This is a genomic window from Altererythrobacter sp. BO-6, from assembly GCF_011047315.1.
GTDB lineage: Bacteria > Pseudomonadota > Alphaproteobacteria > Sphingomonadales > Sphingomonadaceae > Erythrobacter.
Genome location: NZ_CP049259.1, coordinates 2,501,239 through 2,614,231, shown reverse-complemented (window position 1 = coordinate 2,614,231; position 112,993 = coordinate 2,501,239). Strand labels below are relative to the sequence as shown.

Annotated in this window: 102 protein-coding genes and 6 pseudogenes (1 of these 108 cut by a window edge); 42 read left to right on the top strand and 66 right to left on the bottom strand. The window is 62.1% G+C overall.

The annotated features are described in order from the left end of the window. Positions 1-24: 24 nt before the first annotated feature. From G6N82_RS12755 to G6N82_RS12630, 26 genes and pseudogenes are all read right to left on the bottom strand, one after another. A complete protein-coding gene (locus G6N82_RS12755) occupies positions 25-603 on the bottom strand; it encodes a hypothetical protein (RefSeq protein WP_206520203.1) in 579 nt (192 codons plus the stop codon). Positions 604-938: 335 nt separating this feature from the next. Next, positions 939-1,652, bottom strand: coding sequence for a Bax inhibitor-1/YccA family protein (locus tag G6N82_RS12750; RefSeq protein WP_241255266.1), 714 nt, complete (start codon positions 1,650-1,652; stop codon positions 939-941). A 131-nt stretch (positions 1,653-1,783) separates the two neighbouring features. Further along, positions 1,784-2,590 carry a pyrroline-5-carboxylate reductase gene (locus G6N82_RS12745; protein ID WP_165197001.1) on the bottom strand — a complete coding sequence of 269 codons (807 nt, stop codon included), beginning with the start codon at positions 2,588-2,590 and terminating at the stop codon, positions 1,784-1,786. Between the two features lie 29 nt (positions 2,591-2,619). After that, positions 2,620-3,126, bottom strand: coding sequence for a YbjN domain-containing protein (locus G6N82_RS12740; RefSeq protein ID WP_165196999.1), 507 nt, complete (start codon positions 3,124-3,126; stop codon positions 2,620-2,622). 144 nt (positions 3,127-3,270) lie between these two features. Beyond that, on the bottom strand, positions 3,271-3,543 hold the full coding sequence (locus G6N82_RS12735; RefSeq protein ID WP_165196997.1) for an SPOR domain-containing protein: 273 nt from the start codon (positions 3,541-3,543) through the stop codon (positions 3,271-3,273). Positions 3,544-3,601: 58 nt separating this feature from the next. Continuing rightward, positions 3,602-4,660 (bottom strand): tetratricopeptide repeat protein, encoded by a 1,059-nt coding sequence (locus G6N82_RS12730; protein WP_165196995.1) that lies wholly within the window; start codon positions 4,658-4,660, stop codon positions 3,602-3,604. A 92-nt stretch (positions 4,661-4,752) separates the two neighbouring features. Beyond that, on the bottom strand, positions 4,753-6,396 hold the full coding sequence (gene ftsZ, locus G6N82_RS12725) for a cell division protein FtsZ (RefSeq protein ID WP_165196993.1): 1,644 nt from the start codon (positions 6,394-6,396) through the stop codon (positions 4,753-4,755). 133 nt (positions 6,397-6,529) lie between these two features. Further along, positions 6,530-7,811: pseudogene (ftsA, locus tag G6N82_RS12720) on the bottom strand (cell division protein FtsA). Beyond that, entirely contained in the window at positions 7,811-8,728 is a 918-nt protein-coding gene (locus G6N82_RS12715) for an FtsQ-type POTRA domain-containing protein (protein ID WP_165196991.1), read from the bottom strand. The pseudogene ftsA and the gene G6N82_RS12715 overlap by 1 nt, the downstream one beginning before the upstream one ends. Further along, positions 8,715-9,701 (bottom strand): D-alanine--D-alanine ligase, encoded by a 987-nt coding sequence (locus G6N82_RS12710; RefSeq protein ID WP_165196989.1) that lies wholly within the window; start codon positions 9,699-9,701, stop codon positions 8,715-8,717. The genes G6N82_RS12715 and G6N82_RS12710 overlap by 14 nt, the downstream gene beginning before the upstream one ends. Before the next feature lie 10 nt (positions 9,702-9,711). Then, positions 9,712-10,619 (bottom strand): annotated as a pseudogene (gene murB / locus G6N82_RS12705) (UDP-N-acetylmuramate dehydrogenase). Next, positions 10,616-12,049 (bottom strand): UDP-N-acetylmuramate--L-alanine ligase, encoded by a 1,434-nt coding sequence (gene murC / locus G6N82_RS12700; protein WP_165196987.1) that lies wholly within the window; start codon positions 12,047-12,049, stop codon positions 10,616-10,618. Before murC ends, murB begins: the two are co-directional and overlap by 4 nt. Further along, positions 12,046-13,332: an undecaprenyldiphospho-muramoylpentapeptide beta-N-acetylglucosaminyltransferase gene (gene murG, locus G6N82_RS12695; protein WP_165196985.1), complete on the bottom strand. Its 1,287-nt coding sequence runs from the start codon at positions 13,330-13,332 to the stop codon at positions 12,046-12,048. The genes murC and murG overlap by 4 nt, the downstream gene beginning before the upstream one ends. Next, a complete protein-coding gene (locus tag G6N82_RS12690; protein WP_165196983.1) occupies positions 13,329-14,558 on the bottom strand; it encodes a putative peptidoglycan glycosyltransferase FtsW in 1,230 nt (409 codons plus the stop codon). The genes murG and G6N82_RS12690 overlap by 4 nt, the downstream gene beginning before the upstream one ends. Further along, positions 14,555-15,922: a UDP-N-acetylmuramoyl-L-alanine--D-glutamate ligase gene (gene murD / locus G6N82_RS12685; protein WP_165196981.1), complete on the bottom strand. Its 1,368-nt coding sequence runs from the start codon at positions 15,920-15,922 to the stop codon at positions 14,555-14,557. Before murD ends, G6N82_RS12690 begins: the two co-directional genes overlap by 4 nt. Before the next feature lie 7 nt (positions 15,923-15,929). Continuing rightward, positions 15,930-17,000 (bottom strand): phospho-N-acetylmuramoyl-pentapeptide-transferase, encoded by a 1,071-nt coding sequence (gene mraY / locus G6N82_RS12680; protein WP_165196979.1) that lies wholly within the window; start codon positions 16,998-17,000, stop codon positions 15,930-15,932. Positions 17,001-17,009: 9 nt separating this feature from the next. Then, a complete protein-coding gene (murF, locus tag G6N82_RS12675) occupies positions 17,010-18,488 on the bottom strand; it encodes a UDP-N-acetylmuramoyl-tripeptide--D-alanyl-D-alanine ligase (RefSeq protein WP_165196977.1) in 1,479 nt (492 codons plus the stop codon). After that, positions 18,485-19,956: pseudogene (locus tag G6N82_RS12670) on the bottom strand (UDP-N-acetylmuramoyl-L-alanyl-D-glutamate--2,6-diaminopimelate ligase). The gene murF and the pseudogene G6N82_RS12670 overlap by 4 nt, the downstream one beginning before the upstream one ends. Next, positions 19,956-21,710 carry a penicillin-binding protein 2 gene (locus tag G6N82_RS12665; protein ID WP_165196975.1) on the bottom strand — a complete coding sequence of 585 codons (1,755 nt, stop codon included), beginning with the start codon at positions 21,708-21,710 and terminating at the stop codon, positions 19,956-19,958. Before G6N82_RS12665 ends, G6N82_RS12670 begins: the two are co-directional and overlap by 1 nt. After that, positions 21,707-22,240 carry a hypothetical protein gene (locus G6N82_RS12660; RefSeq protein WP_241255105.1) on the bottom strand — a complete coding sequence of 178 codons (534 nt, stop codon included), beginning with the start codon at positions 22,238-22,240 and terminating at the stop codon, positions 21,707-21,709. Before G6N82_RS12660 ends, G6N82_RS12665 begins: the two co-directional genes overlap by 4 nt. A 2-nt stretch (positions 22,241-22,242) precedes the next feature. After that, positions 22,243-23,193, bottom strand: a complete 951-nt coding sequence (gene rsmH / locus G6N82_RS12655) for a 16S rRNA (cytosine(1402)-N(4))-methyltransferase RsmH (protein WP_165196971.1) — start codon at positions 23,191-23,193, stop codon at positions 22,243-22,245. Then, on the bottom strand, positions 23,190-23,729 hold the full coding sequence (locus G6N82_RS12650; RefSeq protein WP_206520201.1) for a division/cell wall cluster transcriptional repressor MraZ: 540 nt from the start codon (positions 23,727-23,729) through the stop codon (positions 23,190-23,192). Before G6N82_RS12650 ends, rsmH begins: the two co-directional genes overlap by 4 nt. 316 nt (positions 23,730-24,045) lie before the next feature. After that, positions 24,046-24,714, bottom strand: a complete 669-nt coding sequence (locus tag G6N82_RS12645) for a hypothetical protein (RefSeq protein WP_165196969.1) — start codon at positions 24,712-24,714, stop codon at positions 24,046-24,048. Positions 24,715-24,814: 100 nt separating this feature from the next. Further along, the gene (locus tag G6N82_RS12640; RefSeq protein ID WP_165196967.1) at positions 24,815-25,192 is read right to left on the bottom strand and encodes a hypothetical protein; all 378 of its coding nucleotides are present in this window, start codon (positions 25,190-25,192) and stop codon (positions 24,815-24,817) included. A gap of 50 nt (positions 25,193-25,242) precedes the next feature. After that, the gene (locus tag G6N82_RS12635; RefSeq protein ID WP_165196965.1) at positions 25,243-26,256 is read right to left on the bottom strand and encodes a cysteine synthase A; all 1,014 of its coding nucleotides are present in this window, start codon (positions 26,254-26,256) and stop codon (positions 25,243-25,245) included. 42 nt (positions 26,257-26,298) lie between these two features. Further along, positions 26,299-26,616, bottom strand: coding sequence for a 2Fe-2S iron-sulfur cluster-binding protein (locus G6N82_RS12630; protein ID WP_165196963.1), 318 nt, complete (start codon positions 26,614-26,616; stop codon positions 26,299-26,301). 108 nt (positions 26,617-26,724) lie between these two features. Between G6N82_RS12630 and G6N82_RS12625 the strand changes: the two are divergent. From G6N82_RS12625 to G6N82_RS12615, 3 genes and pseudogenes are all read left to right on the top strand, one after another. Continuing rightward, positions 26,725-27,343, top strand: a pseudogene (locus G6N82_RS12625) (DNA-3-methyladenine glycosylase 2 family protein). Positions 27,344-27,434: 91 nt separating this feature from the next. Next, entirely contained in the window at positions 27,435-29,507 is a 2,073-nt protein-coding gene (locus G6N82_RS12620; RefSeq protein ID WP_346773734.1) for a S9 family peptidase, read from the top strand. A gap of 78 nt (positions 29,508-29,585) precedes the next feature. Then, complete coding sequence (locus G6N82_RS12615) at positions 29,586-30,389, top strand: SDR family oxidoreductase (RefSeq protein WP_165196961.1); 804 nt, start codon at positions 29,586-29,588, stop codon at positions 30,387-30,389. A gap of 10 nt (positions 30,390-30,399) precedes the next feature. Here the strand turns inward: G6N82_RS12615 and G6N82_RS12610 are convergent, their stop codons facing one another. Both G6N82_RS12610 and G6N82_RS12605 read right to left on the bottom strand, forming a co-directional pair. Next, entirely contained in the window at positions 30,400-31,518 is a 1,119-nt protein-coding gene (locus G6N82_RS12610; protein WP_165196958.1) for a hypothetical protein, read from the bottom strand. After that, positions 31,515-31,811 (bottom strand): 4a-hydroxytetrahydrobiopterin dehydratase, encoded by a 297-nt coding sequence (locus G6N82_RS12605; RefSeq protein ID WP_165196956.1) that lies wholly within the window; start codon positions 31,809-31,811, stop codon positions 31,515-31,517. Before G6N82_RS12605 ends, G6N82_RS12610 begins: the two co-directional genes overlap by 4 nt. 139 nt (positions 31,812-31,950) lie before the next feature. Here G6N82_RS12605 and ccmA point away from each other — a divergent pair, with 139 nt between their 5' ends. From ccmA to G6N82_RS12590, 3 genes are read left to right on the top strand one after another with little or no spacing between them, the layout of a single operon-like run. Continuing rightward, entirely contained in the window at positions 31,951-32,553 is a 603-nt protein-coding gene (gene ccmA, locus G6N82_RS12600; protein WP_241255104.1) for a heme ABC exporter ATP-binding protein CcmA, read from the top strand. Continuing rightward, positions 32,550-33,212: a heme exporter protein CcmB gene (locus G6N82_RS12595; RefSeq protein WP_165196954.1), complete on the top strand. Its 663-nt coding sequence runs from the start codon at positions 32,550-32,552 to the stop codon at positions 33,210-33,212. The genes ccmA and G6N82_RS12595 overlap by 4 nt, the downstream gene beginning before the upstream one ends. After that, positions 33,213-33,701 (top strand): hypothetical protein, encoded by a 489-nt coding sequence (locus G6N82_RS12590; RefSeq protein WP_165196952.1) that lies wholly within the window; start codon positions 33,213-33,215, stop codon positions 33,699-33,701. Here G6N82_RS12590 and map read toward each other — a convergent pair. Beyond that, entirely contained in the window at positions 33,695-34,522 is an 828-nt protein-coding gene (map, locus tag G6N82_RS12585; protein ID WP_165198233.1) for a type I methionyl aminopeptidase, read from the bottom strand. The genes G6N82_RS12590 and map overlap by 7 nt on opposite strands. Positions 34,523-34,592: 70 nt before the next feature. On the opposite strand from map, the gene G6N82_RS12580 reads away from it, so the two are divergent. Further along, a complete protein-coding gene (locus G6N82_RS12580) occupies positions 34,593-35,981 on the top strand; it encodes a leucyl aminopeptidase family protein (protein ID WP_165196950.1) in 1,389 nt (462 codons plus the stop codon). Between the two features lie 4 nt (positions 35,982-35,985). On the opposite strand, the gene G6N82_RS12575 is transcribed toward G6N82_RS12580, so the two are convergent. Together G6N82_RS12575 and G6N82_RS12570 are read right to left on the bottom strand one after the other, a co-directional pair. After that, positions 35,986-36,336: a diacylglycerol kinase gene (locus G6N82_RS12575; protein WP_165196948.1), complete on the bottom strand. Its 351-nt coding sequence runs from the start codon at positions 36,334-36,336 to the stop codon at positions 35,986-35,988. After that, a complete protein-coding gene (locus G6N82_RS12570; protein WP_165196946.1) occupies positions 36,333-37,304 on the bottom strand; it encodes a fatty acid desaturase in 972 nt (323 codons plus the stop codon). The genes G6N82_RS12575 and G6N82_RS12570 overlap by 4 nt, the downstream gene beginning before the upstream one ends. Before the next feature lie 199 nt (positions 37,305-37,503). Here G6N82_RS12570 and G6N82_RS12565 point away from each other — a divergent pair, with 199 nt between their 5' ends. The 5 genes from G6N82_RS12565 (at position 37,504) to G6N82_RS12545 (ending at position 42,027) form a co-directional block, all read left to right on the top strand. Next, the gene (locus G6N82_RS12565) at positions 37,504-37,854 is read left to right on the top strand and encodes a hypothetical protein (RefSeq protein WP_165196944.1); all 351 of its coding nucleotides are present in this window, start codon (positions 37,504-37,506) and stop codon (positions 37,852-37,854) included. 11 nt (positions 37,855-37,865) lie between these two features. Further along, a complete protein-coding gene (gene argC, locus G6N82_RS12560) occupies positions 37,866-38,792 on the top strand; it encodes an N-acetyl-gamma-glutamyl-phosphate reductase (RefSeq protein ID WP_165196942.1) in 927 nt (308 codons plus the stop codon). Positions 38,793-39,027: 235 nt separating this feature from the next. Next, positions 39,028-39,366 carry a P-II family nitrogen regulator gene (locus tag G6N82_RS12555; RefSeq protein ID WP_165196940.1) on the top strand — a complete coding sequence of 113 codons (339 nt, stop codon included), beginning with the start codon at positions 39,028-39,030 and terminating at the stop codon, positions 39,364-39,366. A gap of 101 nt (positions 39,367-39,467) precedes the next feature. Next, positions 39,468-40,877 (top strand): type I glutamate--ammonia ligase, encoded by a 1,410-nt coding sequence (gene glnA, locus G6N82_RS12550; protein ID WP_165196938.1) that lies wholly within the window; start codon positions 39,468-39,470, stop codon positions 40,875-40,877. A 196-nt stretch (positions 40,878-41,073) separates the two neighbouring features. Beyond that, positions 41,074-42,027, top strand: coding sequence for a calcium/sodium antiporter (locus G6N82_RS12545; RefSeq protein WP_165196936.1), 954 nt, complete (start codon positions 41,074-41,076; stop codon positions 42,025-42,027). A 6-nt stretch (positions 42,028-42,033) separates the two neighbouring features. Here G6N82_RS12545 and G6N82_RS12540 read toward each other — a convergent pair whose 3' ends face one another. Then, positions 42,034-42,693 carry a hypothetical protein gene (locus tag G6N82_RS12540; protein WP_165196934.1) on the bottom strand — a complete coding sequence of 220 codons (660 nt, stop codon included), beginning with the start codon at positions 42,691-42,693 and terminating at the stop codon, positions 42,034-42,036. Continuing rightward, entirely contained in the window at positions 42,690-42,896 is a 207-nt protein-coding gene (locus G6N82_RS12535) for a helix-turn-helix transcriptional regulator (RefSeq protein ID WP_165196932.1), read from the bottom strand. Before G6N82_RS12535 ends, G6N82_RS12540 begins: the two co-directional genes overlap by 4 nt. A 151-nt stretch (positions 42,897-43,047) precedes the next feature. On the opposite strand from G6N82_RS12535, the gene G6N82_RS12530 reads away from it, so the two are divergent. Further along, positions 43,048-43,656, top strand: coding sequence for a lysozyme (locus G6N82_RS12530; protein WP_165196930.1), 609 nt, complete (start codon positions 43,048-43,050; stop codon positions 43,654-43,656). A gap of 7 nt (positions 43,657-43,663) precedes the next feature. Here G6N82_RS12530 and G6N82_RS12525 read toward each other — a convergent pair whose 3' ends face one another. The 5 genes from G6N82_RS12525 to G6N82_RS12510 form a co-directional block, all read right to left on the bottom strand. Then, the gene (locus tag G6N82_RS12525) at positions 43,664-47,179 is read right to left on the bottom strand and encodes a translocation/assembly module TamB (RefSeq protein ID WP_241255102.1); all 3,516 of its coding nucleotides are present in this window, start codon (positions 47,177-47,179) and stop codon (positions 43,664-43,666) included. After that, a complete protein-coding gene (locus tag G6N82_RS15070; protein WP_241255101.1) occupies positions 47,164-47,850 on the bottom strand; it encodes a hypothetical protein in 687 nt (228 codons plus the stop codon). The genes G6N82_RS12525 and G6N82_RS15070 overlap by 16 nt, the downstream gene beginning before the upstream one ends. Further along, entirely contained in the window at positions 47,850-49,913 is a 2,064-nt protein-coding gene (locus tag G6N82_RS12520) for a BamA/TamA family outer membrane protein (RefSeq protein ID WP_165196928.1), read from the bottom strand. Before G6N82_RS12520 ends, G6N82_RS15070 begins: the two co-directional genes overlap by 1 nt. Before the next feature lie 61 nt (positions 49,914-49,974). Then, entirely contained in the window at positions 49,975-50,808 is an 834-nt protein-coding gene (locus tag G6N82_RS12515; protein WP_165196926.1) for an arginyltransferase, read from the bottom strand. Between the two features lie 163 nt (positions 50,809-50,971). Continuing rightward, entirely contained in the window at positions 50,972-52,225 is a 1,254-nt protein-coding gene (locus tag G6N82_RS12510; RefSeq protein ID WP_165196924.1) for a threonine ammonia-lyase, read from the bottom strand. A 105-nt stretch (positions 52,226-52,330) separates the two neighbouring features. Here G6N82_RS12510 and G6N82_RS12505 point away from each other — a divergent pair, with 105 nt between their 5' ends. The 3 genes from G6N82_RS12505 (at position 52,331) to G6N82_RS12495 (ending at position 55,369) form a co-directional block, all read left to right on the top strand. Continuing rightward, positions 52,331-53,233 carry an NAD(P)-dependent oxidoreductase gene (locus G6N82_RS12505; RefSeq protein WP_165196922.1) on the top strand — a complete coding sequence of 301 codons (903 nt, stop codon included), beginning with the start codon at positions 52,331-52,333 and terminating at the stop codon, positions 53,231-53,233. Next, positions 53,230-54,888 carry an amidohydrolase gene (locus G6N82_RS12500; protein WP_165196920.1) on the top strand — a complete coding sequence of 553 codons (1,659 nt, stop codon included), beginning with the start codon at positions 53,230-53,232 and terminating at the stop codon, positions 54,886-54,888. The genes G6N82_RS12505 and G6N82_RS12500 overlap by 4 nt, the downstream gene beginning before the upstream one ends. Positions 54,889-55,153: 265 nt before the next feature. Continuing rightward, entirely contained in the window at positions 55,154-55,369 is a 216-nt protein-coding gene (locus G6N82_RS12495; protein ID WP_165196918.1) for a hypothetical protein, read from the top strand. A 141-nt stretch (positions 55,370-55,510) separates the two neighbouring features. On the opposite strand, the gene tatC is transcribed toward G6N82_RS12495, so the two are convergent. From tatC to G6N82_RS12450, 9 genes are all read right to left on the bottom strand, one after another. Continuing rightward, the gene (gene tatC, locus G6N82_RS12490; RefSeq protein WP_165196916.1) at positions 55,511-56,326 is read right to left on the bottom strand and encodes a twin-arginine translocase subunit TatC; all 816 of its coding nucleotides are present in this window, start codon (positions 56,324-56,326) and stop codon (positions 55,511-55,513) included. A gap of 9 nt (positions 56,327-56,335) precedes the next feature. Continuing rightward, a complete protein-coding gene (gene tatB, locus G6N82_RS12485; RefSeq protein WP_165196914.1) occupies positions 56,336-56,737 on the bottom strand; it encodes a Sec-independent protein translocase protein TatB in 402 nt (133 codons plus the stop codon). 22 nt (positions 56,738-56,759) lie between these two features. Further along, positions 56,760-56,999 carry a twin-arginine translocase TatA/TatE family subunit gene (locus tag G6N82_RS12480; RefSeq protein WP_165196912.1) on the bottom strand — a complete coding sequence of 80 codons (240 nt, stop codon included), beginning with the start codon at positions 56,997-56,999 and terminating at the stop codon, positions 56,760-56,762. A 72-nt stretch (positions 57,000-57,071) separates the two neighbouring features. Further along, positions 57,072-57,713: an SMC-Scp complex subunit ScpB gene (gene scpB / locus G6N82_RS12475; RefSeq protein WP_277601945.1), complete on the bottom strand. Its 642-nt coding sequence runs from the start codon at positions 57,711-57,713 to the stop codon at positions 57,072-57,074. After that, positions 57,710-58,525, bottom strand: a complete 816-nt coding sequence (locus G6N82_RS12470; RefSeq protein WP_241255100.1) for a ScpA family protein — start codon at positions 58,523-58,525, stop codon at positions 57,710-57,712. The genes scpB and G6N82_RS12470 overlap by 4 nt, the downstream gene beginning before the upstream one ends. Continuing rightward, a complete protein-coding gene (gene nagZ / locus G6N82_RS12465) occupies positions 58,522-59,541 on the bottom strand; it encodes a beta-N-acetylhexosaminidase (RefSeq protein WP_165196910.1) in 1,020 nt (339 codons plus the stop codon). The genes G6N82_RS12470 and nagZ overlap by 4 nt, the downstream gene beginning before the upstream one ends. A 105-nt stretch (positions 59,542-59,646) precedes the next feature. Beyond that, a complete protein-coding gene (locus G6N82_RS12460) occupies positions 59,647-60,351 on the bottom strand; it encodes an SPOR domain-containing protein (protein WP_165196908.1) in 705 nt (234 codons plus the stop codon). After that, entirely contained in the window at positions 60,351-62,099 is a 1,749-nt protein-coding gene (argS, locus tag G6N82_RS12455) for an arginine--tRNA ligase (RefSeq protein WP_165196906.1), read from the bottom strand. The genes G6N82_RS12460 and argS overlap by 1 nt, the downstream gene beginning before the upstream one ends. A 74-nt stretch (positions 62,100-62,173) precedes the next feature. After that, positions 62,174-62,824, bottom strand: coding sequence for a hypothetical protein (locus G6N82_RS12450; protein WP_165196904.1), 651 nt, complete (start codon positions 62,822-62,824; stop codon positions 62,174-62,176). A 124-nt stretch (positions 62,825-62,948) separates the two neighbouring features. On the opposite strand from G6N82_RS12450, the gene ispH reads away from it, so the two are divergent. Genes ispH through rnhA form a run of 3 tightly spaced genes read left to right on the top strand, consistent with a single transcriptional unit; the run spans position 62,949 to position 65,360 of the window. Next, on the top strand, positions 62,949-63,923 hold the full coding sequence (ispH, locus tag G6N82_RS12445; RefSeq protein ID WP_165196903.1) for a 4-hydroxy-3-methylbut-2-enyl diphosphate reductase: 975 nt from the start codon (positions 62,949-62,951) through the stop codon (positions 63,921-63,923). Positions 63,924-63,936: 13 nt separating this feature from the next. Next, positions 63,937-64,917 carry a homoserine kinase gene (thrB, locus tag G6N82_RS12440; RefSeq protein ID WP_165196901.1) on the top strand — a complete coding sequence of 327 codons (981 nt, stop codon included), beginning with the start codon at positions 63,937-63,939 and terminating at the stop codon, positions 64,915-64,917. Continuing rightward, complete coding sequence (gene rnhA / locus G6N82_RS12435; RefSeq protein WP_165196899.1) at positions 64,914-65,360, top strand: ribonuclease HI; 447 nt, start codon at positions 64,914-64,916, stop codon at positions 65,358-65,360. The genes thrB and rnhA overlap by 4 nt, the downstream gene beginning before the upstream one ends. A gap of 51 nt (positions 65,361-65,411) precedes the next feature. On the opposite strand, the gene G6N82_RS12430 is transcribed toward rnhA, so the two are convergent. The 3 genes from G6N82_RS12430 to G6N82_RS12420 form a co-directional block, all read right to left on the bottom strand. After that, positions 65,412-65,588 carry a DUF1508 domain-containing protein gene (locus G6N82_RS12430; RefSeq protein ID WP_165196897.1) on the bottom strand — a complete coding sequence of 59 codons (177 nt, stop codon included), beginning with the start codon at positions 65,586-65,588 and terminating at the stop codon, positions 65,412-65,414. 68 nt (positions 65,589-65,656) lie between these two features. Continuing rightward, positions 65,657-66,757: an FAD-dependent oxidoreductase gene (locus G6N82_RS12425; protein ID WP_165198227.1), complete on the bottom strand. Its 1,101-nt coding sequence runs from the start codon at positions 66,755-66,757 to the stop codon at positions 65,657-65,659. After that, positions 66,757-67,722 (bottom strand): alpha/beta hydrolase, encoded by a 966-nt coding sequence (locus G6N82_RS12420; RefSeq protein WP_165196895.1) that lies wholly within the window; start codon positions 67,720-67,722, stop codon positions 66,757-66,759. Before G6N82_RS12420 ends, G6N82_RS12425 begins: the two co-directional genes overlap by 1 nt. Before the next feature lie 89 nt (positions 67,723-67,811). Between G6N82_RS12420 and G6N82_RS12415 the strand changes: the two genes are divergently transcribed. From G6N82_RS12415 to G6N82_RS12385, 7 genes are all read left to right on the top strand, one after another. Next, on the top strand, positions 67,812-68,303 hold the full coding sequence (locus G6N82_RS12415; RefSeq protein WP_165196893.1) for a prepilin peptidase: 492 nt from the start codon (positions 67,812-67,814) through the stop codon (positions 68,301-68,303). Positions 68,304-68,387: 84 nt separating this feature from the next. After that, positions 68,388-69,467, top strand: a complete 1,080-nt coding sequence (gene cpaB / locus G6N82_RS12410) for a Flp pilus assembly protein CpaB (protein ID WP_165196891.1) — start codon at positions 68,388-68,390, stop codon at positions 69,465-69,467. A 77-nt stretch (positions 69,468-69,544) separates the two neighbouring features. After that, positions 69,545-71,089 (top strand): type II and III secretion system protein family protein, encoded by a 1,545-nt coding sequence (locus G6N82_RS12405; protein WP_165198225.1) that lies wholly within the window; start codon positions 69,545-69,547, stop codon positions 71,087-71,089. A gap of 18 nt (positions 71,090-71,107) precedes the next feature. Beyond that, complete coding sequence (locus tag G6N82_RS12400) at positions 71,108-71,752, top strand: CpaD family pilus assembly protein (protein WP_165196889.1); 645 nt, start codon at positions 71,108-71,110, stop codon at positions 71,750-71,752. A 3-nt stretch (positions 71,753-71,755) separates the two neighbouring features. Beyond that, positions 71,756-73,102 carry a pilus assembly protein CpaE gene (locus G6N82_RS12395; protein WP_241255099.1) on the top strand — a complete coding sequence of 449 codons (1,347 nt, stop codon included), beginning with the start codon at positions 71,756-71,758 and terminating at the stop codon, positions 73,100-73,102. Positions 73,103-73,132: 30 nt separating this feature from the next. Continuing rightward, positions 73,133-74,104 (top strand): type II secretion system F family protein, encoded by a 972-nt coding sequence (locus G6N82_RS12390; RefSeq protein WP_165196888.1) that lies wholly within the window; start codon positions 73,133-73,135, stop codon positions 74,102-74,104. Positions 74,105-74,121: 17 nt separating this feature from the next. Then, on the top strand, positions 74,122-75,138 hold the full coding sequence (locus G6N82_RS12385) for a type II secretion system F family protein (protein ID WP_165196886.1): 1,017 nt from the start codon (positions 74,122-74,124) through the stop codon (positions 75,136-75,138). 291 nt (positions 75,139-75,429) lie between these two features. Here the strand turns inward: G6N82_RS12385 and G6N82_RS15325 are convergent. Beyond that, positions 75,430-75,519, bottom strand: a pseudogene (locus G6N82_RS15325) (MarR family transcriptional regulator); the annotation flags it as partial. A 192-nt stretch (positions 75,520-75,711) separates the two neighbouring features. After that, positions 75,712-76,585 (bottom strand): annotated as a pseudogene (locus G6N82_RS12375) (crotonase/enoyl-CoA hydratase family protein). Between the two features lie 440 nt (positions 76,586-77,025). Between G6N82_RS12375 and G6N82_RS12370 the strand changes: the two are divergent. From G6N82_RS12370 to G6N82_RS12355, 4 genes are all read left to right on the top strand, one after another. Then, positions 77,026-77,235 carry a cold shock domain-containing protein gene (locus tag G6N82_RS12370; RefSeq protein WP_206520200.1) on the top strand — a complete coding sequence of 70 codons (210 nt, stop codon included), beginning with the start codon at positions 77,026-77,028 and terminating at the stop codon, positions 77,233-77,235. A 58-nt stretch (positions 77,236-77,293) separates the two neighbouring features. Then, positions 77,294-77,476, top strand: coding sequence for a hypothetical protein (locus tag G6N82_RS12365; RefSeq protein WP_165192552.1), 183 nt, complete (start codon positions 77,294-77,296; stop codon positions 77,474-77,476). A 238-nt stretch (positions 77,477-77,714) separates the two neighbouring features. Continuing rightward, positions 77,715-77,927: a cold-shock protein gene (locus tag G6N82_RS12360; RefSeq protein ID WP_165196882.1), complete on the top strand. Its 213-nt coding sequence runs from the start codon at positions 77,715-77,717 to the stop codon at positions 77,925-77,927. Positions 77,928-77,994: 67 nt separating this feature from the next. Beyond that, the gene (locus tag G6N82_RS12355; RefSeq protein ID WP_165196880.1) at positions 77,995-78,198 is read left to right on the top strand and encodes a hypothetical protein; all 204 of its coding nucleotides are present in this window, start codon (positions 77,995-77,997) and stop codon (positions 78,196-78,198) included. A gap of 99 nt (positions 78,199-78,297) precedes the next feature. On the opposite strand, the gene G6N82_RS12350 is transcribed toward G6N82_RS12355, so the two are convergent. Continuing rightward, positions 78,298-79,083, bottom strand: a complete 786-nt coding sequence (locus tag G6N82_RS12350; protein WP_165196878.1) for an SDR family NAD(P)-dependent oxidoreductase — start codon at positions 79,081-79,083, stop codon at positions 78,298-78,300. Positions 79,084-79,112: 29 nt separating this feature from the next. Then, positions 79,113-80,282 (bottom strand): acetyl-CoA C-acetyltransferase, encoded by a 1,170-nt coding sequence (locus G6N82_RS12345; RefSeq protein WP_165196876.1) that lies wholly within the window; start codon positions 80,280-80,282, stop codon positions 79,113-79,115. Positions 80,283-80,784: 502 nt separating this feature from the next. Between G6N82_RS12345 and G6N82_RS12340 the strand changes: the two genes are divergently transcribed. From G6N82_RS12340 to G6N82_RS12330, 3 genes are all read left to right on the top strand, one after another. After that, entirely contained in the window at positions 80,785-83,868 is a 3,084-nt protein-coding gene (locus tag G6N82_RS12340) for a TonB-dependent receptor (RefSeq protein WP_165196874.1), read from the top strand. Positions 83,869-83,993: 125 nt separating this feature from the next. After that, the gene (locus G6N82_RS12335) at positions 83,994-84,290 is read left to right on the top strand and encodes a hypothetical protein (RefSeq protein WP_165196872.1); all 297 of its coding nucleotides are present in this window, start codon (positions 83,994-83,996) and stop codon (positions 84,288-84,290) included. Between the two features lie 48 nt (positions 84,291-84,338). Further along, positions 84,339-86,330 carry a tetratricopeptide repeat-containing sulfotransferase family protein gene (locus G6N82_RS12330; protein WP_165196870.1) on the top strand — a complete coding sequence of 664 codons (1,992 nt, stop codon included), beginning with the start codon at positions 84,339-84,341 and terminating at the stop codon, positions 86,328-86,330. On the opposite strand, the gene G6N82_RS12325 is transcribed toward G6N82_RS12330, so the two are convergent. Continuing rightward, positions 86,325-87,038, bottom strand: a complete 714-nt coding sequence (locus G6N82_RS12325; RefSeq protein WP_165196868.1) for a 2OG-Fe(II) oxygenase family protein — start codon at positions 87,036-87,038, stop codon at positions 86,325-86,327. The genes G6N82_RS12330 and G6N82_RS12325 overlap by 6 nt on opposite strands. Beyond that, a complete protein-coding gene (locus G6N82_RS12320) occupies positions 87,035-87,439 on the bottom strand; it encodes a hypothetical protein (RefSeq protein ID WP_165196866.1) in 405 nt (134 codons plus the stop codon). Before G6N82_RS12320 ends, G6N82_RS12325 begins: the two co-directional genes overlap by 4 nt. 20 nt (positions 87,440-87,459) lie before the next feature. Here G6N82_RS12320 and G6N82_RS12315 point away from each other — a divergent pair, with 20 nt between their 5' ends. The 4 genes from G6N82_RS12315 to G6N82_RS12300 all read left to right on the top strand — a co-directional run bounded on the left by G6N82_RS12315 (position 87,460) and on the right by G6N82_RS12300 (position 96,626). Continuing rightward, positions 87,460-90,630: a TonB-dependent receptor gene (locus tag G6N82_RS12315; RefSeq protein ID WP_165196864.1), complete on the top strand. Its 3,171-nt coding sequence runs from the start codon at positions 87,460-87,462 to the stop codon at positions 90,628-90,630. Between the two features lie 109 nt (positions 90,631-90,739). Continuing rightward, positions 90,740-91,525, top strand: coding sequence for a hypothetical protein (locus tag G6N82_RS12310; RefSeq protein WP_165196862.1), 786 nt, complete (start codon positions 90,740-90,742; stop codon positions 91,523-91,525). Between the two features lie 14 nt (positions 91,526-91,539). After that, on the top strand, positions 91,540-93,120 hold the full coding sequence (locus tag G6N82_RS12305) for a sulfotransferase (protein ID WP_165196860.1): 1,581 nt from the start codon (positions 91,540-91,542) through the stop codon (positions 93,118-93,120). 332 nt (positions 93,121-93,452) lie between these two features. Further along, positions 93,453-96,626 carry a TonB-dependent receptor gene (locus tag G6N82_RS12300; protein WP_165196858.1) on the top strand — a complete coding sequence of 1,058 codons (3,174 nt, stop codon included), beginning with the start codon at positions 93,453-93,455 and terminating at the stop codon, positions 96,624-96,626. A gap of 80 nt (positions 96,627-96,706) precedes the next feature. On the opposite strand, the gene clpB is transcribed toward G6N82_RS12300, so the two are convergent. Further along, the gene (clpB, locus tag G6N82_RS12295) at positions 96,707-99,286 is read right to left on the bottom strand and encodes an ATP-dependent chaperone ClpB (protein ID WP_165196856.1); all 2,580 of its coding nucleotides are present in this window, start codon (positions 99,284-99,286) and stop codon (positions 96,707-96,709) included. A 164-nt stretch (positions 99,287-99,450) separates the two neighbouring features. Beyond that, a complete protein-coding gene (locus G6N82_RS12290) occupies positions 99,451-101,019 on the bottom strand; it encodes a leucyl aminopeptidase (RefSeq protein WP_165196854.1) in 1,569 nt (522 codons plus the stop codon). Between the two features lie 156 nt (positions 101,020-101,175). Here G6N82_RS12290 and G6N82_RS12285 point away from each other — a divergent pair, with 156 nt between their 5' ends. Both G6N82_RS12285 and G6N82_RS12280 read left to right on the top strand, forming a co-directional pair. After that, positions 101,176-103,329 carry an acylase gene (locus G6N82_RS12285; protein WP_165196852.1) on the top strand — a complete coding sequence of 718 codons (2,154 nt, stop codon included), beginning with the start codon at positions 101,176-101,178 and terminating at the stop codon, positions 103,327-103,329. Between the two features lie 71 nt (positions 103,330-103,400). Continuing rightward, on the top strand, positions 103,401-103,703 hold the full coding sequence (locus tag G6N82_RS12280; RefSeq protein ID WP_165196850.1) for a hypothetical protein: 303 nt from the start codon (positions 103,401-103,403) through the stop codon (positions 103,701-103,703). On the opposite strand, the gene G6N82_RS12275 is transcribed toward G6N82_RS12280, so the two are convergent. Beyond that, complete coding sequence (locus tag G6N82_RS12275) at positions 103,700-104,800, bottom strand: AraC family transcriptional regulator (protein WP_165196848.1); 1,101 nt, start codon at positions 104,798-104,800, stop codon at positions 103,700-103,702. The two genes, G6N82_RS12280 and G6N82_RS12275, sit on opposite strands and share 4 nt — an antisense overlap. Before the next feature lie 227 nt (positions 104,801-105,027). Between G6N82_RS12275 and G6N82_RS12270 the strand changes: the two genes are divergently transcribed. From G6N82_RS12270 to G6N82_RS15065, 3 genes are all read left to right on the top strand, one after another. After that, complete coding sequence (locus tag G6N82_RS12270) at positions 105,028-105,810, top strand: hypothetical protein (RefSeq protein WP_165196846.1); 783 nt, start codon at positions 105,028-105,030, stop codon at positions 105,808-105,810. Positions 105,811-105,825: 15 nt separating this feature from the next. Then, positions 105,826-106,437 carry a hypothetical protein gene (locus G6N82_RS12265; RefSeq protein WP_165196844.1) on the top strand — a complete coding sequence of 204 codons (612 nt, stop codon included), beginning with the start codon at positions 105,826-105,828 and terminating at the stop codon, positions 106,435-106,437. Between the two features lie 165 nt (positions 106,438-106,602). Continuing rightward, complete coding sequence (locus tag G6N82_RS15065) at positions 106,603-107,094, top strand: hypothetical protein (protein ID WP_241255098.1); 492 nt, start codon at positions 106,603-106,605, stop codon at positions 107,092-107,094. Positions 107,095-107,101: 7 nt separating this feature from the next. Here G6N82_RS15065 and G6N82_RS12255 read toward each other — a convergent pair whose 3' ends face one another. The 7 genes in view from G6N82_RS12255 to G6N82_RS12225 are tightly spaced (at most 58 nt apart) and all read right to left on the bottom strand, a layout consistent with a single transcriptional unit that may run on beyond the window. Beyond that, entirely contained in the window at positions 107,102-107,563 is a 462-nt protein-coding gene (locus G6N82_RS12255; RefSeq protein WP_165196841.1) for a tRNA (cytidine(34)-2'-O)-methyltransferase, read from the bottom strand. 10 nt (positions 107,564-107,573) lie between these two features. After that, positions 107,574-109,073: an Asp-tRNA(Asn)/Glu-tRNA(Gln) amidotransferase subunit GatB gene (gene gatB / locus G6N82_RS12250; RefSeq protein ID WP_165196839.1), complete on the bottom strand. Its 1,500-nt coding sequence runs from the start codon at positions 109,071-109,073 to the stop codon at positions 107,574-107,576. Further along, positions 109,070-109,228 (bottom strand): glutamyl-tRNA amidotransferase, encoded by a 159-nt coding sequence (locus G6N82_RS12245; protein ID WP_241255097.1) that lies wholly within the window; start codon positions 109,226-109,228, stop codon positions 109,070-109,072. Before G6N82_RS12245 ends, gatB begins: the two co-directional genes overlap by 4 nt. Then, positions 109,225-110,706 (bottom strand): Asp-tRNA(Asn)/Glu-tRNA(Gln) amidotransferase subunit GatA, encoded by a 1,482-nt coding sequence (gatA, locus tag G6N82_RS12240; protein WP_165196835.1) that lies wholly within the window; start codon positions 110,704-110,706, stop codon positions 109,225-109,227. Before gatA ends, G6N82_RS12245 begins: the two co-directional genes overlap by 4 nt. Beyond that, entirely contained in the window at positions 110,706-111,008 is a 303-nt protein-coding gene (gene gatC, locus G6N82_RS12235) for an Asp-tRNA(Asn)/Glu-tRNA(Gln) amidotransferase subunit GatC (protein WP_165196833.1), read from the bottom strand. The genes gatA and gatC overlap by 1 nt, the downstream gene beginning before the upstream one ends. Positions 111,009-111,066: 58 nt before the next feature. Next, positions 111,067-112,779, bottom strand: a complete 1,713-nt coding sequence (locus G6N82_RS12230; RefSeq protein WP_165196831.1) for a DUF4153 domain-containing protein — start codon at positions 112,777-112,779, stop codon at positions 111,067-111,069. Positions 112,780-112,837: 58 nt separating this feature from the next. Beyond that, positions 112,838-112,993, bottom strand: partial view of an FKBP-type peptidyl-prolyl cis-trans isomerase gene (locus G6N82_RS12225; RefSeq protein WP_165196829.1) — the 3' end only. 423 nt of this gene lie beyond the right edge of the window; the window shows 156 of its 579 coding nt (coding positions 424-579); its start codon lies beyond the right edge, outside the window; it ends in the stop codon at positions 112,838-112,840.

Here is a 112,993-nt window from a genome sequence, read left to right as displayed (position 1 = left end):
ATCGTGGTACCGAACTCTATTGGGTCAGTTTGACCCGGCAACCATGTTGGTGGATGCGCCGTAAGTTGCATCCATCGTACGCGAACCGCCGCCACCATAACGCGCATCCCAGGCCGCAAGATCGACCCGATATTGCTCATAGGCGCTGAAGAACTTTTCGTAGACGGCTTCCATCCGCGGCAGCGCCTGCTGTGCGAACACGTTCAATTCGCCGGGCTTCGCCTGCGCCGCTTCAAAGCTCAACTGGTGCGCCACTTCGCAGAACTCGGGAAGAACCGGCGGCAGCGCGAAGTAGTTATAGACGCGCGTCATATAGGCGTCCTGTTGGTCGCGATAGGAACGACCGTGCTTGTTACGGAACTCCTTGGTCAGCGCGTTATTGGTCGCTGCCAGCTGGCGAGTGTGCCGCTTAAGGAAGGTGCGATAATTCTCGACCAGCGCAGCGTGCTCGGCGCGCAGGCAATTCAGCGCTGCCACGTTGAGGCCCGACCGCAAGTTCCAGATTGCCTGGTCCTGACTGATCCCGGCATTGACTGTCTGGCGAACGCCCTGCGCGGACATATGCGGGATTGCCATGGTGGCAAAGGCGCCCGCGGGCGGCATCGGACGCGGCGGAATGACAATCGCGGGTGGCGGCGGCGGAGCGACCGCCACTGGCGGCGGCGGCGGAGCGCTCGCTCCGCAAGCAGCAAGTACCGCAGTGCCGGCGACAACAGCCGCCAATCTTACCTTTGCGAAAATTCCTCGACCCATGATTTACCCTGCCCTTTGGTTGCGGTTCTCCGGAAAGCTAGCCAGCGCATCACTAACGCGGGCTGAATCCCGAGGGTTAACCGGGCGGGAATATACCCACTTTGAGGTAAAGAAAATGCCCGAGACGCATTGGGCGCCTCGGGCATCGGTGAAACGAGTCGTGCGTGCGACCGGGCGCTTGGCGATTACTCGCGCTGGCCCATGAACTGCAGCAGGAACTGGAACATGTTGATGAAGTCCAGATACAGGCTGAGTGCGCCAAGAATGATCGCCTTGCCGGCGAATTCCGTGCCGCGATAATAGGCATATTCGCGCTTCAGGCGCTGTGTGTCATAGGCGGTAAGGCCCGCAAAGATCAGCACACCGATGAAGCTGACCGCCCACATCAGCGCGGGCGACTGCAGCCACAGGTTAAGCAGGCTGGCAATAATCAAGCCAACCACACCCATGATCAGGAAGCTGCCCCAGCCGCTGAGGTCCTTTTGCGTGGTGTAGCCATAGAGGCTCAAGCCAGCAAAAGCCGCTGCGGTGGCGAAGAAGGTCGCCGCGATCGAACCGCCGGTGAAGACCAGGAAAATGGTCGACATCGACAAGCCCATCAGCGTGGCAAAGCCCCAGAACATCATCTGCAGCGTGCCCTTGCTGAAGCGGTTCGCGCCAAAGCTCATGGCGAATACGATCGCCAGCGGCGAAAGCGCGACCAGCCACATCAGCGGGCCGCCCGCGAAGCTGTAAACCAGCCCCGACTGCGCCGTCAGCAGTGCGACGATGCCGGTGAGCAGGATGCCCGAGGTCATGTAATTGTAGATCGACAGCATGTGCTTGCGCAGGCCGGCATCAAAAGTGACGCCGGTGCGCGGCACCGAAGCGCCGGCGAAGCCCTGCTCCTGCTGCCGCATGCGCTGGGTTTCGTTGAAATCAGTCATTGCAAACTCCATTCCGGCGCCGAGCGACGACAAGCCGGTAGCTGCAATATCGCAACACGGGTGCTGATTTTCAAGCAAAACCGGCTTGCAAAGCGTGCAACTGCTTAACCCTTTGCGCGTGCCGCCCGGCCCAATTCGGCACCTTTCGCCGCAGTTGCCTGCAATGTGGTAGTTAACAGCGATTTCAATGCGTTATTGGCATCTAGCACATTCAGGCCTTCGCGCGTCATCCCGCCCGGGCTGGCGACCCGGTCAGCAAGTTCGCCGGGGCTTACGTCCGCACCCGCGGCCAAGGCGCTTGCCCCCTCGACCATCGCCAGCGCCAATTCGTCCGCCAGTGTCCGCTCCAGCCCCAATTCCTCTGTCGCCGCCGCCAGGGCATCGATAAAGCGATAGACGAAGCCCGGACCCGATCCCGCCAGTGCGGTCACCAGGTCAAACTGCGCCTCGTCTTCCAGCCACAGCGCTGTCCCGAGCTTGGCGAACAGAGCCTGTGCAGAACTTCGCTGGGCTGCACTCAGGCCCGATTGCGCCAGGATCACCGGCGACTTGCCTATTCGCGCGGCGAGGTTGGGCATCACGCGCACATGCGCATCCGCTGAGGGAAAGGCCTCTGCCAGCATCGCGCAATCAATGCCCGCCAGCAGCGAATAGACTGTGACCCCTGTACCGGTCAGCGATTGCAGCCCGGGCGCAAGGTTTGCAAGTTGCTGCGGCTTGAAGCCCAGCAGGACCGCATCATGGGTTGCGCCCTCAGGCGGCGTACGGTGGAGCGTCACCCCCTGCGGCGCTTCGGGCAGCGCCGGATCGAGCACTGCGAATCTAGCAGGGTCCTCACCTGCTGCCAGCCAGCCAGCCAGCATCGCCCCGCCCATATTGCCGCAGCCGATGATGAGGAGTTTTCCAATCATGTCTTCGCCCCGTTGCTGAGGCGATTGAACTAGGCCTCGCCCGCGGCATCCACAAGGGCGCTTTCAAGCGCAGTTCGCGGGCTCTTGTCGCCCCACAGCACAAACTGGAACGCCGGATAGAACCGGTCGCATTCGTCGATCGCGGTTTCAACCAACGCTTGCGCCTGGTCGATGCTGAGCAGGCCTTCATCGCCCAGCAGCGCGCCGTGGCGATAAAGCAGCACATTTCCGTTCGACCAGATGTCGAAATGGCCCAGCCACATCTGTTCATTGACCAGCGCAAGCAATTCATAGGCCTGCTTGCGCTTGTCATCGGCCACGCGGATGTCCGGCAGGCATAGCAATTGCAGGACATTGTCATCGCCGCGCCAGATCGCCTTGATCTGGTATTTGGCCCAGCTGCCCTGCACCTCACCGGCCAGCTCACTCTCGCTGGTGATCTCGAACGCCCAGCCGCGCGCCTCGAACAGCGCCGCCAGCATCTCTACCGGTGCGGCATCGTCCGACGCGTCATAATCGACTTCGCGGGGTCTCATGCGGGGGCTTTCTTGCTTTGCATCGGCTGCTGATTGCCTTGGGCAAAGGGGGAAAGGCAATGGTTGTATGCGAGCCTGCTGGGGAGAACCGCACTCGCTTGTTCAAAGCCTGTGCAAAGAAAGCTGTGAATGAAGGCTTTTATTTTATAATTCAGATACTTCTTCGCCATCACCGCTTGTGAAAGTAAAGCTGTCGAGCCCTTCGGCCCGCAGCGCACTGGCCAGGTCACGTGCGTCGCCCTCGTTCCGGAAAGGACCGGCGAGCAAGCGTGTGGCACGCCCCCAGCTGGCGACATGGGGCTTCTGCTTACCGAGCAGGTCAGGCACACGGCGCGTCAGCCGGCGCCAGTCAAACTTCAGCGCATCAAGGTCACGCCCGGTCGCAACCTGCACCCAGTGGCGGCTGGGGTGCGCCACGCGCACTGGCTCGGCCGGCTTGGGCCGGGCTTCGCGCGGGATCGAAATGGCGGTGACGTCAACCGCGCCGGGGCGCGCTGCAGCCCGGGGAGCGACCGGATCGGCCAGTCCGTTGAAAGCTTCCGATACGCTGGGCTTGGGAACCGATTGTTCGCGGCTGACCTGTGCCAGGCGGCTCTCGCTGGGCGCCGGCGCAGCATCTCTGGCAGGACGAGGCGTCGACTGGCCCAGCGGCGCCCCCGCGCGGCGCAAGGCGGTTGCCGGCCTGCGTCGCCGTCCGGTTCCCCGACGTCGCAAATCCCGCCAGGCGGGGATCGTCACGACCGATCTCTGCCGCGCGCGGGAATATGCCAAGATTGGCAGCGGCAGCCTGCTGCGCCTTGGTCAGCCGCGGCATATAGGCAAGGTAGGGCGCCATCCGGCTGGCAAGATCCGCGGGCATCAACTGGTTCGCCAGCGCGCCGGCCGTCTCGGTATCACCCAGAATCGCCAGGCCGAATGAGCGCGCGCGATAGGCGGCGAGATCCTTCCGCTCGAGCAGGGGCAGCAACGCCGCTTCGAACCCGGCGCGGTCGCCGGAAATGGCAAGGCTGATTGCCAACCGGCGGCGCACCGTCTCGTCAGGGCGGGTTTCCAGCACCTTGCGATAGCTTTGCTGGGCCAAGGCGTTGTTGCCAACCAGGTCCTGCGCCAGCCCCCAGTCGCCCAGGAACGCCTCCAGCGAGACACCTGCCTGTTCCGCCTCGGAAAACATCTGCAGCGCCTGGATCGGGCGTTGGGAGCGCAAATAGACCGAAGCCATGCCCAGCTTGGCCCTTGCATCGGATGGTGACAGTTCCAGAGCCCTGCCGAAAAAGCCCAACGCGGCATCGAGATCTTCCACACCCAGCGACGCCTCGCCAGCCTCGACCAGCGCTGCAAGATCCTGCGGATTGCCTGCCAGTCGCTGCAGCGCCACCCGCAATCGCTCGACTTCCGGCGTTGGCAAGGCCTGGACCACCTCGCGCGAGGTGGCAGGCGCCGCAGATTGCTGGGCGCTCGCAGCAGGAACACAGATCAGCGCAAACAGAAGCGACGCACCGATTGATGGTGACCAAGGGAATCGCATGAGCGTCATACCGGCGCTAAGAGATCAGGAGATCGCCCCGCGCCAGCCCGAGTGAGCCGAACTGCGGGAAATTCTACGACAAACCGCGCAGTCTGGGCCGATTACTGGTTATTCTGGCGCCCCAGGAACCGCGGGATGCTGAGCGATGAACCACCTGCATCGTCTTCATCCTCGTCCTCATCCTCGGGCCGTTCCACCCCGCGAGAGAGGTTGGCCATGCGTTCGAACAGGGTGCTGCCGCCACTTGCCGCAGCGCCCGCTGCCGCGCCGCCGGCTCCACCGCCGCCCAGGATCGAGGCGCGCCTGCCCCCTGGCTGCGCAGCGTCATCGCTGGCTGCAGGTTCCGCAGCACCAGTGCCACTTCCGGCCTCTTCGGTGAGATCCATTGGTTCGTCGCTCGGTTCGCTGCCATAGCCCTGACCGCCACCGCCAAATTCACCATAGCCGTCATCGTCATCATTGCGCAGACCTGCGAGCGGATCGACGATACCATCAACGTCATCGTCTTCCTCGTCTTCGCCCATCTCGTCGCCAAGCTGCATCCCGCTCAGGTCAAACGGCTCACCAGCCGGCTCATCGTCGAGCTCGGCCTCGGGCTCGTAGATTTCCTCGACGGGCTCGGCTGCATCCATCGCCAGCTCGAAGGGCTCTTCTTCGACCGGTTCGGGCGCGGGCATTTCCGGCGCGGCGGTTTCTTCGGGCAGTTCCAGCACGGGGCGCTTGGGCGCACGGCCCATGCCAAGCGAAATCGGTGCACTTTCAGGCGCGCGCTGCACGGCATGCTGGTCAATACCGGTGGCGACGACCGATACGCGGATTTTGCCTTCGAGGTCGGGATTGAAGGCCGAACCCCAGATGATGTTGGCGTCTTCATCCACCAGTTCGCGGATGTGGTTCGCCGCCTCATCGACTTCGAGCAGCTTCATGTCTTCGCCGCCGATGATCGAAATGATGACGCCCTTTGCGCCCTGCATCGACACGCCATCGAGCAGCGGGTTGGCAATTGCGCGTTCCGCCGCTTCGAGCGCGCGGCTTTCACCCTCGCCCTCGCCCGTGCCCATCATCGCCTTGCCCATCTCGCTCATCACCGAACGCACGTCGGCAAAGTCGAGGTTGATCAGGCCCGGCATAACCATCAGATCAGTGATCGAGCGCACGCCCTGCTGCAGCACTTCGTCTGCCAGCTGGAACGCTTCCTTGAAGGTGGTTTCCGCCTTGGCGATCAGGAACAGGTTCTGGTTGGGGATCACGATCAGCGTATCGACGTGCTTCTGCAGTTCTTCGATACCGGCATCGGCAGCACGCATGCGGCGCGATCCTTCGAACAGGAACGGCTTGGTCACCACGCCAACGGTCAGCACACCCTTGCGCCGGGCAGCCTCGGCAATCACCGGAGCCGCACCCGTGCCAGTGCCGCCGCCCATGCCGGCCGCGATGAACACCATGTTCACGCCTTCGAGCGCGTCCTCGATTTCGGCGACGGTTTCTTCTGCAGCCGCCTTGCCCACTTCAGGGCGGGCGCCAGCACCCAGGCCGCCGGTGATCTCCGGCCCAAGCTGGATCTTGGTCGGCGCCTGCGACATGCTGAGTGCCTGCGCATCGGTGTTGGCAACGATGAAGTCGACGCCTTCGATCTGCGCGTCGATCATGTTGGCGATCGCATTGCCGCCCGCGCCGCCGATCCCGACTACGGTGATCCGGGGCTTAAGATCGTCGCTCGTTGCCGGTCCGATATTGATGCTCATGACGTAGATCCTCCGGGCACACCTCGGCCCTATTAACCATTAGCGCCTATGTGGCACAAAGCTGCTATACGTTTGATAGCGCAATAACCCTTATCCACAGTGGTTAAGGCACGGCTGATAGCACCTTTTTCCTTCAAAAACTCTCTCGCAACGCGCGCCACAGCCGATCCAGGCCCAGAACCCCACCCAAGCGCGTGATGGGCGCGCGCGTTTCGCCGATCGAAGCGGATGTCGATCGGATCATCCGCAGCATAGAGGCAAAGCCCCGCCAGCGTCGCGAATCCGGGCGTCGCATGCGCTTCGGGCAAGCCGGTGAGCGCGGGGGGGCGGCCGATCCGGACCGGCATGCCCAGCGCGCCCTGCGCGAATTCCGCCAGCCCGGCCAGTTCGGCACCACCGCCGGTCATCACCACTTGCCCGCCGCGTATACCGGTAAAGCCCATCGACTTGAGCGCGCGACCGATCTCGTCGGTCAGGCCGGAAAGATGCTGCGTCACGATCGACACCAGCTCTGCCCTGGCGATGCGGTTTTTGTCATCCGCGCCGCGCGCCACCGGGCCCGCCTGGTCGTCGCCCGGACCGTTAACCGGGATCATCTCGCGATGGTCAGTCGGGCTGGCGATCGCCGAACCCGAGACGCACTTCAGCCGCTCGGCCTGGAACTTGCGAATGCCGAAGGCCGACGCGATGGCATCGCTGATGTCGCCCGAACCGTAAGGCAGCGCCTTGAGGCCCAGCAGCATGCCGCCGGCATAGACCGCTACGTTGGTCACTTCCCCGCCGATTTCGACCAGCGCCACACCCAGCTCGCGCTCTTCCTCGCTGAGACATGCATAGCCCGCAGCGAGCGGCGCCGCGACCACTGCCTCGACGTCCAGATGCGCATTCTGCACCGCCTCGGTCAGGTTGCGCACCGGCGCCCCATCGGCCAGCATCACGTGGATATCGACCCCCAGCCGTTCGGCGTGCAGTCCCTTGGGGTTAGCAACCCCATGTGCGCCATCGAGCGTGTAATGCGCTGGCTGGGCATGCAGCACCATCCGCCCGTCAGGCTGGATCGTGTCGCGCGCGGCGATCAGCAGGTGTTCGATATCCTCTTCTTCGATCCGGCGCCCGCCGATATCGATTTCCACCTTGGCAACCTGGCTCGCCAGCCCCGCCCCGGCGCAACCGACCCACACGCTTTGCACACTGGTGCCGGCGTTCTTTTCGGCGCGTTCGACCGCGTCGCGAATGGCATAGGTTGCAGCTGCCATGTCGGTGACATAGCCGCGCTTGATCCCGTTGGAGGCGCGGTGGCCCGAACCCAGTACCTGCAACTCGCCGCTTTCGGTCAGCCCCATGATCATCGCCGAGATCCGGAACGAACCGATATTGACGGCGCCAAAATAGCGGATGAAGCGAGTGGCAGCCATCAGTTGGTCTCTTCCGTTTTTGCAGAGCCGTTCAGCACAGCGTCTGCCCGGCCCGGGATGCGCATGTAGAGGCGCGGCGGCGCGCGCATGTCGAAGGTCGCCACTTCACCGCCCAGCAGGCGGTTCTGCCCGTCGAGTCGGGCGAAGGAAACCAGCGCTGCGGCGGCTTCGTCTTCGCCTTGCGGCAGCGCCAACACCTGCCGTGTCCCGAAAGTCAGGTTCCAGCGCCGGTTGCCGACCCATTCCGCACCACGCACCTGCGGCCGCAGAGCCGGGGCGGCATCGAGCAGGCGTTCGAGCGCGGCAACCTGCCGCGCGGCGCCCGGGCCGGAAATCAGCAGGCGATCCCCGATCGCCGCGCGGCTGACCGCCTCCAGTTCATTGCCCTCGACATCGACCAGCATGAACCGGTCAGGTTTCTGCAGCACGGCATGCGGTTCGCGTTCGACGATATCGATCGCTAACGTGCCGGGCAGCTGGCGCGAGACCCGCGCATCCTTCACCCACGGCAACTCAAGCAAGTCGGCGCGGATCGCCTCCAGATCGACCTGCGGCATTGGCCGGTCACGCTCGCCCAGCACACGCTCATACACGCGATCCTCATTCATCCGTTCGACGCCGGACACGCGCACATGGCGCACCTCAAAGCCCGCGCGCGAGGCCAGATGCGCCATCTCTGCCTGCAGCAGCGCAGGTACACCCGCGAGGCTGGCGATCAGCCAAGCCAGTGCCAAGGCGGCAAAAATGATGATGCCCAGGAAAATCCGCTGCAGCTGTTCTTCGGTGAAGGGCAGCAGCCCCATCAGCCAGTCGATCACCCGGTTGGTGGTGCTGCGCGCCTTGCGGGCCTTGCTGGCGCGGTCATTGGCCTGCGCAACGCGCCGCACGCCTTTGGCAGAGCGTCTAATCGTGGCCATCGCCGCCCCCTGCGAGCTTGTCCGGGGCGTAGCGCCGCAAGGCATCCGCCACGATCGCTTCGACCACGTCGGCGTAATCCATGCCGGCATTGCGTCCCTGCTCAGGCACAAGGCTCAAAGGCGTCATGCCCGGCTGGGTGTTGGTTTCCAGCACGAACAGCCCGTCTTCCCCCAGTTCGTCATCCCAGCGGAAATCGGTGCGGCTCACCCCGCGACAGCCGAGGACACGGTGGGCGGTCAGGGCGTAATGTTCGCAGAGCGCGGCGATCTGCGGCGGGATCTGCGCCGGGCACACATGCACCGTTCGCCCATCGGTATATTTGTGCTCGTAATCGTAAAAGCCGCTTTCGATCACCAGTTCGGTGACGCCCAGTGCAAGCGCCCCCTCCGCCGTGTCGAGCACCCCGGCGGTCAGTTCGCGCCCCTTGATGAACGGTTCCGCCAGCAATTCGACGAAATCCTGCCACGGCCCGATCGCATTGCGGGCGATCGGATTGCCGTAATTGCTGTCATCGGTGACGATCGCGACGCCGACCGAGGAGCCTTCATTGACCGGTTTCAGCACATAGGGCCGGGGGAGCGGGTCGCGCTCGAAAATCTCCGCACTCTTCACGATCCGCCCGCCCGGAAACGGCACGCCGTGCGGCTGCAGCACCAGCTTGGTCAGCTGCTTGTCGATTGCGATCACCGAAGTCGCCAGGCCCGAGTGGGTATAGGGTATCCCCATCAGGTCGAGCATGCCCTGCACGCTGCCATCCTCGCCCGGTACCCCGTGCAGCGCATTGAACACGACATCGGGCGCAGCTGCGGCCAGCCGGGCCGCAACTTGCCGGTCCATGTCGATACGTGTCACGCGATGGCCGCGCGATTCCAGCGCATCGGCCACGCCCTTGCCACTGGTCAGCGAGACTTCCCGCTCGTTGGCCCAGCCGCCCATCAGGACTGCAACGTGAAGTTTGGGAAGGCCGGTCATGTCGCTCCGCTCACTGCCGCCCCACCCGCTGGATTTCCCATTCGAGCTCTACGCCCGACATGTCGCGCACGCGGCGGCGCACTTCCTCGCCCAGCGCTTCGATCTCGCTACTGGTCGCTTCGCCGGTGTTGATCAGGAAGTTGGTGTGTTTCTCGCTCACCTGCGCGCCGCCCACCATCAGCCCGCGGCAACCGGCCGCATCGACCAGTTCCCACGCCTTGCGCCCGCCCGCAACATGCGGGTCGGGGTTCTTGAAGGTCGATCCGCCGGTCTTGGTGCGGAGCGGTTGCGAAGCTTCGCGCGCGGCGGCAATCCGGTCCATTTCCGCACCGATGGCGGCAGGCTCTCCGGGCGCGCCTTCGAACCGCGCGGCGACCACAATCGCGCCTTCCGGCAAGTCGGAATGGCGATAGGTGTATTTGAGCGCCGAGGCCGGCAATGTCACCAGCTCACCGGTGGGCATCACCACATCGCAATCGATCAGGATCGAGGAGACTTCGCGGCCATAGGCGCCGCCGTTCATCTTCACGAAGCCGCCGACGGTGCCCGGATCCCGCGCAGGAATTCCAGCCCGGCAATCCCGGCGTCGCGCGCGGTCGAGGAGACCAAAATACCGCTCGCCCCGCCGCCGCATTCCAGCCGATTGCCTTCGAGGACTTCCACTCCGGCAAAGGCCTTGCCCAGCCGCACGACCACGCCCGGCACACCGCCATCGCGCACGATCAGGTTCGATCCCAGCCCCAGCGGCATCACCGGCACGCTGCCGCCCAGCGCCCGCAGGAATTGCTGCAAATCCGCCAGGTCAGCGGGTTCGAACAGCCAGTCGGCCCGTCCGCCGGCCTTGAACCAGACCAGCTTGGCAAGCGGCGCATCGCTGCTCAGTTTGCCGCGTACTTCAGGTAGATTATCCAGCTTCATTCCGACTGCGCCCCAGCAATCGCATTGCCAATCGCCGGTGCGAGCCCGGCAGCCCATTTGGTGATATCGCCCGCCCCCAGGCAGACCACGATATCGCCCGCAGAAAGAGTGCCTGCCAGCACCTGCGCCAGTTCCTGCTGGTCTGCGACGGTCGCGGCGGCGCGATGCCCGCGCGATTTCAGTCCGGCCACCAGCGCTTCGGCATTGATGCCTTCGATCGGGTCTTCGCCAGCGGTGTAGACCGGCGTCACGTAGACCTGGTCAGCGTCGTTAAAGCAGCTCTGGAACTCGTCCATCAAATCACGCAGGCGGGTAAAGCGGTGCGGCTGGGCGACCGCAATCACGCGTCCGCCATTTTCGCCACCGACGGCCTCGCGCGCGGCGGCCAGCACGGCCTGGATTTCGACCGGGTGATGAGCGTAATCGTCAATAACGGTCGCGCCGGCCACCTCGCCAACCTTGGTGAAGCGCCGCCGCACTCCGCCGAATGCGCCAAAGCCTTGGCGGATCACCTCATCATCGCAGCCCATCTCGATCGCGACGGCAATCGCCGCCAGTGCGTTCTGGACATTGTGGCGACCGGGCATCGGCAAGCGCACGCCTTCGATCCGGCGATCTTCCTCTCCGCGCTGGCGAACCATGACGTCGAACACATTGCCGCCCGCATCTGGGCGAATGTTTACCCCGCAGATGTCGGCCTGGAGCGAGAAGCCATAGGTTACCACCTTGCGGTCACGCACCTGGCCGATCACCGCCTGCACTTCGGGGTGGTCGATGCACAGCACCGCCGCGCCATAGAACGGCACGTTGTGGATGAATTCCACGAAGGCGCGCTTCACACCGTCGAAATCGCCGTAGTGATCGAGATGCTCGGGATCGATATTGGTTACGACCGCGATCGTGCCGTCGAGCCGCAGGAAGCTGCCATCGCTTTCGTCGGCCTCGACCACCATCCAGTCCGACGCGCCCAGCCGCGCATTCGAGCCATACTGCTCGATGATCCCGCCATTGATCACCGTGGGATCGATCCCGCCGCGGTCGAGCAGCGCGGCGATCATGCTGGTGGTGGTGGTCTTGCCATGCGTGCCGGCAACCGCGACGGTCGACTTCAGGCGCATCAGCTCGGCCAGCATCTCCGCACGGCGAACCACGGGGATGCGGTTTTCCAGCGCTGCGGCCACTTCGGGGTTGGTGCGGCGCACAGCGGTTGAGGTTACGACAACGGCCGCGCCGTCCACATTCTCGCGCGCATGGCCAACCATCACTTCGATCCCGCGTGCCCGCAGCCGTTCGACGCTGGGCCCTTCGGAAATGTCCGAGCCCTGCACCTTGTAGCCAAGGTTGTGCATCACCTCGGCGATGCCGGACATGCCGATCCCGCCGATGCCGACGAAATGGATCGTCCCGATATCAGTCCCGACGCCCTTCATTCGGCGCGGTCCCGATTGGCAGCACCTGCCGTGCGCGCACCCTCTCCTGCACGCTCGCGTGCGTCTCCGCTCACGCGAATCACATCCATCAGATCGACCCCGCCAAAGCTCTCGACCAGGTCGGCCAGGTCGCGCGCGGCATGCGGGCGGCCGCAGTTCCAAGCGGCATGGGCGGCATTGGCGAGCGTCTGCGGCGCCATTGCCATGGCCTGGATCTGCAGCGAGATATCCTTCGACAGTTTCTGGAAGGCGTCGGACTGGGCCACGCGCTCGCGATTGTCCTTGTCATCCCAGCCTGTGACTTCCTTCACCGTCACCGCCGGCTGGCGGATCATCCGCGCCCCGCCTGCCTTCACCATTTCGCGGGTGTTCGCGGCCTGGTGGTCATCGGTCGCGATCGGCAGCGGGATCAGGATCGCCGGGCGGCCGACTGCGGTCAGCTCGGCAATGGTCGACGCGCCCGCCCGCCCGATGAACAGGTGGCAATCGGCAAGCCGCGCCTCCATGTCCTCGAAATAGGTGCCGAGCTCTGCTGGGATATCATGCGCGCGATAGCGTTCGCGCACCCGGTCGAGGTCTTCCGCGCGGCATTGCTGCGTCACTTGCAGCCGCTGGCGCAGCGCAGGAGGCAACATCGCCAGGCCATCGGGCACCACTTCGGAAAGCACCCGAGCGCCCTGGCTGCCGCCGGTCACCAGCACCTTGAGCAGCCCGTCCTCGGTAAACGGCGGATAATCCTCATCGCGCAGCGCCAGCACTTCGGGCCGCACAGGGTTGCCGACCACATGCACCTTGTCGATATGCTTGTGCTTGAGCCGCTCGACTTCGAGATAGGCGGTCGCAATCGCATCCACCCGTCCGGCCAGCAGGCGGTTGACGCGGCCCAGCACCGCGTTCTGTTCATGGATCACTGTGGGAATGCCAGCGCCGGTAGCGGCAAGCATGGCCGGAAACGCGGGATAACCGCCAAAGCCGACCACCGCGCTTGGCGCGAAGCTGTCAAACAGGCGGTGGGCCATGGCCCGCCCTTCGAGCACGGACCTGATCCCTCCAATCCAGCGGAGCGGGTTCTTGCCGAAGCGGCCGGCAGGGATGACATGCGCAGGCAGGAAATCGGGCTTGCCGGGGATCGAGGCGCCCCGTTCATCGGTGATCAGCGCGACGTGGTGGCCGCGCCGGTCAAGCTCGGTCGCCAGCGCAAATGCCGGGATCAGATGGCCGCCAGTGCCCCCTGCGGCAAGCACATAGTGGCGGCTGGCGCCGGTGCGGGTCTGGCCGTTCATGCGGCATCGTCCTTGCGTTCGAGCAGCGCCTTGAGCCCCGGGGTCTGGCGCCGCAGGAATGGATTGCGGCGGGTAATTGCCAGCAACAGGCCAACCGTCAGGCAGGTGGCGATCGTGGATGAACCGCCATAGCTGACCAGCGGCAGCGTCATACCCTTGGACGGGAACAGCTGCAAATTGACAAGGATGTTGATGAAGGCCTGCCCGCCGATCGCTGCGACCAGGCCAGTGCCTGCCAGCACGGCAAACAGGTTTTCCTCATCCACCAGCCGCACCAGCACGCGCCAGATCAGCGCCAGGTAAAGCACCACGATGATGGCGCAGGTCAACAGGCCGAATTCCTCGCCGATTACTGAAAAGATATAGTCCGTATGAGCTTCAGGCAGGTTCATCTTGCGAACGCCCAGCCATAGCCCCGTCCCCGTCCAGCCGCCAGCCAGAAGCGTACGCTGCGCCAGATCGACCTGGTCGAAGGCGGTGCCGCCGCCCAGGAAGGAATCGATCCGGTGGCGGGCGTTGTCATAGAGGAAATAGGCTGCCGTCAGGCCGACGATGCCGACGCCTACCAGCACGCTCAGCCGCTGCACGCTGATGCCTGACAGCAATACCAGCACGAACCAGATCCCGGCGAATAGCATGGTATCGCCGAGGTTTGGCTGAAGCATCAGGAACAGCGCGATCAGCGCCATGATCGCCGAGGCAAAGGTCAGCACCGGCAGTTCAGGGTCCCGCTGGCGCAGGCTGAGGATCCACGCCAGCAGCACCGCGAAGCCGGGCTTGAGGAACTCGGACGGCTGGAGCGAAAAGCCGAGGTTGATCCAGCGCTTCGCGCCGTTCACCTCAAAACCGATCACCGGCACCAGCGCCAGCATCACCAGCATGCCCGAAGCGAGCAGAATGCCCGCCTGCCTCGCCCGTTCGCGCGACAGCAAGGATGCGCCGATCATCACGCTGAGGCCGATCATCTGCCACACGATGTGCTGGCGGAAGAAATGGAATTCGCTGAGTTGGACCTCGGCCGTCGACAGGCGCGAGGCACTGGCCGGCGATCCGGCGGCGACCCCTGCTGTGCCAATCAGCATCAGTACGAGGACGAGACCCAGCAGCACCTTGTCCAGTTCGCGCCACCAGATGCGCAGCTCGGCTTGCCAGTCGATCTGCAAGGGGTTGCCCGGCCCGGGCCTGCGGCTGCGATGGTGCGGGATATAGGGCTTGACGGTGCTCATGCGTTGTCTCCCGCCGCCATCGCCGCCTGCTTGTCTTGGCTCGCGCCGGTCAGCGCGGCGACGATCTGGCGGAAATGCTCGCCGCGGCGTTCGAAATCCTTGAATTGGTCGAAGCTGGCGCAGGCGGGCGAGAGCAGGATCACGTCACCGGGCACCGTAACCCGCATGGCGCGGCGGACTGCAGCATCGACCATCTCGCTGCGATCGACCGGCACGCGTCCTTCAAGCAGTTCGGCAAAGCGCGGCCCGGCTTCGCCGATGGTATAGGCGGCCTTGACGTTGGCGAGATGTGCCTCGGTTGCGCCGAGCCCGTCTTCCTTGGGCAATCCGCCTACGATCCAGTGAATGCGCGGCGCGCCATTATTGATCGCCGGATCGGGCGGGAACGCAGCCAGTGCCGGTGCAGCACTGTCGGTGTTCGTCGCCTTGCTGTCGTTGACGAACAGCACGCCGTTGTAGGTGGCGACGCGCTCCATGCGGTGAGGCAGGCCAGTGAAGGTGCGGAGGCCTTCTCCGATGACAACGTCGGTCAGCCCAAGCGCACGACAAGCAACCACTGCGGCCTGAGTATTTTGCAGATTATGCGGGCCTTGTAACGACGGCCAGTCCTTTTGTCCGCTCGGCAGATCAACCTTGTCGATGAATTGGATCGAAAGCTGTTCGGACGCTCCATCCAGAACATCAAGATCAGCTTCAGCCGCATATTCGACGACCGCTAACCTTTGGGCGGACTGCATCTCGAACAACCGTGCCTTGCTCGCGGCATATTTCTCGAAGCTGCCATCATACCGGTCCAGATGATCGGGTGTGATGTTGAGCAGCACCGCGACATCGCAATCGAGGCTGAAGGTCAGGTCGATCTGGTAGCTCGACAGTTCGAGCACATAAACTCCGCCTTCTGGAAGCGGGTCCTGCGCCAGGATCGGCAGGCCGATATTCCCGCCCATCGTCGTCGGTACGCCCGCGGTCTTCAGGATATGGTGCACCAGCGCGGTGGTGGTCGATTTGCCATTGGTGCCGGTAATCCCCACCACCTTGTGCGGCGGCAGCTCTGGCCGAGCCTGCGCGAACAGTTCGATATCGCCGATCACCGGCACGCCGAATTTCTCCGCATGCGGCTTGATCGGGTGCGTGTTGAGCGGCACGCCAGGTGACACCACCACGCCGTCAAAGCCCGTCAGATCCATTTCCAGCGGATCGGCCAGTTCGCAGCGCCCCACGAAGGGCGCGCGCGCGACATCCTGCCGGTCCCATGCGACCACCCGCGCGCCGCTTGCCAGCAAGGCCTCGACCGTCGCCGCGCCCGAGCGCGCGAGGCCAAGCACCGCATAGCTCTTTCCGGAAAAGGCCTGGGCGGTGATCACCGGCGCGTCACCTCAGCTTCAGCGTGGCAAGGCCCGCCATCGCCAGCACGATCGCGATGATCCAGAAGCGGATCACGACCTTGCTTTCGCTCCAGCCGAGTTGTTCGAAATGGTGGTGGATCGGCGCCATGCGGAACACCCGCTTGCCGGTGCGCTTGAACCAGAACACCTGGATGATGACGCTGGCGGTTTCGACCACGAACAACCCGCCCACGATCAGCAGCACGATCTCGTGATGGCTGGCAACGGCAATCGCGCCGAGCGCGCCGCCAAGGGCGAGTGAGCCGGTGTCGCCCATGAACACCGCAGCAGGGGGCGCGTTGAACCACAGGAAGGCGAGCCCCGCTCCCATTATCGCCGCGCAGAAGATCGCCAGTTCGCCCGCGCCCGGCACATGCGGGATGCCGAGATAGGCAGAAAAGTCGACGCGCCCGACAAGATAGGCGATGATCGCGAAGGTACCTGCAGCGATGATCACCGGCATGATCGCCAGCCCGTCCAGCCCGTCAGTCAAATTCACGGCATTGCCGAAACCGACGATGATCGTTGCCGCAAACAGGAAATAGAACGGCCCGAGCGGGATCGACACCCCGCTAAGGAACGGCACGTAGAGATTGGTGCTGACCTGGCTAACAATGATCCACGACGCCACGCCCGCGACGATGAACTCCAGCAGCAGCCGGACCTTGCCCGAAACGCCGCGATGGCTCGCCTTGGATACCTTGTCATAGTCGTCGAGGAAACCGATCACCCCGAAACCGATTGTGACCGCGAAACAGGCCCAAACCAGCGGATTGGAAAGGTCCATCCACAAGAGCAGCGAGAAGGTGAGCGACACCAGGATCATCAGCCCGCCCATGGTGGGCGTGCCGCGCTTCGCCAGGTGCGATTGCGGCCCATCCTCGCGGATCGGCTGCCCCTTCCCCTGGCGCACGCGCAAAAGGTTGATGAAGCGCGGGCCGATCAACAGGCCGAAAAACAGCGCCGTGATCAGCGTCGCACCGGCGCGAAAGGTCTGGTAGCGTATGAGGTTGAGGACGCCTTCGAAACCCAGCCATTCGGCGATCAGGTAGAGCATGCGATTATCCTAGGTCCCGCTTTGGTCCTTCGACCCGGCCAGACCCGTAAAATGTGACACCAGCGCGCCAAGACCGACCGAATTGGAACCTTTGACCAGGATCGCATCGCCATGGGTGATGCCATACTCGTCCAGCGCCGCAATCGCCTCAGCTGGGTTATTGCAATGCGCGAAGCCGCCCACATTGCCAAGCGAAACCACATTCGCTTTCCCCAATTCCCGCGCGAGGGCGCGCATCTCTTCGCCCACCAGTACGACATAGTCGACCTTCGCCTCTGACAGCGGCTCGACCAGCTGGGCATGGAACTTCGGACCGAAATCGCCCAGTTCCTTCATGCTGCCCAGCACCGCGATACGGCGGGTCGCGGGCGTCTGCCCCAGTTGACGCAGCGTCGCGCGCATCGATGCGGGGTTGGCGTTATAGCTTTCGTCGATCAGCAGCGCCTTTCCGCCTTGCACGCTCAGCTGGTGGCGCGCGCCGCGCCCTTTGAGCCCGCCCATCTCGGCCAGCGCGAGGCCGGCTGCGCCCAAATCGCCGCCTGCCGCCTTCACTGCCGCCATGACGCCCAGCGAATTAGCGATCCAGTGCTCGCCCGGCTCGGCCACGGAATAGCATAGCCGCGTATCGCCCAAATCCGCCGTCACCAGCGAGCCGCCATTGGCGCTCGGGATGGCATCAAGCAGGCGCACATCTGCGTCTGGCGAGGTGCCGAATGTGATCACGCGCGCCGCATAACGCTCTGCAATCGCACGCAATTGCTCGCACCAGGGGCTGTCAGCCGGGATCACTGCTGTGCCGCCCGGCATCAGGCCAGAGAAGATCGCAGCCTTTTCCTCTGCGATCGCCTCCATGCTGCCGAGGTTCTCGATATGCGCCGGGGCGATAGTGGTGATCAGCGCCACATGCGGGCGGACATGGGCCGCAAGTGGGGCAATCTCGCCCGCATGGTTCATGCCCATTTCGAACACGCCGAACTTCGCTCTCGCCGACATGCGCGCAAGCGTCAGCGGCACGCCGACATGGTTGTTGTAGCTGCGTACGCTGCGATGCGCAGCGCCGCGGCTGGCGCGGTCGAGCGCCTGGAAAATCGCTTCCTTCACGCCGGTCTTGCCGACCGAGCCGGTAATGCCGATGCGCACCGCCTGCGCCCGCTCGCGCGCGGCATGCGCCAGCGCGTGGAGTGCCGCGGTGGTGTCTTCAACCAGAACATGCGGGAAATCGACCGGACGGTCGACGATCGCTGCCACCGCGCCATTGGCGAAGGCTGCGCCCAGGAACTTGTGCCCGTCCATCGCCTCGCCCTTGAGCGCCACAAACAGGTCGCCGCGCTTCACGTCGCGCGAGTCCATTTCGACGCCGGATGCCTGGAACTGATGGCTGGCAATCCCGCCGGTTGCTGCGACCACTTGCGCCGCGCTCCACAGCGCCTGCGGCAAGGCATCGCGGGCTTCAACAGGCCAGGCGCGCAGAGCCGTCATTGCACTCATGATTGAACCTCTTGTGCGGCGCATTCGCGCGCCACCTGCACATCGTCAAACGGCAAAACCCGCATATTGTCTCCCGACCCGATTATCTGTCCCTGCTCGTGCCCCTTGCCCGCGACCAGCACGATGTCCCCTGCGCCGGCCTGGCGGATTGCCTCGGCGATGGCTGCGCGCCGGTCGCCGATCTCGATTGCTCCTGGCGCGCCAGCCAGCACCCCGGCTCGGATCGCAGCCGGATCCTCTCCGCGCGGGTTGTCATCGGTCACAATCACCACTTCGCTGCCAGCCGCCGCCGCAGCGCCCATTTCGCTGCGCTTGCCCTTGTCGCGGTCGCCACCAGCCCCGAAAACGGTGATCAGGCGCCCTTCCACATGCGGACGCAGCGCCGCAATCGCGGCCTCAATCGCATCGGGCGTGTGGGCATAATCGACATAGATCGGCGCGCCCTTTGCGGTAATCGCCGCCCGCTCCAACCGCCCGCGCACTGGCTGCAAACGGTTCGCCGAATCCAGCACCTGCTCTGCAGGGCTGCCGGTCGAAATCGCCAATGCGCAAGAGACCAGCGCATTGGCCACCTGGTAGGCACCGATCAGCGGCAGCTTGATGGTGCGCTGTGTGCCGTCATGTTCGATCTCAAGCGTCTGGCCAAGCTGGGTCGGCGTGCGGGCGAGCAGGCGAAGAAAATCGCCCCGCTCGCCCACTGTAAGCACGCGCAGCGACCTTTTTGCGCATGCTCGATTGCCCGGCGAGTCCACTCGCAATCTTCCTCGTCGCACCAGATCACCGCCGCAGCACCCGGCTGCAGCACATCGTCAAACAGCCGCATCTTGGCGGCGAAATAGCTTTCCATCGTCCCGTGATAATCAAGGTGATCACGAGTGAGATTGGTGAAGGCGCCCGCAGCAACCAGCACCCCTTCATTGCGGAACTGGTCGAGCCCGTGGCTGGAAGCCTCATAGGCAACATGGGTCACGCCCTCACGCGCCAAGCCGCTCATATTGCTGAGGAAAGTGACGATATCGGGCGTGGTGAGGCCAGTCGATATGCTCTCGTCGGAGGTCGTCACGCCCAGCGTGCCGATGCTGGCCGAACGTTCGCCTGCCATCCGCCACAGCTGGCGGGTCATCTCGACACAGGAGGTCTTGCCATTGGTGCCGGTGACGGCAACGATCACTTGCGGGACCGGTGTAAAGAAGGCGGCTGCCAGATGTGCAAATGCGCGGCGCGGTTCGGCGTCGGCGATATGGGGAGCGCCAGCCACAACGGCTTCTGGCCGGGCAACCACCGCAACAGCGCCGGCCTCGATCACGGCGGGAATGAAGTCTTCGCCATTGAATTTGGCGCCTCTGAAAGCGCCGAAGACCGTGCCGGGGGCCACCTTGCGATGATCGATCGCAAAGCCGGTCACCTCGGCTTCGCCGCCCGATGCGAGCGCAATTCCAGCCTTTTCCGCGAGCGCCCCCAACCGCATCAGTGTTTCTCCGGCACTAGCGGGCGAAGGTCGGTCAGATCGACGTCGCGCGTATTGTCGGGCATCACGCCCAGCAGCGGGCCGATCCGCGGCACCAGTCTGCCGACGATCGGCGCGGCGGTATATCCGGCGGTGCGCTGGAACGAACTGGCGACCGTGCCATGCGGTTCGTCGAGCATTGCGATCACAACATAGCGCGGGCGATCCATTGGAAAGGCGGCGGCAAATGTGGAAACAAGGCTGGACTTGCGGTAGCCGCCAGCGCCCGGTTTTTCAGCCGAGCCGGTCTTGCCGCCAACGCGGAAGCCCGGTGCATCGGCATTCTTGCCGGTGCCATAGAGGGTGATCATGCGCAGCAGCTGGCGCATGCGAGAAGAGGTAGAGGCCTTGAACACGCGGCGGCCACGCGGCACTTCGTTGGCAGCGAGCTTGTTCATCGTCGCAGGGCGCCATATCCCGCCATTGACCATAGAGGCGTAGGCACTGGCGAGGTGCAGCGGAGTAACGGCAATGCCGTGCCCATAGCTCACCGTCATATTCGTCAGCCGTGCCCAATCCCTACCCGGCCATAGCGGGAAGCCGCGGGCCGGCAATTCGATATAGGGCCGCTCGTTCATGCCGAGGTCAATCATGGTGCGGCGCAGACGTTCCGGGCCCAGTTCGTCCGCGACACGCGCAGTGACTGTGTTCGAGGAAAAAATCAGCGCTTCCGGCACATTCAGGTCGGCACCTTTGGGCTTCAGATCCTTGATCGTGAAGCGTCCGACTTGCAGCGGTTCGGCATTCCAGCGCTTGCCGAAATCGCGCACCACCCCGGCATCGATTGCGGCCGCGACCGTCAGCGGCTTGAAAGTGGAACCGAGCTCATAAACCTGGTTCGTCACGCGGTTGAATGCCCGCGGCGTTTCGCCGAGCGCCGCGCGTTCCTTGGGCAGGACCAGGTCTTCGCTGGTTACTGCATTGGGATCGAACTCCGGCAGCGAGGCCAGCGCCAGCACTTCTCCCGTGTCGACATCGAGCACGATACCGGCCGCGCCAACGGCGCTGACTGCCAGCATCCCGCGCCGCAACTCGTCTTCCAAAGCGCCCTGCACACGGATATCGATCGACAGCGGCGTCGAATGGCTGCGCAGCGCCGGATCGCGCAGCTGCGCATCCAGCACCTGCTCCATCCCGACCTGCCCCTGGCCATCCGAATTGACATAGCCCAGCACATGCGCGCCCAGCATTCCTTGCGGATAGTGCCGGTCATTCTCGCGCGGCATTTCCAATGCCAGTTCGCCGATCGCCATAACCTTGTTCGCGTCTTCGGGCAGCACGCGGCGGCGCAAATAGCCCGCCTTGCCCGAGGCGAGCCGCTCGGCCATTTCGATCTCGTCGATTTCGGGGAAGATCGCCTTGAGCCGCGCAGCAACTTTCTGGGGTGACTTCACCAGCGGCGATCCGCTTTCGCCCATCGCCTTGGGATTGAACCACAGGGCATAGGCAGGAAAGGCACGTGCCAGCGGCACGCCATTGCGATCAGTGATCTCGCCGCGCGGCGGCAGCAACTCCTCCTCCAGCGACGTGCGCACGGGGCCATGATCCGCGACACCGAGATAGGCGATGCGCAGCAGTGCGGCGGCCGCGACCGCCCCGAATACCAACGCAATCCACAGCACCCGCCAATGCGCCAGTGCAAGTGACTGGCGCCGGAACGTGACGAGCTCGACTCTGCCGGTGGATATGGCCGCGCTGGCCGAAAGTGCGTTCATTCAGCCGCCTCGGCACTCATCATCGTGCGGGCATTGGCGCTGCGCACGGGCGAGGCTTCGGCCAGCAGTTCGCCAAAGGCTTCGGCCACCGTATCGGCGGTGCTGGGAGCAGAGGCTGCGGCAAGTGTGACCGGGCGGCCAGTGACCGGGGAAACCATGGCACGCGGCTCAGGCGCAGCACCATCGGCGCTGACTTCGGCACGCGCGAAGCGGATCGGGTTGGGCGCTGCGGGGCCGCGCGCGGCGCCCAGCGCAGCAAGCTGCATCTCGCCTTCAAGAAACTGGTCTGCGCGCGGGGCCAGATAGCCGAATTCGACCGCGTTCCATTCCGCCAGCTGGCGCTGATTGGCGCGGGCCTGGAATTCGGTTTCCAGCATCAGCGTTTCGCGCTTCAACGCGATCACCTGCCGTTCGGCCAGGAGCACTTCGCTTTTCACCGCATGAACCTGGAAGCTGAGCGCCAGGAACAGGCAAAGGCAGGCAGCCAGAGCAACAAGCCAGCCAATCTGGCGCAGGCGGGATCCGGTCATGTTCATGCGGCCTCCTTTCGCGCGGGAGCGGTGCTGCGCACGGCATGGCGCAGGGTGGACGATCGGGCACGCGGATTGCGCGCAATTTCCGCATCTGAAGGACGGATAGCCTTGGAAACATGCGTGAAAATCGCCGGTTCGGCGCTCGTTTCCGGCAAATAACGCGATCCACCCGAACGGCCCGATGCATCGCGCAGGAAGCGCTTGACGATCCGGTCTTCCAGGCTGTGGAAGCTGACCACTGCCAGCCGCCCGCCTGCGCGCAGCACCTGTTCGGCGGCATGCAGGCCGTGGTTCAGCTCGTCGAGTTCGCCGTTCACATGGATGCGGATCGCCTGGAAGCTGCGGGTCGCCGGATCCTTTTTGTCGGTCGGCTTGTAACCCAGCGCCTTGCGTACCACTCGTGCCAGCTCACCCGTGGTCTCCAACGGACGCGCCGCGACAATGGCCCGGGCAACGCGGCGCGACTGGCGTTCTTCGCCGTATTCATAAAGCACATCGGCAATCGTGTCGGCATCAGCGCTGTTGAGGAAGTCAGCGGCACTCATCCCGGATTGGCTCATCCGCATGTCGAGCGGGCCATCGACCGAGAAGGCAAAGCCGCGCTCGGCCTGGTCGAGCTGCATTGACGACACGCCGATATCCATCACCACCCCGTCAACCTGCGCCGCACCGACTTCTGCCAGCGCCGCCACCATTTCTGAAAAGCGCCGCGGATGGAGCACAAGGCGCGGAGGGGTAGAACGCGCCTCGGCCCATCCGCGGCCTTCAGCGATCGCATCCGGATCGCGGTCGAAGGCATGGACGGTTGCGCCGCGATCAAGCAGCACGCGGGTGTAACCACCCGCACCGAAAGTGGCATCGACGATCACATCGCCCGGCTGCGGATCGAGCGCGGCGATAACTTCGTCGAGGAGGACCGGAATATGCGGGGCGTCATCGGCGGGGCTCACTTGCGGCCGCCTTTCGCGTGGGCTTCTGCGACCAGGCTGGCACAGGCCGCCTGCGCCGCTTCCCAGCCTTCGCCCATGCGCGCGAGTTCGGCCGGGTTCCAGATTGTGAAGAACCGCCCTGCACCCTGGAAATAGAGCCCGTCTTCAACCCGGCCCAGCGCGCGCAAGTGATCAGGCATGACAAACCGCCCGCTGTCATCGAAGGGCAATTGACTGAAGCCGAACAGCTGGTTGGCGCGCTGGTCATAATCGAAATCGCGACCGAGGCGCAGCGCGCGCTCTTCCTCGCGATCGAGCTGGGCGTCGAGCTCTTCATTGCGTGACAGGCCAAAGCCGACGAGGCAGTTCCAGCGCTCGTGCTTGTCGAGGCAGAGGATGCGTCCGCCCGAGCTTTCCTTCACAGCCTTGCGGAAGCTGGGAGGCAGGACAAAGCGGCCCTTATCGCCGGCGGGCGAATAAGCCTGTCCACTGTATCCTCCAAAAGACAACTGTCCCTCTCCGCCCTGAACCCCGAACCCCTGTGGCCCCGCGGACATGACTTCTCCGTGCTGCCTGCGCGCGTGAGCAGGCAGTGCGCTGTCCGACTCGGCAGCGCAGCACGAAACACCATGTCCGATGGGCTTTGGTCATATCGCGGGAGATGGAGGGATTAAAGGGATTTTTGCGGGATTTTACGGGATAACATGGCAAGCATATGATTTTTATTGATATTTTTCAGTGCAAATTTTCCGGGTGAGGTCCCAGCGCGTAGCAACTGCACCCCATAATCCGCTGTTTTTCGGTAATTTCCCCGATGTCGAGTCGCGCGGATTGGCGCCTTTCCCGCGATTTCCCCAAATTCGCCGGAAGCTGCTACTCCAGCGCGAAATCGGCCAATTGGCGCAGGTAGCTTTCGACATCGCCATCTGGACCCGAGAGCTCGAACAGACTGGCATCAGAGAGCAGCGTCACCCGCCCCTTGCCGACCTTGCATTCAGCAGCCACCCCATCGCCCAGGACGCGGCAGTCGCCGCGCGCGGCCAGCGCTTCCTCGTCGGCATCGGGACCAGGCGGCACAAGTATCGCCTCACCAGACAAAAGCACCGGCACTTCCCCCCCGCCATAGCTTTCCAGTCTCGGCTCAAGGGGCTGCCGCTCGTCAAAGTTGATATGGAGCCCCCAGCGCACCACAACCGGCGGGATCAGCCCGACCGACTGCGGGTGGCGCGGATCGCCCAGCGGTACAGCATATTGGCCGGTCAGCATCGGATCGATCACCAGCAACAACCGGCCACCGGCGCGGACCCAGTTGTCGAGTGCGACATTGTCTTGCGGGCTGAGCCCGCGCGGTTGCGCGATAAGCAGCCGCTCAATCCCGGCCAGCGGGTCCGCCCCCGCGTCACCTGAAGGGCTCAGCGTATCGAGCGGCGTGATCGTGTAGGATTCCTCGAGAACTTGGCGAACCCAGGGCAATTCTCCTTCGCCCTCGATCAATGCGACCGTGTCAGCGCCCTCCGGCCAGTAAATCGGCAGGCTGGTCATCAAGCCAAGCTGTGATCGATCAACCGGCCGCGCGGCCTGTTGCCAAGCCCACAATGTGCCAGCGGCAACCAGCGCGGCTAAAAGCCCTGCGTATACCAGCCTAAGGCGTTTGGTCGTTTGTGCCATTGCCTTGTTCCGGGACGATCGCCGGAGACTGTGCCGGCGCAGGCTCAGCGGGCATATCGGGCACCACTCCGGCATCGGCGAGTGGATCGCTGAGCGCTGGTGGGCCACTGGGCGCAACGGTCGGCGCAGCTTCAGGCACAGCCAATTCGTCCGACACCCTTGCTCGATCCTGGATGATATTGGCCAGCCCCACCAGCAGCACCATGGCAGCAAGGCCCGCCAGCCCCACCTGCAAGCGCTGCATCATTTCCGACCGGGATACGGCACTGCTGCGGCTATCGTCCGTCGCGGGCGCATCGGCAGCAACCGATGCGCGCAGCTTGGGCAATCTGAAAAGTTCGCGGTTCGGCATGGGCCATCACTCTATCCGGTCGATTGCGGCTGGGCAATCGCGCATGGGAATCAATCGCGCCGGAGCCAGTCGAACACAGGCAGGCTCTTCGCCTCCAGCCAATCAGGGTTGTAAAGCGTGGAGAGATAGCGGAAGCCGGTATCGCACAGGATTGTCGCAACCCGCGCATCCTTGCGCCCTTCGCCGACCAACTTTTTCCCAAGCTCGACCGCGCCCGCGACATTGATGCCCGAACTCAGGCCAAGGCACAGACCTTCATCGCGCAACAGCCGGGCCACCCAGTGCAATCCTTCTTCGTCAGAAATGCGATATTGCGTGTCGATCGGTGCGCCCTCGAGATTGGCGGTGATGCGGCCCTGCCCGATTCCTTCGGCAACGGAGGATCCTTCCGCCTTGAGCTCGCCATTGGCGTAGTAATTGTAGAGTGCCGCGCCATGCGGATCGGTCAGCGCGATGCACACGTTTTCGTCAAAAGCCTTGAGCCCCATCCCAACGCCCGCAATCGTACCGCCTGTGCCCGCGGCGCAGGTAAAACCATCGATCCGGCCTTCGAGCTGCTCCCAAAGCTCCGGCGCAGTCCCTTCGATATGCGCCTTGCGATTGGCGGTATTGTCGAACTGACCAGCCCAGACAGCGCCGTCCATTTCTTCCGCCATCCGTCGCGAGACATGCTGGAAGTGGTTGGGATCGGCGTATTTGGTTGGCGGGACCAACACCAGTTCCGCACCCAAGGCGCGCAACGTGTCCATCTTTTCCTTGGACTGGTTGTCGGGCATGACGATGATCGTCTTGTATCCAAGCGCATTGGCGACCAGTGCAATCCCGATCCCCGTATTACCCGCTGTACCTTCGATAACCGTGCCACCGGCTTTGAGCTCGCCGCGCGCTTCGGCATCCCTGATCATGTAGAGCGCTGCGCGATCCCTTACCGACGAGCCGGGGTTGGCGAATTCGCACTTGCCCCAGATCTCGCAACCGGCGGCCTCGCTCGGCCCCTTGAGCAGGACTAGCGGGGTGTTGCCGATCAGGTCGAGCGTCGAACGGAATGGCTTGGTGATATTCATGCTGGCAGAGTTAGGGAATCTCCTGCCCTGCCGCAATCAAGATCAATCTTCAGGGGCGATAGTAACCTTCAGCCCATCAAGATCGCCAGTGAAGGCGATCTGGCATGACAGGCGCGAGGTTTCATTGCGATGGTCCGAGCTTTCCAGCAAATCGTCCTCGTCCTCGCTCATTGCCGGGAGCTTGTCGGCAAAGGCCGGGTCGACATGGACATGGCAGGTGGCGCAGGAACAGCATCCGCCGCACAGCGCCAGCAGCTCGTCAAAGCCGTTGTCGCGGATCGCTTCCATCACGGTCAGGCCGTCTTCGACATCGATAGTCGATTCTTCCCCGGCACGATTGACGACGGTCAGCTTGGGCATCGGTGCATGTTCCTTCCACGTTGATCTGCGCAGGGCGCAACCTCTATCGAGTGCGTGGGCGGGCTGCTACGGTCTCGGCGCCAAATTTGCAAGCCAGGGGAATCATTAGTGGGATTGAGCGCAGAGACGATCCGATCTTCGCTGGACGCGCTGGGCAAGCGCGATCCGCGGATCGCACGCGAGGTCGAACGAGATCGGCTATCCCGAACCCCGCATTCGTGCGCGTGGTTACAAGACCTTGCTGCGCACGATCGTTGGCCAGCAGGTTTCCGTCGCGGCGGCCAGCAGCATGTGGAACAAACTCGAAGCGGTGCTGGGGGCGGAGTTCAAGCCGACCTGCCTGCTCGAACGCGACTTTGACACTTTGCGCGCCTGCGGCCTGTCGCGCCAGAAGCAGGGCTATGCCCGCTCATTGTGCGAGCTGGTCGCAGCGGGCGAACTCGATTTCGACGCTCTTCCGGCAGACGATGAAGAAGCGATTGCCGAGCTCACACGGATCAAGGGCATCGGGCGCTGGTCAGCCGAAATCTACCTGCTTTTCGCGGAGGGGCGGCCGGACATCTGGCCTGCCGGCGACCTGGCAGTGCAGGAAGGCGTTAAGCGGCTGCTCGATCTTCCCGAGCGCCCCACTGAGAAACCCACGAGAGAAATCGCCGAAGAATGGCAACCGCACCGCGGCGCGATGGCGATCTTCACCTGGCATTTCTATGCCAATCCCGCTTTATGAGAGCCTATTGCCAAAGGTAATTCTGCGCGTATTAGAGCGACAACACACTCCCGGGTCGCAAAGCATAATTCAGCTCGAGAGAGGAGTTCCGATGACCAAACGACCGCTGGCACTACGCCTACTGACCACCGCGCTCGCTGCAACTGCATTGGCCCTGCCCGGCATGGCCCAGGCCGACCATCACAAGACTAACGGAGCCACGATGCACCAGCACAATGAAGCCGCCCCCCTGATCCCGCGCGACCATTTGTTCGGCAACCCAACCCGGGCAGGTGGCCAGATAAGCCCTGACGGCAAGTGGTTGAGCTGGCTGGCGCCAAAGGACGGAGTGCTCAACATATGGCTGGCACCGGTCGACAATCCCGACGCCGCAAAGGCAATGACCGAAGCCACGGATCGCCCGATCCGGCAGTATTTCTGGTCCCCGGATTCGCAGAGCCTGCTCTACATTCAGGACAAGGGCGGCGACGAGAATTTCCTTCTTTATGGAGTCAATATTGCCAGCGGCCAAGAAACTACGCTGACTCCGTTCGAGAATACCCGCGTCCAAATCGTGGGCGGCTCGGGATCGATCCGCGACAAGATCCTGGTCGGCCTCAACAACCGCAACCCGCAATTCCATGACGTGCACCTGCTGAATCTCAACACCGGCGAGCTCACCATGGTGCTGCAGAATGACAGCTATGCCGGGTTCATGGCGGATGACACGCTGACGGTGCGCATGGCACTGCGCCAGAATGCGGCAGGCGGAACCGATTATTTCCGCGTGATCGACAATGTAGTGGAAGAAGAGCCCTTCTCCTCGACCGCCATGGAGGATTCGCTCACGACGAATCCGGCCGGCTACACCAATGACGGCTCGATCCTCTACTGGCTCGACAGCCGCGGCCGGAATACTGCAGCGCTCTATGCCGAGGATGTCGCGACCGGGGAACGCACGCTGATCGCCGAGAACGACAAGGCGGATATCGGCGGCACCATTCGCGATCCCAAGACCGGCGTGGTCGAGGCCTATTCAGCCGAGTATCTCAAGACCGAATGGACCGCGATCGATCCCGAAATCGGCGCCGCGCTGGAGTTTCTCGGGAGCAAGCTTGAGGGCGAATTCGGCGTCCAGTCGCGCACCGATGACGACAAGACCTGGATCGTCTGGAACGACCCGCTGATCGCACCGACCGCAACCTATATCTATGACCGTGAAGCCGGCACGCTGGAGCATTTCTACACCTCGCGGCCGGAACTCGAAGGCGCGCCATTGCAGCCGATGTATCCGCTGGAAATCGCCAGCCGCGACGGGTTGATCCTGCCGTCCTATCTCACCCTGCCACCTGGCAGTGATTCTGACGGTGATGGCAAACCGGAGCATGCAATGCCCATGGTGCTGTTCGTCCACGGGGGCCCCTGGGCACGCGACGGTTACGGGTTCAATACCGTCCACCAGATGCTGGCCAACCGCGGCTATGCCGTGCTCAGCGTCAACTTCCGCGGCTCGACCGGTTTCGGCAAGGACTTCCTCAATGCCGGCAACAAGCAGTGGGGCCTCAAGATGCACGATGACCTGATCGACGCCACCAATTGGGCGATCGAACAGGGCATCACCGGCAAGGACCAGGTGGCAATCATGGGTGGTTCCTATGGCGGCTATGCCACGCTGGCAGGCCTGACCTTCACTCCTGAAACTTTCGCCTGCGGGGTCGATATCGTCGGCCCGTCAAATCTCGAAACCCTACTCGCCACCATCCCGCCCTATTGGGCGCCGCTGGTGAAAATCTTCCATGAGCGGATGGGCGATCCCAATACCGAGGAAGGCCTGGCGCTGCTCAAGGCAGCCAGCCCGCTTTACAAGGCAGACCAGATCACCAAACCGCTGCTGATCGCGCAGGGCGCTAACGATCCGCGCGTCAAGCAGTCCGAAAGCGACCAGATCGTGAGCGCGATGAAGGAAGCGGGCATCCCGGTCACTTATGTGCTCTACCCTGACGAAGGGCACGGCTTCGCCAAGCCGACCAACAATATCGCCTTTTTTGGCATTGCCGAGAACTTCCTCGCCGAATGCCTTGGTGGCCGAGCCGAGCCGCTGGGCGACGTGCTGAAGCCCTCAACGACACAGATCCTAGAGGGCGCAGAGCACGTAAAGGGTCTGAGAGCTGCACTCGGTAGCTGACATTGATGTAAATAGCTGACAAGCGGGCCGCGCGGGGGTATCGACTCTCGCGCGGTTTGCTTTTTGGGAGAGGTTGGAGTGAGCACACGCAGGTCAATTTTCATCACCGGTGGTGGCTCTGGCATCGGGCGCGCCGTGGCCATCTATTTTGCCGAGCGCGGATGGTTCGTCGGCATTGCCGATATCAACCAGCAAGGGATGGAAGACACGCTGGGCCTGATCGAAGGCGGGTTCAAATATTCCCACCGGCTCGACGTTCGTGACCGCGCCGCCTGGGATGTGGCGCTCGAGGCCTTTTCGACCGCGGCCGGCGGACGGATCGATGCGGTATTCAATAACGCCGGGATCGGTCATGGCGGGCCCATCGCCGAGCAGCCTACCGGCGAGATCGAGGCCTTGCTTGATATCAATCTCAAGGGCGTCATTTATGGTGCGCAGGCCGCATACCCGCACCTCAAGAAAACCGCCCCCGGCTCTGCGCTGATCAACACTGCCAGCCTGGCGGGGATCATCGGTGCGGCCAACCTTTCGGTCTATTGCGCGACGAAATGGGCGGTGCGCGGCTTTACGCGCAGCCTGGATGCCGAATGGGCGCCCGACGGGATCAAGGTCGCCGCGCTTTGCCCTGGTTTCATTGACACGCCGATCATCGCGCAAACGCGCCCGGATTCGAACCAGTCGGTCAAGGAAAGCCTGGTCGAAGCGGGGGTTGAAGTGAACCCCGTATCGATCGTACCCAAGGTGGTGTGGGACGCCGTGCATGGCGACAAGCTCGACTATACCGTGGGCAAGACCGCCAGCCGCCTGCTGATGCTGTCACGCTTCCTGCCCGGCAGGGTGCGCAAGGAAATGCGCCGGCAAGGCATCGGAACCCAAGGATAGCAAGGACAGTTCAGCGCAATCGCGCCCGTTCCTCGCGCCCCTTGTCGGACAGGAACGGTTCGACCTGATCCCAGGGGATGGTCGTCCAGATCTCGCAAGCTGCGGCCACATGTGGCAGCGCAGGGCTGGCTAGCAGGCCTTCGGCGGAGAGACCGAGGCGCCAGCCGGGCTCATACAGTGCCGTCTCTACACACTCCGGATCTTCGTCCTTTGGCCATTGCGCCACTGCGATTGCGCGCAAGTTCTCGCTGGCTTGTGGTGAGCCCCAATCGGTCACCGTGAATGCATCCGCGGTGAACCAGGTGGTCAGATCCACTTCTTCACCGGTCGCGCGATCGAACACCCGGTGCCAGATCCCGAAGTTGGGATAGGCGCCGCCGCAATAATCTCCCATCGTCACCTGGACATCGAGAAAGGCACTGTTGGCGAAATGAGGCGTTAGTTCCTCCTGATAGTCTCCATCGAACCCGCTCACCACTGCCGCACCAGCGACGCACTGGATGTAGTCATCCTCGACCACGCCTTTTGGCAAGCGTTCTGCGAATGTAGCGAGGATCGCCTTGTCGCCCGGCTCGCGCGGTTCGAACGTAAAGCCCGAAATTGCCACCGAATCCGCGAAATGTTCCGGCGTGCGATAATCGAGGCGCATGTAATCGAAGCTGCCCACCCTGCCCGGCACGCTGTCGAACTCCGCCGGTTTGACCCGCGGCCCGAGAAACGCGGGATCATCGCACAAAGTCCAGCCTTCCGGGTCTTGCAGTTCAACGCGTTCCAGCCGGATTGGCAATGCCTTGCCTTGGTCGCTCCATGTCCCGGACAGACCTGCTGCATCGACCTTGGTGAGCGACCAGATCGGAGCGTTCTGGTTATCCCAATCCCTTGCATCGGCTTGCTCGCGCCAGTTCCCGGGTGGGTCCCCGGCTTTCAGCGCGATCAGCTTGAGGTGCCGCATATAGTAATATGTACCCCGCCCCGCGTTGCCGTAATTCTCCCGATCAAGGCACGCGACCACCTGGTGCCGCCCGATCGTGCCCTTGAAAACGCCGCGCCAGTCCGGATCAGGCGCTTGCGCCTGCAGCGGGAGGGCCGACAGCGTCAGGCCGATAGCTGCAAGCCAGCGTGCAATCATGCGAGCAATGCGTCGATCGCGGCCGCCATCACCGCATCGCGTTCGGACAATCCGCCCGCATCATGCGTGGTCAGCGTAATCTCGACCCGGTTATAGACGTTGAACCATTCGGGATGGTGGTCATGCGCTTCGGCCAGCAGCGCCACACGGTTCATGAAGCCCCATGCCTCGCTGAAGTTCGCGAACTTGAAGGTGCGTTCGATCGCCGTACCCTCGCGCGCGATCGACCATTCGGGGTGCGCGGCCAGCAACGTGTCGCATTCGGCGTCGGTCAATTGGGGGACATTGGTCATCGCAAACCTCTTTAACATACATTCCTGAAGGATGGGCGCAGCCTTGGCGTACTAGGCCGAAACGGCGCTTCCTCTCCATCGCTGCCAGTCAACTGCGGCGATCCACCCCGGTTGACAAGCGAATTCGGATACTTGGCGCATGGCGACAGACCGCCTATCGCTGGCAGTGATGACGCCGCGCCTCACCGCCACCGATCTTGCCTGCCGCCGGGGCGACCGTGTGCTGTTTCGCGGGCTGTCGTTCGCGCTGAAACCGCGCGAGGTTCTGCACATCACCGGCGCTAACGGGATTGGCAAGTCGAGCCTGCTGCGTATCTTGGCCGGGCTGCTGGGACCCTATGCAGGGTCGGTCGAGCGGCGCGATCCGGTCGGTCTGCTGGACGAGAAGCCAGCGCTCGATCCCGACCAGCCGCTGAGCAAGGCGCTCGCATTCTGGCGCGCGATCGATGGCACGCCCAGCACGAACTTCCCGTGGGATGTAGAACACTTGCTCGATGTGCCAGTGCGCTATCTCTCGACCGGGCAGCGCAAGCGCGCGGCGCTCGCCCGGCTTAGCGCGCAGGCTGCGCCGATCTGGCTGCTAGACGAGCCGCTGAACGGGCTCGACCACAAGGGCGTGAGTGCGGTCGGCGCGATGGTGGAGGGGCATTGCCGGGCTGACGGGATCTGCGTCCTCGCCTCGCACCAGCCCTTCCCGCTTGACGGGATGCGCGTGCTCGACCTGTCGGAATTCGTGCCATGATCCGCGTGCTCATCGCACTACTGTGGCGTGACCTGCGCAATTTGCTGTTCGGCGGGCGCGGCGGCGGGGCGACGCTGCCGCTGCTGTTTTTCCTGGCGGTGGCGATGCTCTATCCCTTCGCGGTCGGCCCCGATGCGCCGCTGCTCGCAAGGACCGGCGGCGGCGTGCTGTGGATCGCGGCGCTGCTGGCGGCGATCCTGCCGCTTGACCGGCTGGTGCAGGAGGATATCGCGCTCGGCATCTTCGACCAGCTCCGCATGCGCGGCGTAACCGAGGAGGCGGTGATGGCGGTGCGCCTCGTCGCGCATTGGCTCAGCTTCGGTCCGTTGCTGATGCTGGCCTGCATTCCGGCATCTGCGTTGCTCAAGCTGGAGGGGGAGACGCTGCGCCTGCTGCTGCTCGGCCTGCTCGCCGGCACGCCGGGACTGGCAGCCGTGGGCCTGATGATCGCGGCGCTGACTGCCGGTTTACGCGCAGGAGCCGCGCTGTCAGGCCTGCTGTTGATCCCGCTCGCGCTGCCGATCCTGATCTTCGGCGCCGGCGCGCTCGAACGCAGCGACCCGGCGACGCTGGGCTTCTCCGCCGCGATCAGCCTGCTGCTGGTGGCGATTACGCCCTTTGCTGCAGGCGCTGCGATCCGGGCGGGGAGAGAGGGTTAGATGCCAAACAAAGAGGTCGCTGAAGCTCTCTATCAATTGGGACGGGCCCATTCCTTATCAGGCAACCATCTATTCGCTAAGGCAATTGATTATGCGATCGAGCAAAAGATCCCTGATCCCGACCACTTTGCATTCAATGGCACTTTTTCTCTATCTACCTACTACCTCCTCGGTCTCGGCATCGAGTTGCTTGTGAAGGCTGCATATGTAGCTTCGGGCGGTGAAAGCGATGACAAACATCTTCGTAATGCGATAGGCCATGATCTGCAGAAGGCTCTCGAACAGGCTCGATCAGTTGGCTTCGAGACTAACGCTCCCAGACTGAATGGAATCGTTGGAAGCCTCTCGGAGCCGTACAAACAGCACTTCTTCCGCTATGCTAAACCAACAGAAATGGGCTTGCCCATTGTTCCAGAAGTTGTGGAAGCGTTAGTTGTTTTGGATGAAGAGGTGGAGGCCTTGATTGGGAGCCTAGGAGACCCTCAATAAGGCGGCTTATCCAGGCCCTTCGGGCTCTTCGTGAAAATCTCCACCCCATTCTCGGTAATGCCGATCGAGTGTTCAAACTGCGCACTGAGTGACTTGTCGCGGGTCACCGCGGTCCAGCCATCGTTGAGCACCTTGGCCCAGGGCTTGCCCGCATTGATCATCGGTTCGATGGTGAAGAACATGCCGGGTTTCAATTCCGGCCCCGTCCCCGCCCGCGCCGCATGGACCACTTCGGGCGCATCGTGGAACAGCCGGCCCAACCCATGGCCGCAGAATTCGCGCACCACGCCATAGCGGAAGCTGTGCGCATGCGCCTCGATCGCGGCGCCGATGTCGCCCAGCCGCGCGCCGGGCTTCGATGCAGCCTCAATCCCCAGCATCAGGCATTCATAAGTCACATCGACCAGCCGCGTGGCCTTGAGCGGCGGCTCACCGGCATAGAACATGCGGCTTGTGTCGCCATGCCAGCCGTCGAGCAGCGGGGTCACATCGATATTGACGATGTCGCCATCCTTCAGCGCCTTGTCGCCGGGGATGCCGTGGCAGATCACGTGGTTGATCGAGGTGCAGCAGCTGTGCGCATAGCCGCGATAGCCCAGCGTCGCCGGCACCGCGCCCGCATCCAGCATCATGCCGCGTGCGAAATCATCGATCTCGGCGGTGGTCACGCCCGGCTTCACGAATGTGGTCAACTCATCAAGGATTTCAGCGGCAAGGCACCCGGCCTTGCGCATGCCCTCAAAGCCTTCCGGACCGTGCAGCTTGATCGTGCCGTCGCGATAGACGGTCTCATTGCCTTCGATGACTTGGTACTGGTGCATGCCGCCCACATAGCGACCGCGGTACAAAATTGCGAGTGACAAGCGGCGCAAGCATCCTAAATACCCTTTCATGAGCAAGAAAGACGCGCTGATCCAGCCGGATCGTGGGCAGGATGCCACGCCGATCCATCTCGTTACCAAGGACAATTTCGAGGCCTGGCTGAAGCCATTGTCAGCCGGGCAGCGGGCATCGCTCAAGGCGCAGAAGTTCGAAGGCAAGCCCGCGCAGGTCGGCATCGTGCCCGATGGTGACGGCTGGTTTGCGGCGGGCGGCGTGGCCGATCCGGCCAAGCTGACCAGCTGGTGCCTTGCCAAGCTGGCGGAAGACCTGCCTGGCGGAACCTATCGCCTGGTCGAGCACGATCCGGGCGCCGCACTGCACGGCTGGCAGACCGCGCAATACAAGTTCGCCCGCTATCTGAAGCCGGATGATACGGCGGCTGGACCGCGGATCCTGCTGAGCACGAAAGCCAAACATCTCGACGATGCGATCGCCCAGGCGGAAGCGGAAAACCTCGTCCGTGATCTCGTCAACACGCCCGCCGAGGACATGGGCCCGGCCGCGCTTGAGGCCGAGTTCGAGAAACTCGCCAAGGCGCATGACGCCAAGCTGAAAGTGGTCAAGGGCGACGCGCTGGAGCGCGAATATCCGATGGTCCATGCGGTTGGCCGAGCCGCCGCGCGCCACCATGCCCCGCGCCTGCTGCACCTTAGCTGGGGTTCGGAGAAGTACCCGGTGCTGGCGATTGTCGGCAAGGGCGTGTGCTTCGATTCGGGCGGGCTCGACATCAAGCCCGCGAGCGGCATGAAGCTGATGAAGAAGGATATGGGCGGCGCGGCCCATGCGATTGCGCTGGCGCAGCTGGTGATGGGCGCGCAGCTGCCGGTGCGGCTGCACCTGCTGGTCCCTGCGGTCGAGAATGCGATCGCGGGCAATGCCTTCCGTCCCGGCGATATCCTGAGCACGCGCAAGGGACTGACGGTCGAGATCGGCAATACCGATGCCGAAGGGCGCCTGATCCTGGGCGATGCCCTGACCCGCGCCAGCGAGGAGAAGCCCGACCTGATCGTCGATTTCGCCACGCTGACCGGCGCGGCGCGCGTGGCGCTGGGCCCCGATTTCCCCGCGCTGATGACCCGCAAGGATGCAACCGCGCAGGCGCTGATCGATGCGGGCAAGGCCTGCGATGACGAACCCTGGCGCCTGCCCCTGCCCGCGGCCTATGCCGAATGGCTGAAATCCGACATCGCCGATACCAACAATACCCACTTCAACGGCTTTGCCGGGGCCAGCGTGGCCGGCCTGTTTCTAGACAAGTTCGTGGGCGAAGGGATCGACTGGGCGCATTTCGACACCTTCGCCTGGCGCCCTTCGGCCAAGCCCGGCCGCCCGGCCGGTGGAGCGGCCTATGGCCTGCGCGCCACTTTCCACATGTTGCGCGCGCGCTACGGCAGCTAACCGCTCAGCTGGCGGAAACGAAAGCAGCCATACCAAGGACCCCCATCGCCATATTGACGACGAAGGCGCTAGCCGAAGCGATGTCCTTTACCGCGCCGATCGCCGGGTCACGCGCTGGATGGAGCCTGTCACACAGCGTTTCGATCGCAGCGTTGGCCAACTCCATTGCCCAACCCAACGCAATCGCAAGCGCGACAATCGCCAACCATAACGGATCGACCCCGCGCCACACTAGCAACGTTTCCAACACCAGCGAGATGAGCACATGCGTCCTCAGGCTACGCTCTTTGCGCCAAGTGATAACTAAACCACGCAGGCTAAAGCCCGCTCGAGTCAAAATGGTGGAATTCTTCATGTCCGCTCGCTCCGGTGGTGGATGGTACGGCTCTCAAGGGAAAGCGACGGATCAAACACGAAACGGAAAAGCAGCCTTGTCCATGACGTGTGGGCATAGAGCCCATCATAGTGCTCTTGTGCGATCCGCCGCAGCTGCGGCAAACGGTTCCATGGCACGCGCGGCATATCGTGGTGTTCGACATGCATTCCGGCGTTGAACACGAGCAGATTGACCGGCCCATAGTAGGAGTAGGTCTCTTGCCCTGGGCGCATCTCGTAATGCTCCTGGATCCATCGCGCCCCTAATGGGTGCAGACCCAGTGCGAAAATGTTCGACAGCAACAAGAAGCCGAGCGCACCCCAACCCAGTGTCCACACGATCGCCGCGTCAAAAGCCGCTTGCAGCGCAAGGTTGGCGCCTGTCTGGGCATCGAACAGGCGCACTCCCTTCATCCGGGAAGGTCGCAACGATTGCATCAATGGACCGGCCAGAAGCCATAGCGCCTTACGCATCGGGAGGTTTTTCACCAGTCGGCATTCCCACGGGCTGGCAATGTCTCCGTCGAGCACGGCATCGCCCTGATAACGATGATGCATCAGGTGATATTTGCGAAACGCCTGCGCGACGGGCAGCACCAGCGGCATGGATGCGAACATCCCCAGCCATCGATTGCCCTTGGCGGTGCGTAACACCAGGTCGTGCGAACACTCGTGCAGCAGTGCCCAAATCGCCAAGGCCCCGAACGCGCCGATAGAATAGGCCGCAAGAGCGATCAGCCACCAGGCCTGGTCGGCAAATGCAGCTGCCAAGCCGACTTGCCCGGCCCATACAATAGCGATCCAACCCAGCGTGCGCGGCTCTCGCCCAACCAGGCACTTCACCTCGGGATGCGAATGCAGAAGTGCCCTTCGCCGTGCACGATGCTGGTCCTCACTTGTCTGCCTTTCAGATGCTGTTGCGCTTTCGTCGCGAATGGCCTTGCCCATTGCCCCTCTCCTTCACGCAGGGGATTGGCACCGTTTTGTCGTGCCGATCAGGTGCATCGCGCGGCGCAGGCACATGCAACGGTTTGCAACCGCCCGAAGCGCTTGCATTGCCTCTAAACTTGCCGGAAAGGGCTTCCATGTATAAGCGCCCGCGCAAACCGCATGGGGCGGGCTTGAAAAGACAGGGGACGCGCGCCGGATGAGCGACGCCGCCACATACGAAGTTCCAACCGGCCCACTGCGGCTGGCGGGGCCTGTAGCGCGCCCGAAGCCGGGCACATTGCCGCTGCGCGGGGACCTTGCCCATATGGTGCTGGCGGGCCGTCACCTGGCGGCGCATTACGTGATCCCGCAGGTGCGCAAGATCGGTGACGCCACGGCCGAGATGCACCTCGCAGGCCGCGATGACAGCGATGTGGTGAGCGAGCTTGCGCCTGGCACCGCCATCGAAGTCCTGGATATCGCCGGCGAATGGGCATGGGTCTGCCTGGGTCCGGAAGGCCCGAGCGGCTATGTCCGGATCGCGCAACTCGCCCCAGCCGAGGCTTGAGGACCGGCGCGATGGCCACGCGCGTCTTCATCGACGGTGCCGCGGGCACAACCGGCCTTGAAATCCGCGACCGGCTGCACGGCCGCAGCGAGTTCGAGCTGATCGTGCTTGATGATGCCCAGCGCAAGAGCGAAGCCGCCCGCAAGGACGCGCTCCACGCTGCCGATATTGCGATCCTGTGCCTGCCGGATGAGGCCGCGAAGGAATCAGTCAGGCTGGCCGAAGGTTCGGGTACGCGCATTATCGACGCGTCCAGCGCGCACCGCGTGGCTGAGGGCTGGACCTATGGTTTTCCCGAACTGATCGGGCATGAGAAAATTGCGAATGCGCAGTTTGTCAGCAATCCGGGCTGCTATCCGACCGGATTCCTGGGCTTGGTTGCGCCGCTGGTGCGTGCCGGACTGGTGCCGGCCGACTGGCATTACACCGTCAACGCCGTGAGTGGTTATTCGGGCGGCGGCAAGGCGCTGATCGAACGTTTCGAAGCCGTAGGCGCGCCGGCTTTCCGCGCCTACGGCTTTGACATGGCGCATAAGCATTTGCCGGAGATGAAAACCCATGCCGGGCTTAAGCATGGCGTAATCTTCGCACCTTCGGTCGTTCCCGCCTATCGCGGGATGGTGGTCGAGGTGCCGCTGCATCTCGGCGCGATGCCGGGCGATCCGACCGCTGATGACCTCCGCGCAGCGCTAAGTGAATTCTATCGCGGGTCAGCGGTCGTATCTGTCGGCGATGACAGCGCCGTTGGTGAACTCCTGCTCGACAGGAATGCCCCGCCGTCGGATGCGATGGAGTTGTTCGTCTTCGGCAATGCGGGCGGTTGGCACGCGCGCCTCGTCGCCCGGCTCGACAACCTCGGCAAGGGCGCCAGCGGGGCCGCGATCCAGAACCTCAACATCATGTGTGGCCTGCCTGAAACGACCGGTCTCGCCCTCTGATAAACGAACGTACTGCCTATTTTTTGGGCAGGTTCCGTCCGGCATTTGGGCATGCCTGGCTGTTCCGGCGTCCACAAGCCATTCCCTGCGCCCGATTGCCGCATGATTGCCACCACCCTTAGTGGTTGGCACGATTCTTGGATAAGGGATTGTCAGTAAATCACCGGCCGGTGGAGCCAGCTTGCTACCTGCTGCTTCGCTGCGGCCGATTTGGGTGCCGGGGGCATAGACACACGTGAAGAAGATCGAAGCGATCATCAAACCCTTCAAGCTCGACGAAGTGAAGGAGGCGCTGCACGAGATCGGCGTATCCGGGATCACCGTGACCGAGGCGAAGGGCTTTGGCCGCCAGAAAGGCCATACCGAACTTTATCGCGGCGCCGAATATGTCGTCGACTTCCTGCCCAAGGTGAAGCTCGAAGTGGTCGTCAGCGATGCAATGGCTGAAGCCGTGGTCGAAGCGATTGCCGCCGCTGCCCAAACCGGGCGCATCGGCGACGGCAAGATTTTCGTCTCGCCGATCGAAAGCGCGCTGCGCATCCGCACCGGTGAGCGGGACGACGACGCGATCTAGGATTTTTCCGTTCGTGGTAAGCCTGTCGAACCGCGAACACAGCACAAACTGCCCTTCGACAGGCTCGGGGCGAACAGAACGAAACTGAAAAGAGGTTTTGAATGAGCAAGGTGAAAGACGTCCTCAAGCTGATCAAGGACAATGAGATCGAGTGGGTCGACCTGCGCTTTACCGATCCCAAGGGCAAGTGGCAGCACCTCTCCATGTGCGCCGGGGTAATGGGCGAAGACGAATTCGAAGACGGGCTGATGTTCGACGGTTCGTCGATCGCCGGCTGGAAGGCGATCAACGAATCCGACATGATCCTGAAGCCCGATCTCGACGCGACCTGGATCGATCCGTTCAGCGCCACGCCGATGCTGATCGTCAACTGCGACATCGTCGAGCCTTCAACCGGCGACTGGTACAGCCGTGACCCGCGCACCACCGCCAAGCGCGCCGAAGCCTATCTCAAGAGCACCGGCATCGGCGACACCGTCTATGTTGGCCCGGAAGCAGAATTCTTCATGTTCGACGACGTTCGCTTCGAAGACGGCTATGCCGGATCGGGCTTCGCAATCGACGATATCGAACTGCCGACCAACACCGGCACCGAATACCCCTCTGGCAACATGGGCCACCGCCCGCGCGCCAAGGGCGGCTACTTCCCGGTCGCTCCGGTTGACAGCTGCATGGACATCCGCGCCGAGATGGTTTCGACCATGCTCGAAATGGGCCTGCCCTGCGACAAGCACCACCACGAAGTCGCCGCCGCCCAGCACGAACTGGGCCTGACCTTCGGCACGCTTGTGCAGACTGCCGACCGCATGCAGGTGTACAAGTATGTCGTGCACCAGGTTGCCCATGCTTATGGCAAGACCGCGACCTTCATGCCGAAGCCGATCAAGGAAGATAACGGCAGCGGCATGCACACCCACATGTCGATCTGGACCGATGGCAAGCCGACCTTCGCCGGCAACGAATACGCCGGCCTGTCGGAAACCTGCCTCTATTACATCGGCGGCGTGATCAAGCACGCCAAGGCGCTGAACGCCTTCACCAACCCGACCACCAACAGCTACAAGCGCCTGGTGCCGGGCTTCGAAGCCCCCGTTCTGCTGGCCTATTCGGCCCGCAACCGTTCGGCTTCGTGCCGCATCCCTTACGGTGCCGGCGACAAGGCGAAGCGCGTCGAGTTCCGCTTCCCCGATGCGATGGCCAACCCCTACCTCGCCTATTCGGCGCTGCTGATGGCGGGCCTCGACGGGATCCAGAACAAGATCCATCCGGGCGAAGCCATGGACAAGAACCTTTACGATCTGCCGCCGGCAGAGCTGGCCGAGGTTCCGACCGTTTGCGGCTCGCTTCGCGAGGCACTCGAAGCGCTCGAAGCCGATCACGAGTTCCTGCTGAAGGGCGATGTCTTCACCAAGGACCAGATCGACGCCTATGCCGAGCTCAAGTGGGAAGAGGTGATCCGCACCGAAACCACGCCATGCCCGGTCGAATTCGACATGTATTACAGCATGTAAGCATCTGTCTCTTTGACGAAAAAAGGAGCCGCTCGGGAAACCGGGCGGCTTTTTTCTGGCGCAGCGGTGACGCTCTGGAACTTTTCGAAATTTCGATTATTTGGCGATTCACCACCGGGCCCCTCTGGCGAATGCTTCCGGCGCATTCGCGATGTCGGCGGGATTGTTCGCAATTCGCCCGGCAGGACTGTCCCTGATGTCCGTAACCCTTCTTATCCTTGCCGGCCTTGCGCTGCTCGCCATCGGCGGCGAGTTGCTTGTCCGCGGCGCAGTCGGCATGTCGCAGGTGCTGCGCATTTCGCCATTGCTGGCCGGCCTCACCATCGTGGGCTTCGGCACTTCGACACCAGAACTTGCCACCAGCCTGCAAGCCGCCTTCGCCGGTTCACCTGGAATCGCGCTGGGCAACGTCGTCGGCTCCAACATCGCCAATATCCTGCTGATCCTGGGTGTTTCAGCGATTATAATGCCGCTCGCGGTTCGACCGGAGGCTTTCCGGCGGGACGCTTTGGCACTGGTTATCTCGACCGCGTTGTGCGTGGCAGCCGTGATGCTGGGCACGATCGGCATGGCGATGGGGCTGCTGCTACTCGCGGCGCTCGTCGCTTATGTTACCTGGGCTTATCTCTCAGAGAAGGAACCGGGCAATATCGAAGGCGAGCGTCACGTGGCCGAGATGGCCGATACCCTGCCAAGAACGCACAATGGCTGGGCGCTGGCTGTGATGGTCGTGGCCGGTCTGGCCGCCGCAATCTTCGGCGCACGACTGCTGGTCGATGGCGCAGTCCAGCTGGCCAGTGCTGCCGGCATGTCAGAGGCAGTGATCGGCCTTACGATTGTCGCGATTGGCACTTCCCTGCCTGAGCTTATCGCGTGCCTTGTCGCGGTGTGGAAAAAGCACCCCGAAGTGGCGCTGGGCAATGTCGTCGGCTCCAACATCTACAATGTGCTCGGCATCCTCGGCATCACCGCAGTGATCCATCCCCTGGAAGTTCCGGCCGAGATTGCACGCTTCGACATCTGGGTCTTGGTAGGCATCACAGCGCTGCTATTGGTGCAGCTGCGCAGTGGATGGCGAATTACCCGGCTTGAGGGCGGAGTGTTGGTGGCACTGGCTGTCGCTTACACAGTCTGGTTGGCCATGCGCTAGGGCAAGCTAGCGCATCACCAGCATCCCGCGCTTGCCGACAACGATGAACGCGGCGAGCAGCAGCAAGGCCCAGAACATCGTGAGCCAGTCCAGCGCTTGCGGTCCCGCAACGAAGCCGAGGTGCGCCAGGAGCGCCCATGTTCCGCCGACCAGCAGGACCAAATAATATGACATGGCGGCCGCCTCACGCCCGATCGCCTTCATCAATTCGTCCTGCAAGCGCCAGGATCTGAGCGAAACCCACACCGCCAGCACCGACAACACGACATATATTCCGAGCGCCAGCCAGGACTCCACCAGGCCCTCTGGCCCGCTAAGGGCAACCACTGCCAGGGCAATCCCTGCCCCTGCCATGCCGATTGCGGAATAGCCGAGGATAGCGCGTTGTTCCTCCAACTCATCCGCATCTTCGACATTGAGGAAGCTTGCCCCCGCCTTCGGGCTCAGTACGCCCACGCCGACGGCAATCGCGATAAGAATGTAGACGAGTGCCACCATTACGGCGATCTCAACAGATGGACCAACCTCCGGAATCGCTCCGGGATCGAGCAGCCGCATCACCAGCGTTGCACCTGCAAAGCCACTGACTGCGCCCAGCCCCAGCGCGAAAATCGTCTTCTTCAAGCGGCGCTTCTTATCGGTTGCGGCGGCATCCATATCGGTCATTGTTCGGGTTCCCATTCGTCGATGAACAAATCCGGCACCGGCACACCGAACAGTTTCGACATGCGCAGCGCCAATGGCAGGGAAGGATCGTATTTGTCGGTTTCGACCGCGTTGATGGTCTGCCGCGATACGCCCAGCCGCCGGGCCAATTCGCCCTGGCTCCAGCCGTTGCGTTCGCGAAATTCCTTCAAGCGGTTGTGCACCGAATCGCTCCCTTGCCTGTAAAGAGCTCTTTACTGTAAAGAACTCTTGTCAGTCAAGAGCTCTTTACAGCCGCACGACAAAAGAATTTTCCTACGCGCGCATTTTGCGCCTAATTCCTGCGCCTCTTTTCATCTGGCAGAGGCAGTAAGCATGGCACGCAAAGCAATTTTTGACGCAATCCGATCCATCCTGGGCCGCGGTTTTCGCCAGTCCGAAGTCGACGCGATCGATCGGGCGCTTGATCAGACCTTCGACCAGGCTGAAAATTTGGCACTGGACCGTGTTCCATGTGTTCCATCGCATCAGGTCTCGGACGTCGGGATCGCCCTGATCAAGCGGTTCGAAGGCTGCGCGCGGCTACGGCCCGATGGCCTGGTCGAGGCATATCCCGACCCCGGTTCAGGCGGTGCGCCATGGACGATTGGCTGGGGCGCCACCGGGCCGGATATCGGGCCCGCGACTGTCTGGACGCAGGCGCAATGCGATGCCCGGCTTGCGCGCGATATTGCCCGCCATGCCGCCGAAGTAGCGGCGGTGTTGGGCGATGCGCCGACCACACAGGCGCAGTTCGATGCGTTGGTCAGCTTTCACTTCAATACCGGAGCGATTAGCCGCGCCACGCTAACCGCGAGGCATGTTGCCGGGGACCCACAGGGCGCGATGGAACAGTTCGCCCGCTGGAACCGTGCCGGCGGCAGGGTGCTCAAGGGCCTGGCGCGCCGCCGCCAGGCCGAAGCGCAGGTTTACGCCAGCGGCTGAACCGCGTTCAGTAGTCGCGGCTGACTTCCAGCACGGCACTGTTGCGCCCGAGCGTCGAGACCGAGCCGAGCAGGGACAGCCACGAGGTAATGCGGAATTCGAGTTCGGTGGCGCTATAGCCTCGCCCGTCCGTAACCAATTCGATATAGAAGCGCCGGGTGATGTTCTTGCCCACCGCTACCCCAGTTTCGCGGCCCAGCGCCGGATCCGCACCGACAATGCGCAAACGGTCGAGCCCGATCGCACTGCGCAGCTGGTTGATCGGATCGAGCCCGCCGCCGCCCCGCAGGCTGGCCAGCGCAGCGCCCAATTGCAGTGCGTCGGTCGGGGAAAGCTCGGTGATCGGGCCACCGAACAACAGTCGTGAAAGGATTTCTTCTTCAGGCAGCGGCGGCTCCGACGAAAAGGCGATTTCCGGTGTCAGCGCGTTGCCGCGCACCGTCACGGTCACTTCCAGCCCGTCGCGCCGCGTTTCGGCCTCGATATCGAGCCGCGGATCGATTGGAACATTCTCGTCAAAGGAAATGCGGCCGCGGGTCAGGTCAAACCGAGTGCTGGCGAAGCTATAGGTGCCGCGGATCACCTGCGCTTCGCCGCCAATGCGCGGATCGGCGGTGGTCCCGCGCAAGATGATGTTGCCACGCCATTCGCTGTCGAGCCCCATGCCGTCGACGTCAATCCGGTTGCGCGCCCGCGCATCGATCAGGTAGCGCCAAGGTGCCGAAGGCGTTCTCGCCACTTCGGCATCCGCCGGCAGGTTGATCTCGCGCGTCGCGATTTCCGGCAGCGAGACGTCATCCGCCGCAGTGCCCAACTGCCAGCTTGCCCGGTCCACTTCCAGCCGCCCGGCGATGGTGCCGCCGACACCGGAAGAGATTATCCGCAGCGGCCCGGTTACGGTGGCACGCAGCCCGCGCGCGTCGACCAGCCGTGCCGACTTGGCCGAAGCGCGCAGGTCTATCTTCGGCCCACGGTCAGGGCCGATATCGGCCAGGTCAATCGTGCCGCTGCCCGTGACGGTGCCACCGCCCGAGACATTGCCGGCAAAGCGCCGCAGGTTAAGCTGCGATCCAACGAAGTCGCCGGATACGCTGGCCTTGGTGATGTCCGTGCCGGACAACACGCTGCGGACGCGCAAATCTTCGCTGGCGAGAGTACCGCGAACAGTTGGTTCAGCGAGGGTTCCGCGCGCTCTCGCCCGGATCGCGATCGGGCCAGCAAGGTCGAGCGCATCGATCGCCGCGAGCCGCCACAGCGCTTCTGCGCTGCCATCATAACGCAGGTCCGCCCGCAAGGCGCCGCGTTGCAGCCGTTCATACAGCGTCCCGTCAGCGGGCATGCCGGCGATACTGCCATCGATCCATCCCAGCCGGTTGTCGCCCGACTCAATCACCGCGCGGGCGGTTGCGTTGTCGGCGCCGAGATTAGCTGCGAGCGCAAGGTCGACCGGACGCGAAGCGAGCAGCAGGCCCGAGCGGGTAAGGCCCTCCACCTTGATCCGGGCATCCCCGGTGGGCGCCAGCCCTTCGCCACCCTGGTAGCGGATTATGCCCGAAGCGCTGCCACCCAGCCCCAGGTCGCGCACCGCCAGATCGCCCAGGCTTAGCGGGACCCGGTCGAGCTGCAATTCCAGCCCGGTGCGCCCCTGGCCGAACTCGCCCGAGACCAGCGCGCGACCCTTGCCTAGGTTGAACTGGCTTTGCGCCATGCGCCAGCTGCCACCATCGCTGCGGGTAAACACAGCGCGGCGCGGCATGGTGATCGCCGTACCTGAATAATTCCCGCGCGCGATTGCCGCTATGCGTCCAGGTGCAAAGTCGCTGGAAAACTGAAGGTTGAAGCGGCCACCGCTGCGCCCGACCATCGAAGCAGTGAGCGAGCCCTTGCCATCGACGATCTCGGTCTTGGCTGCCACACGCCCCAGGAACAGCCGACCATAGCGGATCGCCCGGCCGCTCAGGTCAGCGCGAATGCGGCTCGACGCTTCGCCCAGTGCCCCATCTGCTGTGATGCGGGCTTGCCCCAGTTCGATGATCGTCTCGCCGCCAAACGCCGCGTCGTCAGCCTCCAACTCAGCCGAGAACCCTTGCCCGCGTCGATCCGGCGCAAGATCGATCGCTCCCGTAAGTCCGCCGCCGTTTAGGGCAAGCCGCCCGCGCACCCCGCCGTCTTCGAACACCAGCCGCCCGCCGACCGAAGTTTGCCACACGCGCAGCCGCTCGACATCGAGCGAGGCGGGGCCGCCGTCAGGCAAAGTAAGCCCCAGCACCCCGACGAATTCGCCGAGCAGCGAATTACCCTCGGTCTCGATCTGCAGGCTGTCCCCCACAGGCGCAAAACCCAGACGCACGTTTTCGAGCCCTGCGGCAGGATAGGGCGAGGCGAGGACCAGTTCGCCGCTCGGCACATCGCCTTCGACGGCAGCGTTGACTTCGAACGGGCCAAATCGCGTGTGCGATCCGCGCCCGTCCAGCGCGAGCCGCCCATCGTCCCAGCTGCCTGAGCCAGAGAGGTCAATCTGCGGAGACGTTACCTTGAGTTCGTCGAAGCGGACCGGCGCACCGGCGGCGACACTCAGACGCGTACGAAAATCGACGCTGTCGCCAGCCAGATTTCGCACAGTCGCATTGGGAAGACCGGCCAGATTACCGGAGATGCCGGCCTCGAAAGTCCATGGCCTGCCCGAGCTCAATGCAAAGGCGATCCGCGTATCGGCTTTGGCGGTGCCGATCCCGTCGATGACAAGGCCACGCAAGGCCGCCGGCCCCTCGATCCGCAAGCTGCCCGCAATCAGGTCGGCGTCAAAGGCGAGTTGCCCCGCCAGCCGCGGGAACCGCACCTGCATCGGCGCGATCCGGATTCGCCCGTCGCGATAGATCAGGTCGCCCCCAACGCTTCCGGAAACAAGCTCCGCATCGGCGATGTCGCTGCCGGTTTCGATCCGGCCAGCCCGCAGCGCCAGTGGCACTTGCAGCGCCCCGTCGCCAAAGCTGCCGACGCCCTCCTGCCGCAATCCGACCGCCCTGATGTCCCCCAAGGCGAATTCGCCAGCGGTTATGTCATGTGCGATAGCGATTTCGCGGAACTGCCCGCCCAGTGTCGCGCGCATGCTGGCACTGCGCAAGGCGATGCCCTCGCCGAAGACGTCAGGATCGAGCAAGGCTGCTTCAACCGCAAAGCCTTCGAAGGCATTTTCGGCGAGGTCGATCACTCCTTCGCCGCGCAGTGCCAGCGCATCGCTGAATGCGCGGGCAGTGCCATCGAAACGGCTGCTTTCGAAAGTGCCGTCAAGGATCAGGCCGGTCCGATCGCCCAGCAAACGCTGAATTAATCCCGTACTGGCCTCGGCAGCATATGCCTCGCCCACCATGCCATAGCGCCCGGCGCGGTTGGTCAGGCGGAAGGCGGCAAATCGCGCATCGCCGCGCTTGACCAGGGCGTGGCCAAGCCAGTTCTTCCAGGTACCATCGCCAAGTATGCGGGCGCTGTAGCCTTCCTCTGCGCCGGTCAGCCCAGCGACCACCCCCCTTGCGGTGCGCGATAATCCAGATCGAGGTCGAACCTGTCGCCATCAGGCTCGGCATGGAGGGCAAGCGCGATCCGGTCTTCCTTGCCCAGCTTCCCATCGAGTTTCAGCGTCACCAGCCCATCGCGTATGTCAGCGCTGGCAAAGGCATCGACCCGTTCCGCCCGATCTGTCGCCACGCCGGGCGCGAGGGTCAGATTATCGATCTCGAACCGGTCGATCCGTATGTCGAAATCGGGCAGCACCGGCGCATCGGGATCACCGGGCAGGAGCTCCGGCAAGCGGTCGAGCCGCCCACGCCGGGCAACTACTTTCCGGATGTCGAGGCCCCGCGTAATCCAGCTGAGCGGGCGCCAGTCCAGCTCAACCACCGGAATGGTAAGGAACGGGCCTTTCGGATCAGCCAGGATCACGTCATGCAGGATGGCATCGCGATAGATATCGCCTTCGATCCGTCCCACCCTGACTGTCAGGCCCGATGCCGGGGCATAAGACGCAATCTGGTCCGCAATCCAGCGCTTCCCGATCGGGGAATTGAGCGCCAGAAACGCCAGCACAATTGGTGTAACCAGCAGCGCCAGGGCCCAACCGAGCCGCTTGGCCCAGCGCCGCCGCCGCGAGACCTGTGGCAGGTCCGCATCCTGATCATCGACCAGCGGATCCGCCATCAGAATGCCTGCCCCAGCGAGACATAGACCGCGACCGGGCTGTCAAACATCGGATTGCGGTTCAGCGGCACGCCCACGTCCACCCGGATCGGGCCAAACCCGGTCTTGTAGCGCACGCCCACCCCCACGCCGTAATTGACGAAGCGGAAGTCGGGCGTGCTGTCGAGCGAGACTGTGCCAAGATCGAAGAAAGGCACCACTTGCACCGCGCCGTCGAACAGGCCGGTATCGATCCGCGCTTCGGCGCTGAATTCCACCAGCGACCGGCCACCTGTCGGTTCGCCGAAATCATTGCGCGGTCCCACCGCCTGATAGCCATAGCCGCGCACCGACGACCCGCCGCCCGCGTAGATCCGGCGCGACGGCGCGACTTCAAATGTTTGCGCGCCCTGGATCGTTGCAAAACGGCCGCGCGTGGCAAGGGTAATGCCGTCGCTGGCGGGGAGATAGTAACTCGCATCGAGCTGTGCGCGGCCATAGACGGTCTCGGTCCCGAAGGCGCGCGAGACTTCGGGGGCGGCAAACAGCGTGACGCGGAACCCGCGGGTTGGATCCAGCAGTGAATCGCTCTGGTCGATGGTCGCGCGACCGAACAGCGAGCTGATCAGGTATTCCTGGCGCGGACGAGCAATGCCACCGATCACCCGGTTACGTTCGTCGGAAAACAGGACTTCGGCACCAACCTGCCAGCTGAAGGGTTTCTGGAACAGCAGATTCGAATAGCGTTCAAATGCGGCGCGCAGGCCCACCGTGCGCGCTTCGACCGCTTCGGTCCTGATGTCGCTGGCGTAGGCGTCGACAGTCAGGAGCTGGTCCCTCCCGCGGAAATTGTTGCGGCGGAAACCGACCCCTGCCAGCATCTCGCGGGTACCCAGGATTCCGCGAAACTTGAGCGCTCCTTCGGGCGGGAACAGGTTGCGATGTTCCCAGCTTGCCTCGACCTTTATGCCATCTTCCGTGCCATAGCCGATAGCGCCGGCGATAGTCCGCAGCCGCCCTTCAGTCAGACTGACGTCCATGGCGAGCTCGCCCAGCTGGTCGCCGGTCGGCTCTTCGACAATACGCGGGGCGATGCTGACCGAGGAGACCAGCCCCGTGGCCAGAATGGCGCGGCGCAAATCCTCTTCCAAGCTCTGCTGGTAGACATCGCCCGGTTCGAAGCGGGCGATCTGCGACAGATGCTTGCCGGAGAGAAAATCGGGCAGGCTGCTCGTCACTTCACCGAAAGAATATTTGCCCCCGGGATCAACCGGCATGCTGAGGTCACCCTCGCTGCGCTTGTGATCGATCAGCAATTCCGGCGGCTCAAGTCGGGCGAAGGGATAGCCGCTTTCGCCCAGTGCCGTGGCCAGCGCGTTGCGACGCTCCACGATACGGTCCGCAAGCAGCGGATCGCCTGTTTCGATTGCAAACTTCGCGCGCAAATCACCGGCATCCGGCGCAGCGCCTAGTTGCCCCAGTTCGATCACCCCGAAACTATAGCGTTCACCCGGCTGCACAGCGAAACGCACTGCCGGTGTCCGTCCTTCGGCCTCGGCGGCCTCATCGCGCTCATCAAGGCTGCGCGAAACCCGCGCGTCGTAATAGCCGTAGACGCGCAATTGCCGCTCTAGCAGGTCGCGATCGGCCCGGATCCGCGCCGCACGCAAGGCCACATTGTCTTCGCCATTGCCGATGCGTTCTGCCTCACGCAGCAGCCGGTAACGCGCGACAAAGGCGTCTCGCTCGGGGAATGCTTCCGGATCGACCGGGAACGCCAGTTCAAGCCCGCGATCAATCCGGACGGTTTCGAGTTCCGGTACCCGCCGCAGCGGAAGGTCAATCACACCGGCAAAGGGATCGCTGGCTTGCTCTTCCAAGGCAGCATCTTCGGTCGGCTCAATCGGCTCGACCGATGGAACCTCGATCGCATCGAACGGAGCTTCGGGCTCGACCAGGTCATCAACTGGCGCTTCGCCAGCCGGTGCCCCCTCCGTCGCCCATTCATCGGGCGCATCGATCGCGCTGTCGGGGATCAGATCCTCAAGCCGCTGCGGGGCAGAGCGATCCTGCGCCGCAAGCATCAGCGGGTGCGCAAGCAGGCAGCTTGCGAGGATCGAGGCTGCTAAACGGGGGACTATGGAGTCAGCTCGTGGGAAGGCGCGGCTGCCGGCCATCCTTTCCACTCGATAGCGGCACCGGATTGCGGCGCCTGGTGGCTGCCGCGATCAGTGCGTCCTGCTCTTCACGCGAAATCCGCACCCAACCGTCACGGGTCAGTTTTTCCATCGGGCGGTAACGGACCTTGTATTGCATCCTGGGTGAACCCTCCACCCAATAACCGAGATAAACAAAGGGCAAACCCTCTGCCGCCGCGCGGCGGATGTGATCAAGGATGATGTAATTGCCGAGGCCCGAGCGCGACGGGTGCTGCGCGTCATAAAAGCTGTAGATCATCGACAGGCCGTCGCTCTGCCGGTCGGTCAGGCAAACACCCACCAGACGCCCGGGTTCGCCGGTTGCGGTCGGCTCGCGATATTCGATCATGGTGCTGGACACGGGCGTGTGCTCGACCATGTCGGCAAAGTCCATCTCGTCCATCGTCGCCATGCCCCCATCGGGATGGCGTTCACCCAGATAGCGCTGCAGCAGCTCGAATTGTTCGTCGGTCGCCCATGGGCGGCATTCGGTGGCGATGAGGTCACCATTGTCGCGCAAATTGCGGCGTTGGGTGGCGGAAGCGTCGAAATCCAGCGCTGCCACCCGCACCGACACACAGGCCTGGCAATCGAGGCAGCTAGGGCGATAGGCCACCGTCTGGCTGCGGCGGAAACCGATTCGTCCGAGCGCTTCGTTCAGTTGCTCGGCATGCGGCCCCTTAAGCTCCGTAAATACCTTCCGCTCGCTGCGACCGGGCAGGTACGGACACGGCGCCGGGCTGGTCACGAAAAAACGGGGAAAGCGGATCGGCGCCGTCACAGTTCTAACAAGGTCCTCTACCACACCAAGGAATCGCATCGAGTGCGCGTTAAGACGTTGTTATGCCTGTTCCGGCCCGCCGGTAAAAGGTCTTTAACCATGAGAGATGGTTAATATCGTCCAATCAGTGCACTAAAGCACGATGAAGCGGTTCTTTTTGCGGTCAGTTGAGCTCGACCGGATTGACCGTATAGCCCTTGTCCCGCAGCGCTTTAACCAAGGCATCGAGCTGTTCGCGGTCGCGCGCCTCGCATTCGATATCGGTGATCAGCCCCTTCGCCGGCAGCGAGGTAAAGATGCGCTGGTGATAGATTTCGATGATGTTGACGTTGTGCTCGTTGAATTCGCGCATCACCTTGAACAATGCACCGGGCCGATCCTGCAGCGTGATCCTGAGCCGCGCAAGGCGCCCTTGGCGCGCCAGATCGCGCAGGAGGACGTTGGCAAGCAGGCGCGTATCGATATTGCCGCCGCACAGCACCAGGCCGACTTTCTTGCCAGCGAAACGTTCAGGATTGGCCAGCACCGCGGCGAGCCCCGCCGCACCGGCACCTTCCACCACTGTCTTTTCGATCTGGAGCAGCAGCGAGACAGCGTTTTCAAGCGACTGTTCGTCCACCAGCACGATGTCATCAACCAGGCTGGCAATGATCTGCGAGGTGAATTCACCCGGCGCCTTTACCGCAATCCCTTCAGCCAGCGTATCGCCGCCGCAGGCCATGTCCTGCCCCTTGATCCGGGCGTACATCGAAGGGAACAGTTCGGCCTGCACGCCGATCATCTCGATCGCCGGGTTGATGGCATCGGCAACGGTGGCGATGCCGGAAATCAGCCCGCCCCCGCCGATCGGCACGACCAGGCAATCGAGATCGGGCACGTCTTCGAGCATTTCCAGGCCGACTGTCCCCTGGCCGGCGGCGACGAGCGGATCGTCAAACGGGTGGATGAAGGTCAGCCCGCGTTCCTGCTCCAGCTTGCGCGCATGGGCATAGGCGTCATCGAAGGTTTCGCCTTCCAGCAAGACATTGCCGCCCACGCTTTCGGTCTGCATCACCTTTACCGTAGGCGTGGTGCGCGGCATGACGATGGTCACCGGCACGCCCAGCCGCGTGCCATGATAGCTCAGGCCCTGGCTATGGTTGCCGGCCGATGCCGCGATCACGCCGCGCCGCTTCTGCTCTTCGTTGAGGTGCAGCAAGGCATTCAGCGCGCCGCGCTCCTTATAGGCGGCCGTGAACTGCAGGTTCTCGAACTTCAGCCAGATCTCGCAACCGGCAATCCGCGACAGCGTGATCGAATGCATCATCGGGGTGCGCACGACGGCACCTTCGATCCGCGCGGCGGCGGCGCGAACATCCTCGATCGTCAGCGCGGCGCGCGCTGCATCCTTGCTGGCAAAGGCCGGTTGGCTGGTCATGGCGCGGGGGATAGGGGCAAGGCCCGTTATCCGCAACGGCAATCAAACTTCGCGCGCCCATAAAAGCGGTTGCAGTCAGCCCGTTTCGCATTACCGCGCAGCGCTATGAGCAAGCTTCACAAGATCGCCTTTATCGGCCTGGGCGTGATGGGAGCGCCGATGGCGCGTCATCTGGCTGCAGCAGGTCATGCCGTCACCGCATTCAACCGCACGTCAGCCCGCGCCCAGGCCTGGCAAGCCGATTGCGCCAAGCGCGGACTTCAAGTCGCGCTGGCTGCCACCCCGGCGCAAGCGGTGGCAGATGCGGAAGTGGCGTTCACCTGCGTCGGTAATGACGATGACCTGGCTGAAGTGCTGTTCGGTGCAGATGGCGCACTGGCGGCAATGGCTGATGGCGCGTTGCTGGTCGATCATACGACTGTGTCCGCCGACATGGCCCGGCGGATCGACGCGGCAACCCGCGAGATCGGGCTCGAAGCCGTGGATGCGCCGGTGTCCGGCGGTCAGGCAGGTGCGGAAAACGGCAAGCTCGCGATCATGTGCGGCGGCAGCGCCGAGGCCATGACACGTGCGACGCCGGTAATGGATTGCTACGCTGCGCGGATCGTCCACGTTGGCCCAGCGGGCGCCGGCCAGACCGCCAAAATGGCCAACCAGATGTGCATCGCCGGCATATTGGGCGGCCTTAGCGAAGCAATCCGGCTGGCCGGCGCCGCGGGGCTGGACATGGACAAGACCTTCGAAGCAATTTCGGGCGGAGCGGCGCAAAGCTGGCAGATGGAAAACCGCTGGGCGACCATGGTGAAGGACGAATTCGCATTCGGCTTTGCCATCGACTGGATGCGCAAGGACCTGGGCTATGCCTTGGCGGAAGCGAGGCGGCTGGGCCTGTCATCGCCCGTTTCCGCGCTGGTTGATCAATTCTATGCCGAGGTACAGGCGCAAGGCGGCGGCAGGCTGGACACCAGCGCGCTGATCACCCGTTTGCCCAAAGGAGGTTCGCAATGATCCGCAAAGCTTTGCTGCTGGCGGTAACGGCCGCGTCCGCCCTTCTGGCCGCTCCTGCGGCGGCCGACACGCTCGTCGACAATGTCGAAGGCATCACGATCGACGAGACGGGGGCGGTCGCGCGTTTCGAAGCGCTGGTGATCGCCGATGACGGGCATATCCGCGCGGTGCTGAAACGCGGCGACAAGCAGCCCGAGGGGATCGACTTTCGCGTCGATGGCGAAGGCCGCGTGATGCTGCCGGGCATGATCGACGCCCATGTCCACGTGATGGGGATCGGTTTCGGCGCGCTTACGCTTGACCTGTCGGACACGAATTCGCTTGAGGATGCGCTGGCGAAGATCGCCCAATTCGCAGCTGATAATCCCACCCGTCCGTGGATCCTGGGGCGCGGCTGGAACCAGGAGAAGTGGGGACTGGGCCGCTTCCCCACTGCCGCCGAACTTGATGCCATCGTGCCTGACCGACCGGTGTGGCTGAGCCGCGTCGATGGCCACGCCAGCTGGGCCAACGGCATGGCGATGGAAAAGGCCGGCGTCACCGCAGCAACCAAGGAAGTCTCGGGCGGACGGATCATCCGCGATGCAGCGGGCAAGCCAAGCGGTGTGTTTGTCGATGCTGCCGAAGCGCTGATCAACAGCGTGGTCCCTGCCCCGCGGGCCGCCGATCGCGACGTTGCACTGCGCAAGGCGCAAGATATCCTTCTGACTAACGGCATCACTGCCGTGGCCGACATGGGCACGACGATCGAGGACTGGCAGACCTTCCGCCGTGCAGGCGACAATGGCGCGTTGAAGCTTCGCATCATGTCTTACGCCGACAGCGTCAAATCGATGGAGCTGATCGGTGGACCGGCGCCGACGCCATGGCTTTATGACGACCGGCTGCGGCTCAACGGCGTCAAGCTTTACCTCGACGGCGCACTGGGTTCTCGCGGTGCCACCCTGAAGCAGCCCTATCATGACGAGCCGAGCCACCGCGGCCTGCCGCTGCTCAGCCCGGCTCAGCTGCGCAACCTGATGAGCCGCGCGGCGATGGACGGGTTCCAGGTCGCGACCCACGCGATCGGCGACGCCGCCAATGCCGAATTGCTGAACGCGATCGAGGAATTGAGCGCGTCTTACTCAGGGGATCGCCGCTGGCGAATCGAGCACGCCCAGATCGTCGATCCGGCCGATATCGCGCTGTTCGGCAAGCACGGGATCATTGCCTCGATGCAACCGCTGCACCAGACTTCGGACCGGTTGATGGCCGAGGCACGCCTGGGCCCTGACCGGCTTGACGGCGCCTATGCCTGGCGCAGCATCGCTGCAGCCGGGGCACCGCTGGCATTTGGCTCTGACGCGCCGGTTGAACCCGCCGACGTCTTTTCCGGAATTGCTGCCGCGATCAGCCGTACGGACACTGCGGGCGAGCCGTTCGGCGGCTGGTTGCCGCAGGAAAGCCTTTCTCGCGAGGCGGCACTCGCTGCTTTCACTTCGGGAGCTGCATATGCCGGGTTTGCCGAAGGAAGGTTTGGGCGGCTTGCAGCCGGCGAACGCGCCGATTTTATCCTGGTGGACCGCGATCCTTTCCTCTCCTCGCCCGAGCAGATCAGGGCAACGCAAGTGCTTGAAACATGGGTCAATGGCGAGCGGGTCTATCAACGTCGGTGAAGGGTCACCGACGGCCCGGTTGATCCGCAAAGGAAAAATTTACTCTAAATTAGCGAATGATTCGTCATTAGCGGCAGGGGGCGGCATCGGCGGGTTGCTGATCGCTCGTAAGTCGCGGTAATATTGCAACAGTTCAGGCAAGACTTTCAATTCAACGACAAATTCAACCGTTTCAGCGAAGACTAGTGCGTAATTTGATCTTGTGTCCAATCTCATCCTTGCGTAATCATGAACTGGATCAAGACAAGCCGATAGGAGATCCCAAATGAAAATCCGTACTCTCGCAGCAGCTGCTGCGGTCCTCTCTCTCGCAACCGCTCCGGCAATCGCCGAAGTTTCGCTTTCTCGTACCTCGGCTCCCGTCGAAGACGAAAGCGAAATGGGTGGTTCGGGCCTGCTCATCGCGATCCTCGCGGGTGCAGCAGTTGTTGCTGGTATCATCATCGCTGCTGACGGCGACGACGATCCGGTCAGCAACTAAGAGGATTTTTCAATCCGAATTAGGAACGGGGTCCTGCGGGGCCCCGTTTTTTTTGGTCGATGTCGAATTCCGTTCGGTTGCCAAGGCGAGTGTCTCCAGTAGTGCGCTCTGCGCCGCCCCCTGCTTCCCGCGATGAAGCCCTCAGTCTTCCGGTTGCAGCGAATCGGCACCGATGACCTCGGCGTCCGCCTCGCCTTCGGCTGCTGCACGCTTTTCCTGGAACCGCATCAACAGCAGCGCACCTTCAAACAACAGCAGCAACGGAATGGCGAGGATGATCTGCGACCCTGGATCGGGCGGGGTCACCACTGCCGCGAGCGCGACAATCCCGACAATGACATAGCGCCTCGCACCGGCCAGCTGCGCGCGCGTCACGATCCCTGCGCGATTGAGCAGCAGCAGCAGTACCGGCAAAAGAAAACTGATGCCAAAGGCCAGGATGAACTGCATCACCAGGCCCAAATAGTCGCCCGCTGACGGCAGAGCTTCGATCTGCAGTCCTCCGGCTTCCCCGCCAAAGCCGAGGAACCATTCGAAAGCCGTCGGCATCACCACGTAATAGGCGAGAGCTGCCCCGCCGGTGAACAGCACAGGCGTTGCAATCAGGAATGGCAGGAACGCCTTCTTCTCACGCGCATAGAGCCCCGGCGCAACAAAGGCCCACAGCTGGTTGGCGATAATCGGGAAGCTGACGAAAAAGCCCGCGAACAGCGCCACCTTGAGCTCCACGAAGAACACTTCATAGAGCTTGGTGAAAATCAGCTGACCCTTGCCTTCCGGAAACGCGTCCTTGAGCGGCTGGATCAGGAAGCCAAGGATCTGGTCGGCAAAATACAGGCACACGGCAAAGCCGATACCCAGCGCCAGAACGCAGCGCAGCAGGCGCGTGCGCAGCTCGATCAAATGATCGAGCAGCGGTGCCTCGGTCTCATCGATATCGCGGATCTTGAGTGCCATGGCGCGTTGTCAGTCCGCTGTGCCTTGCGGATCGGGCTTGCCGAGCGGCAATTGTGGCTCTTGCGGGGCCGGATCGTCGCCGCGCGGGAAATTGTCGGTCTGTGATGGCTCGACCGCGGCCTCGGCCGAGGCTGCTTGCGGCCCGGTCATCTGGTCAGCGGTCGTGTCTGTGCCACTACCGGTCTTGGCCATGATCGCTTCGTTATGCGCCTTCCACTTCTTCTCCATTTCCTCGAGTTCCGCCTCGCGGATCATCGCATCCACGCCGCTGCGGAAATGCGCCGAGACGCGGCGAATCTTGCCGATCCAGCGACCGGCGGTGCGCATCGCCAGCGGCATGTCTTTCGGGCCGATGACGAGCACCGCCACGATGACAATCACGAGAAGTTCAGCGGCGCCGATATCAAACATGGAATTTCACGCCGGTTGCAGCTTAGCCCGCCTTGTCGCTCCGCTCGGCAGGCTGGCTTTCGGTGGCAGAAGGCGTTTCTTTGGCGTGCCCTTCGATCTGCGCCGCAGGCTTGCTCGGCGCCTGATCGTCTTCGTTCATGCCTTGCTTGAAGCTTTTGATTCCCTTCCCGAAATCACCCATCATTTCGGAAATGCGGCCGCGCCCGAACAGGACGAGGACGACGAGGGCAATGATAAGAAGCTGCCAGATGCTAAGACCCATGGGAAAACTCGCTAGTCGTGGAATACATTCAATATAGGCGTGCCCGGCGGCAAGCGCCAGCTATGCTTTGAATCAAGCCGCCGATTGGTCTTCGTCTAGTTCCTCGTCAGCCCCTTGATCGCCATTCGTCTCAGCCACGTCGCCCTGGTCCTGCAAGGCTTCGAAAGCGTCATCGACCGGATCAAGCAGGCCGGCAGCGCGCAATTCGTCGATTCCAGGCAGGTCGCGGCGGCTGGAAAGCCCGAAATGGTCGAGAAATTCCTGGGTCGTGGCATAGATAACTGGGCGGCCAGGCACTTCACGCCGCCCGGCAAGCTTGATCCACCCGGCTTCCATCAGCACATCCAGCGTGCCCGCGCTGGTCTGCACCCCGCGGATCGATTCGATTTCCGCCCGGCTGACCGGCTCGTGATAGGCGACGATCGCCAGCACTTCGGTTGCCGCCCGGCTTAGCCGCCGGACCTGTTCGCGCTCGCGCCGCAACAGGTGGGCAAGATCGGGCGCGGTCTCGAAATGCCAGCGCTTGCCGCGCTCGACCAGGCGTATCCCGCGCGTGCTGTAATGCGTTTCAAGCGAACGCAGCGCGTCGCGCACCGCGCCTGCTTCCAACCCGCCCAAATGGCTGGCCAGCGCCTCAACGCTCATCGGCTCTTCCGTGGCGAACAGCGTCGCTTCCACAGCGCGCACCACTTCATCCAGCTCTTCGCCGCTCACTGGACAATCCTCCGCAGGCGCATCGCGCCGAAGATCTCGTCCTGCGCGATTTCCGCCTTGCCGAGGCGCGCCAGTTCCAGCGCGGCGACGAAGCTGGACGCGAGTGCCGACTTGCGCAGGCGCGGTTCGGCATGCGGGGGCAGGAAGTCGCGCAGTTCCATCCAGTCGAGCGTGACGCCGAGCATAGCCGAAACCCGGTCGATCGCGCTGTCCAGCGTCATCACCGGGCGGTCGAACACATGATAGATCCGCGGCGCGGTGCGCGCCTTGACCTGGCCATAGGCCTGGATCAGCGCAAAGCTATCGCACTTCCACTGCGTCTTGCGGTCGATCCTGAGCCCCTCGGGCGCGCCGCGCAGGAAGACATCGCGCCCGATCCGGTTGCGCCCCATCAGCCGCGCGGCCGCCTCGCGCATCGCACCCAGCCGCTGGAGCCGCAGCTGCAGGCGCAATGCCAGCTCTTCAGGGCTGGGATCTTCCTGCTCTTCCTTGGGCAGGAGCAGCGCCGATTTGAGATAGGCCAGCCACGCTGCCATCACCAGGTAATCGGCCGCGACTTCCAAACGGAGTTCCTCAGCGCGCTCGATATAGGTCAGGTACTGGTCAACCAGTGCCAGGATCGAGATCTGGCGCAGGTCCACCTTCTGGCGGCGCGCAAGATCCAGCAGCAGGTCAAGCGGCCCTTCCCAGCCTTCCAGCTCGAGATAAAGCGCGTTGTCATCGGCCGGCTTGGCAGCACCCGCCACGCCATCCCACGGATCGGCATCGACATCCGCTACCGGCGTTTCAAACATGAGCCCTTCGCCGTTCATGCGGTCTGCTCCGCCAGATCAAGCAAGGCATCGCGCTTAGCCAGCAATTCGCCAGCCTCGCCGTACTCGCTCCGCAGCTCGGTACCCGCCAATGCCTTTTCAAGCCGGCTTGACGCGACACTGTCCATCGCCGGCAATATCTCTGCAATTGCGGCCATATCGCCCATCTTGGCCCAGCAATTGAGCACAATGTCGCAACCCGCCGCATGCGCGCGCGCAGCCCTTTCAGGCACGCTGCCGTCGAGCGCATCCATGTCGATATCGTCGCTCAGCAGCAGCCCGTCGAAGCCGATCCGGCCACGGATGATCTCGCCGATCACTTTGGGCGAGAAGGTCGCGGGAAGCTCGCCATCCCATGCGGTATAGCGGATATGCGCGGTCATCCCGATCGGCGCATGGTTGAGCGTGCAGAACGGCACGATATCGGCTTCCAGCTCGTCATCACTGGCTGTGACGACCGGCAGTTCGTGATGGCTGTCGCAAGTGGCGCGGCCATGGCCGGGCATGTGTTTGAGGCAGCCTGCCACCCCGCCCCGCGCCAGCCCGTCGAGCACCGCACGCCCCAGCGCCGCGACCTGCATCGGATCGCTGCCCAATGCGCGATCGCCAATCGCCTGGTCGGTTTCAGAGCGGCGCACGTCGAGCGGAGCCTGGAAATCGGCGGTGATGCCCATCGCAGACAGCTCCAGCGCCATCGCGTGGGCATTCACGCGAGCGGCTTCGATCGCACTCGCCGGTGCCAGCTGGTACAGCCGGTCGAACTTTTCGCCAGCCGGATAGGATGCCCAATGCGGCGGCTTGAGGCGTGCGACCCGCCCACCTTCCTGGTCGATCGATATCAGCAGCTGCTCACGCCCATGAATGCTGCGCAAGTCGTCCGTCAGGCGGCGCAATTGTTCCGGTTCGAAGCAATTGCGGGCGAACAGGATATAGCCCGCCGGATCGGCCTCTTTGAAAAAGGCGCGCTCGTCGGCGGTCAGCTCAGCCCCGGCAATTCCGAAAATGGCAGGCGTCATGAGGAAAGGATTCGCCTCAAAGGTTCAAAAGGCAAGTTCAGCTGTGGTGAGCGCGGGGGAAAACGCCCCGCTTGTGCGCCGATCGGAGTGAATCTGCGGACTTCCTCAGGGTTTCACCTGGCACGCAACGCCGTCATTCTTCAGTTCGTTACAGAGCGCCCGGGCAGCGGCAAGATCGGACGCCACCGCCTGAAGCCGATAGACCGTGCCGATATCGGCCTGGCCCTTGACCACCCGGTGACTCACCCCGCCGAGGGCATCGGTCTGGCGCTGCAGGGTTGCCCAGCCGCTTTCCGCCGATGCGCGTGAGCCATAGGCGCCCACTTGCACGCCCACGCCATTCAGCTGCGCCGGGGCCTCATCGCTAGAGCGGGTCGCGATGACCGGGCGCGGCACGCCGGTCGGTCTAGCGGCGATTTCCGTTGGTGGCGCGGCTTCGGCCAGCTGCCCTTCGCGGGTAATGCCTTCACCCACGGCGGGGGCTACATTGCCCGTGCCAGCAAAGGTCTTGCCGCCCGCATCCTCGGGTCGTTCCTTGTAGGGCCCCGGCGGTGCTTCGATGGTGCTGCCATCGGCCACCAGTTGCGCCCCCGCGGAATGGTTCGAATACCACCATACCCCGCCGATCGCGACCGCCAGCAGTAAGAGCAGTATTGCCGCGAAGCTAACGATCCGGGCTGTGTCGACCGTCCCCTCATCGGGATCGTATTCGTCGGATTCGAGCCACGGCAGGCTGGTATCGCGGGTCAGTGCGAGTTCCGCTTCAATCGCGCTGTCGTCTGCCATTCGCTCGCCCGGCGTGACCATCATCACATCTCCTCGACCGCATCGACCCCCAGGATGTGCAAGCCGTTGCGAATAACCTGACCTAACTGCTCGGCAAGGTAAAGCCTTGCCTGCGTCAGTTCGGGCTGGTCTGTCAGGATGATGCGCTTGTCAGGCCGGTCATTCCCCATGTTCCAGAAGGCGTGGAATGCGCCTGCCAGATCGTAGAGATAGAAGGCGATCCGGTGCGGCTCACGCGCCTTGGCCGCCGCTTCCACTTCACGCGGGAACTGGGCGGCCTGTTTGACCAGTGAAAGCTCTTCTTCGCCGAGGAGATGCAATGCACCGTCCGACGGAGCCAACCCCTCGGCACCTGCCTTGCGCAAGGTCGAGCGGATCCGCGCATGCGCGTACTGCACATAGAAAACCGGATTGTCCTTCGAAGCCTCGACCACCTTGGCGAAATCGAAATCCATCTGCGCTTCGGGCTTGCGGGTCAGCATGGTGAAGCGGACAACGTCTTTGCCCACTTCCTCGACCATATCGGCGATGGTGATGAAATTGCCCGAACGCTTGGACATCTTCACCGGCTCGCCCGCGCGCATCAGCTGGACCATCTGCACCAGCTTTACGTCGAACGGGATCGGCTTGCCCTGCCCTTCGCTGAGCGCGGCGACTGCAGCCTTGATCCGCTTGACCGTACCGGCGTGATCTGCGCCCCAGATGTCGATCAACTCATCGGCGTGCGCCGCCTTTTCAAGGTGATAGGCCAAATCGGCGCCGAAATAGGTCCAGCTGCCATCCGACTTCTTGATCGGGCGATCCTGATCGTCGCCGAACCTGGTCGAGCGGAAAAGCGGCAGCTCGACCGGCTCCCAGTCTTCAGGCGGCGCCTTGCCTTTAGGCGCTTCGAGTACACCGTCATAGACCAAGTCATGCGCGCGCAGCCAGGCTTCTGCCTCGTCCGGCTTGCCCGCCGCATGCAGCGCCGCCTCGGACGAGAAAAGGTCATGATGGATGCCCAGCAACGCCAGGTCGCCCTTGATCAGGTTCATCATCTGCTCGACCGCTTCGGCGCGGAAGATCGGCAGCCATTCGCTTTCAGGCGCATCCTTGAACCGGTCACCCAGCTCGCGCGCTATATATTGGCCCACCTGCACCAGATACTCGCCCGGATAGAGCCCTTCGGGTATCTCGCCAATGGCGTCGCCCAGCGCTTCGCGATAGCGCAGGTGTGCCGACCGCGCGAGCACGTCCACCTGCCCGCCGGCATCATTGATGTAATATTCGCGGATCACCTTATGGCCGGCAAATTCCAGCAGGCTGGCAAGCGCATCGCCCACTACGGCTCCGCGGCAATGGCCCATGTGCATCGGCCCGGTCGGGTTGGCGGAAACATATTCCACATTGACGCGCCGCCCCTGTCCCATGGCAGAGCGGCCGTAATCGGCTGCCAGCGAGCCGATCGCCTCGAGCTCGGCAATCCAGACCGCAGGATCGAGCCGCAGGTTGATGAAGCCTGGGCCGGCAATCTCGGTGCTGGCGATGGCCGGATCGTCTGCCAGCTTGCCGGTGATCGCTTCAGCCAGCGCGCGCGGATTGGTGCCGGCCGGCTTGGCCAGTACCATCGCAGCATTGGTGGCAAGATCGCCGTGCGCAGGATCGCGCGGCGGCTCTACCGCGACGTTGGCACGGGAAAGGTCCGAAGGCAGCACGCCTTCAGCTGCCAGCGCATCGAGCGCGGTGCCCAGCTTGGCTTCGAATACTTTGTACAAGGTAAGGCTGTCAGACATGGCTGGAGCGCCTAGCCGAATCCGCCAGAATCGCAAGCGGGGCGAAGCGCGCAGGCCGTGCGCTGCCCCCTGAATCAGCGCGTGGCGTTATAAGCCAGCTGATCCTGCGTCAGCTGGAATCCGATCAGGAGTTCGAAGCTGGAGCGCTGGACGGCAGCGCGAACCTGCGGATCGGCCAGCGGATCAAGCGCGGCGTCAGGATCACCAGCCTTGCGTCTCCGCGTAATCCGCTCGCGGATTTCGGCCGGCAAGGTAGCTTCGGCGCGGTCGACGAAAGAACCTGCCTGGGCCGAAGCGCTGGCCCGCTCCTGCCCGTCAGCGAAATTCACCGTAACCGAACCGACACGCTTGGTCACGATCGCGCTGCCGCCGCGCAGTACCGTCACGAAATAGGGCAGCTCGACGCTGCGCGCGCCGCGGACATCGGTGCGCCGTGCCAACACATCAAATGTCGCGTTGGTGTAGACCTTGTCGCCGGTCTCGTCGCAGGTGTGGCGCAGATTGGTGATAGATGCAGTCACGTCGATCGCGTCGGCGGTGCGTGCACCGGGGCTGCGGAAGGTAGTGATGTCGCCCGTATAGTCCGGAATACCGACGGCGGGGCACGAAGTCAGAACTGCCGTGATCCCCACGCCCTGGTCAATCACGAGGTCGCCTTCTTTGCTGCAACCCGCCAATGCGGCGGCGAGAGCGATTGCGGAAACGATGCGGCTGCGGCGAATCATCAAAGGCGATCCTCAATACCGGCCCCGATGCGGGCCATCCTCATTACACCATGGGCGAATGCCCGAACTCGATTACTCGCGCATGCCCTAGCGGGACGCGCCGCAAAGCGCTAGAGGGCGGGACATGAACGCTCCCTTTCAGTCATCGCAAACCGGGGAAAATCGCCCGGCCATGAAGCTGCTGATCGCAGCCCCGCGCGGTTTTTGCGCGGGGGTCGATCGCGCCATTGAGATCGTGGAGAAAGCGCTCGAACGCTATGGCGCGCCGGTTTTTGTGCGGCACGAGATCGTCCACAACAAATATGTCGTGGAAGAGCTCAAAGCGAAGGGCGCGATTTTCGTCGAGGAACTCGATGAAGTGCCCGATGATGCACCTGTTGTGTTCAGCGCACATGGTGTGCCGAAGTCTGTCCCGGCGGAGGCCGAACGCCGCAAATTGCTCTATGTCGATGCCACCTGCCCGCTGGTGAGCAAAGTTCACCGCCAGGCCGAACGCCAGATCGAGAAGGGACGCCACATCATCTTCATCGGCCATGCCGGCCATCCCGAAGTGATCGGCACCATGGGCCAGGTCGAACCGGGCCAGATGACGCTGGTGGAAACTGTCGAGGATGTCGCGAGGCTGGAATTTCCGGGTGACGAGGAACTCTCCTTCCTCACCCAGACCACGCTGTCGGTCGATGACACGGTAGAGATCATCGAGGCTCTCGAAGCGCGTTTCCCGCAGATCGTCGGCCCCAAGGCGGAAGACATCTGCTATGCCACTTCGAACCGCCAGGCGGCGGTCAAGCAGATCGCGCCGCAAAGCGATTTGGTGCTGGTGATCGGCGCGCCCAACAGCTCGAACTCGCTGCGGCTGGTCGAGGTCGCCGAACGGCTTGGCACCACCTCATACCTGATCCAGCGCGCTGACGAGATCGATCCTGCCTGGCTTGATGGGGTCGGGACACTTGGGCTGACCGCTGGTGCCTCTGCCCCGGAAACGCTGGTGCGCGAGGTGATCGCACGGCTCGCCGAATGGCGCGAGATCCATGAGGAAACCGTAACCGCGGTCGAGGAAAAGATGGTGTTCAAGCTGCCGCGCCAGCTGACCGAATAGCGATTGCTGGCCAATGGCGGTTTACACCCACCTCGCGGCGGAAGATCTGGCGAAGCTGATCGGCGCCTATGATGTCGGCACGCTGGTGTCCGCCAAGGGCATCGCTGAGGGCGTGTCCAACAGCAACTGGCTGATCGAAACGACCGGCACCGATGGCACAGGCGCGCGTTTCATCCTGACGATGTACGAACGGCGGATCGAGATCGCCGACCTGCCGTTCTTCCTTGACCTGCTCGACCATCTGGCCGGGCGCGGCTGCCCCGTACCGCGCACGATCCACGACCGCGAGGGTGCAAGCTATCGCATGGTCGATGGCAAGGCGGTGGCGCTGATCGAATTCCTCCCCGGCGTCTCGGTCGATCACCCCACACCCGAACAGGCGCGCTCGGTCGGCAAGGCGCTGGCACAGGTACATCTGGCATCGCAGGATTTTGCGCAGAGCCGCCCCAACGCACTCGATATCGCGATGTCACAGCACACGCTGGAACAGTGCGGCGGTGAAGCGCTGGCGACGATCGATCCGGCCTTGCCCAGTTATATCCGCAAAGCCGAAATCGTGCGCGATGCCTGGCCGTGGGACCTGCCGCGCGCCATCTGTCACACCGACCTGTTTCCGGACAATGTGCTGATGCTGGGAAGCAAGGTCAGCGCACTGATCGACTTCTATTTCTCCTGCGAAGACGCGATGGCCTATGACCTGGCGGTCACGCATGCGTCATGGTGCTTCGAGCGCGGCAGCGAGGCGTTTGCGGCCGAAGTCAGCCATGCGTTGGTGGCGGGATATGAAGCGGTTCGCCCCTTGTCATCGCCAGAACGCGAGGCGCTGCCGTTGCTGGCGCAGGGTGCCTGCCTGCGGTTCATCGCCAGCCGGGCCGAGGACTGGCTCAACACGCCGGCCGATGCATTGGTGACCCGCAAGGACCCGATGGATTTTGCCCGGCGGTTCGAATTCTATGCCTCGCAAGGCGCCGCAGCCTTTGCCCGCCAGCCATGAAACACGTCGAGATTTTCACCGACGGGGCCTGCAAGGGCAATCCCGGCCCGGGCGGCTGGGGCGCGCTGCTGCGGATGGGGCGCCACGAAAAAGAGCTGTCCGGCGGCGAGAATGAAACCACCAACAACCGCATGGAATTGACCGCGGTGATTAGGGCACTCGGCGCGCTCAACGCGCCGTGCAAGGTCGAGCTCTATTCCGACAGCAAGTATGTGGTCGATGGGATCACCAGCTGGGTTGATGGCTGGCAGAAGCGCGGCTGGAAGACAGCCGCGAAGAAGCCGGTGCTCAACGAAGATTTATGGCGCGAACTGATCGACGCTGCGGCACGCCACCAGATCACCTGGCATTGGGTCAAGGCGCACAATGGGCACCCGGAAAACGAGCGGGTCGACCGGCTGGCCAGCGATGAGGCCGACGCGCGAAATGGCAAAGGGGGCTGAACGCGTCAGCCGATTCAGCCGCGCGCCTCGCCCCCTGTCAGCCAGTTTGTATCAGAAGTTTTCGACGATTTCCGCGTCCGGCCCGTTCTTGAGCACGGAAGCAATGGCGTTCTTGGCGCTTGCTTTGGAGCTGTAGCCTTCGGTCCACCAGATCGTTTCCGAATTGTAGATGAAGTAAGAGACGAATTCGCCCTTCTTGTTCTTACGAATTTCGAAGCGGTGCGCCATGCAGTATCTCCTCGACTTGCGGTTGGATCACCCAGCAACCTAACGCCGCGATTCCAAAAAGCTAGGGGCTAGATTTGCCTGAACCGATGCGGCGAATAGACCTGCGGATCGAGTGTCGCAGTCATTGAATCCCGCGCCCGATCGAGCACCAATTGCGCACCAAGGCGCGCTGCAGCGGGCGCAGTCTGGATGCCGTAGCCGCCCTGCCCCGCGAACCAGAAAAACGCGGCATTGGCCGGATCGCGGCCATAGACCGGCCTGCGGTCAGGCGCGAAGCTGCGCAAACCTGCCCATTTGCGTTCGACGCCCAGCACGCGCCAGTCGGTCACCTGTTGCAGCCGGTCGATCGCAATGGCGACATCGAGTTCTTCCGGGGCGACATCCGCAGGCGGCGAAGGTGTCTCGTCATGCGGGCTGAGCCACAGCCGCCCGCTTTCAGGCTTGAAATAGAAGCTTCCGGCAATGTCGAGGCACAGCGGCAATTCATCTGGCGGAGGGGGATCAACCCGCAACTGGGCCACAGTCCGGCGATAGGGTGTAATGCCAAGCGGACTTACCCCTGCCAGCGCTGCTATGTGATCGGCCCAAGCGCCGGCTGCATTGACCAGCAAAGCGGCTAACAATGATCTCCCGTCCCCGAGACCTATTTCCCAGCGCCCGCCTTCGAACGCCAGCGAAGCGACCCGCGCCCGGCAGTGAAGCGATGCACCAGCCGCCTTGGCGCGCTTGAGGTAATGCGCATGCAGCCCGGCAACATCGATATCGGCGCAACGCTGCTGCCAGATCGCGCGGTCCCATTCTGGCGATAATCCGGGCACCAGGCGATCCAGCTTTTCGCCATCGATCCGCTCGAACTCCGCGCCGCTGTCGGCAAAGCTGGCAAAGAAACTCGCGATCTTCGCCTCGTCCCCGGCGCGCGCCAGATAGAGCGCCCCGCGATCCTTCAGGAAGCCATGCTCGCGCAGATAGGGGCCGGAAGCCAGTGTGAGTGGAACGATTTCCGGCCCGCCATAGCATTCTTCCCAGAACGCAGCGGACCGGCCTGTCGAATGATATCCCGGCATGTCTTCGGCTTCGAGTATGACGGTATGTGCCGCATTGCCGATCTCGGCAGCAATGCTCGCGCCCGCCATCCCGGCGCCGACAATCGCAATATCGAAATGCCCGATCACTTGTGCGGCGCAACCCTGTCAAGGAAACCCGCAATGGCCTGCATCGCCCGGTCGCGCACCGGATCGACTTCACGCAGGATTTCGTGATGCGCCTCATTGCCAAATCGGACCAGCTCGGCACTGGGCAAGCGCCGCGCCGCTTCCTCGATTGCTGACATCGAGACGAGTTTATCGTTCGATGTCCCGATCAACAGCACCGGGATATTCACGCGTTCAAGCTTCCCCGGGGCGAACAGCCCGCGCATCGAATCATAGGCACGCTCGACCCAACCCCAGCTTCCGGGGCCCATCACCAGCTCGCTCCGATGCTCACGCCACCAAAGCTCGTCCTCGTACCGATCGTTATCGTGACTCAGCAGGTCCTGGCGCGAAGCTGGAACCTCGCCTGGCTTCTCGCTCCACTTCCACGCCGGGCGCTTGGGATCCCCGACCAGCGTCATCAGCTTCGCAGCGGCATGCCCGATCACCGGCGGGATCGACCCGACAAAGCCCAGCATCGGCGCTGAAAGGATCAAGGCATCGGGATCGACCCTTCCATCGGCCACGCCGCGCAGCACCAGGTGCCCGCCCATGGAATGCCCGGCCAGGATGTGCGGTGCGGGTGTGGTCGCCTGCCAATCGGTCCAGAACTCGGCGAGGTCATTCACCCAGGTTGCAAAGTCATCGATGTGGCCGGTTACCAGATCGCTCCCCAAGCGGCCCGATCCAGCTTGTCCACGCCAGTCGGCTGCAGTAACCCGCCAGCCAGCCCGGTGCCATTCTTCCAGCGTCTCGAGATATTTCTCGTAATTGTCGCCACGCCCGGGAAAAAACAGGATCGACCCGCGCGGCGCGGCGCCTGCGACGGCGCCCGGCCAGTCGATCCGGCGCAGCTCATGACCATCTGGCGCAGTCCACAAGCTCTCCTGCGCGTCAGACGGTATGGCCCGGCGATTGATCCCTGAAACTGCGGCTTTGTTCACGTGACTAATTTCACCCCTCCGGGCGTGGTTACTTTTTAGTAAGTGCTTGCGTTTAGCAAGGGCCTCCAAGGGGAACCATTGGGGGCAACATGCTCGCGGACTATATTCACTACGGACTGCTGGCGGGCTTGGCAATCGCACTGCTGTTTGCCGCCTTCACCGACCTGCGCCGTCGCCAGATCGACAACTGGCTGAATGCCGGCATCGCCCTGGCCGCACCGATCTTCTGGTGGTCCAGCGGCCTTTCGCTGTGGCCGGGCGTGGCGCTGCAGTTTGGCGTTGCGCTGGCCGCCTTTGCCGTCTTCGCCGGCCTTTTCGCGCTCAAGATGATGGGCGGCGGCGATGTGAAACTGCTGACCGCGCTCGCGCTTTGGATCGAGCCGACCTGGTTCCTCAAACTGCTGGTCGTGATGGCGCTGACGGGCGGCGTGCTGACCGTCGTCATGGGCGCCTGGCACATCATGCGGCGCGAACGCGACCGCATCAAGATTCCCTATGGCGTAGCGATCGCGATCGGCGGCCTATGGGTGCTTGGAACACAATATCTGCCGGCGGCCCAAAAGACCGCCGGATTGGGATGAACCTGATTTTAACCAGTTCACGAATAAACGAGTGAACCATTCCCGCCCGCAAGCAATCGGGCCGAACTAGGGGGCTAAGAAGCCATGGATAGGAAGAAGCTGGTTTTGCTGCTTGGAGCGCTGGTCATCGCGATCGGCACCGCATTGGCAGCCCGGAGCATGTTTGCCGGAAGCCCTGCGCCGGAAGTGGCCGCAGCTCCGGTGCCTCAAGGGCCGAAGGTTCTGGTGGCGCAGCGCGCGCTGCCGACCGGCACGATCATCACTGCAGACGCCATCAGCTTCCAGCAGTGGCCTGAGGAGCTGGTCAAGGACGCCTATTTCATCGATGGCGAAGCCGACATCAACAAGCTGCTGGGCACGGTCGTGCGCCATCAGATCACAGCTGGCGAACCCGTGACCCAGGGCTCATTGGTGAGCCCGGGCGATCGCGGCTTCCTGGCTGCGGCGCTTGGCCCGGGCATGCGCGCTGTGACCATCCCAGTGTCCGCCAAGACTGGCGTTGCCGGCTTTGTCTTCCCTGGCGACCGGGTCGACCTGGTGCTGACTCAGACCGTCAAGGGTAGCGAAGGCCAGGATCTCAAGGCAGCTGAAACCGTGCTGCGCAACCTGCGCGTGCTAGCTACCGACCAGTCGACCGAGCAGACAACCAATGAAGAAGGCAAGACAGTGGTCCGCGCGTTCGGCACCGTCACGCTTGAAGTAACCCCGAAGATCGCTGAAAAGGTTGCTGTCGCACAGACCATCGGCACGCTCAGCCTGGCCCTGCGTTCGATCGCGGACAACCAGGCCGAACTGGAGAAGGCAATCGCATCGGGTGACGTGGTGATCCCGAACGATGCCACGCCGGAAGAAGAAGAAAAGCTGATCCGCGCTGCGATGGCCCGCCCGGTCGACAAGGGCGCGACCTTCAGCACCGGCGGCGATGTCTCGCGCTTCCAGCGCCGTTCGATGCCGCCGACCGGTTCGCCTGCCGTCGCAGGGTCAGGTGCTCCAGCCTATGCCGCAACCGTTCGTTCGGTCCCGACCGTTCGCGTGACGCGCGGCAAGAACACCACTGCAGAACCGGTCAGCGGTGGCGTTGGCGGGCTTGTAAACCAGCAGTCATCGGCGATGTCTCAGGCCGGACGCACCGTGCCTGTGGCCGGCGCGATGCTGGTCAAGTGAGGGGACGGACAATGACCTTCTTTACCAAGAACGACAGCGCCGTCCTGGCCAAAGCAATCCAACCGAGGGGCAAGACCATGAAACGCCGCCTTACTGCAAAACTGCTGCTTGCCAGCCTGGCCGTTGCGCCACTGGCCGGTGTGCCCGTCACCACTGCGATTGCGCAGTCGGTTTCCAGCCCAGCCGATGACATCGTCATCTCGATCGGGCGCGGCGAACTGATCACCATTCCCGGTGCCATGGCCGATGTCTTCATTGCTAATGACGCGGTGGCGGATGTCCAGGTCAAGTCGCAGCGCCAGCTCTATGTGTTCGGCAAGGCCGGTGGCGAAACCACCATCTATGCCAGCAACAGCCGCGGCGATGTGATCTGGTCTGCCAATATCCGGGTTGGCTCGAACATCGACAGCATCGACCAGATGCTGGCACTGGCGATGCCGGAAGCAAAGATCGGCGTGGCCACCATGGGCACCAACACGGTGCTGCTGACCGGCACCGTCAAGGCACCGGAAGATGCCGCCGAAGCCGAGCGCCTGGTGCAGGCCTTTGTCGGCGAGGACTCCAACGTGATCAGCCGCCTCAAGATGGCAACGCCGCTGCAGGTCAATTTGCAGGTACGCTTTGCTGAGGTCAGCCGTTCGCTGGTTCGCACAATCGGCGCAAACCTGCTTACTGTCGATCAAACCGGCGGGTTTCAGTTTGGTGTCTCGACTGGCCGCGCCTTCGCGCCGCAATATTCGCCTGGCAGCCCGGCTGGTCTTGGAGTGGGTCTAACCGAGGGACCTTCAGGCGGCTCTGTTGTTACTGGCGTTGCAAACGGAACCACGATTGGTGCCTTTGGCAAGCTGCTTGGCCTCGATATCGGCAGCGCACTTGACCTTGCCGAGCGCGATGGTCTCGTCACCACGATCTCGCAGCCGAACCTGACGGCGCTCTCGGGCGAAACCGCCGAATTCCTTGCAGGCGGCGAATTCCCGATCCCGACCAGCCAAGGGCTGGGCGCGACCGCGATCGAATATCGTAAATATGGCGTAAGCCTGGCCTACACCCCGACTGTTCTGGCCAATGGCCGGATTTCGATCCGGGTCCGTCCGGAAGTGTCGGAGCTGTCAAGCCAGGGTGCTGTTACGATCGAGGGTTTCCAGATCCCGGCATTGACCACTCGCCGTGCGGAAACGACGGTTGAGCTGGGTTCGGGCCAGAGCTTCATGATCGCGGGCCTGATGAGCAACAATGCCCAGAACACGATCGACAAGGCGCCCGGTGTGGGTGACCTGCCGATCCTCGGCAATCTGTTCCGCTCGCGTTCGTTCCGCCGGGGCGAAACCGAACTGGTTATCGTAGTGACGCCGTATCTGGTGAAACCGGTCAATGCCAGCGACATCAAGCTGCCGACCGATGGCTTCCGCGCTTCGAGTGAGCTGCAGCAGTTGCTGGGCTATCGCGAGAATGACGGCGTGAGCGGCGAGGCCCGGCCCGGGCCGACCGCCACGGACAAGCAGGTACCGCCGCCCAGCGTAGGCTCGGTCACGCCTGATGCCGTCGCGCCGCGCCGCACGGAAGATGATCAACGCAACAAGGATCGCCGCGCCGAAGCCGCGACTCCTGGCTTCAGCCTCTAATCGGGAAAGGTGAGAACAATGCCCTTTGCAAATCACAGCAAGCTGGCAGGTGCCCTTGCCCTTTCACTTGGCCTTGCGCTGGGTGCTTGCGGCGGGATGCCGACCAACAAGAGCCTCTACAGCTTGAAGCAGCCGGTGGTCGAACGCACCAGCTTTACCTTCGATGTGCGGACCAGCGAGAGCGGGTTGACGATCTCGGAACAGCAGCGCCTCGATGGCTGGTTCGAGACCATGGAGCTTGGCTATGGCGACCGCGTATCGATTGACGATCCGCTGGTCAGCGAAGCGACCTATGACGCGGTTGCCGAGCTTGCCGGACGCCGCGGGATCCTGGTCGAGAACGGAGCCCCGGTTACATCGGGTTCGGTCCAGCCTGGCTACGCCCGCGTTGTCCTGACCCGCTCTAGCGCATCAGTACCGGGTTGTCCGGACTGGTCGGCCAAATCGGACATCAACCTCGAGAATGCGACCAGCCCCAATTACGGCTGCGCAACCAACAGCAACCTTGCTGCCATGGTGGCCAATCCCCAGGACCTGATCGAGGGCCAGAAAGGCACGGGTGAAACTGTCATCATGAGCTCGACGAAGGCAATCGAAACCTTCCGTGAACGAGCCCCGACCGGAGCCGCTGGTCTTTCCAAGAACACCACTGAAGGAAACTAAGCCATGAACGCGCCTTGGAAATCCGGCATGCCCGGCAATCGCGATCCCTTCGCTGCCTATATCTGCGACGATGCCGCGCTCGACGTATTGCGTCCGGTCGTCATCGAAATGGGCTGGCAGCCGGAGAAGTGCAATAAGGGTGGCCTGCGCAACGCTGTGCAGTCCCTCAGCGTCAGCGCGAGCCCCAACATCCTTCTGGTTGACCTGTCGGAAAGCGGCGATCCGCTGAATGACATCAACGCCCTGGCCGAGGTTTGCGAACCCGGTACGGTCGTGATCGCAATCGGCCAGGTCAACGATGTACGGCTTTATCGCGATCTGCTGGCCAGCGGCATTCACGATTACCTGCTGAAGCCGCTTTCGGCCAGCCAGGTGCGCGATGCGCTGAACCAGGCACATGCGGTCTTCACGTCTCCGCGCAACCAGGATGGTGAAGTGGTCAAGCACCACATTTCGACTGCCATCATCGGGACCCGCGGCGGTGTGGGTGCATCGACCCTGGCGACCTCGCTGGCCTGGCTGTTCAGTGACGAGCACAAGTCCCCCACGGCCCTGCTGGACCTTGACGTCCACTTCGGCACCGGCGCACTTACGCTCGATCTCGAGCCTGGACGCGGCCTGACCGATGCGATCGATAACCCGAGCCGGATCGACGGCCTGTTCATCGAACGCGCGATGATCCGCGCCAATGACAATCTGTCGATCCTTTCGGCAGAGGCGCCGATCAGCTCGCCGCTTATGACCGACGGCGCTGCCTTCGTGCAACTGGAGGAAGAGTTCCGCCAGGCGTTCGAGATGACGGTGGTCGATCTGCCGCGCAACATGCTGATCAACTTCCCGCATGTTCTGGGCGATGTGAACCTGGTGATCGTGATGGCGGAAATGACGCTGGCCTCGGCCCGCGACACGATCCGCATCCTTTCCTGGCTGAAAAGCAATGCCGCGCATGCCCATACCATGGTGGTCGTGAACAAGGTTCAGTCAGGCACTGCAGAGATCAGCAAGGCTGATTTCGAGGCTTCGATCGAACGCCAGATCGATTTCCAGATCCCGTTTGATCCGAAGGCGGCCGCCAATGCAGCCAAGCTGGGCCAGACCTTTGTCCAAGCCAATCGGTCCAGTCGCGCAAGCGCCGCGATCAAGCAGATCGGCGAGCGGGTTATGGGCGCGAGCAGTGAAGGTTTCACCAGCGAAACTGCTGGCAAGAAATCCCTGCTTGGCAGCTTCGATCTGAAATCCTTGCTCGCGAAAAGGGCAAATCCGAACCCGCGACAGCGGATGCGGAATGAGTGGCCGAAGGTTCGGCGCGGGCTCTCTAATGCTCACGCCGGCCTTCAGCTGAATTTGTGATCTGACGATAAGGAAAGGCGGGACAATCGCATGGATACTCTCCAGCTCCTGCTATTGAGCGGTGTCATCATGTCCGTCCTGGTGGTCGGCTATATGCTGGTTACCGGTACCTCTGCCGGCAAGGCGCGGCAGCGTCGTCTGCAGGCAGTGCGCTATCGCCATTCCGAAAGCACCGATACCAAGGTTGAATCCCAGCTCAAAAAGGCGATCGCCGCGCGCAAGCCGAAAATGCACAAGGTTGCAGGCTCCGGTTCGCGTATCGCGGCTCTCGCCGTCAGGCTCGACCGGTCGGGCAAGAAGTGGACCCTGTCCCAGTATTTCTATTCGTCTGCCGGGATTGCGCTGGCGACGGCAGTGCTGGTCTATTTGCGTTCCGGTGCGCTCCTGCTTTCGCTGGGTGTCGGTGTCGCAGTTGGTGCGGGGATCCCGCACATGGTGGTCAATCACTTCATCAAACGGCGTACGAACCAGTTCAATGCCAAGTTTCCCGATGCCATCGAGCTGCTCGTTCGCGGCCTGCGCTCAGGCCTGCCGGTGACGGAAACGCTGGCGGTCGTGGCGCAGGAAGTTCCCGGCCCGGTGGGTGAGGAATTCAAGAGCATCGTCGAGCGGATCAAGATCGGCCGCACGATGGAGGAATCGCTGCAGGAAACCGGCGACCGGCTGGGCATTGCAGAATTCAACTTCTTTTGTATCACGTTGGCGATCCAGCGGGAAACCGGCGGCAATTTGGCGGAAACGCTTTCCAATCTTGCCGATGTTTTGCGCAAGCGCGCGCAAATGAAGCTGAAGATCCGTGCAATGAGCTCGGGATCCAAGGCATCCGCCTACATCGTCGGGTCGCTGCCCTTCATCGTCTTCGGCATGATCTTCTGGATCAATCCGGACTACCTCAGCGGCTTCTTCAGCGATGATCGGCTGATCGTGGCAGGCCTTGGCGGCATGACTTGGATGTCGATCGGCGCCTTCATCATGGCCAAGATGGTCAGCTTCGAAATCTAAGCGAGGGAAACCGAAACATGTTGAACACCCCTCCCGGCCCCACGCTTCTCGGCTTCGACGTCATGCTCGTCGGGACGATCCTCGTTGCCATCGCCGCATTTGCCGTCCTCACTGCCATCTACGCCGCGGTAACCGTGCGCGACCCGATGGCAAAGCGCGTCAAATCGCTCAACGAGCGGCGCGAGGAATTGAAGGCGGGCATCGTCACCTCTAGCGCGAAGAAACGCACCAGTCTGGTGCGCAAGTCGAATGCGACGAGCAAGGTGAAGCAGCAGCTGGAGGGCATGAAAGTCCTGCAGCAAAGCCAGCTTGAGATTATCCAGCAAAAGCTGGCCCACGCCGGCTATCGCAACAAGGAACTGGCTGTCTTCGTGATCGGCGCCCGCATGGCGCTGCCGATTGTGCTGGGCCTGACGACATTCATCCTGCTCTACGTGGTCGAGATCTATCCCGACTGGGTGTGGAAGAAATTCATGGCGCTCTCGCTGGCGGTCTTCCTTGGCTACAAGGGCCCGGAAATCTACCTCAAGAACCAGGCGACCAAGCGCACCCACGAAATCCGCAAGGGCCTGCCTGACGCGCTCGACTTGCTGGTGATCTGCGCCGAAGCCGGCCTGACCGTGGACGCCGCGTTTAACCGCGTGGCCAAGGAACTGGGCCGCGCCTATCCTGAACTGGGCGACGAATTTGCCCTGACCGCGATCGAGCTCTCCTTCCTTAGCGAGCGAAAGAAAGCCTTCGATAACCTCGCCTATCGCGTCGATCTCGACTCGGTGAAGGGCGTGGTCACCACGATGATCCAGACCGAACGTTACGGTACGCCGCTGGCTTCCGCGCTGCGCGTGCTGTCAGCCGAATTCCGCAACGAGCGCATGATGCGCGCCGAGGAAAAGGCGGCGCGCCTGCCGGCGATCATGACCGTGCCGCTGATCCTGTTCATCCTGCCGGTGCTGTTCATCGTCATCCTTGGCCCTGCGGCCTGTTCGATCGCCGATGCCTTCGCCGGCAACGGCCCGGCCGGCCCGCCCCGCTAGGGCAGTAACCCAGCCATCTCGCAATCGGGGGAGACCGGGGCCGCCATGCGCTAGCTGCGTGAGGCGGCCCCCATCTTTGAGGCCTGCGCAAACACGCGTTTCAGCAGTTCGCGAAAGCGCTCGCTCTCCCCCTTCCCCCAGCGTCGAAAAGATCTCGGCCTCGATCGCGCGGGCAAGCGGCATCACCTCGCCGTGGATCGACCGCCCTTCATCGGTCAGCTCAAGCAGGTGCGAGCGCCCGTCATCGGTGTTCGGCCGCCGCGCCACCAGCCCGCGATCCTCCAGCACCTTGCAGGCGCGGTTGACCGCGACCTTGTCCATCAGCGTGGCTTCGGTCAGTTCGCGCTGGGTGGCCGAACCCGCATCGCCCAGCACAGCCATGACGCGCCATTCGGCGATCTTCAGCCCGAAGCGCGCACGATAGCGCCGCGCGATCAGGCTGCTGACCGCATTGGACGTGACCGAAAGCTGGTATGGCAGGAAATCTGCCAGCCGCCCGTTTGCTTTCCCTTCTGTTCCCATGGTCATGGGTTACTAGTGCAGCGAGCCGCGCTGGCAAGTGCGCAGCGCATTTCAGCGATATTCCGCTTCGTCCCACCAGGGATAGAAGTCGGGCATGTCCGCGCTCACCTTGCCCGGATAGGCCGGCGGGCGCTTTTCAAGGAAGCTGGCGATGCCTTCCTTTGCATCGGCCCCGCGGCTGAGGCGATAGATCGCCCGGCTGTCGATCCGGTGCGCCTCCATCGGATGCTCGCCAGCGGAAAGCCGCCACATCATCGCCCGGGTCATCGCCACCGAAATGGCCGAAGTGTTATCGGCGATCTCGCGCGCCAATGCCATGGCTGCATCCATCAGCTCGCCTTGCGGGTGGACCGAACGCACCAGGCCGCGTGCCTTGGCTTCGGCCGCGTCGAACACTCGCCCGGTGTAGCACCATTCGAGTGCCTGGCTGATCCCGACGATGCGCGGCAGAAACCAGCTCGAGCAAGCTTCGGGCACGATCCCGCGTCGGGCAAACACGAAGCCATAGCGCGCATTGTCTGCCGCCAGGCGAATGTCCATCGCCAGTTGCATGGTCGCCCCGACCCCCACGGCTACGCCATTACATGCTGAAATCAATGGCTTTTTCGATTCGAAGAGACGCAAAGTCAGCAAGCCTCCACCGTCGCGCACCTTGGGAACGGACAGGTCGGCAACTTCGGTCGGGTCGGAGAAGACATGCCCGCCCCCCTTCGGGCGTCAGGTCCGCCCCGGCGCAGAACGCCCGCTCCCCCGCCCCGGTAAAGATCACCGCGCGCACATCGTCATCGGCGTCGATATCGTCCATCGCCGCCATGATTTCCTGCCCCATCGTGCGGGTATAGGCATTCATTTTTTCGGGCCGATTGAGCGTGATGGTGGCGATGCCATCAGCCTTTGCGACCTTGATTTGCGTGTAACCGGTCATGCTGTCTCCGTAGTGTGTGGAACACCGAAGCGGGTGTTTTAAAAAACTTCGCCATGCCCGCAAACTCGCAGAAATCCGCGGTTCCGAAGGCCAATCGCGATCCGGAATTGTCACCTTCCGTTCTTGCGGTGTCCGTTTCCATAATCGCCGCCATCCTGCCTCTTCGAACTCCTCGGAGCAAACGGGAAAAGGATAGGGGTGGAGGAAGGTGTAGGAAAGTGGATGGTGCGCATAGCGATCGGTCTTGCGCGCTTGTCTTTCCGTCCAGGTATTTCCCGTCCGGATTGTAATTGGGCAAATCGTCCCCATCTCGTTAGCATCCACCAGTCGCAATCGACGGTATTGAGCGCGCGCGCAAGCAGCGCTTCTTCCTTCTTTTTCGCCTTAAGCCGGTTTGGCTTCGCCAATCGCGGATCGCCGCGGCAAAAAAGAAGGAGCAAATGATGATTCACGGCAAAGTGCAGACATTCAACCGCATCACCGGCACGGGCTTTATCAGCCCCGACGCAGGCGGGCAGGTTCTGCCATTCCGGCAGATCGACGTCTATCGCCGGGCAGGTGACGAAGTGCGGGAGCAGCAACGCTTCAGCTATGAAATCAGTCGTGATTCCGATGGCGAGGAGCAGGCGATCAATCTCCGCCCCGCCTGATTGCCGCATCTGGCGTTCAATCCGCGCGACCCACAGAAATCCAATCGGGAGAAGGTCAATGGACCTCAATCAAATACTCTACCACCACCAGATTGCGGTCATGAACCGGCAAAATGCACAATCAAAAGAAGATCGGTTGGCCCAATTCGACCTTGTCGAATATTACTCCAAGCGGCTTCGCGAATTTCGGGTCGATGCTGGATTGCCGCGCTATGTCTGGCCGGATGCCTGCACGGCCTGATAAGGTCGGGTCATGGCATGCGACCGGCGATTTATTTCGCCTTCCCGCCCTTATTGTGCTAGTCAACCAATGCTGACGTCGAAATTTGCGACGGACTTCGGCTTTTGATTTACCGCCGCTTGCTGCGCTGCAGCCCCGGCGTTAACCGGACGACGACTTCCTTTCATGTGACGATTTGACGCACGACCCGTTCGCATGTCGCGAGCGAGCAACCATCGTTTCTTGAAAGGAAACAACCATGAGCAAGACTGGAACAGTCAAATTCTTCAACACCGACAAAGGCTATGGCTTCATCCAGCCCGACGACGGTTCGTCGGACAGCTTCGTCCACATTTCGGCAGTCCAGGCCGCGGGCATGACCACGCTCGATAAGGAACAGCGCCTTAATTACGAGGTCGAAACCGGCCGCAATGGCAAGGAAAGCGCAGTCAACCTTTCGGCTGCCGACTGAACCAATGACCGGGTGCGGTGGCATACCCCCGCACCCACCGGTCCCACTTGCTGCCAAGGAGCGCGCAATGGCTGACAGCTACCAATTCTACAAGGAACGCGCCGATGCAGCGGCCGCCGCTGCCGAGCAGGCGACGCTTGAAAATGTCCGCGAGCGCGAGCTGCGCGCAGAGAAAACCTGGCTGGGGCTAGCCAATCAGGCACGGGCTGTTGCCGTGCAGCGTGAAAAGGCTGAACGCGAGAAGGCGGAACGCCGGTCTGCCGAGGCTTAGGCCTGCAAAAAGCCCCCCACCTTGGTCGGCGGAGGGCTTCCTACCTGTTTGCTCCTGCCAAGCGGGAGCGTAACGGAAAGTTGCGGCCGGATTCCCGGCTTAACGCGGCGCCATCCGAATCGCGCCGTCGAGCCGCACATCTTCACCATTGAAATAGCCGGTTTCGATCATGCACAGCGCCAGCTTGGCGTATTCGGTCGGGATGCCGAGCCGCTTGGGGAACGGCACCGATGCAGCCAGCGCATCGCGCACGTTCTGCGGCGCGGCGGCGAGCAGCGGAGTGTCGAAAATGCCCGGCAGGATGGTGTTGACGCGGATGCCCTCGTTCATCAGGTCGCGCGCGATCGGCAGGGTCATGCCGATAACGCCGGCCTTCGAAGCCGAATAAGCCGCCTGGCCGATCTGCCCATCCTCGCCCGCAACCGAGGCAGTGTTGACGATCGCGCCGCGCTCACCGAATTCGTCGAGCGGGTCGAGCGTCAGCATGCCCGCCGCCGACTTGGCGATGCAGCGGAAAGTGCCGATGAGGTTCACCTGGATCACAAAATCGAAGGCCGAGATCGGGAAGTGCTTGATGCTGCCGTCTTCCTTGCTGCGGCTGGCGGTCTTGATCGCGTTGCCGATCCCGGCGCAATTGACGAGGATACGCTCCTGCCCGTGCGCTTCGCGGGCCCTGGCGAAGCCCGCATCGACGTCATCGTCGCTGGTCACATTGACCTTGCAGAACACGCCGCCGATTTCCGCGGCCATGGCGTTGCCCTTTTCCTCGTTCATGTCGAAGATCGCGACCTTGGCGCCTTTCGCCGCTAGCGCGCGCGCGGTAGCCGCGCCCAGGCCAGACGCACCGCCGGTGACCACTGCAGGGGTATTGCTGCCAATTTCCATCAGTATTTTCCTCTCAGGATTGGGGGGATTTAAAGCGCTTCGACAATCGTAACGTTGGCGACGCCGCCGCCTTCGCACATCGTCTGTAGCCCGTATTTCTTGCCGTGGCGCCGCAGCGCGTGGACCAGCGTGGCCATCAGTTTGGTGCCCGAAGCGCCCAGCGGGTGGCCGAGCGAAATCGCGCCGCCATGGACATTGAGCCGGTCCGGATCGGCACCGGTGTGCTTGAGCCAGGCCAGTGGCACCGATGCGAAGGCTTCGTTGACTTCGAACAGGTCGATATCGCCGATCTTCATGCCCGCCCGCTCAAGCGCGCGATCGGTCGCGAACAGCGGCTCTTCCAGCATTATCACCGGATCGCCCGCGGTCACGGTAAGGTTGTGGATGCGCGCCAGCGGGGTGAGGTTGTGGCGCTTGAGCGCTTCCTCGCTCACCACCAGCACCGCCGAGGATCCGTCGCAGATCTGGCTGGCGCTGGCAGCGGTGATCGCGCCGTCGGGGCTGAGCAGCTTGACGCCCGCGATTCCTTCCAGCGTAGCGTCGAAGCGGATGCCTTCATCAACGGTGTGCATTTCGGGACCTTCGGGGGTCTCGATTTCGACCGGCACGATCTCGTTCTCGAACGCGCCCGCCTGCGTCGCGGCGATGGCCTTCTGATGGCTCGACAGCGCGAATTCGTCGAGCTGGTCCTTGGTGAAGCCGTGCTTCTTCACGATCATCTCGGCGCCCATGAACTGGCTGAAGTTGATGCCGGGGAACTTCTCCTCGATCCCCGCAGCCTTGCTGTAGAGGCCTTCCTTCATGTGAAACGTCACATTAGAGCCCATCGGCACCCGGGTCATGCTTTCCACGCCGCTGGCGATCACCACATCCTGCGTGCCGCTCATCACCGCTTGCGCGGCGAACTGGATCGCCTGCTGGCTCGATCCGCACTGGCGGTCGATTGTCACCGCCGGGGTCGATTGCGGCAGCAATTTGGAGGCGAGCACGCCCATGCGGCCGACTTGCATCGCCTGTTCACCGGCCTGGCTGACGCAACCAGTGACAACGTCGTCAATCGCGCCGGGATCGATCCCGCTGCGCTCTACAATGGCGTCCAGCGACTTGGCCAGCAGGTCGACCGGATGGACGCCGGCCAGGCGCCCTCCGCGGCGGCCGCCGGCAGTTCTTACGGCTTCAACGATATAGGCTGTGGTCATCTCTCTCGCCTCGGTGATGTATCGGTTCTCGTTAGCAATGGACGAACGCGCGTCAACTGGGCGCGCGCTCCCGCATGCAGCCCAAATGGACGATTCGTCTCAAATTGCAACCGAGTGGAATGGATAGGTGCAGAGCCCGCGGCGTTCCGGCCACAAATGCGAGGGTCGGCAAGAAAATTGCGAGAAAGATCAGCACAGAGTAACAAAAATAGACATTCATTCTACGGTCACTCCGCAGTGTTGCATTGGTGTAACACGGTGTCTGCAATTTGCCCTGATGGGCCGAGAATTCTTTCTTGTTGCGATCTATGAGCGTAGTCCGCGCATCAGGGAAAGCCCGTCGGCTAGGCAAGCCACCGAAAGGCTGCCTGGCGGGATCGTCCGGAGGAATTGGCCGGGAGGGACGTCTGAGATGCAGATTGGCATTTCGGAACTCATCCCAGCCAGCAACTGAGCAATTGCAGCCTTGCGATCGCTCACATTCATAAGGGTACAAAACCAAATGAAGAAATCCACACAACTCCGACTCAGCGCCGGTACGCTGGCAATCGGCATGGCAATTGCCGCACAGCCAGTCTTCGCTCAGGATGCCGATGAAGGCGCGGAAGCAGAAACTAGCAGCGCAATTATCGTCACAGGTTCGCGTATTGTTCGCCCGAACCTCGAGTCACCCAGCCCGGTTGCGGTTGTAACGGGTGATGAAACAGTTGAGCAAGCCGACATTACGCTCGAAACCTACCTCAACACTCTGCCGCAGGTTAACCCGGCCGGTACCTCAACTTCGAACAACCCCGGCAACGGTGGCCAGTCGAACATCAATCTGCGCGGCCTCGGCGCCAACCGCAACCTGGTTCTGCTTAATGGTCGTCGTCCGATGGTGTCTGACTCGTCGCAGCGCGTCGACATCAACACCATTCCGCAGGGCCTGATCGAGCGCGTTGAGATCGTCACCGGCGGCGCCGGCGCGGTTTATGGTGCAGACGCTCTTGCCGGTGTTACCAACTTCATCCTCAAGGACGACTTTGAAGGGGTTGACCTGCGGGCCACATATTCGAACGTTCTCGATGAATGGGACGGAAAGGAATATCAGTTCTCAGGCACGATCGGCGGCAATTTCGCTGACGGTCGCGGCAATATGGCGATCTCCGTCGAGCACTCGTCGCGCCAAGCTCTGCTCAAGGGCCAACGCGGATTTGCTGCCCAGGCTACCTCGACCACTGGCACCTTCCCGACCGGTTCGGTCCGCGATGGTTCGAACCCGTTTGCACAGTCAGCGATCGATGCCCTATTCCTTGGCTACGGCTCCGCCCCGAAGGACATTCCGGTTTCTGGTACTTCGAAGATCGCTTTCAACACGGATGGTTCGCTGTTCGGCGTCGGCATCTTCAACAGCCCGGTCGATGTGACCAACTTCCGTGACGGCGTTGATTCTGCTGCAAATCCGAACCTTAACTACTTCCCGGATTTCTACACCTACAATTTCGACATCATCAACTATCTCGTTCTGCCTTATGAGCGCACCAGCGCGTTCCTGACCGGCCACTACGAGATCAGCCCGGCCGTCGAAGTGTTTGTGCAGGGTTCGTGGGTAGAATACACTTCCGCAACCGCTCTTGCGCCGACCCCGATCGGCACCCGCGTTGAAAGCCTTTCTGGGACAAACCCGACGCGGGCCAAGTCGGCTCTGATCGAGCCTGGCAGGAACGTAACTGCGCTGCTCGTCCCTGTGACCAATCCGTTCATTCCGGCCGATCTGGCGACTCTGCTGGCCTCGCGTACCGGCAATGACGCAAACATCGTTGGTTCGGGCGCCACTGAAGCGTTCACAATTGCGAAACGCTTCCTGCCCACCGGCCTGCGTCAACAAAACTTCAACAACGAAGTTATCCAGGGTTTGATCGGTCTTCGTGGCGAGATCGCTCCCGGGTGGCGCTATGAAATCTACGCATCGAAGGGCCGTACCACGCAAGACGTGGATCTGGACGGAAACGTCGATGTGCAGAAGGTCCAGAACCTGCTTGAAGCAGCCGATGGCGGCGCCTCGCTTTGTACGGGCGGTTTCAACCCGTTCGGTGCCGGCCAGCCGTTCTCGCAGTCTTGTATCGACTACGTTTCAGCTCCTGCTTCAACCACGACCAAGTTCAACCAGGAAATCTATCAGGCTTACATTGCGGGCAATGTGACCGAGCTTCCGGCTGGACCTTTGTCGATTGTCCTTGGCGCCGAACAACGTAAGTTCGATTATTTCTACGATGCTGGATCGTTGAGCGGCCCGATTGCCGGCTTCAACACAGGCACCAACGACAAGGGCACCAACAAATTCACTGACTTCTTTGGGGAAGTGAACATCCCGCTCGTCTCTGACAGCTTCGTTCAATACGCCGAACTTTCGTTGCTTGCTCGTAACTCGAAGAGCGATTTCAACGATATCCAGAACGGGATTGACGGCGAAAGCCAGAGCGACTGGACCTATGGTGCAACGTTCACGGCCGACGTGAATGACTCACTCCGCGTCCGCGGGAGCTATCAGCGTGCAGTTCGTGCACCGAACTTCGGTGAACTGTTCTCGGGTGGTGGCTCGTTCCCGCAATATTTCGATCCCTGCTCCACAACCAGCAACTTCCGCCAGAGCGGCGGCGCTGCAGCCCGTCAGCTTTGTATCGATGCAGCTGCGTTCGGAACGAACTTCAGCCAGTCGGCTGTCGACGCCTATGCGCAAACTCCTGGCAGCCAGGTGTTCCTTGGCTATACCGGCAACACCGATCTGAAGCCTGAAAAGGGAACGACTTTCACCCTTGGTACAGTGTTCAATGCTTTCGGCTTTACCGGCTCGCTGGACTACTACAACATCAAGGTGACGGACGCGATCCTGCAGCCTGACCCGAACATCCTGATTGCAGCCTGTTTTGGCCTGCTGCCGGGAACGAATGACAGCTTGAGTGCATCAAGCCCGTACTGCGGTGGCTCGGATGGCGGCTTCTTCCGCGTTCCGGACATTCTGCAGATCGTCCTTCCTTCGGCATTGGGTGGTGACGCTTCTGGCTACTTCACCTTCCAGAACCAGGGCAAGTTCAAGACCTCAGGTCTCGACTTCCAGTTGGCCTACAACCTGCCGACCGAGTTCATCGGTCCGGAATCGTCAATCGGTTTCAACCTGATGGTGAACTATCTGATCGATTATAAGGTCGAAGAGCTTCCTGGTGTCACGATCGACTATGCGGATACAGCATCTTACTTTGGTGCTGGCTTGGGAACGAGTTTCCCGCGCTGGAGAGCCAACCTGCAGACCGACTTCAGGATCAACGAAAACATCAAGCTTGATACCCGCATCCGCTACATCGACGGGATGAAAAACCGGGCTGCCGTGCAATATGTCGGAGAAACCTTTACCGGCCCTGGTACGGCAGTCTATGTCGATACCGCGCTTGAGTTTAAGGTTGACCCGCTGACCTTCCGCGTGGGCGTGAACAACCTGTTCGACCGTGGTCCGGAAGAATACGCTCCGAACTCACAGTCGGGTACCGATCCGTCGCTTTACGACATTTATGGTCGCCGGGTGTTTGTGTCGGGCCGCATTCGGTTCTGATCTCAAGATCGACTTGAGACTTGAAAGGGGCGGGCTTGTGCTCGCCCCTTTTTTGTTTCCCTATGCGTATTTAGGTTGTTAGCCTTCAATCCTGTTCCGCCTCGAGGCTAGAATTGGAATGATACATGAAATTGTTCTTATCGCTCATAATCTGCCTAAGCTTCGGCGCTACTGTAGCAGCGCAGGATTCAAGTCGCACCGCCGGACAAGAAGCTGAACCCCAGGCTGAGGTTTCGACCAAAGCTGGCAACACCGCTGATAAAGGCAAGAAGATCTGCAAATATGAGCAACGCACCGGATCGCGCTTTCAAAAAAGGCTCTGCCGTACAGAAGAGGAATGGGAAGCGATCGCAGAAGCTGCCAAATCCGGTCTGGACGAAATGCGGCGGCAACCGCAGGGAATGCCCGATGGTTCGAACTAACCCTGTTCTCACTCGACCTTCCATCTTCAGTCCCACTGCTGGATGGCTATGAACCAGATCGCCGTCACAATGCAGCGCGCTGTCGCAGCGATACAGCAATCTGATTTCACAACCGCCCAACAGCTTGCGAAGCAGGCGTTAAAGCTGCAGCCGACCAACCCGCAGATTTTGCAGGTCCTGGGTATCGCACAGATGGAAGGCGGCGATCCAGTAAGCGGGATGCAGACGCTTGAGCGGGCACTGGTCCTCGCACCAAAGGACACCAACCTTAGGTTCAATGTGGCAAAGGCCGCCTTCCAGGCGCGCCGGTTCGATAGGGTTGAAGTATTACTGGCATCGGTTGGCGAAGACTTAGGTGCCCTTCACTTGCGCGCATTGGGACAAAAGGAAGCTGGCAATCACGACAAAGCCGCCGATCTCTTCAGTCTCGCCGCCAACAAAGCCCCGAACGATCCGCAACTGCTCAACAATTTCGGAAATGCGCTGATTTCTGCAGGCAGGTTCAAAGAGGCCATCGAGGTCTTGGCAAGAGCACATAGCAACGACCTCAGGTCTGCCCATATCCTTCTAAATCTAGGTCGTGCCCGATCAGGAAACGACGAGTTCGCTGCTGCATTGGATTGCTTCAGGCAGGCAGCGGCAATCAAGCCACAGGACGCCAAGGTTCAGTTTGAACTCGGCAAATCTCTCCTGCTGCATTCATCCCCTGAGGAAGCCCTGCCCTTGCTGTCGGAAGCCGCCAGGGGCGGGATCCGTGACCCGGAAGTGTTCATACTGATCGGTTCTGCTTATTCGGCACTCGAACTGCGCGAGGAGGCCGAGAAAGCTTACCGGATGGCATTGACGCTTGCTCCTTCCAATATCAGGGCCCACGTCAATCTGGGTTTGCTTTTCGAACAGGAAAACCGACTAAACGATCTTGCGGAGCTGGTGTCCCAAGCCGAGGTGCGGGGGATCACAGGAGGAGATATCGCTTACCTTCGCGCTTTGCTGCTTCAGCGCGAGGGCAAGTTGTCAGAGGCCCTTAGTTTGGTTCAGTCCAGCCAACCGGAGTTTCTCGATGAAATCGTTCGCGACGAGTTCATTGGCAAGATAGCCGATCGCATAGGCGACTACACGGTCGCATGGCACGCCTTCACGCGGATGAACGCGGCAATGGCTAACAAACCGGAAGCACGACAGTTTAATGGATCTGAGCACAGTGCCTTGATCGCATCGCGAACGATCCGCATGTCGACAGATTGGGCAGCCTCATGGATTGATCATGCACCTAGCGATCAAAGGCTGTCACCTGTCATGCTCGGCGGTTTCCTGCGTTCGGGAACTACACTGCTGGACACAATCCTGATGGGTCATCCTTCCACACATGTCCGCGAAGAGGAAGCGATGATTGCCCGCCTTGAGGAGGCCGCTGATGAGATCGATAGCCTGCCGGAAATGGGGCTAGAAGGCATCGCTGCCATGCGGAATGCGTATTACGACGAATTGCAGCGCGGCAGTAAGTTTACTGGTGACGCGCTTCTGATCGACAAATATCCGCTGATGACCGTCCGTGCCGCCTTTATCCATCGGGCCTTTCCGGACGCGAAATATGTCTTTGCATTGCGTCACCCCTGTGACGTCGTCCTTAGTTGCTACATGCAGAATTTCCGCGTCACTCGGGCAATGTCGAGCTTTCTCACAATCGAGAATTCGGCCAAGCTTTATGATGCAGTAATGTGCCATTGGATGCGCGCGCGCGAAGTGCTTCCTCTAAATGTCCACACCGTGCGTTACGAGGATATGGTGGTTGACCTTGAAGGCGAGCTTCGCCCGCTGCTCGATTTCCTAGGTCTTGAGTGGGATGCTTCCCTGCTCGACTATCAGACGACTGCCAAGGAACGCGGCTATATCCGCACGCCAAGCTACGCCCAGGTGACCGAGAAGCTCTACACTCGGTCAAGCGGCCGATGGGAATCCTATCGGGAATTCATGCGCCCCATTCTTCCGATCCTGGCGCCATGGGTGGAACGGTTCGGATACGAACCGCTCGAATTATGATGGGGCGGTCCGCAACCACCCTGTGATCGAATAGCGCGTCTGGCTGACGAAGGGCGGGACGAAGGTCACGCTGTGCGGCTGCGGGACCCGGAAAATGCGCAGGCAGTTGAACGCCGGCAGAAAACCGGTCAGCTCCTCGCCTTGCGGAAAAACCAGCAATCCTCCCCAGTCTGCCGACCAGTTCTCGGTCAGGCTGAAGACATAGGCCGCCCGCCGCCCCTTGCCCGCCACATCGTCATCATGCGCGGTCAGGAAATGTCCGGCCGAATAGGCTGTCGCCTGAGCATCGGCGAAAGCGATGTCATCGCAAGCGGTAATGAGGCGCAAATGGTCCATGACCGGCTCGCTGCACATGAATTCCGCAAAGGCATGCAGCTCATCCTGCGACGGTACGCGTTGTTCCCGTGCATCAGGAACCCGGATCGAGCGGAACCGGAACTGGAAACCGCGGGCGGCCTGCTGCCACACGAGTTCGTCAAGCTGCCGCTTTTGTGCAGGATCAAGTGCCTCAAATGCTCCGGCCGCCATGTCATAGGCCTGGTCCCTGCCTTGGAACACCTCGACCCAATCTTGCCTCTGAGCGAGGCTGCCAGCCAGCGCGGAGGCTTCATCGTCGGGCAGGAAGCGGCCGATTGAAACGCAGCCGTGCACGGCAAAGGCTTCGCGCAGCTGGGTCAGATCGGATCGTTCAAGCGCGGTGAGGTTCATTCCTCCGATCTATCCGAAGTCTTGTCGCTCGAGAAGTGCCAGCGCGCCATCCGCAACAAGGGATAGAAGTCTGGAATGGACGGCTCATCATACTGGGTTTCCTGCGGATGCAAGTGCAGAAAGAAGAGCTTAGCCCCCTTTTTAAAGGTCCGGTTAATCGCACGCAAACCGTTCTTGGCATTTTCTAGATTGGCTAGGGGCATTCTCGCGGATTTGGGGATGCTCGGGTTCATGGTCACGTCTGAATTCAAGACTGGCTGACATCTAGTGACAAAAGCGGCGGCGGAAGGAGTTGTGGCAAATTTGCCACTTTCTAGCTTGTAGGCGTCGTTCTTAGTGTGGAACCTGCTCGCTCGGGTTGCACCTCCCGCCCCCTTTTGCTCTAAATTGTCAATCATCATTTGGACTGGGGTCATCAACAATGAAGAGAATCAATTCGAAGTCGCATGGGCGACTGCCGCTCATGGCGGGTGTAGCGCTCAGCGCAGTCGTAATTGCCAACCCGGCATTGGGCCAGGAAGCGAACGCTACTGACAGCGACGATCAGGCTAGCGAAGCGGCGCCCCAAGCCTCGGGCATCGTCGTCACCGGCTCGCGCATCCAGAACGTTACCCCGTTCAATAGCCCGGATCCGATTGCGATCGTCAGCCCGGAAGTGGCCAAGAAGGAAGGCAAGCTCTCACTGGCTGAAGCTTTGCAGACCTCGCCGATTGCGGCTGGCTCGACTCAGATAACTTCCGCAATTTCGTCCAACTTTGTCACCAATGGAGGGCCGGGCGCACAAACGGTTGACCTGCGCGGCCTGGGCGCCAACCGCACGCTCGTTCTGCTTAACGGCCGCCGTGCTGGTCCGGCGGGTACGCGTGGCGGGGTTTCGTCATTCGACCTTAACGTTCTGCCGCTTTCGATCATCAACGACATCCAGATCCTGAAGACCGGTGCGTCGTCGGTTTACGGTTCAGATGCCGTCGCCGGGGTGGTCAACATCATGACTGGCAGGAAGGACGATGGACTGACGCTCAACTTCAACACATCTGTTCCGTTTGACGGCGGCGGCGAGGAATACCGCATCAGCGGCAGCTACACGAAGACATTCGATCGTGGTCATTTCATGATTGCGGGCGACTATTCGCGGACGAACGAGCTTGCCCGTGGGGATCGCGATTATCTGGCCTGCCCCGAAGCCTACATCTTCGATGAAGCCGGCAACCGTGCCGACCTGATCGATCCGCGCACCGGCAAACCGCATTGTGAAGACCTGCGCTGGGGCCACGTGTGGACTTACAACTTAATCGATAACATGCGGCTCGATGGCCCGGGCGGACCAGACACCGGGATCCAAACGTCGCCAGGTGGGCGCACCGTTCTGATTCAATACCAGTATGCAGATGGGCCCGGCGGAGGCGTATTGAACATTCCCGCTTATGGCGCCCCGTCATACGAAGGCGACCTTGGTGTACCGGCTGGTTTCTTCCCGACCGGATATGACGCCGCTTCGATGGCGGTTCAGAACGCATATCACCCCTTCGTGGAAGAGCAGACGATTGTCCCCGAAACCGATCTGTACACCATTTATGCCGAAGGTGCTTACGAGATTTCCGATGCTGTCGAATTGTTCGGAGAGTTTCTCTTCAATCGTCGGGAAACCTACCAAAACGGTTGGCGGCAGTTCTGGAACTTTGGTTGGACTGGCGACCTTTACGGTACCGGTTCTCCCACCGACTTCAACTATTGGGGGGCCGGCTGGCAGGGTGTCAACTTTATCAGTCCCACGGCAATCACAAACTTGAGTGATAACAGCCAGAAGGTCGATTACTACCGTGGCGTAGCCGGTCTGCGTGGCAATTTGGGCGGCAAGGGTGACTGGAAGTACGAAGTATATGGCCAGTACAGCAAGAGTGTGGGGCGCTATCGCAGCCAGCAGATCCTGCAGGACGCCTACGACTCCGGCTATTTCCAGTATAGCTCCTGTGTCGGATCGACGCTGCCCGTTTCGGGCAAGCAGTGTATCGACATACCGTGGGCCGACCCTGAGTTCCTTCGTGGCAACCTGACCCAGGAGCAAATCGACTTCCTGTTCGATTGGGAGGAAGGCAAAACTGTATACACCCAATTGACTGGCGAAGCGTCGGTGTCCGGATCGCTTTTCGATCTGCCCGCCGGTCCGGTCGGGGTTGCAATGGGTGTTACAGCGCGGCGGGACAAAATTAATGATACGCCGGGCGAGATTACGCTCGCCGCCAACGCATGGGGCGCGTCGGCAAGTGGGATTACCGCCGGAAAGAGTGACACGCTAGAAGCTTTCGGCGAACTGAACGTACCGCTGCTTGCAGACAAGCCATTCTTCGAGGAGTTGACGCTTTCCGCCGCGGGCCGTGTCACCAATGTCAAGGCAACCCGCGCTTCGGATGGCGTGTCGGATTCCGATAACGGCAACTGGACTTACAAGCTGGGTTTGAACTGGGCAGTCAATGACTGGCTGCGGTTCCGCGGCAGTTACGGCACTTCGTTCCGCGCACCAGCACTGTTCGAACAGTTCCTGGCCGATGAGACGAGCTTCCAGTCGCAGGGACGCATTGATCCGTGTTCAAACTGGGCAGCTGGCCTGGCTGCTGGCACCACCTCCCAACGTGTAGCGGATAACTGCGCGGCAGATGGCATCCCCGGCAACTATGCTGCCGGCGGTGTAAGCGCCACGGTGATTTCGTCGGGCGGTCTGGGTGTACTTGAGGCGGGATCCTCAAAGGCGTTCGTCGTAGGGACTATTCTGACGCCGAAGCTGTCGTTCCTCGGAGATACCGATCTCCGCATTGCTGTCGACTATTTCAACATCAAGGTTGAGGGAGAAGTTGACCAGTTGGGCGCCGGCCAGATCCTCTTCGGCTGTTACAACTCGGAAGATTTCGCCAATGAGCCGCTCTGTGACCTGTTTACCCGTGGCCAGAACGCGACGGCGATTTACCAGATTAACGAAGTTTTCGACAAGTTCGTCAATATCGCGCAGCAGAAGAACAGCGGTATCGACGTAGCTGTAAATCTGCGTCACGACTTCGGAAATCTTGGCTTGTTGTCGCTTACGGCGGATATGACATGGCAGTTGAAGGACGACTTCGTCCTTCTGCCCGGATCGCCGATTGAATCCGACAATGGCGAGGCCGGCTCACCAAAGTGGGTCGGAGACTTCCGGGCAACCTGGTCGCATGATTCCGGCTTGAGCCTATTCTATGGGGTGAACGTGATTGGCGCGACTTCCAACCAGCGGGAGTTGGAGGATGCCTTTGGCGGCCCCTGTATCAATTCGTTCAACCGTCAGGACACCGCTAGCACGGCGGATGACCTGCCGATCTATGGCACATATTGCCCTGACGTAACTGCAAGTGCGAAGTTCTATCACAACTTCTCGATTACCCAGGAGATCGCGGATGGCAGATTTGCGATTACCGCTGGTATCAACAATTTGTTCGATACGCGTCCGCCGCGGGTGTCGGTACTGAACGGTGGCCAGATCACTATGCTCGGCCCGGTGATCGCTGCCTCGCAGTACGGCTTTGCCGGACGGCGTGGCTTCGTGAATGTGACTGCCAAGTTCTAAACTTCCCCCTAGGGTAGAACTTAAGAACGATATGGTGGGGCGGCATGGCAACATGCCGCCCCATTTGTTAGAGCAGTGGCCAAGCTTCAAGACGAGAAAGACACAAGCCATGCCGCAGATCTTGGTCCAGCGAGACAATCTGGACGAGGCAAATGCCGAATTCGCCCAGGAACGGCTGAAACAGCCGGTATTCCTCAACTCCGTGCCGAAGAGCGGGAGCCACCTGCTGCGCAACATTCTGCGCATGTTCGTGCCGGTGGACCAGCAATACAGTGCCGATTTCATCCAATGGGCCAATATGAAGCAACATTTGGGGGCGTTTTCGGCAGCGAACCCGATGCTCAGTTGGGGGCACCTCTTCTTTGCAGACGCATCGGCGATCGAGACGGCACCGACACGCCGGATCTTGCTCTATCGTGACCCCTATGATTGGGTAATTGCCCGAGCTCGCTTTATCCTTTCCGATCAATTTGAAGGTAACGTCGATCATCTGGCCAGTGGCGCCCTGACAGCTGACGAACTGCTGACGATGATGGTCTTCGGGTTGCCGGGGAAGCTGCCGTCACTCAACGACATCTATGAACTCAATGCCGCAGCCTGGCTCGGCGCCCGCTGCCATATCGTAACCTATGAGGAACTGGTCCTGCATGTCCAGGCTCTGGACACCGGTGAGGCGGAGCGCTTCTTCGGCGCCCTGCTGGATGCTTGCGGGATCGCCCTGCCCGCAGACTGGCGCGTCCGCGTCAAGCGCGGTTCTGATCGGCGCCAAAGCGGCACTTCTCGTGAGAACCTGTCGGGAGTTGCGATAGAACTGCCTGACGTTCTTGGCGAGCGGCACCGCGCTTTGGTAGATTATCAGGCCCCTGGCTTGCGGTCATTGCTCGGCTATGCCTGAGGTCCGGAGGTAAGATGAACCAGCAAGGCACAGTGACAACCAATCTTGCGCTTGCGCGGGCGCAGAGCCTGCTGGAATCCGAACGGTACGAGCAAGCCGCGCAGTTGCTGCTGGGCTACTTGCGCCAGCATCCAACTGACGCCCGAGCACTCGCCAAACTTGGCTTTGCCGCGCTGCGGCTGGGGGCGCTTGGCCAGGCTGAGCATTTTCTCCGCAATGCCTTGGCGAAAGGCGCGACCGATTTCGATACGCGCCGCAATCTGGCAGTCACGATTAGCCAGCAGCAGCGCCCGCTAGAAGCGCTGGAGATGTTCGAAAGATTGTCGAATGAAAGTGGCGAGCATCACTTCCAGGCCATCGTCGCTGGCTTGCTTGAAAAAATCGGGCGCAGCCAAGAAGCGCGTGAATTATATCAGCAAATCTTGCAGGAGCATGCGTCGGATCCCCAAGTCTGGGTTGCATATGGACACAGCTTGCGTGCCGCTGGCGATGTAGATCGTGCGATTGCCGCCTATCGTGAAGCAATCGCCATCAACGATGAATTTGGCGAAGCCTGGTGGGGCATTGCCAGCATCAAGCGTAAAATACTTGACGAGAACGATATCTCGGCAATGCGGAAGTCGCTGGTGATCGCGATTGATCCGCGCAATCAGGCTCCTCTCAATTTCGCCCTTGCACGGGCGCTCCACGACATTGGCGACTTTCAAGCCGCATTTACGCATTACGAAGAAGGGAACCGCATTCGGGCCGAGGAACTCAACTACAATGCCGACGAACTGACGCAGGAAATCACCGAAGTCGAGCAGCGCATCGACTCTACCTTTGTGCAGCGCCTTTCGAGCGAGCCGGTGGGGGCTGTCACTCCGATTTTCATCGTCTCTTTGCCAAGGTCAGGTTCCACCCTGCTTGAGCAAATGCTGGGCAGCCATCCGTCAATCGAACCTGTCGGCGAACTCCCTTATATTCCTGCCATCCTTCGTAGTTTCATGGAAATGGCAACCCGGCGAGGCAAGGTTACCGTTACGCAAGCACTGATGGCATTGCCTGAAGATCAAGCGCGCAGGTTTGGCGAAGATTACCTTCGACGGATGCAGGTACACCGCACCACTGAGCGCCCTTTCATCATCGATAAGCTACCGCACAACTGGAACAATATCCTGTTCATTCGCCGGATTCTTCCTCAAGCACGCTTCATTGACATCCGCCGTCCGGCAATGGATTGCTGTTTTTCGAACTTCACACAATCATTTACCAGTGCCCATCCATCATCCTTTACGCTTAAGGATGTAGGTCGAAGTTACGTCGACTATGTCCGGATTATGGCTCATCTCCAAAAGGTAGCGCCGGGCCTGGTCCACCATGTCGACTACAGCAACCTAGTCGAGGATGCGCGGGAAGAGGTTGGCAAGGCAATTGAATATCTCGGATTGGATTGGTCCGAATCTGTGCTCGAATTCCACCGTTTGGATCGAGTCGTACGCACTCCGAGCAGTGAACAGGTGCGGCGTCCGATAAATCGCGATGGAATGGAAGTCTGGCGACCTTATTCGCAGTGGCTCGACCCGCTGAGGGAAACTTTGGGCGACCTAGCCTAAGTTGGCATTGCCCAGCCACAGGCATGGCAAAGCACGCGATGGAAAAGTCGCCATAGCATTATGAGATTCGACCGTTCGTGCATCTGATCGCTCTTTATTGCGACGCTAATCCATGGCCCACATTGGACTTCAGGAGTGCGGCAGGCGCGGCATTTGTTGCAATATGGCTACACAGCTAGTGCCAATCGAAACTTTCTATCTGTGGGGATTGAAACCAGATAAGCAGAATTGCATTGATCGGGTAGCTGCCTGTTACGGCTGGGTCGTTTGGCTGCGATTCTTATTGGAAATACGAAGGCCGGTCGCTCGATCGGCAAACTGGGGACTGACATATGAACTTCACGACGAACGCGGCTAACCGCCGCGTAAAGCTATTAGCAGGTGCCGGCATTGCCGCGCTCGTCCTGGCGGCTGCTCCTGCCGTTGCACAGGATGCAGACGATGCCGATATTACCGATGAGGCAACTGCTGCTGAGCCTGCGAATATTATTGTTACTGGCTCGCGTATCTTGCGGCCCGAACTCGATAGCGCTGTGCCGGTCACTTCGGTGAACGCAGAAACGCTCATTCGCAGCAGCAATGTCCAGCTTGGCGATGCGCTCAACGAATTGCCGCAGCTTCGCGGAACTTTCGGCTCGCAGAACTCCGGACGTTTCATCGGCACCGCCGGGCTCTCCGTGCTCGACCTGCGTGGCTTGGGCACGGACCGTACCCTGACCCTCGTTAACGGTCGCCGTCACGTCTCTTCCCAGCCCGGAAGTTTCACGGTGGACGTCGCCACGATCCCGACCGAACTTCTTGAGCGGGTCGATGTCGTTACGGGCGGCAATTCAGCAATTTACGGTTCGGACGCCGTTGCTGGTGTCGTGAACTTCGTGCTCAAGGACGACTACGAAGGGATCAACATTAGCGGCCAGGCTGGTATCAGCAACTATGCCGACCGCGGCTCGTATTCGATCAGCGGGACTGCCGGCAAGAATTTCGCTGACGGCCGTGGCAACATCGCAGTTGCAGCAGAATACTCGCGCCAGAGGCCGCTGTTGAATAGCGAACGCGACTATATCGGCGCCTTCACCGGCGCGCCGGGTTTCAGCACAACCGATATCAACTTCGACGAATCTCCCGCAGGCGATGGCATCCCGGATACGACATACTTCAATGGCGTCCCGTTTGGCCTGAAATTCAACCAGATTGCGGCGGGCGGTGCGGTCTTGACTGCTTGTCCGGCAGAAAACCTGGCCAGCGCGTCGACCACTCTTCGTCGTTCGCTCGTATGCACGGGACAGCTCTCGCCCACTGGCGGCCGACTGTCCGACAACTATTTCTTCCTTGATGATGGTACGCTCGTCCGGAACAATCCCTTCGCAGATCTTCGCCCCTTCGGTGGCGGCACAATCGGCGGACTTGGCTCAAGCGTCAATCTGCCCGACGGCCAGCTCCAGGTCGGCGTCGAGCGTCGTTCGGTAAACCTGCTTTCGAAGTTCGAATTCTCGCCCGCGGCGGAATTTTTCTTCGAAGGAAAATATGTCAAGGTCACCGCAAACCAGGCCTCGAACCAGCCAACCTTCACTTCGGGTGGCGGGACCACCTCGACCTTCTCGATCAACAACCCGTTCCTTACGGATCAGGCACGGGCGACGCTGGTCAACATTCTGCCGGCGGGAGCGACCGCGTTCAGCTTCCTGCGCTTCAACGCAGATCTCGGTACGCGCGCAGAAGATCACAACCGCGAGACCTATCGCTTTGTTGGCGGTCTGCGCGGCCAGTTGAGCGACACGGGTAACCTCTTCTACGAGGTGGCCGCAAACTACGGCAAGACGAACACCTATTACGAAACTGGCGGCAACTTGCTGACCGCCAATTTCAACAAGGCCGCCAATGCCGTGCGGAACACGGCAGGTGAGATTGTTTGCGCGGTGAACGCTGACGCCAGCACCACCAATGACGATCCGAATTGCGTTCCGATCAACCTTTTCGGCGTCAACAACATGAGCCAGGCAGCGAAGGATTATGTGCTCTACACGTCCTCGCGCAAGCAAAATGCTGAGCAGCTCAATTTCACCGGCTTCGTGTCCGGCGATTCCACGGGCATTTTCGAGCTTCCGGGTGGCCCAATCGGCTTTGCGGTTGGTGGCGAATATCGCCGGGAGAAAGCCTTCTCCGCATATGACGATGTAACCGCGTCGGGACAGACCTTCCTCAACTCGTTTGCAGATTTCGCGCCGCCAACGTTCGAGGTATCGGAAGTCTTTGGGGAAATCCGCGTCCCGCTGCTCTCTGGTATAACTCTGATTGAGGAGCTGACGCTGGAGGGTTCGGTCCGTTACTCGGATTACAACTTCTCGGGCGGTGCGACGGCTTATAACCTGGGTGTCGTTTACTCGCCCACTCCGGGCCTTCGCCTGCGCGGCGGCTACGCCCGCTCTGTGCGTGCCCCGAACCTGAACAACACTTTCGCTTCGCGGACCGAAACCTTCGCCAACGGCCTGGTCGATCCATGTAGCCAGAACGTGATCAACCAGAACCCCAATCGCGCAGCTCGCTGTGCCGAAGCGGGTATTCCGACCACGATCACCCTGCCCGATGGTTCGGTGGTGCCATTCACGAACGTGCCGAGCACCGGCGTGTCTGGCTTCAACCAGGGTAACCCGGATCTCTTGCCAGAAGTTGGCAAGAGCTTCACGGTTGGCGCGGTTTTCCAGCCGGAATTCCTGCCTGGCTTCTCGCTTACCGTCGACTACTACGACATCAAGGTCGAGAACGTGATTTCGGGCCTTACCGGACAAGCGATCATCAACCGTTGCTATGAAGACCCGGTGACCATTAACAACCCGTTCTGCGATGCCGTTTTCCGGCGTGGCAACACAGGCGATCCGTTCAGCTCCTATGCGTTTGATGGCCAGTCAAACCGTGTATTCCCCGGCTTGCCCGCCGAGAATATTCCGCGTCTTGGCCCGGCATTCCTGAACCAGCCGTTCAACTTCGCCGCGCTCGAAACTTCCGGGATTGACCTGCGTGCACAATACTCCCGCACGCTCAACGATGACTGGAGCATCGATCTCAGCGCGATCGTGAGCTGGCTGGAGGAGCGTCGGGACTTCAGCTTCATCACGGATCCTGAACGGGCTACCCGGACGAAGCGCACGCTTGGCGATCCTGAGTGGCAGTTCAACATCAATGCGTCGGTCACTTATAAGAACTTCACGTTCGTCTATGAGGGCCGCTTCATCGACAAGATGTTGATTGGTGCATATGAAACCCAGCTCGGCTATCAGGGCCGGCCGCCGACGAATGCGGACGCCTTCCCGCAGCTCTACTACCCCGAAATCTACTACAGCGACATTCGGGGGGAGTTCGACGTTAACGACGAGTTCGAGTTCTACATTGGCGTCGACAATCTATTTAACCGTCTTCCGCCCTTCGGCCTCACCGGCGTTGGCGATGGCAGCGGTATCTACAACAATACCGGTCGCTTTTTCTACGCGGGCTTTAATTTCAAGCTCTGAAGAAGCGTCTCAAGACCATGCAGAAAGGCCCCGGGAAACCGGGGCCTTTTTTTGTTGGACTGGAATTTGACAGCTTTGAATCAGTTCACCACCATCTTCAGCTCGCCGTCGCCTTCGTCGATCTTGACCGTGCTGCCATCGGGCACCTTGCCTTCCAGCAGCATCTCAGCCAGCGGGTCCTGCAGGTAACGCTGCACCGCCCGCTTCAGCGGCCGCGCGCCATAGACCGGATCGTAGCCGACGCGGCCAAGCCATTTCTTCGCCCCGTCCGTAAGGTCGAGCGTGATCTTGCGATCCTTGAGCAGCTTCTGCACCCGGCTGACCTGGATCTCGACGATCGGCGCCATATGCTCCTGCCCCAGCCGGTGGAACAGGATGATTTCGTCCAGCCGGTTGAGGAATTCGGGGCGGAAGTGCCCGCGCACGACATCCATCACCTGCGGCTCGACGTCCTCTACCTTCTGGTCGTCGCCCAGGTTGGCAAGATACTGGCTGCCGAGGTTCGAAGTGAGGATGATCAGTGTGTTGGAGAAATCGACCACCCGGCCCTGCCCGTCGGTCAGGCGCCCGTCATCAAGCACCTGCAGCAGCACGTTGAATACGTCGTTGTGCGCTTTCTCGACCTCGTCGAACAGCACCACCTGATAGGGGCGGCGGCGGACCGCTTCGGTCAGCACTCCGCCCTCTTCATAGCCGACATAACCCGGAGGCGCGCCGATCAGCCGCGCCACCGCGTGCTTCTCCATGAATTCGCTCATGTCGATGCGCACCATCGCGGTGTCGTCATCGAACAGGAATTCGGCCAGCGCCTTGGTCAGCTCGGTCTTGCCGACGCCGGTCGGGCCAAGGAACAGGAAGCTGCCGAGCGGGCGATTGGGGTCCTGCAGGCCCGCGCGTGCGCGGCGCACGGCCTTGCTGACCGCTTCGATCGCCTGGCTCTGCCCGATCACCCGCTTGCCCAACAGCTGCTCCATCTGCAGCAGCTTGTCGCGCTCGCCTTCCATCATCTTGTCGACCGGGATTCCGGTCCAGCGGCTGACGACACCGGCGATGTCTTCCTCGGTCACTTCCTCGCGCAACAGCGCGTTTTCAGACGCGCCACGTGCGCCTTCCAGCTGCTTTTCCAGCTCGGGGATGCGCCCGTATGACAGCTCGCCCGCCTTGGCCAGATCGCCTTCGCGCTGCGCCTGCTCGAGTTCCAGGCGCGCAGCGTCAAGCTGTTCCTTGATCCGGCTTTCGGCGTGGATCTTGTCACGCTCGTTCTGCCAGCGCGTGGTGAGCGCGGCAGACTGCTCTTCCAGCTCCGCCAGCTCCTCGCGCAGCACCTTCAGCCGGTCCTTGGAGGCCGTGTCGCTTTCCTTGGCGAGCGCGGATTCCTCGATCTTGAGCTGGATGATCCGCCGGTCGAGCTTCTCGATCTCTTCCGGCTTCGATTCCACTTCCATGCGGATACGGCTCGCCGCCTCGTCCATCAGGTCGATCGCCTTGTCGGGCAGGAAGCGGTTCTGGATGTAGCGGTTGGAAAGCTGCGCCGCCGCGACCAGCGCACTGTCGGTGATATTCACCCCGTGGTGCAGCTCGTACTTCTCTTTAAGCCCGCGCAGGATCGAGATCGTGTCCTCGACGCTCGGCTCCTCGATATAGACCGGCTGGAAACGCCGCTGGAGGGCCGGGTCCTTCTCGACATACTTCTGGTATTCGTCGAGCGTGGTGGCGCCGATACAGTGCAACTCGCCGCGGCTCAGCGCGGGCTTGAGCAGGTTCGAGGCATCCATGCTGCCTTCGCTGGCACCGGCGCCGATCAGCGTGTGCATCTCGTCGATGAACAGGATGATCTGCCCATCCGAGCCCTTGACCTCGTCGAGCACGGTCTTGAGCCGCTCTTCGAACTCGCCGCGGTACTTCGCACCGGCGATCAGCGCGCCCATGTCGAGGCTCATCAGCGTGCGCCCCTTGAGGCTGTCGGGCACGTCACCATTGGCGATGCGCAGCGCCAGTCCTTCCGCGATTGCGGTCTTGCCGGTGCCGGGTTCACCGATCAGCGCGGGATTGTTCTTGGTGCGGCGGGCAAGGATCTGGATCGTGCGGCGGATTTCCTCGTCGCGACCGATGACCGGATCGAGCTTGCCGTCGCGCGCCGCCTGCGTCAGGTCGCGGGCGAATTTCTTCATCGCGTCATAGGCGCTTTCGGCATTGGCGCTGTCCGCCGTCTTGCCCTTGCGCAGTTCGGCAATGGCCGCTTCCAGCGCCTTGGGATCAACGCCTGCCTGTTTCAGCGCCTGCCCCGCCTTAGTGGTGCTGGCAAGCGAGAGTGCAACCAGCAGCCGCTCGACCGTGACGTAGCTGTCGCCGGACTTTTCCGCGATCTGTTCGGCCTGGTCGAGCACGCGCACAGCGTCATTGTCGAGGCCCGGCGTCGCCTGTGCCCCGCCGCCCGACACGGCCGGGATCTTGCCCAGCTCGGTATCGACTTCGGTGATCGCCACGCCCGGGTTTCCGCCGGCGCGCTGGATCAGGCCCGCGGCCATGCCTTCATTATCCTCAAGCAAGGCCTTGAGCAGGTGCGTCGGGGTGATCCGCTGATGGTTCATGCGGATGGCAACGGTCTGCGCGCTTTGCAGGAAGCCCTTGGCGCGATCAGTGAATTTTTCCAGGTTCATCTACGATCCCTCACTCGCTAACCCCGCCAATATAGTGTTGCAGATTGGCAACACAAGATGCGCGGCATCCAAACCCGTCAGGTGTGTTACCTGACTAGGTGGGTCTTGCGAAGCGTTCCGCAAGACCCGGAGCGTCGATGATCGAAAATACCTATTTGGCGGCGCTATTGCGGCCGCCAGTTGCGCGCCATTTCATCAAGCAGCATCACACCGAAACCGCGCGCGCTGCCGGGGCACAACGGAGTAGTGCCAGTGCAGCGATCGACCGCCGCCATATCGATATGCACCCAGGGCAGATCCTGCGGCACGAAATACTCGATGAAATGCGCGCCAGCGCTTGCCCCGGGGGCAGGATCGGCATCGCTGTTCTTGATATCGGCGATGTCGGATTTGATCGCCTTGGCATAGGCGGGATGCAGCGGCAGCCGCCACAAAGGCTCGCCTGTCGCCTCACCCGCAGCAAGCGCGGCATCGGCATAGGCATCCTTGCGCGCAAACAGCGCCGCATATTCGGCGCCCAGCGCGCGCACCGCCGAACCGGTCAGTGTGGCGATATCGACCAAGGCAAAGGGCTTGTGCTGCTGAACGGTGTATTCGATCGCGTCGGACAGCACCAACCGGCCTTCAGCGTCAGTGCTGCGGATCTCGATCGTCTTGCCGGACATGGTGCGGACCACGTCACCCGGGCGCTGCGCATTGCCGCCCGGCATGTTTTCCGCCAGCGCCACCGCCGCAACCGCATGCACCGGCGCGCGCGACTTGGCGAGGCTGAGCACGGCACCGGTCACCGCAGCTGCGCCCGACATGTCTCCCTTCATCTCCCACATTCCGGGATTGGGCTTGATCGAAATCCCGCCGGTATCGAAGGTAATGCCCTTTCCTGCCAACGCGATCGGAGCCCCGCCGGCGCCCTTGTAAGTGATCATCATCAAGCGGCTGCCGCGCGGGCTGCCCTGCCCCACGCCCGCAATGGCGCCCATGCCGAGGCGGCGCATGGCGGCTTCGTCGAGCACTTCGATCGTGACGTTGGGAACCCCGCGAAACGCCGCACGGGTCCGTTCGACGAAGCTTTCCGGATAGATCACATTGGCCGGCTCGTTCACCAGGTCGCGGGCAAAGCGCACTCCGTCAGCCAGCGGCTGGTGGCGGCTGCGCCAGAGCGCTTCTGCTGCAGACGCATCCGGCCCGACCAGCGTGATAGCCTGCGCGGGCGGCATGGTGCGCGCACTCTGGTATCGATCGAAGCGGTACTGGCCCAGCGTTGCGCCGAACGCAGCATCGGCCATCGCCGCTGCATCGGGCAGGCCTGCGAGCGCGATGGGCGCATTTTCCTTCGCCATCGCCTGGGCGACACGCCCGCCCAGCGCACGCCAGTCTGCCGCCTTGCCGGCCTCGGGCGCCGCCCCGAACAGCATGATCGGGGGAGAACCTGCCGGAGCGGGGATCGCCAGCGTCTCACCCGCCTTGCCCGTGAACTTTGCCGCAGCGATGCGCTCGGCCGTATCCGCCGGCAAGGAGACTCCGGCCGGAAGTTCGGTGCCGGTCATCGCCACGGCCAGCGCCGCGCCCTGCGCCACGCCTTCAACAAAGCCAATCGGGCGTTCGGCGCTGTTTTGCGCTTCGCCGGGCGCAATGCCCGATCCGGCAATGTCCTGTGCAGCCAGCGCCGGGGCTGCCAGCGCCAGTGGTGCGGACAATGCCGCGGCGAGAAGCTTGGAACGAGAAAGATGCACGATATTGTCCCCTGGTATCCTGAATGAGTTGACCCCGGCAGCGAGGCAACGCAGTCTGAACGCCAAATCAGATAGAGGTTTCCCGTGATCCGAAAATGGCTTGTGCGTGGCGCCGGCGCCTTGTTCCTTTTGCTCCTCGCCCTACTCGTCGGGCTCATGACCTGGGAGCCGTTCTTCGCCGAACGCAGCAAGGCGCCCGACGAACAGCGGCAATACCGCGCGGAAATCATCCGCAGCGAATATGGCGTGCCGCATATCTACGGGAAGACCGACGCCGATGTCGCCTTCGGGGTCGCCATCGCGCAGGCAGAGGATGACTTCTTCACCCTGCAGGACGTGATCGCCATGGCGCGTGGCCGCTATGGCGCGATCGCGGGGCAGGAAGGCGCACAGATCGATTACGTCTATCACCTTCTCGACGCGCGCGGCACCGCACAGCGGCATTATCCGGCACTACCCGAAGATACGCGCGCGCTATTCGAAGCCTATGCCGCCGGGCTCAACCAATATGCCGCCGAGCATCCGCAAGAGCTGAAGCTGGCGAACCTCTTCCCGGTCAATGGCGAAGACATCGCCGCCGGTTTCGCCCTGCGCCAGCCGTTCTTCTTCGGCCTCAACGGCGTGATCCAGCCGCTGGTGACGGGCGAGCCGCTGCGCCGCGAATTCGGCCCCGACATTCCCGGCTTCCCCCGCGATGAAGGTCCGCAACTGGCCGCCGATGCGCCGCAGCAAGCCAGCGCCCACGCGCATCCGCTGCCGTGGGGCGAAATGGGGGCTTTATCCGGCTCGAACGCATTTGCAGTCGCGCCCGAAAAATCCGGTGGCCCATCGACGCTGATCTCCAATTCGCACCAGCCATTGCGCGGCGGTGTGGCATGGTACGAGATGGTGGTGGAGAGCGAGGAAGGCTGGCATTATGCCGGCGCCAATTTCCCCGGCTCGCCCTTCCCATTTCTGGGCCACAACCGGCATCTGGGCTGGACCAATACGGTCAATCGCCCGGACATGGTCGACATCTACAAACTTGAGATGGATGACAGCGGCACACGCTACAAACTCGATGGCGAATGGCGCGAGCTTGAAAGCAAGCGCGTGTGGCTACCGGTGAAATTCGGCCCGCTGGTCATCCCCTATCCGCAAACCGTGTATCGCAGCGCGCACGGCCCGGTGATCTTCAACCACACCGGGGTCTATGCCTTCCGCTATGGCGGGATCGACCGGATCGACCAGCTTGACGCCTATTACCGGCTCAACAAATCGACCACTTTCGAAGAATGGCAGGCGCAGCTGGCGCGCATGGCAGTGCCAAGCACCAATTTCATCTACGCCGATGAAAAGGGCAATATCGCATATGTGTACAACGCGGCGATCCCTGACCGGCCCGAAGACCTGAAGGCAAACTGGCGCAGCGTGCTGCCGGGCGACCGGAGCGATCTGATCTGGCAAGGCGCAGTCGATTTCGCGGAGATCCCCAAGCTCATCAATCCGTCCTCCGGCTGGCTCTATAATTCGAACAACGAGCCCTACACGGCAGCGGGCGCGGCGGACGACCTGAAGCCGGCCGATTTCTCGCCCGTGCTCGGGATTGAGGACAAGCAGACCAATCGCTCGCGCCGGGCGTGGAATCTTCTGAGCGAAGCGGGCACGCTTGACCGCGAAACGCTGCGCCGGATCAAGTATGATACCGCTTATGAACGCACCGGCTATGTCGGCGATCTGTGGGACGCGCTGGAAAAGCTGGACCTGTCAGGCGATGCCGAACTGGCCAAGGCGCGCGATCTGTTGGTCGGCTGGGACTTCACCGCCGACAGCAAGGGCGCGGCTGACAGCCTGGCCCTGCTGATGATCAAGGACTTCATGTCCGCCGAATACCAGAACAAGCCCTATCCCGACGTCGCGGACCAGCTACGCCAGCATGTCGATCATCTGAAGACGCATTTCGGCCGGATCGATCCGCCAATGTCGGAGCTGTTGCGGCTGCGGCAGGGCACAGGGGACCGGCGGGTCGACCTGCCGCTCGATGGCGGCTCGGATACGCTTCGCGCCTCCACAACGTGGAAGGTCGATGAGGATGGCCGCCTCAGCCTGGTCCATGGTGACAGCTTCATCATGTGGGTCGAATGGCTTCCGGGCCAGCGTGTGCGCTCGCAATCGGTGCAGCCTTTCGGCGCCGCGATCAGCCGTCCCGAAAGCCCGCATTACACCGACCAGATGCAGCTGTTTGTCGACCACAAGCTCAAGCCGGTGCATTTCTGGCGCGAGGATGCGATCGCGAATGCCAGGCGGCGATATGTGGTTGAGTCCAACTGACACCTGTGTAAACAGAGGGCAGATTCCCGGGCTCGACCCGGGTTCGCCCCCTTACCTTTGAGGAGAATTCCATGTCACTTTCCGGAACCTATAACACCACCGTGAAAAGCCCGATGGGCGATCAGAGTGGCACCTTCACTGTCGTCGACAATGGCGATGGCACCTTCTCCGGCAAGATGGCCGGATCGCTGGGCAGCATGGATGCGGAAGACGGCAAGGTCGATGGCAACACGCTGACCTGGAAGATGCAGATGGTCGTTCCCATGCCGATGACGCTCGATTGCACGGCCACGATCGAAGGCGACACGCTGGCAGGCAGCGTCAATGCCGGTGCCTTCGGCGCAATGCCGCTGACCGGCGAAAAAGCGGCCTAAGCGCCTATCCCGCGATTACCGAAAAGGGCCGTCGGAGCAATCCGGCGGCCCTTTCTCCATTGCGCCGGGGCAATCCCGAATCGGCGCTTGAATGAACGGACAAAGGCAGAGGCATCGCTATATCCCACGCGCTCAGCCACCACATAGACCGGCAATTCGCTGTGAAGCAGCAATTCCTTGCCGAGGCTCATCCGTGCATGATCGAGAGTGTCGCGGAAGGAAATGCCAGCGTCTGCAAATAGACGCGCCAGCGTCCGTTCCGACAAGCCATGCAGCCGGGCAATTTCGGCAAGCTGCGGAACCCGCGCATATTCTGCAAGCGACCGCCGCAACATCTCTTCCAGAGCGCCCTTGTTCAAGGGCGCAGGCTTGCCGACACGGGCATCTCCCAGCCTTGCCTGCCCGATGGTCGCGTTCCACGAAACTGGATCAAAGTCAGGGTTGCTCGCTTCAAGCAGACGGTTCGGGATCGAGATCCGGGCGGTGGATGAGGCGCGCGAGAACCGGCACGGCAAGAGCCGACGGAGCACCGCGCCCGAATGTACCTGCTCGATCGAAATCTCGGAAAGGTCGTCTGCCGCAGTGTTCGCCATACCCACGAAGGAGCGAACCATAAGGAAGAAAACGACCAGTACCGCGCTCTCCACTATTGGCAGGAAAGGTCCGAGCGCGGGATTCAGTTCAATGGCGATTGTGTCACACTCTTCTGCCTCGTTCACCGATACGCGGATGGGTGCATTCCGCAGGTCTATCGAAGCGGATCGTGACCAGATTGCCGCCTTCAGATCGGGGGCGGCCAGGACTTGCGCCTCGCCCGGGTAGCGCGGCCATTCCAGCATCAGTTCCAACAGCCGTTTCTCTCCCACATGCCGCAGGAGATTTGCCAGCAATTGCAGGTCATCGATCAGGCGAATCTGCCCTGGTAGCGATTTGGCAGGAGGAAACGACGCTCCGTCGAAGAGCCAGGTGGGCCAGCCAAGGCTTGCGGCCCAGAAGCGCGTCACACCTGCCGGCATCAACGCCGATGCCATATCGGAATGATACTGGCCGATTGCGGCAATACACTCGGCGTAACGGTCAGTTTCGATGCGCGACATGATTCGCAAGTGCTCCTGCCCCTATGTCCTCCAAGCTTCCCATATTGGCAGGAAATGTCAATTTTCTGGCAGTTCTTACCGATATCTGCCCGGCTGAAGCTTTGCTAGCCTTCGCAGGCACTTGGGCGGTTGGGTCAAGCCAAGGGTCGCCGTGGGAGCCAGTTCTGCTTGGCTCTCCTCGCATAATAACAGCCGTCTACCGTTTCGTTTGATGTGGGGAGAATTCCATGAAGACCTTTATGCCAAAATTCCTGATCGGCGCAGTTGCAACAACCGCGCTCGTCGCCACGCCGGTATTGGCCGAAAAAGCAGCCCAGTTGGTGGATATTAACGGCATGCGCGGAAGCAGCGCCGAAGGCGCGCTCCAATCGCGCGGGTTCGCTCACACATCCACCAACAAGAATTCGATGGGTTACGCCTATAGCTATTGGTGGAACGAGCGCGATGACAATTGCGTGGTGGTAGAGGTTTACAATGGCCGCGTAGAGTCGATCAATGACGCAACCGATCAGGATTGCGGGCACCATAAGGGCAGCGCCGGGGCTGCAGTGGGCGCTGTCGCTGGCGCTGCAATCCTGGGTGCTCTGCTGAGCCACAAGTCGCACCACCGCGAAGGCAAGCAATACGACGAAACGCAGACATCCGAGTTCGAGCGTGGGTACAAGGATGGCCTCTACAACGGCGCGTATCATAATTATAACCGCAACGATGCTTATGCCCATGGTTACGAGAAGGGCGTAGAGGAGCGCGAGGCCAACCTCAGCCACCATCACCGCCGGGGTGGCTATGTCCAGACCGCACGCATCGACGATCTGCAGGGCGCACGCGCGGCTGGCGGCATGGATGAGCTCCAGCGTCGGGGATTCCGCCAGGTCGACAATTTCACCAGCGGCAACACCCGGTATTCGATCCAGTGGCGCCCCGAATCACGCCAATGCGTGCAGGTGACGATCGCGGACGGTCACTTCAACGATGTCCGCGACATCGGTCAGCACCCGAACTGCCGCTGATTGGGGAGTGGACCGATGAAGCGAACCTATCTGCTGGCAGGCGCCATGGCGCTTGCCCTCTCCGCCTGCAGTGGCGGCGAAGCTGACGAGCCTGCCGCAGCTGCCGAGGAAGTGGCAGCCATACCTGAAAGCCTGGCACCCTTCGGGGACGGCTATCCCACAGCCGGCGCACCATGCCGCCAGCTTGGCGAGAGTGCGGCAACCTCGAACTACCTTGATGACAGCGCGCTGCTGATTGGCTGCCCTTCCGATGAAACGGCAGCCATGCTGGGCGGCAAGGTTGTCGGCAATGTCGAGGGTGTCCGCCTCGTCAGTGTGCCGATGGGCGATGCCAACACCGGAATGCCCGAGGGCCCGCCGATGCAGTCACCGGTCGAGCAGACAGCTGCCGCCAAGCCAAGGGAGGTTGCGATCCGGGGCGCAAACGGCCTCGAAGGTCGTTGCGCCAAAAGGGTTGCCAGCGAGACTGGGGCACGGGTTATCGGCACCAACCGGATCGAGGAATCTGAGGCCGCGATCGGCATTTACGTCAATGTCGAAGGAGCAGAGGCCCCTTGGCGCTGCCTGGCCTATCGCGACGGGACAATCGGAGAGGTGATGTACACCGGAAGCGAGGGAGCTCTGTAAGCGGCTCGGAGCCTTGCTCTTGCAGGATTGCCAGGCTCCAAACCGCTGCCTGGAAGGATGGGGACGAAGCCCTTCGGGTATGGCCTTCAGACAATCGGGGCCACCTCGTTCTTCCAGGCAGCCTGGCCAGGATTATCGCAAGTTCGGATTGGAAGGGGTCTCAATATGATCAGGCAGTTTTGTGCGGCTACGTTGCTGGTGACGCTTGCGGCTTGCGGCGGCAATTCAGGCGAAGGTGATGAGGCGGCCAAAGCCGTGGATGTAGAAAACGCGGCTACCGGACCTGAAGAGTCTACGACGATGGCCAATGGCGAACCAGCCTATGGCTTTGGCGACGCCAAGGATCCCGAGACAGGATACCACGCAACCACGATTCTCAAATGTGGCTTTGACAACGCCTCGCCGACACAATCATGCGAGGCTGGGGTAAAGCGCAACTGGAATGGCGAAGGCGAACATCTGGTCGAAGTGACCAAACCCGATGGCCGCAAGCGCGCGATCTTCTTCAAGGGAACCGAAGCCTATGGCGCGGACAGCGCGCAAGCAGACGGATCGGCAGGCTGGGATTTCAAGACTACGCGCGATGGCGACCAACTAACCATCAGTTTCGGCCCGGAGACCTATGTGATCGTCGATGCCTTCATCGAAGGCGGCTGACTAGGCGTTAGCGCGGCAAATGCGCCCGCAATGCCTGATAGGCCGCCGCCGCAACGCTGTTCGCCAGGTTGAGCGAGCGGACCTTGTCCGATCGCATCGGCAGGCTCACCATCTGCTCGCGATGCGCTTCGACAATTTCGGGCGGGATGCCCTTGGTTTCGCGCCCGAACACCAGATAAGCATCCGCCGGATAGTCCGGCTCGTAGAAGCTGCGCGGCGCGTACTCCTCGAACAGGTAGAGCTGGTCAGGGCGCGGCGCACGATCGGCGATGAAGTCTGTCCAGCTGGCGTATTCGGACAGCCGGATATGCGGCCAGTAGTCGAGCCCCGAACGCTTCACCCGTTTGTCCGAAATCTGGAAACCAAGCGGGTGGATCAGGATCAGCTCCATATCCAGCGCCACACAGGTGCGCCCGACCGCGCCCGTATTGCCGGGAATTTCCGGTTGGACGAGGACGATGGAAGTCATCGTCTAATGCTCAGCCGTCCAGCTTGTCCTTCAGGATCTGGTTGACCACCGCCGGATTGGCTTTGCCCTGCATCGCCTTCATCGTCTGGCCGACGAAGAAGCCGAACAGCTTGTCCTTGCCGCCGCGGTATTCCTCGACCTTGTCCATGTTGGCGGCGATGATCGCGTCGATCGCGGCTTCGATCGCGCCGGTGTCACTGACCTGCTTCAGCCCTTCGCTGTCGGCAATCTCGTCCGGGGCGCGGCCGGTCTTGAGCACGATCTCGAAGATTTCCTTGGCCTGGCCGCCGCTGATTTCGCCGGCATCCTGCATCTTCAGGATCGCGGCCTGCGCCTCGGCAGTCGCGTGGGCCGGATTGCCTTCGTCGCCCAGCGCCTTGATCACGCCGGGCGCGACCGAGAGCGACCAGTTGGCAACCTGCGTCGCCACGTCCTTTTCGGCCTTGCCGAGCTTCTCCGTGACTACGGCCAGCAGGGTTTCAAACCGCGCAAAGGTTTCGACCTCGGCGGTCAATTCGCGGGCGTTATAGGGGGTTAGGCCCAGTTCGTTCTCATAACGGGCGCGCTTGGCGTCGGGCAATTCGGGCAGCGAGGCGCGGCATTCCTCAAGGAAGCTGTCGTCGAGTTCCAGCGGCAGCAGGTCCGGATCGGGGAAATAGCGATAGTCGTGCGCGTCTTCCTTGCTGCGCATGGTTCGGGTGGTGCCGGTGCCCGGATCGAACAGGCGGGTTTCCTGTTCCACCGCGCCGCCGCTTTCGATCAGGTCGACCTGGCGGTTCGCCTCATATTCGATCACCTGCATAACGAAGCGCACCGAGTTGACGTTCTTGGTCTCGGTCCGCGTGCCGAAGGGCTCGCCCGGACGGCGCACGCTGACGTTGACGTCGGCGCGCATCGAACCTTCTTCCATATTGCCGTCGCAGCTGCCGACATAGCGCAGGATCGAGCGCAGCTTGCGCACATAGGCGCCCGCTTCGGCGGGGCTGCGCATGTCCGGCTTGGACACGATCTCCATCAGCGCCACACCGCAGCGGTTGAGATCGACATAGGACATGGTCGGGTGCTGGTCATGCATCAGCTTGCCTGCATCCTGCTCGACATGGATCCGTTCGATCCCGATCACCTTGTCTTCGGGAATTCCTGCCTTCTCGTCCGCATCGATGGTGAGGCTGCCCTCACCCACCAGCGGGTGATAGAGCTGGCTGATCTGGTAGCCCTGCGGCAGATCGGCATAGAAATAGTTCTTGCGGTCGAACCGGCTCCACTTGTTGATCTGCGCCTCGATCGCCATGCCGGTGCGCACCGCCTGGCGAATGCACTCGCGATTGGGTACGGGCAGCATGCCGGGCATCGCCGCATCGACGAGACTGACCTGCGCGTTCGGCTCTGCCCCGAAAGCGGTCGCCGCGCCCGAAAACAGCTTGGACTTCGAAACGACCTGCGCGTGAACCTCAAGGCCGATCACGACCTCCCATTCTCCGGTTGCGCCCTGGATGCGATAATTGCTCATTTCCTGTCCTCGTCCTCGATCACCTTGCCATCCGGCCCGAAACGCGCTTCGCCGTGATCGACGTTCTTCCGCACCCAATTGGCGACCATGAAAGTCACCGGTACAGCCAGCGCGATCGCCACCCCGGCGATCAAGAGCGCCGGATCGGCGCTCACCACCACTTCTCCGGCTTGGCGGTGAAGTTTGCGCGGCTCTGGATTGCCAGCCCTGCATTGAGCACGCCTTGCTCGTCGAACGGTTTGCCCACCAGCTGGAGGCCGAGCGGCAGCCCGTTATCGGTCAGCATCGCCGGCACGCTCATCGCCGGAAGTCCCGCGAGCGAGGCGGGTACCGCGAACACATCGTTGAGATACATCGTCAGCGGATCTTCGTTGAGCGAATTGAGCGGGAAGCTCGGCGTCGGCGTGGTCGGTGCCAGGATCACGTCGCAATCCGCCCAGGCCCGCTCGAAATCGCGCGCGACCAGCGCCCGCACCTTCTGCGCCTGGTTATAATAGGCGTCATAGAAGCCCGCGCTCAGCACATAGGTGCCGATCAGGATGCGGCGCTTGACCTCATCACCGAAGCCCGCGGCACGGGTGGCAGCATACATATCCTGCAGGCCCGCGCCCTCAGGCAGGTTGCGCAGGCCATAGCGCACGCCGTCATAGCGCGCGAGGTTGCTGGACGCTTCGGCCGGGGCGACGATGTAATAGGCGGGCAGCGCATATTTGGTGTGCGGCAGGCTGATATCGACGATCTCCGCGCCCGCATCGCGCAGCCATTCCTTGCCCTGGTCCCAGCTCTTCAGGATCGCCTCGTCGGTGCCATCCATGCGGTATTCGCGCGGAATGCCGACTTTCTTGCCCCTGAGGTCAGGATTGAGGCCGGCCTCCCAGGCGGGCACCGGCATGTCGAGCGAAGTCGCGTCCTTCGGATCGAAGCCCGCCATCGCTTCGAGCATGATCGCGCAGTCCTCGACAGTGCGCGCCATCGGCCCGGCCTGGTCGAGGCTGCTGGCGAATGCCACGACGCCCCAGCGCGAGCAGCGGCCATAGGTCGGCTTGATCCCGCAAATGCCGGTGAACGCAGCGGGCTGGCGGATCGAGCCGCCGGTGTCGGTGCCGGTCGCGGCGGGCGCGATCCGCGCGGCAACCGCGGCCGAGGAACCGCCCGAAGACCCGCCCGGGCTCATCGCAGCATTGCTGCCTGCCTTGCGCCAGGGCGAGCTGACATTGCCGAAATAGCTGGTTTCGTTGGAAGAACCCATCGCGAACTGGTCAAGGTTGAGCTTGCCCAGCATGCCCGCGCCCGCAGTCCACAGGTTCTGGCTGACGGTGCTTTCGTATTCGGGCTTGAACCCTTCAAGTATGTGGCTGGCAGCGGTGGTCTGCACGCCATGGGTGGCGAACAAGTCCTTCATGCCGATCGGCACGCCCGCCATCTTGCCCAAAGTCTTGCCCGCTGCACGGTCGGCATCGACCTTGTCCGCGGCGGCCAGCGCGTGATCCGGCGTGGTGACGATAAAGGCGTTGAGATCGGCCGCAGCGGCCACAGCAGCGTTGAAGCTTTCCGCCACTTCGCGCGCGGTGAAATCGCCCGCCGCGACCCCGTCACGGATCGCCTTGACGCCCAGTTCGGTGTGATCAGCCATTATTCGATCACCTTGGGCACGCCGAAGAAGCCGTGTTCGGCTGCAGGCGCATTGGCAAGTACATCGGCGCGCTTGCCGCCGCCGGTCAGCGGATCGGCATCGACGACGTCGTCGCGCAAGCGCAAATGATTGGGGATCACCGCGGTCATCGGCTCGATGCCGGTCACATCGACTTCGCCCAGCTGGTCGACCCATTTGAGGATGCCATTGAGCTCGGGCACCATGCGCTCGAGCTCTGCATCACCCATCTTGATGCGGGCCAAAGAGGCGATCTTGGCCACGGTTGCTTTATCTACGGACATAGCCGCGCGTTAGCGGTGCGTGCGGCGCGCTTCAAGCGGGAGTTGCGGCGGAAACACGCTATTCGAACGGTTGGCCAACCGGCTGATCGCCGACATAGAGCTGGCGCCCTTCGAAACGGCGGAGCTCGATCCTCCCTTCGCGCTCGACCCTTTTCGCGTGATAGGTACCAAGCATCAGGATTTTGCCATCCTGGACCCAGTATTGGACGATCTCGGCTTTCTCGCGGTCATAGACAAGGAATTGCGGGTTCTCCCCGATTATCAGCGCGATCAGCGGACCTGCCTCGACTTCACCCACCTCGACCGCGCGGCATCCACCCGGACAAGTGAAAACCTCGCGCTCCAGATGCGCTCGCAAGGCTTTTTCGACTGCCGGATCCGTAACGGTGATCCGCGCCTTGGCGGCAAGCTCTCGCTGATCGGCGCGGGTCGTGCCGTAATAGGGCCTCCGGTCCAGCTTGAGCGTATCGCTTGCGAACTTGGCGATTTCCGCATTCTCGCTCTTGGCCAGTTTCGCCAAGGCATCACGCCCAGCCTCACCAAAGTCCCAGCGCAGCGCGACATAGTCGAAATCGTCGGCGCTCACATCGCCACGCTCGAGCCGGGCGAGCTGGTTGCTGGCCGAAACCGCGCCGAAATTGAAGAGCGGCAGCGCCAGGATGAAGGCAATAACGCAGGTCAGCACCGCCAGGTGGAGGTTCGCTTGCCGCAGCAGGTCGCGCCAGCCTGCGCGCCGCCCGCGAAGGGCCGCGACAAAGTACCCCACGCCATAGGCCACGGCGACCGCAATCGCGACCAGCGCCCACAACCGTTCGGGGCTTAGGCCATGCTGGCCGATCCGTGTGCCCATCGAAATCGCCGCCATCACCGATAGCGGCAGGATCCCCAGCGCCAGCACGAAGCCCGCCAGCCGCAAAATGCGCGAATTGCTCGCCTGCTCGTCCTCGTCGCGCACCACGGCATTGGCGAGCACGAAGCACCCGACCGCAATCGAAAGCAGCAAGGGCGTGGCGCTCTTGGTCGCTTCCCATAGCACGTCGAGCCCCGATGCCGCGACCGCAAGCAGGAAGATGACCAGCGCAATCGCCAGCGGCACCGCCAGGATCGACAGCACCAGCAGGACCACATTCTGCAGCGTGCCGATGATCTTCAGCTGGTTGCGCAGCACACCCAGTGCAGCACCGAAGGCTGCACCGGAATACAGCCAGCCGAACCAGGTTTCGTCAATCAGGTCCTCCAGCAAGTCGATCTTGATGACGCTGAACAGCTCCGCCAGCAGTGCAATCAGCGCCCAGGCCAGGCCGACAAAGGCCAACGCGCCCGCCCCGCTGATGGCATCGGTCCAGACGTGGAAATGGGTCACCTTGTAGCTTGTGCCCCAGCGCAAACGATGAAAGCCCGCCTGGAACAGCGGCAGCGCCAGCGTGACCGCCAGTATGCCGGCCGCGACCCAGAATTCCTCGTCGGCATAGCGATCGCCCGCGCTAGTCGCGCGCCAGGCGATCCCCGCCATGACCAGCGCCACCGCTGCGGCAAAGATGGCGGGCGCTTTCCAGCGATCCTGTGCCAGCGTGAACGCCAGCGCCAGCGGGCCAAACACCGCCGCGGCGGCCAGCGCCATACGCCATGGGACGTTCTCTCCGCCATCAGCCGCGAAATAGACCAGCAGCCCGGCCAGCCCCAGCAGGGCGGCGAGCAGCCAGGGCCGCAAGGGCCAGTCATGCAGGACTGCCTCGTCGGCAGGGTGAACGATTGCGCTTTGGTCAGCCATCCGGCGGTTGTCGCAGGTTTGAACCTGCGATCAACCCGCTATCCGGCTTAGTCCATTTTTACGGTTGAGGAACCGGCGCACCTTCAGGAGCGCCTTGCGGGCCGCCTGGCGCGCCCTGCCCCTGCATCATCTGCTGCATGATGCTGAAGCGGCGCTCGGCATCTTCCTGGCTCATGAAATCGACCAGCTCGACTTCGAAGGTCAGGTCGGAACC

What these genes read in the sequence shown, in the direction of transcription:
- G6N82_RS12330 (WP_165196870.1), top strand. Translation starts at nt 84,339, where the DNA reads ATGAACCAGATCGCCGTCACAATGCAGCGCGCTGTCGCAGCGATACAG.
- G6N82_RS12230 (WP_165196831.1), bottom strand. Translation starts at nt 112,779, where the DNA reads ATGGCTGACCAAAGCGCAATCGTTCACCCTGCCGACGAGGCAGTCCTG.
- rnhA (WP_165196899.1), top strand. Translation starts at nt 64,914, where the DNA reads ATGAAACACGTCGAGATTTTCACCGACGGGGCCTGCAAGGGCAATCCC.
- G6N82_RS12480 (WP_165196912.1), bottom strand. Translation starts at nt 56,999, where the DNA reads ATGGGTCTTAGCATCTGGCAGCTTCTTATCATTGCCCTCGTCGTCCTC.
- G6N82_RS12430 (WP_165196897.1), bottom strand. Translation starts at nt 65,588, where the DNA reads ATGGCGCACCGCTTCGAAATTCGTAAGAACAAGAAGGGCGAATTCGTC.
- G6N82_RS12610 (WP_165196958.1), bottom strand. Translation starts at nt 31,518, where the DNA reads ATGATTGCACGCTGGCTTGCAGCTATCGGCCTGACGCTGTCGGCCCTC.
- G6N82_RS12285 (WP_165196852.1), top strand. Translation starts at nt 101,176, where the DNA reads ATGACCTGGGAGCCGTTCTTCGCCGAACGCAGCAAGGCGCCCGACGAA.
- G6N82_RS12315 (WP_165196864.1), top strand. Translation starts at nt 87,460, where the DNA reads ATGAAGAGAATCAATTCGAAGTCGCATGGGCGACTGCCGCTCATGGCG.
- G6N82_RS12640 (WP_165196967.1), bottom strand. Translation starts at nt 25,192, where the DNA reads ATGCCGAACCGCGAACTTTTCAGATTGCCCAAGCTGCGCGCATCGGTT.
- G6N82_RS12450 (WP_165196904.1), bottom strand. Translation starts at nt 62,824, where the DNA reads ATGATTCGCCGCAGCCGCATCGTTTCCGCAATCGCTCTCGCCGCCGCA.
- tatC (WP_165196916.1), bottom strand. Translation starts at nt 56,326, where the DNA reads ATGGCACTCAAGATCCGCGATATCGATGAGACCGAGGCACCGCTGCTC.
- G6N82_RS12500 (WP_165196920.1), top strand. Translation starts at nt 53,230, where the DNA reads ATGATCCGCAAAGCTTTGCTGCTGGCGGTAACGGCCGCGTCCGCCCTT.
- G6N82_RS12665 (WP_165196975.1), bottom strand. Translation starts at nt 21,710, where the DNA reads ATGAACGCACTTTCGGCCAGCGCGGCCATATCCACCGGCAGAGTCGAG.
- G6N82_RS12660 (WP_241255105.1), bottom strand. Translation starts at nt 22,240, where the DNA reads ATGACCGGATCCCGCCTGCGCCAGATTGGCTGGCTTGTTGCTCTGGCT.
- murG (WP_165196985.1), bottom strand. Translation starts at nt 13,332, where the DNA reads ATGAACGGCCAGACCCGCACCGGCGCCAGCCGCCACTATGTGCTTGCC.
- gatC (WP_165196833.1), bottom strand. Translation starts at nt 111,008, where the DNA reads ATGTCCGTAGATAAAGCAACCGTGGCCAAGATCGCCTCTTTGGCCCGC.
- G6N82_RS12470 (WP_241255100.1), bottom strand. Translation starts at nt 58,525, where the DNA reads ATGAACGGCGAAGGGCTCATGTTTGAAACGCCGGTAGCGGATGTCGAT.
- G6N82_RS12345 (WP_165196876.1), bottom strand. Translation starts at nt 80,282, where the DNA reads ATGACCACAGCCTATATCGTTGAAGCCGTAAGAACTGCCGGCGGCCGC.
- G6N82_RS12280 (WP_165196850.1), top strand. Translation starts at nt 103,401, where the DNA reads ATGTCACTTTCCGGAACCTATAACACCACCGTGAAAAGCCCGATGGGC.
- G6N82_RS12255 (WP_165196841.1), bottom strand. Translation starts at nt 107,563, where the DNA reads ATGACTTCCATCGTCCTCGTCCAACCGGAAATTCCCGGCAATACGGGC.
- G6N82_RS12570 (WP_165196946.1), bottom strand. Translation starts at nt 37,304, where the DNA reads ATGGGCAAGGCCATTCGCGACGAAAGCGCAACAGCATCTGAAAGGCAG.
- ftsZ (WP_165196993.1), bottom strand. Translation starts at nt 6,396, where the DNA reads ATGAGCATCAATATCGGACCGGCAACGAGCGACGATCTTAAGCCCCGG.
- G6N82_RS12405 (WP_165198225.1), top strand. Translation starts at nt 69,545, where the DNA reads ATGAAACGCCGCCTTACTGCAAAACTGCTGCTTGCCAGCCTGGCCGTT.
- G6N82_RS12505 (WP_165196922.1), top strand. Translation starts at nt 52,331, where the DNA reads ATGAGCAAGCTTCACAAGATCGCCTTTATCGGCCTGGGCGTGATGGGA.
- G6N82_RS12580 (WP_165196950.1), top strand. Translation starts at nt 34,593, where the DNA reads ATGAGCAAGAAAGACGCGCTGATCCAGCCGGATCGTGGGCAGGATGCC.
- G6N82_RS12635 (WP_165196965.1), bottom strand. Translation starts at nt 26,256, where the DNA reads ATGAATATCACCAAGCCATTCCGTTCGACGCTCGACCTGATCGGCAAC.
- ispH (WP_165196903.1), top strand. Translation starts at nt 62,949, where the DNA reads ATGAACGCTCCCTTTCAGTCATCGCAAACCGGGGAAAATCGCCCGGCC.
- G6N82_RS12630 (WP_165196963.1), bottom strand. Translation starts at nt 26,616, where the DNA reads ATGCCCAAGCTGACCGTCGTCAATCGTGCCGGGGAAGAATCGACTATC.
- ccmA (WP_241255104.1), top strand. Translation starts at nt 31,951, where the DNA reads ATGGCGACAGACCGCCTATCGCTGGCAGTGATGACGCCGCGCCTCACC.
- G6N82_RS12620 (WP_346773734.1), top strand. Translation starts at nt 27,435, where the DNA reads ATGACCAAACGACCGCTGGCACTACGCCTACTGACCACCGCGCTCGCT.
- G6N82_RS12305 (WP_165196860.1), top strand. Translation starts at nt 91,540, where the DNA reads ATGAACCAGCAAGGCACAGTGACAACCAATCTTGCGCTTGCGCGGGCG.
- G6N82_RS12270 (WP_165196846.1), top strand. Translation starts at nt 105,028, where the DNA reads ATGAAGACCTTTATGCCAAAATTCCTGATCGGCGCAGTTGCAACAACC.
- G6N82_RS12565 (WP_165196944.1), top strand. Translation starts at nt 37,504, where the DNA reads ATGAGCGACGCCGCCACATACGAAGTTCCAACCGGCCCACTGCGGCTG.
- G6N82_RS12755 (WP_206520203.1), bottom strand. Translation starts at nt 603, where the DNA reads ATGCCGCCCGCGGGCGCCTTTGCCACCATGGCAATCCCGCATATGTCC.
- G6N82_RS12575 (WP_165196948.1), bottom strand. Translation starts at nt 36,336, where the DNA reads ATGAAGAATTCCACCATTTTGACTCGAGCGGGCTTTAGCCTGCGTGGT.
- G6N82_RS12460 (WP_165196908.1), bottom strand. Translation starts at nt 60,351, where the DNA reads ATGATGGTCACGCCGGGCGAGCGAATGGCAGACGACAGCGCGATTGAA.
- G6N82_RS12400 (WP_165196889.1), top strand. Translation starts at nt 71,108, where the DNA reads ATGCCCTTTGCAAATCACAGCAAGCTGGCAGGTGCCCTTGCCCTTTCA.
- G6N82_RS12730 (WP_165196995.1), bottom strand. Translation starts at nt 4,660, where the DNA reads ATGACGCTCATGCGATTCCCTTGGTCACCATCAATCGGTGCGTCGCTT.
- G6N82_RS12320 (WP_165196866.1), bottom strand. Translation starts at nt 87,439, where the DNA reads ATGATGATTGACAATTTAGAGCAAAAGGGGGCGGGAGGTGCAACCCGA.
- G6N82_RS12370 (WP_206520200.1), top strand. Translation starts at nt 77,026, where the DNA reads ATGATGATTCACGGCAAAGTGCAGACATTCAACCGCATCACCGGCACG.
- G6N82_RS12545 (WP_165196936.1), top strand. Translation starts at nt 41,074, where the DNA reads ATGTCCGTAACCCTTCTTATCCTTGCCGGCCTTGCGCTGCTCGCCATC.
- G6N82_RS12385 (WP_165196886.1), top strand. Translation starts at nt 74,122, where the DNA reads ATGTTGAACACCCCTCCCGGCCCCACGCTTCTCGGCTTCGACGTCATG.
- G6N82_RS15065 (WP_241255098.1), top strand. Translation starts at nt 106,603, where the DNA reads ATGATCAGGCAGTTTTGTGCGGCTACGTTGCTGGTGACGCTTGCGGCT.
- G6N82_RS12590 (WP_165196952.1), top strand. Translation starts at nt 33,213, where the DNA reads ATGCCAAACAAAGAGGTCGCTGAAGCTCTCTATCAATTGGGACGGGCC.
- G6N82_RS12335 (WP_165196872.1), top strand. Translation starts at nt 83,994, where the DNA reads ATGAAATTGTTCTTATCGCTCATAATCTGCCTAAGCTTCGGCGCTACT.
- G6N82_RS12265 (WP_165196844.1), top strand. Translation starts at nt 105,826, where the DNA reads ATGAAGCGAACCTATCTGCTGGCAGGCGCCATGGCGCTTGCCCTCTCC.
- murF (WP_165196977.1), bottom strand. Translation starts at nt 18,488, where the DNA reads ATGAGTGCAATGACGGCTCTGCGCGCCTGGCCTGTTGAAGCCCGCGAT.
- gatB (WP_165196839.1), bottom strand. Translation starts at nt 109,073, where the DNA reads ATGAGCAATTATCGCATCCAGGGCGCAACCGGAGAATGGGAGGTCGTG.
- G6N82_RS12690 (WP_165196983.1), bottom strand. Translation starts at nt 14,558, where the DNA reads ATGAGCACCGTCAAGCCCTATATCCCGCACCATCGCAGCCGCAGGCCC.
- cpaB (WP_165196891.1), top strand. Translation starts at nt 68,388, where the DNA reads ATGGATAGGAAGAAGCTGGTTTTGCTGCTTGGAGCGCTGGTCATCGCG.
- argS (WP_165196906.1), bottom strand. Translation starts at nt 62,099, where the DNA reads ATGTCTGACAGCCTTACCTTGTACAAAGTATTCGAAGCCAAGCTGGGC.
- G6N82_RS12645 (WP_165196969.1), bottom strand. Translation starts at nt 24,714, where the DNA reads ATGACCAGCCTGCCGATTTACTGGCCGGAGGGCGCTGACACGGTCGCA.
- G6N82_RS12350 (WP_165196878.1), bottom strand. Translation starts at nt 79,083, where the DNA reads ATGGAAATTGGCAGCAATACCCCTGCAGTGGTCACCGGCGGTGCGTCT.
- G6N82_RS12395 (WP_241255099.1), top strand. Translation starts at nt 71,756, where the DNA reads ATGAACGCGCCTTGGAAATCCGGCATGCCCGGCAATCGCGATCCCTTC.
- G6N82_RS15070 (WP_241255101.1), bottom strand. Translation starts at nt 47,850, where the DNA reads ATGGCGGATCCGCTGGTCGATGATCAGGATGCGGACCTGCCACAGGTC.
- G6N82_RS12740 (WP_165196999.1), bottom strand. Translation starts at nt 3,126, where the DNA reads ATGAGACCCCGCGAAGTCGATTATGACGCGTCGGACGATGCCGCACCG.
- G6N82_RS12360 (WP_165196882.1), top strand. Translation starts at nt 77,715, where the DNA reads ATGAGCAAGACTGGAACAGTCAAATTCTTCAACACCGACAAAGGCTAT.
- G6N82_RS12540 (WP_165196934.1), bottom strand. Translation starts at nt 42,693, where the DNA reads ATGACCGATATGGATGCCGCCGCAACCGATAAGAAGCGCCGCTTGAAG.
- G6N82_RS12745 (WP_165197001.1), bottom strand. Translation starts at nt 2,590, where the DNA reads ATGATTGGAAAACTCCTCATCATCGGCTGCGGCAATATGGGCGGGGCG.
- murC (WP_165196987.1), bottom strand. Translation starts at nt 12,049, where the DNA reads ATGAAGGGCGTCGGGACTGATATCGGGACGATCCATTTCGTCGGCATC.
- G6N82_RS12715 (WP_165196991.1), bottom strand. Translation starts at nt 8,728, where the DNA reads ATGGCCACGATTAGACGCTCTGCCAAAGGCGTGCGGCGCGTTGCGCAG.
- G6N82_RS12495 (WP_165196918.1), top strand. Translation starts at nt 55,154, where the DNA reads ATGAAAATCCGTACTCTCGCAGCAGCTGCTGCGGTCCTCTCTCTCGCA.
- G6N82_RS12605 (WP_165196956.1), bottom strand. Translation starts at nt 31,811, where the DNA reads ATGACCAATGTCCCCCAATTGACCGACGCCGAATGCGACACGTTGCTG.
- argC (WP_165196942.1), top strand. Translation starts at nt 37,866, where the DNA reads ATGGCCACGCGCGTCTTCATCGACGGTGCCGCGGGCACAACCGGCCTT.
- G6N82_RS12510 (WP_165196924.1), bottom strand. Translation starts at nt 52,225, where the DNA reads ATGACCAGCCAACCGGCCTTTGCCAGCAAGGATGCAGCGCGCGCCGCG.
- G6N82_RS12595 (WP_165196954.1), top strand. Translation starts at nt 32,550, where the DNA reads ATGATCCGCGTGCTCATCGCACTACTGTGGCGTGACCTGCGCAATTTG.
- G6N82_RS12415 (WP_165196893.1), top strand. Translation starts at nt 67,812, where the DNA reads ATGCTCGCGGACTATATTCACTACGGACTGCTGGCGGGCTTGGCAATC.
- G6N82_RS12300 (WP_165196858.1), top strand. Translation starts at nt 93,453, where the DNA reads ATGAACTTCACGACGAACGCGGCTAACCGCCGCGTAAAGCTATTAGCA.
- nagZ (WP_165196910.1), bottom strand. Translation starts at nt 59,541, where the DNA reads ATGACGCCTGCCATTTTCGGAATTGCCGGGGCTGAGCTGACCGCCGAC.
- G6N82_RS12710 (WP_165196989.1), bottom strand. Translation starts at nt 9,701, where the DNA reads ATGACCGGCCTTCCCAAACTTCACGTTGCAGTCCTGATGGGCGGCTGG.
- G6N82_RS12650 (WP_206520201.1), bottom strand. Translation starts at nt 23,729, where the DNA reads ATGTCCGCGGGGCCACAGGGGTTCGGGGTTCAGGGCGGAGAGGGACAG.
- G6N82_RS12530 (WP_165196930.1), top strand. Translation starts at nt 43,048, where the DNA reads ATGGCACGCAAAGCAATTTTTGACGCAATCCGATCCATCCTGGGCCGC.
- G6N82_RS12365 (WP_165192552.1), top strand. Translation starts at nt 77,294, where the DNA reads ATGGACCTCAATCAAATACTCTACCACCACCAGATTGCGGTCATGAAC.
- tatB (WP_165196914.1), bottom strand. Translation starts at nt 56,737, where the DNA reads ATGTTTGATATCGGCGCCGCTGAACTTCTCGTGATTGTCATCGTGGCG.
- glnA (WP_165196938.1), top strand. Translation starts at nt 39,468, where the DNA reads ATGAGCAAGGTGAAAGACGTCCTCAAGCTGATCAAGGACAATGAGATC.
- map (WP_165198233.1), bottom strand. Translation starts at nt 34,522, where the DNA reads ATGCACCAGTACCAAGTCATCGAAGGCAATGAGACCGTCTATCGCGAC.
- thrB (WP_165196901.1), top strand. Translation starts at nt 63,937, where the DNA reads ATGGCGGTTTACACCCACCTCGCGGCGGAAGATCTGGCGAAGCTGATC.
- G6N82_RS12520 (WP_165196928.1), bottom strand. Translation starts at nt 49,913, where the DNA reads ATGCTTGCGGCGCAGGATCGCTCTGCCCCGCAGCGGCTTGAGGATCTG.
- mraY (WP_165196979.1), bottom strand. Translation starts at nt 17,000, where the DNA reads ATGCTCTACCTGATCGCCGAATGGCTGGGTTTCGAAGGCGTCCTCAAC.
- G6N82_RS12340 (WP_165196874.1), top strand. Translation starts at nt 80,785, where the DNA reads ATGAAGAAATCCACACAACTCCGACTCAGCGCCGGTACGCTGGCAATC.
- G6N82_RS12355 (WP_165196880.1), top strand. Translation starts at nt 77,995, where the DNA reads ATGGCTGACAGCTACCAATTCTACAAGGAACGCGCCGATGCAGCGGCC.
- G6N82_RS12275 (WP_165196848.1), bottom strand. Translation starts at nt 104,800, where the DNA reads ATGTCGCGCATCGAAACTGACCGTTACGCCGAGTGTATTGCCGCAATC.
- G6N82_RS12310 (WP_165196862.1), top strand. Translation starts at nt 90,740, where the DNA reads ATGCCGCAGATCTTGGTCCAGCGAGACAATCTGGACGAGGCAAATGCC.
- G6N82_RS12750 (WP_241255266.1), bottom strand. Translation starts at nt 1,652, where the DNA reads ATGCGGCAGCAGGAGCAGGGCTTCGCCGGCGCTTCGGTGCCGCGCACC.
- clpB (WP_165196856.1), bottom strand. Translation starts at nt 99,286, where the DNA reads ATGAACCTGGAAAAATTCACTGATCGCGCCAAGGGCTTCCTGCAAAGC.
- G6N82_RS12390 (WP_165196888.1), top strand. Translation starts at nt 73,133, where the DNA reads ATGGATACTCTCCAGCTCCTGCTATTGAGCGGTGTCATCATGTCCGTC.
- gatA (WP_165196835.1), bottom strand. Translation starts at nt 110,706, where the DNA reads ATGGCTGATCACACCGAACTGGGCGTCAAGGCGATCCGTGACGGGGTC.
- G6N82_RS12325 (WP_165196868.1), bottom strand. Translation starts at nt 87,038, where the DNA reads ATGAACCTCACCGCGCTTGAACGATCCGATCTGACCCAGCTGCGCGAA.